The sequence below is a fragment of the Pseudomonas sp. PS01298 genome, assembly GCF_029959745.1.
In the GTDB taxonomy this organism is placed as follows: Bacteria; Pseudomonadota; Gammaproteobacteria; order Pseudomonadales; family Pseudomonadaceae; genus Aquipseudomonas; species Aquipseudomonas aylmerensis.
Genome location: NZ_JASCPP010000016.1, coordinates 1 through 83,740 on the forward strand (window position 1 = coordinate 1; position 83,740 = coordinate 83,740).

The window sequence follows — 83,740 nt, forward strand, 5'->3', positions numbered from 1 at the left end:
CTCCCACATTTTGAATGCATTCCAAGTGTGGGAGCGGGCTTGCTCGCGAAAGCGGCGAAGCGGTCTCGGCACTAAACCGGATCACCTCCCACAACGGATCACCCCAATCCCCCCAACAACCCGGCTCCCACATTCGGAATGCAGTCCAAATGTGGGAGCGGGCTTGCTCGCGAAAGCGGCGAAGCGGTCTCGGCACTAAACCCGGCTCACCTCCCACAACGGATCACCCCAATCCCCCCAACAACCCGGCTCCCACATTTGGAATGCAATCCAGTGTGGGAGCGGGCTTGCTCGCGAAAGCGGCGATGCGGTCTCGGCACTAAACCCAGATCGCATCCCACAGCGGATAGTCGCCGATTCGTTCTACCAAGTTGGCCCGCAATGGATTAGCCACCACATACCGGGCCATTTTCACCAGGTCGTCTTCCTTTCGTAGCGCACGATCATGAAAGCTGGTTTGCCAAAGCCTGCCTTTGCGACCGCTGGCGCCGTTAACGGTGCGGGTGCTTTTGGATTTCACCTGGCACATCAGGTCTCCCAAGGAGCCTTTTTGCAGTTCGATCAGCCAGTGGAAATGGTCTGGCATCACCACCCAGGCCAGGGAGTTGGCCAGCCCTTGGTACTGGGCGAGCCGGAATTGCCCGACCACCAGGCGGCCGAGGTGGAAGTCGCGAAATATCGGCAGGCGTTCGTGGGTGTTGGTGGTGATCAGGTAGACACGGTTCGATTCGCTGAACCGCCCGATACGCAGGCGGTGTGAAGTGGCTAAATCAGGCATTCCATGGCCTCTCTTCAAGTGGTGTCCTGAGAGGCTAGATCTCGCCGATCAATGCTGGGCGCCAGGCTTTTGGCAGGATGTGTCTGGAAAGCCGCTTTCGCGAGCAAGCCCGCTCCCACTGGGGGTGGAGGGATTCGAACATTTTGTGTTCAGCACCGCATAAGTGCAGGCGCTGGCTTGCCTGCGATGCAAACACCATCCTCCATCAGTCCGGCTCACACCCCTTGAGCACCAACCGGATGATCGTCTGCGCCGCCGCTTCATAGTCCGCCTCGTCCAATTTGGCCTTTCCGGTCACCGCCGAGATCTGCCAATCGAAATCCGCATAGGTCTGCGTCGCGGCCCAGATGCTGAACATCAGGTGGTTGGGGTCAATGGCGGCGATCAGGCCGCGATCTACCCAGTTCTGGATGCAGTCGATGTTGTGCTTGGCCTGGGCGTTGAGCTGTTCAACCTGGTCGGCACTGAGGTGTGGCGCGCCGTGCATGATTTCGCTGGCGAACACCTTGGAGGCGAAGGGCAGGTCGCGGGAGATGCGGATTTTCGAGCGGATGTAGTTGCTCAGCACCACCGACGGCTCACCCTCGGGGTTGAACGGCGTGGACGCTGCCAGGATCGGCTCGATAATGCTTTCGAGCACCTCGCGATAGAGGTTGTCCTTGGACCTGAAGTAGTAATAGACATTGGGCTTGGGCAGCCCGGCCTTGGCGGCGATGTCGCTGGTTTTGGTCGCGGCGAAGCCCTTGTCGGCAAACTCCTCGCTGGCCGCCCGCAGGATCTTTTCTTTGTTGCGCTCGCGAATGGTGCTCATAAACCAGGGTTTTCCTTGCCAGGACAGGCGGTTGCGCATGGTAGCACCGGCCTTGCGCAGCGCTCAAGAATCCTACTCCAGGCCTTGCAGGCCGGGGGCTTGCGCCAGATTGTCTGTCTTGATGCTGAACGCATTCAAGGTTGTACAGGCATAGGCCGGACGCGCTGCTAGAGTTCAGGTCAGCCACCGACTCATTGCAGCGGTCGGTCTATCCTGATTTCGGCGTTCGAGAGAGAAACCGTGGAGAAAAGCAAACGACGCACGTTCGCCTGGCTGGCGGGCGTCGTCCTGGTGGTACTGGCGATTGTCCTGGGTCTCCATTTCTTCACCGCGCAGCACAAGGGCAAGCCTGCACCCACAGGTGAACCGGTAGCCGTGGTGCCCGTCGCCTTGCAGGATGTGCCGGTGTACATCGACGCCCTCGGCACCGTGACCCCGACACGCAGCGTCACGGTGGTCAGCCAGGTCGACGGCATCCTCAGCAGCGTCGAATTCAAGGAAGGCCAGCACGTCAGCAAAGGCCAGGTCATTGCCCGCATCGACGACCGTGCGCTCAAGGCGCAATTGGCGGTGGCCAAGGGCACGCTGGCGCATGACCAGGCCGTGTTGAGCAATGCCCAGCGCGACCTGGCCCGCTATCGCGACCTGGTCAAGGCCGGCTCCACCAGCCAGCAAACCCTCGATACCCAGGCCGCCCTGGTGCAGGAGCAGCAGGGCACCGTCGCCGCCGACCAGGGCAATGTGCAAAACCTCGAGGTGCAACTGAGCTACTGCACCATCACCTCGCCGGTCGATGGCGTGGTTGGCTTGCGGCTGGTCGACCCCGGCAACTACGTGACCACCACCAGCACCACCGGCATTGTGGTCATTACCCAGATGAACCCGGCCACGGTGGTGTTTGCCGTGCCCGAAGATGACCTGGGCAGCATCGACCAGGCCATGGCCCGTGGCAGCGTGACCGTGCTGGCCTACGACCGCAATAAAAAGACCCTGCTGGCCACCGGAAGCCTGCTGGCCCTGGATAACCAGGTCGACACCAGCACCGGCACGATCAAGGTCAAGGCGCAGTTCGACGACGCAGGTGATGCGCTGTTCCCCAACCAATTCGTCAACGCGCGTCTCAAGGCCGACACCTTGAGCCAGGTCGCCGTGGTGCCGACCCGGGCGATCCAGCACGGCAGCAAGGGGGATTTCGTGTTTGTGGTCAACGGCGACAAGGCCGCGCTGCGCAACGTCAAGACCGGGCCGTCGATGGGCGATGTCTCGGCGATCCTCGACAACGGCGTCAAGCCTGGCGAGCAGGTGGTCACCGAAGGTGCCGATAAACTTGACGACGGTTCGCCGGTAAAAGTCGTCGCCCAGTAAGGAGCTGCCGGTCATGAATGTCTCGCAGCCCTTTATCGAACGCCCGGTGGCAACCACGCTGATGATGGTGGCCGTGCTCTTGCTCGGGTTGCTCGGGTACCACTTGCTGTCGGTGTCGGCGTTGCCCGAGGTCGATTACCCGACCATCCAGGTCTTCACCCAATACCCCGGCGCCAGCCCGGATGTGGTCAGCTCCTCGATCACCGCGCCGCTGGAGCGCCAGCTCGGCGAGATGCCGGGTCTCAAGTCGATGAATTCCACCAGCTCCGACGGCGCCTCGGTGGTGACCCTGCAATTCGACTTGTCGTTGTCCCTGGATGTCGCTGAACAAGAAGTGCAGGCGGCGATCAACGCGGCCGGTACCTTCCTGCCGGCGAACCTGCCGTACCCGCCGGTGTACAGCAAGGTCAACCCGGCGGACGCGCCGGTGCTGACGCTGTCGCTGACCTCCGATGTGCTGCCGCTGACCAAGATCGAAGACCTGGCCGACACGCGCCTGGCGCAGAAAATTTCGCAGATCACCGGCGTCGGCCTGGTCACCATCAGCGGCGGCCAGCGCCCGGCGGTGCGGGTCGAGGCCAATACCTCGGCGCTGAACAGTCTCGGCCTGTCCCTGGATGACCTGCGCACCTCGCTGGGCACCGCCAACGTCAACCAGGCCAAGGGCAATATCGACGGCAAGTTCCAGGCGTATTCCATCGGCGCCAACGACCAACTGCAATCGGCCGAGGAGTACCGCGACCTGGTGATCGCCTACAAGAACGGCGCGCCGATTCGCCTGTCGCAGATCGCCAGTTCGACCCAGGGCGCCGAAAACCCGCGCCAGGCCGCCTGGACCAACAGCACGCCGTCGATTGTGTTGAATATCCAGCGCCAGCCTGGCGCCAATGTGATCCAGGTGGTCGACCGCGTGCAGCAATTGCTGCCCAAGCTGCGCGCCAGTTTGCCTGCCACATTGAAGGTCGACGTGCTCACCGACCGCACCCAGACCATCCGCGCGTCGGTCACCGATGTGCAGTACGAATTAGCCATGGCCATCGCGCTGGTGGTGATCGTGATTTTCATCTTCCTGCGCAACGTCGCGGCGACGATCATTCCGGCGGTGACCATCCCGTTGACGCTGGTGGGTACGCTGGCGGTGGCCTATGCCATGGGCTTTTCCCTCAACAACCTGACGCTGATGGCGCTGACCATCGCCATCGGTTTTGTGGTGGATGACGCGATCGTGATGATCGAAAACATCACGCGCTACCTGGAGGCCGGTGACTCGCCGCTGGAGGCGGCCCTCAAGGGCTCGGCGCAGATCGGCTTCACGATCATCTCGCTGTCGATTGCGCTGATCGCGGTGATGATCCCGTTGCTGTTCATGGGCGATGTGGTCGGGCGGCTGTTCCGCGAATTCGCCATGACCGTGGCGGTGACTATCGTGATCTCCGCGCTGATTTCCCTGACGCTCACGCCGATGATGTGCGCGCGGATGCTCAAGCACCGGCAGCAGGAACACCGGGTGGATTTCTTCGACCGCATCAACACGCACTATGTGCGGGGCCTCGATTGGGTGCTGGCGCACCGCACGCTTACGTTGATCTCGGTGGTGCTCACCGCAGCCCTGACCCTGGTGACACTGGTGCTGATGCCCAAGGGCTTTTTCCCTGATCAGGACACCGGCCTGATCCAGGGGATTTCCCAGGCGGCGCCGACCATTTCGTTCCAGCAGATGCAGGTGGAGCAGCAGCGCCTGGCCGCGCGGATTCTCAAGGATCCGGCGGTGCAGAGCCTGTCGTCCTTCGTCGGCATCGACCAGACCAACCCGACCATCAACCAGGGCAACCTGCTGATCAACCTCAAGCCCCGAGGCGAGCGCGACAGCAGCACCGAAGTGATCCGCCGCCTCGCCGATGCCAATGCCGACGATGCCGGCATTCGCCTGTACCTGCACTCGGTGCAGGACCTGACGCTGGACGCCACGGTGTCCACCACCAGCTATCGCCTGGGCCTGCAAGCCACCGACCCGGATGAGCTGGAGCAGTGGACCAACAAGCTGCTCGCGGCGATCAAGCAGGACCCGATGTTCACCGACGTGCAAAGCCAGGCGATGCAGTTTGGCAACCAGATCCAGCTGACCTTCGACCGCGCCACCGCCTCGCGCCTGGGCATCACCCCGCAAGCCATCGACGATGTGCTGTATGACGCGTTTGGCCAGCGCCAGGTGTCGACGATCTACACCCAGCTCAACCAGTATCACGTGGTGATCGCCACCGATCATCCGCCGCGCAACCTGCCGGATCTGCTCACCGGCTTGTACGTGGACATTCCCGCCGGCGGCGTGGCGCCGCTGTCGAGCATGGCCACGATGCAGGTGGTGCGCACCCCGGTGACCATCAATCGCCTGGGGCAATTTCCCTATGCGGATGTGTCGTTCAACCTCGCGCCGGGGCAAACCCTTGGCGCAGCGGTGACCCGCCTCAAGGACATCGAGGCCAAGGTCGGCCTGCCGCTGTCGGTGCAGGCCAACCTTGAGGGAGCGGCGGCGACGTTCGAGGCGTCGCTGTCCAACCAGGTGTTCCTGGTGGTGGCGGCGATTGTGGTGGTGTACCTGATGCTGGGGATTCTCTACGAGAGCTTCGTGCACCCGGTGACGATCCTCTCGACGTTGCTTTCGGCCGCCCTCGGCGCGTTGCTTGCGCTGCTGGTCACTGGCACGCAGTTCGACATCATCGGTTTGATCGGCATCGTGCTGTTGATCGGCATCGTCATGAAGAACGGCATCATGATGGTCGACTTCGCCCTGGCACTGCTGCGCGAGGGCGGGCTGACCCCGGTGGCGGCGATCCGGCAGGCGGCGGAGTTGCGGTTTCGGCCGATCCTGATGACCAGCATGGCCTCGCTGTTCGGCGCGGTGCCGCTGGCGCTGGGCACTGGTATCGGCTCGGAGCTGCGCCATCCACTGGGCATCGCGATCATTGGCGGGCTGATGCTCAGCCAGTTGCTGACGCTGTTTTCCACCCCGGTGATCTTCCTCGCCATGCACGGGCTGGAACAGCGCTTCAGCCGGCGCCCGGTTGAAGCGGACCCGGCGCAATGAACCTCAGCGCGCCGTTTGTCCATCGCCCCATCGCCACCACCCTGATGGCGGCGGGGCTGGCGCTGTTCGGCGCGCTGGCCTTTATGCTGTTGCCGGTGGCGCCGTTGCCGGAGGTGGATTTCCCCACCATCAGCGTCAGTGCCTCGTTGCCTGGCGCCGACCCCAATACCGTCGCCAGTTCGGTGGCCACGCCGCTGGAGCGCGAGTTCGGGCAGATCGCCGGGGTCACGCAAATGACCTCCGCCAGCAGCCTCGGCTCCACCCGCATCACCCTGCAGTTTGACCTCAACCGCGATATCGACGGCGCCGCGCGCGACGTGCAGGCAGCGATCAACGCGGCGCGCACCAACCTGCCGAGCGACCTGTCCGGCAACCCGACCTATCGCAAGGTCAACCCGGCCGACTCGCCGATCATGATCATCAGCCTGACCTCCGACAGCGCCACGCCGGGGCAGATGTACGACGTGGCCTCGACCCTGCTGGAGCAGAAACTGTTGCAGACCACCGGCGTCGGCGACGTGACGGTCGGCGGCGGTGCGCTGCCGGCGGTGCGCGTGGAGCTCAACCCGGATCGCCTCAACCAGTACGGCGTCAGCCTGGAGCAGGTGCGCCAGGTCATCAGTGCCTCGAATGCCAACCTGCCCAAGGGCAACGTGGCAATCGGTGACCGCTCCTACGGGATTGGCGCCAATGACATGCTGCTCAACACCGACGACTACGGCCCGTTGGTGGTCAAGGAACACAACGGCGACCTGATCCGCATCGCGGACCTCGGCTACGTGCGCGAAGACGTGCAGGACCTGCGCAACTTCGGCCTGTCCAACGGCAAGCCGGCGGTGTTGCTGGTGGTGTTCAAGCAACCCGGCGCGAATGTGATCGACACGGTGGACGCGGTAAAAGCCTCGCTACCGTTTCTGCAAAGCTCGATCCCGGCGTCGATCAAGCTCAACCTGTTGATGGACCGCACCACCACCATCCGCGCCTCGCTGCATGATGTGGAAGTGACCCTGCTGGCGTCGATCCTGCTGGTGACGCTGGTGACGTTCGGGTTTTTCCGCGACTGGCGCAGCACGCTGGTGCCGGCGATCGTGGTGCCGCTGTCGTTGCTCGGCACCTTCGGCGCGATGTACTTCCTCGGCTACAGCCTGAATAACCTGTCGTTGATGGCGCTGACCATTTCCACCGGGTTTGTGGTGGACGATGCCATCGTGGTGGTGGAAAACATCATGCGCCACCTGGAGAAAGGCGAGAGCCGGGTCCAGGCCGCGCTGAATGGCGCCAAGGAGGTCGGCTTCACTGTGCTGACCATCAGCGTGTCGCTGGTCGCGGTGTTCATTCCGCTGCTGTTGATGGGCGGGATTGTCGGGCGGCTGTTCCGTGAGTTTTCGGTATCGCTGTCGGTGGCGATCGTCATCTCGATGCTGATCTCGCTGACGGTCACGCCGATGCTCGCCAGCGTGTTGCTGCGCGCGCCCAAGGAGGTGCACGAAGGCGATGAACACCCGGATTCGCGTTTTCACCGTTTCTACGACCGGACCCTGGGGTGGGTCATCGAGCATTCGATCCTGATGGGCCTGGTCACGGTGCTGGTGATTGTGCTGGCCGGGGTGCTGTATGTGCTGGTGCCCAAGGGCTTTTTTCCCCAGGAAGACACCGGCCGCCTGCAGGGCAGCATCCTGGCCAACCAGAGCATTTCCTACGGGGCAATGCAGAAGGACTTCACCGAGATCAACCGCAAGGTCATGACCAACCCCAATGTGGAAACCGCCGCCGGGTTTGTCGGTGGCGGCGGCGGTGGCGGTGGGGCGGTCAACAGTGCGCAGATGTTCGTGCTGCTCAAGCCACTGGGCGAGCGCAAGGACGACGCCACCCAGGTGATCGGGCAAATCCGCCACGCCCTCGGTGACTTGCCCGGCACCAAGCTGTTTCTGCAGTCGGCGCAGGACATCACCGTAGGCGGCCGGCAAAGCGGCGCGCAATATCAGTACACGCTCACCGCCGATGACCAGTCATCCCTGGACGAGTGGGTGCCGAAGGTGGTGGCTGTGTTGCGCAAGCTGCCGCAGTTGACCGACCTGAACACCGACCAGCAGGACAACAGCCTGCTGGCCAATGTCGGCATCAACCGCGACACGGCGGCGCGGCTCGGGGTGAGCATGTCGGCCGTCGACCAGACGCTGTACGACGCCTTTGGCCAGCGCCAGGTCTCGACCCTCTACCGCGCCGCCAACCAGTACCACGTGGTGATGGAAATCGCCCCCGAATACTGGACCGACCCGTCGGCGCTCAAGGGCATTTATGTGCCGGTGGGCAGCGCGGCGCTGGCCAGCAAAGGCAGCGTCGTCGCGCCCAACCTGGCGGCGCAGTCGACCTTGGTGCCACTGTCGGCGATTGCCGATGATTCGGTGGCGCGCACGGCGATTTCCATCAGTCATCAGGGCAGTTTTCCGGCGGTAACGGTCTCGTTCAACCTGGCGCCCGGCACGTCCATCGGCCAGGCCACCGCCTTGGTCGACGACGCGGTGAAGCAACTGCGCATGCCCGCCAGTGTGGTCGGGCAGTTCGCCGGCACTGCCCAGGTGTTCCAGTCGTCGGTGGCCAGCGAGCCGTTGCTGATCGTCGCGGCATTGCTCTCGGTGTACATCGTGCTGGGCATTCTGTATGAAAACCTGATGCACCCGCTGACGATTCTTTCCACCTTGCCTTCGGCGGGTGTCGGTGCCTTGATCGCGTTGCTGCTGACCGGCACCGAACTGTCGATCATCGCGCTGGTGGGCGTGATTTTGTTGATCGGCATCGTCAAGAAGAACGCGATCATGATGATCGACTTCGCGATCACTGAACGGCGCGAATTCGGGCTCACGGCCAAGGCGGCCATTCGCCGTGCGTGCCTGATCCGCTTCCGGCCGATCATGATGACCACCCTGGCGGCGATCCTCGGCGCGCTGCCGCTGGTGCTGGGCACCGGCTATGGCTCGGAACTGCGCCGGCCGCTGGGGATTTCGATTATTGGCGGGTTGCTGCTCAGCCAGGTGCTGACGCTGTACACCACCCCGGTGATTTACCTGTGGCTCGACCGGGCGTCCCAGCGCCTGGGACGGCATAAGGAAGCAAGCGCATGAAACTCACAGACAGCGTGCTGTTGTTAAGCCTGGTACTCGGTGGTTGCATGGTCGGGCCCGACTATCAAAAGCCTGCGATGCCGCTGCCGCAGACCTTCAAGGAGGGCGCGCAATGGCAACGCGCGGCGTCCAATCCCCAGGGCGCGTTGGACAGCCAATGGTGGCTGGCGTACCAGGACCCGGTGTTGAATGACCTGGTGGCGCGCTCGGCCCAGGCCAACCAGTCGATCATTGCCGCTGAAGCCGCGTATCGGCTGGCCCAGGCGCAAGTGGCGTCGAGCCGCGCCGGGCTCTGGCCGACGGTGGGCGTGGGCTTGTCCGGCTCGCGCGGCGAGGGCGGTGACGGCACCACGTCCAGCAGCACCACGTCGACGGGCGTGAAAAACAGCGTCAGCGCGACGTTGACCGCCAGCTGGGAGCCGGACCTGTGGGGCGAGGTGCGTCGCGGCATCGAGTCAAGCCAGGCCGCCGCGCAGCAATCCGATGCGTTGCTGGCCGGGGTGCGCTTGTCGATCAGCTCCAGCGTGGCCAGTAACTACCTGGCGCTGCGCCAGATGGATATCGACGTGCGCCTGCTCCAGCAGCAACAGGCGATCAACCAGCAGTTGCTGGCCATGATCCAGGCCCAGTTCACCCAAGGCGTGGCGACTAACGATCAGCTGCTGGTGGCTCAGGACCAACTGACCACCTCGATTGCCGACCTGCAGACTTCCCAGCGCGACCGCGAGCAATATGAACACGCATTGGCGGTGCTGGTGGGCATGGCGCCGAGTGAATTCAGCGTGGCGCCACGCAATGACTTCAGCTTTGTCGTGCCGCGCCCACCGCTGACCCTGCCGTCGACCTTGCTGCAACGGCGCCCGGATGTGGTGGCGGCCGAGCGCTCGGCGGCAGCGGCCAATGCGAAAATCGGTGTGGCTGAGGCAGCGTTCTTTCCGACACTGGATTTGACCGCCCAGCTGGGTTATCGCGGCAGTGCCTTGGGCGGGTTGTTCTCCTTGCCCAACCGCATCTGGACCCTGGGGCCGGCGCTGGCAGAGACGATCTTCGACGGCGGCGCCCGTGAGGCCGCGGTCAAACAGGCCGAGGCCAGCTACGACCAGATCGCCGCAAACTACCGTGGCACGGTGCTCAGCGCCTTGCAGAACGTCGAGGACAACCTGTCGGCGATCAATCACCTGCAAACCCAGGCCGATGCCTTCCAGCAGGTCTACCAGCGCAACCAGCAACTGTTCGGCAGCCAAGAGGCGCAATTGCGTGCGGGTACGGTCAGTCGCGAGACGGTATTGACCCAGCAACTGGTGTTGCTGCAAGCCGAACAGAACCTGCGTGACACCCAAGGGCAGCTCAGCCAGGGCAGTGTGGCGTTGATCCAGAGCCTGGGCGGTGGTTGGCAGCCCTGATGCCCCGTTCATCACGCAGGCGGGGAGACCGCCATCGCCGGCAAGCCAGCTCCCACCCGGTGAGCAAGATCAACAGCAGATCGGCAGTGATCCGCGTTATATTCGCGGCATTCTCACGGCAGGAAGTCCCCCAATGGCAGGAAGCAGTTTGCTGGTACTGATCGACGACATCGCTGCGGTGCTCGACGATGTGGCGTTGATGACCAAGATGGCCGCCAAGAAAACCGCCGGGGTCCTCGGCGATGACCTGGCACTCAACGCCCAGCAGGTCTCTGGAGTACGCGCCGAACGGGAGATCCCGGTGGTATGGGCGGTGGCCAAGGGCTCGTTTCTCAACAAGCTGATTTTGGTGCCGGCGGCGCTGTTGATCAGTGCGTTTGCGCCTTGGGCGGTCACGCCGCTGTTGATGCTGGGCGGGGCTTACTTGTGTTTCGAGGGGTTTGAAAAGCTCGCACACACCTTCCTGCACAAACGCACCGAAGAGCAGGCGCATCTGGTCGAGGCCGTGGCCGACCCGGCAACCGACCTGGTGGCGTTCGAAAAGGACAAGATCAAAGGCGCGATCCGCACCGACTTCATCCTCTCGGCGGAAATCATCGCCATCACCCTCGGCACCGTGGCCGCTGCACCGTTGATGCAGCAGGTGGTCGTGCTGTCGGGCATTGCCATCGTCATGACCATTGGCGTGTATGGCCTGGTGGCCGGCATCGTCAAGCTCGATGACCTGGGCCTGTGGCTCACCCAGAAGCCCGGCCAGATGGCGCGCAGCATCGGCGGCGCAATCTTGCACGCGGCGCCGTACATGATGAAAAGCCTGTCGGTGATTGGTACGGCGGCGATGTTCATGGTCGGCGGTGGCATCCTGACCCATGGCGTGCCGGTGGTGCATCACTGGATCGAGACGGTCAGCCAGAGCACCGCAGGCTTGGCGTGGTTGATGCCGACCTTGCTGAATGCGGTGGCGGGGATCATTGCGGGGGCGGTGGTGTTGGCCGTGGTGTCGGTGGTTGGCAAGGTATGGCGAGCGACGAAAAGCTGATTCACGGCTGTTCAAGCTTAATCCTACTGTTCCAGGCGGCAGGTGTGCCTCCTGGTCACAGTGTCAGCTGAGTCAGCAAAATCAGCGCAATAAAAAAGGCCATTCAATCGAATGGCCTTTTTTGTCGGCGGTTACTCCGCAATCTGCAACTTGCGCGACTCGGTATAGATATACCGCACCTTTTCATACTCGAACGGTGAGTTCATCTGCCCATAGCGGAAGCTGGTCTGGTAGCGCTTGTCGACCGCGCGCAGGGCCCAGATTTCCGGGTGGTTTTCGCTGACTTTGGACACGTTGAGGAAGTTGATCTCGGTCTCCGCGCCGTAATCGACCAGCAAGCCCGTGGTGTCACGCAGGTTCGACGGGCCGAAGATCGGCAGGACCAGGTACGCGCCGCCTGGCACGCCATAGAAGCCCAGGGTCTGGCCGAAGTCTTCGCTCTGGCGCGGCAGGCCCATGGCGGTGGCCGGGTCCCACAGGCCGGCGATGCCGATGGTGGTGTTGAGCAGCAGGCGCCCGGTGGTTTCCAGGGAGCGGTGGCCCTTGAGCTGCAGCAGGCTGTTCAACAGGTTGGGCACGTCGCCCAGGTTGTTGAAGAAATTGCTCACGCCGGTGCGCAGGAAGCTCGGGGTGACGTAGCGGTAACCGTCTACCACCGGCAGGAACACCCATTGGTCGAAGCGGTAGTTGAAGTGGTACACGCGGCGGTTCCACGACTCCAGCGGGTCGTAGACGTTGAGCGCGGTCAGCGACGAACGCTCGAACTCACGTTGGTCCAGGCCCGGGTTGAACTTGAGCTTGGTCAGCGGTTCCTTGAAGCCATCGGAGCCCACCACGGTAGGCGCATGGGCCTTGCTGTTGTCGGCGTTGGCCACGCCTGCGCACATCAAGGCGGCAAGCAGCAGAAGATATTTAGCCACGGAAGAACTCCAGCATGGCGTCGGCGTTGACGCGGTAATTGAGGTTGCCGCAGTGGCCGCCCAGCGGGTAGACGGTCAAGCGATCGCCGAAGGTTGTACGCAGGAAACCGAGGTCGCCAGGGCCCAGGATCACATCGTCGGCGTTGTGCATGACGGCGATTTTCGGGCTGTTGTGCAGGTAATCCTTGAGTGCATACAGGCTGACCTGGTCAACCAGTTGCAGCAGGCTGCCGCCATCGGAACGGGCGCGCCACATCGGGATGACCTGCTCGGTCAGGTAGCAGTCGAAATCGCATTGCAGCGCACGCTTGAGGAACGGCGTGAGGCTGGTGCCTTCGGTGATCGGGTATTTCGGCGGGATGATCAGGCCACGGCGGTTGATCAGGTCCGAAGTGAAGGCAATGTCGGCGGCCGAGAAGCGGAAGGAGGTGCCGATCAGCATGGCCATCTGTTCGTTGGTCAGGTGCTGCTTGGAGTTCTGGAAGTCGTAGAGCAGGGCGTCATTGAGGTCGATGTAGCCCTTTTGCTGGAAGTAGCGGGTGAGCTTGTTCAACACCAGCTCATAGAACGTGGTGGTGTTGTTGATGCCCTTGACCTCGGTCTGGACCAGTTTGTCGAGGTTGGTGATCGAGGTGTAGAGGTTGACCGGCGGGTTGAGCAGCAGCACTTTCTTGAAGTTGAAGCTGCGGCGGGTCTCGTCGAGCTTGCTGACAAAGGCCGCATCCAGGGCGCCGAGGCTGTAGCCGGTGAGGTAGAAGTCGGTCACCGGCAGCGAGGCATTCTGTGCGCGCACGGCCTGCATCACGCGGTACATGTCTTCGGCGTCTTCCTGGCTGATCCCAGGGGTGGCGAAGCGCGAAGCCGAGGCGATGAAGTCGAAGCTGGTCGGCGACGACAGTTGCACCACGTGGTAACCGGCCTGGTAATAGAGTTTCTTCAGGTATTCGTTGATGCTGCTGTCAAACCGCGCACCGGTACCGGCGATCAGGAAGATCAGCGGGGCGGCACGGTCCTGCTTGGCGATGCGGTAAGTCAGCTTCTTCACCGCCCAGAAGTTGTCCGGCAGGCTGAATTCGCGCTCGGGGCGCATGTTCAGGGTGTAGTCGGACTGGTTGATCTCGTCGTCGCTCGGCAATTTGGGCCGCAGGTCAGGCGGTGTGGTCGCGATGGTCGCTTCGAACGGGTTGGTCAAAGGGTAGCCATAGCTGGCTTGGTCGATATCGACGGCCAGTGCTGACGCACTCAAAAAAAGGCTGCCCAGCAAGGCAGCACAGCGCAAGGAACGGAGCATGACTTTATCCCTAAGAGGAAACGTGCTGAATGAAGTTCGCAGGCTATGACCACCGCGTTGCCACCGAAGTGCCAGCCCTCGGCACGAAAAGTCGGAAAAAAACGTCGGAATCGGGGTAATAGTAGCCAGACGATACACTTTGGCACGCTTTGTTGAACAGTTATCTGCGTACACACCTTGCTAACGGCCGCCGGCGCATTAAGCTGAGCGCCGTTTTTGCCTATCGGAGTGCTCCATGTCTCGCCGCTTGCCGTTGATTTTGCTGCTTATCGCCTTGCCGTTGTGGCTGGCTGCCAGCTATGCCGCGCGTTATGGCTTCATGGAGGATGGCCAGTGGGTCGGCATCTGCGCGGATGAGGCCAGCCGCTGGGAATGCCAGGTACGTTCGAACCTGGGCTTGATGATTCACTTCAAGGTGTTGGGCTGGGCAGCACTGGTGACGTCGGTGCTCGCGTTTTTCGTGCCGGGCCGTGCGGGGTGGGGTTTGGCGGTGTTGGGGCTGGTGTTCGGGCTGCCGGCGCTGGCGTTGTACAACACCACCTTTGCGGTGTTTGCGGTGGTGATCGCGGGGTTGCGGTTGGTGCGCAAGAACAGGGCCGTCTGAATAGGCGCTATCGCCGGCAAGCCAGCGCCTACGATCAAGTGTAGGCACTGGCTGGCCGACGAAAGTGGTGTTACGCCTTACGCACTCGCAGACAGCGCCACAACGCTACAACCATGAGCAGGCTAACCACCGCCCAACCCCACGCCTGCTGGTTCAACAACCCTTCACGGTACAACTGCGGCGCAATGCCGGCGCCGATGATAAAGGTCAGCAGGGCAATCTCCCGGCGTGGCCCGGTCACCGGGCGTACCAGGTACACCAAGGCCGGCAATACCAGCGCTGCACTCGGGAAGCTGCGATAACGCGGGTCGAACACCAGCGCCAGCATCATCACGGCGCCAGCAAAGCCGGCGATTGCCACCAGCCAGCCCGCGCGCTGCTCCAGCCAGTTGAACGCCCGCTCGCGCCAACCTTCGCGTGCGCTCAAGGCCAGCGCAGCGTGGGCCAGCACCAGCAGGTTCAGCGCGACCAGTAACCCGGCCCATACCCACTCATCATTGAAACGCGCGGTCACGCGAGTCAGTTCAGCCCAGGTGCCGATGGAGCAGGCCGCCACTGCGCCCAGCAGCGGCAGGGCAAACGCGGCCCGGGTGCTGCGCACGCGACCGCCGAGCGCCAGCGTGCCCAGCAGGATAATCCCGCCCACCCCCAGCCACAGCGGCCAATACGGCACGTTGGTCACCGGGCCGGCAAGGATGCCCTTGTCCTGGCGATCGGCATCGAACAGGCCCCAGTAACCGCCGACGGCGCCTTCACTCGCGCGCTTCCACGGCTGGTCAAAGGCTTCGATCAGGTTGTAATGCCAGCCATTGGCTTCAGCCATGGCGACGAAACCCCGCATGAACTTGGCCTCATTGACCCGGCTCGGCACCGCCGTTTCGCGCTGGCGGCCTTCGCTCGGCCAGCCGGTCTCGCCGATCAACACGTCCTTGGGGGCAAACTTGTTGCCGAACGTCTGGCGTACATCGCCCACGTGCTTGAGCGCCTGGTCGATGCCAGACGGATCATCTTCCCAGTAGGGCAGCAAGTGAATGGTCAGGAAATCCACCGCCGGGGCGATTTCCGGGTGTTGCAGCCAGAACTCCCAGACATCGGCGTAGGTGACCGGCTGCTTGATCTGGCTTTTGACGGTATGGATCAGCGTCACCAGCTGTTTGGCGGTGACCTCCTTGCGCAGCAGGGCTTCATTGCCGACGATCACCGACGTCACCACATCGGGGTTGGCGTTGGCGGCAGCGATCAACGCGTGGATTTCTTTTTCGGTGGCAACCGGGTCACTGCTGACCCAGGCGCCGGCCATCAGCTTCAATCCATGCTTGCGCGCCATTTCCGGCAAGGCTTCCAGGCCGGTCATGGAGTAGGTGCGGATGCATTCGAAGCGGGTGGCCAGCAGGGCGAGGTCGGCATCCATGCGCTCGGGACGCAGCTTGAACGGCTGGTCGAAGGGCGATTGGTCTTTGTCGAACGGCGTGTAGGATGCACATTGCAGCTTGTGGCTGGCGCTGGCGACATCCGGCAGCACGACCGGGCGGCCGAGGCCGTACCAATAGCCAGCGAGGGCCAGCAGGCCGAGGATCAAGGCGAAGCAATAGGGCAGGGCAGGGAAGCGGGCGGTCGCGGGCATGGTCGGCTTATCTGGAGGAGCAAAGGCGCGCATCTTACCCGGATTTGCCCCGTCCCAGTGGGGCTGCATAATTTTGACATGCAAAGTTCGGGCGGGATTCCGGGTTCGAGTCCTACAAAACTTCCTACTGGCGATGTGATGTCGTTTCTTGCTTGCATGAGGTCGCTGACAGAGCAGGTCCGAGGTCCCGGCAGGTTGATGATCGAAGTGTCAGTTCTCCGCTGGCGGCGCACTACCGTGATTGATGCGCGTGAAGGGGGCGCGGTGCACCACATAACAACAGGTTGACGTCGCTCGGCATCCGCCGGGCGCAGCACTTTCGGGGAAGTACTATGAAGATGCGACGACTCTTGGGCGCGGCTGCCACGCTGGTAGTTGCGATGAGCTCCACACTGGCCAGTGCCGACAGCAAAACCCTGAGCATCGGCTACGTGGACGGTTGGTCGGACAGCGTTGCCACCACCCATGTGGCGGCAGAGGTGATCAAGGAAAAGCTCGGTTATGACGTGAAACTGCAGGCCGTCGCCACCGGGATCATGTGGCAGGGCGTGGCCACCGGCAAGCTCGACGCCATGCTTTCCGCGTGGTTGCCCGTGACCCACGGCGAGTACTGGGCCAAGAACAAGGACAAGGTGGTCGACTACGGCCCCAACTTCAAGGATGCGAAGATCGGCCTGATCGTACCGGAGTACGTCAAGGCCAAGTCCATCGAAGACCTCAAGACTGACACCACCTTCAAGAACAAGATCGTCGGCATCGACGCCGGCTCAGGCGTGATGCTCAAGACCGACGAAGCGATCAAGGCCTACGGCCTGGACTACAAGCTGCAAGCCAGTTCGGGCGCCGCGATGATCGCCGAGCTGACCCGTGCCGAAGACAAACAGGAATCCATTGCGGTCACCGGTTGGGTGCCACACTGGATGTTCGCCAAGTGGAAACTGCGTTTCCTGGACGATCCAAAAGGGATTTATGGTGCTGCTGAAACCGTCAACAGCATCGGCAGCAAGGGCCTGGAGAAGAAAGCGCCGGAAGTCGCAGCCTTCCTGAAGAAATTCCAGTGGGCCTCCAAGGACGAAATCGGCGAAGTCATGCTGGCGATTCAAGAGGGCGCCAAGCCTGACGCAGCGGCCAAGGATTGGGTCGCCAAGCACCCTGAGCGGGTGGCCGAGTGGGTCGGTAAATAAGGGTTAACCCTGTAGAAGTGACGCAGCAGGCCTAACGTGGGAGCGGGCTTGCTCGCGAATGCGGTGTGTCAGTCAGCACATTTATTGACTGATGTACCGCCTTCGCGAGCAAGCCCGCTCCCACATTTTTTTGCCCGCATTCAGGCGGTTGTTTATTTGTTGACTGAAAAACTTGCGAAGTTGCTATCTCGCTCTACTACTAAGGTCGTCTGGAACCTGTCCCGCAGCCGCATACAGTGGATACGTTCCAATAATAAAAAAGCTGTGCTGCGAGGATAAAAACAATGAACGACAGCATTTACCTCTCGATTCAAAACAGCCCGCGTTTCAAGGAGCTGGTCAGAAAAAGGGAAAGGTTCGCCTGGATTCTCTCGGCGATCATGCTAGGGCTTTACTCCGCTTTCATCCTGTTGATCGCCTACGGGCCACAAGTGCTGGGGGCCAAGCTCAGCCCCGGTTCGTCGATTACCTGGGGCATTCCCCTGGGCGTCGGGCTGATTGTGTCTGCCTTTATCCTGACCGGCATCTACGTGCGCCGGGCCAATGGCGAGTTTGACGACCTGAACAATGCGATTCTCAAGGAGGCTGCGCAATGATCCGGCGTCTACTGGCAATATTCGGCGCGTCGCTGTTTGCGCCTGCTCTTTGGGCGGCGGACGCATTGACCGGTGAAGTGCACAAGCAACCGTTGAACGTCTCGGCCATCGTGATGTTTGTCGCGTTTGTCGGTGCCACCCTGTGCATCACCTACTGGGCTTCCAAGCGCAACAAGTCGGCGGCCGACTACTATGCGGCCGGCGGCAAGATCACCGGCTTCCAGAATGGCCTGGCGATTGCCGGCGACTATATGTCGGCGGCGTCTTTCCTGGGTATTTCCGCCCTGGTGTTCACCTCCGGCTACGACGGCCTGATCTACTCGATCGGCTTCCTGGTGGGCTGGCCGATCATTCTGTTCCTGATCGCCGAGCGCCTGCGTAACCTGGGCAAGTACACCTTTGCCGACGTGGCGTCCTACCGCCTGGGCCAGACCCAGATCCGCAGCCTGTCGGCATGTGGCTCGCTGGTGGTGGTGGCGTTCTACCTGATCGCGCAGATGGTCGGTGCCGGCAAGCTGATCCAGCTGCTGTTCGGCCTGGACTACCATGTCGCCGTGATCCTGGTAGGTATCCTGATGTGCCTGTATGTGCTGTTCGGCGGCATGCTGGCGACCACCTGGGTGCAGATCATCAAGGCCGTACTGTTGCTGTCCGGTGCCTCGTTCATGGCGCTGATGGTGATGAAGCACGTCAACTTCGACTTCAACACGCTGTTCGCCGAAGCGATCAAGGTTCACCCTAAAGGTGAGGCGATCATGAGCCCTGGCGGCTTGGTCAAAGACCCGATCTCGGCATTCTCGCTGGGGCTTGCGCTGATGTTCGGTACCGCTGGCCTGCCGCACATCCTGATGCGCTTCTTCACTGTAAGCGACGCCAAGGAAGCGCGTAAGAGCGTGCTGTATGCCACAGGCTTCATCGGTTACTTCTATATCCTGACCTTTATCATCGGCTTCGGCGCGATCCTGCTGGTCAGCACCAACCCGGCGTTCAAGGATGCTGCAGGCGCTTTGCTCGGCGGTAACAATATGGCGGCAGTGCACCTGGCCAACGCGGTGGGTGGCAGTATCTTCCTGGGCTTCATCTCGGCCGTGGCGTTTGCCACCATCCTGGCAGTGGTTGCCGGTTTGACCCTGGCGGGTGCCTCGGCGGTGTCCCATGACCTGTATGCCAGCGTGATCAAGAAAGGCAAGGCCAACGAGAAGGATGAGATTCGCGTGTCGAAGATCACCACCATCGCCCTGGCTGTATTGGCGATCGGCTTGGGTATCCTGTTCGAAAGCCAGAACATCGCGTTCATGGTCGGCCTGGCGTTCTCGATTGCCGCCAGCTGTAACTTCCCGGTACTGCTGCTTTCCATGTACTGGAAAAACCTCACCACCCGTGGCGCCATGATTGGCGGCTGGCTGGGCCTGGTCAGTGCGGTTGGCCTGATGATCCTTGGCCCGACCATCTGGGTCTCGATCCTGCACCACGAAAAAGCCATCTTCCCGTACGAGTACCCGGCGCTGTTCTCGATGATCATCGCGTTCGTGGGCATCTGGTTCTTCTCCATCACCGACAAGTCGGCGGCGGCAGAGAAAGAGCGTGCGCTGTACTTCCCGCAGTTTGTGCGTTCGCAGACTGGCCTGGGAGCGAGTGGGGCGGTTAACCACTAATCGCTGTAGCTGTTACAAAAAAATGCCCCGGTCGCGAGATCGGGGCTTTTTTTTGCTTTTATTGGTAACGGATACGACAAAACTGTTTCTCAAATCCTGCAGCAATAAAACGGTCTGGCGAGGCCGTTTTCACCCCTGTGCACGGTAACGCTGACTGTCACGTGAGGCATTCCCCCGCAGAGCGTAGGAACGGTCAGCCACGACCCATTGCAGGGGTCGGCTTGCCGGCGATGGCAGCCTGGCGCTGTCCTTGCGGGCATCATCGCCGGCAAACCGGCTCCTGCAGTGGGGGAGGGGTTGTAGGGGGCTGCAGAAACAAATAAGGCCTCCAGAGGAGGCCTTATTCAGTGCAAGGAGGCAGTCAGCTGCTTACTTGCGATCTTCCAGCTTGGTGATGTCACGCGACTCGTAGCCGGTGTACAGCTGGCGCGGGCGGCCAATCTTGTACGGGCTGGAGAGCATTTCTTTCCAGTGGGAGATCCAGCCCACGGTCCGCGCCAGGGCGAAGATCACGGTGAACATGCTGGTTGGAATGCCGATCGCCTTGAGGATGATCCCCGAGTAGAAGTCGACGTTCGGGTACAGCGAGCGTTCGATGAAGTACGGGTCGGTCAGGGCGATCTCTTCCAGGCGCATGGCCAGTTCGAGTTGCGGATCGTTCTTGATCCCCAGTTCCTTCAGGACTTCGTCGCAGGTCTGCTTCATCACGGTGGCGCGCGGGTCACGGTTCTTGTAGACGCGGTGACCGAAGCCCATCAGCTTGAACGGATCGTTCTTGTCCTTGGCCTTGGCGATGAAAGTGTCGATGTTCGAGACATCGCCGATTTCATCGAGCATGGTCAGTACGGCTTCGTTCGCACCGCCGTGGGCAGGGCCCCACAATGCGGCGATACCGGCGGCGATACAGGCGAACGGGTTGGCACCCGAAGAACCGGCCAGGCGTACGGTAGAGGTGGAGGCGTTCTGCTCGTGGTCGGCGTGGAGGATGAAGATCCGGTCCATTGCCTTGGCCAGCACCGGGCTGATCGGTTTGATCTCGCACGGAGTGTTGAACATCATGTGCAGGAAGTTTTCCGCGTACGTCAGGTCGTTGCGCGGGTACATCATGGGTTGGCCCATGGAGTACTTGTAGACCATCGCGGCCAGGGTCGGCATCTTGGCAACCAGGCGGATCGCGGAGATTTCGCGATGCTGCGGGTTATTGATGTCCAGGGAGTCGTGATAGAAGGCCGACAGGGCGCCGACCACACCGCACATGACGGCCATCGGGTGGGCGTCGCGACGGAAGCCGTTGAAGAAGGTCTTCAACTGCTCGTGAACCATGGTGTGGTTCTTCACGGTGCTGACGAACTGCGCTTTCTGCTCGGCTGTTGGCAATTCGCCATTTAGCAGCAGGTAGCAGGTTTCCAGGTAGTCCGATTTCTCAGCCAGCTGCTCGATCGGGTAGCCCCGGTGCAGCAGAATGCCATTATCGCCATCGATATAGGTGATCTTCGACTCGCAAGAGGCGGTCGACATGAAGCCTGGGTCGAATGTGAAACGGCCCGTGGCCGTCAGGCCCCGTACGTCGATAACATCGGGACCAACGGTGCCGGTTAAAATGGGCAGCTCGACGGGGGCTGCGCCCTCGATGATCAACTGCGCTTTTTTGTCAGCCATGTGGCCTCCTATTTATGCTTCAAATCATCAGACAGACCCCCCACGCAGGGCCCGCACCACTATAGTGAGATAAATTCAGATGTCAATTTGCCTAAAGTCTTGCTCCAGAAGGCTTTAACCGTACTTTTTCCTCGAAATTGACTGCCATTTACGCCTTTTATCCCGCCAGCGCAATCAGCTATTAGGGTGAGGAGCGCGCGTTGTCATTAGTAACCTAACTGTCTATACTCGGCCACCGACCGCCAAGGGCTTTTGGGCTTGCTTTCATTGGGGGTCGCACTCCCTGGGTGGTGCTTACCTGACCAGTGCACTCCCCAACAACTTTGCCCTGATTGTTAGGGGCTCTTCAGTGTGAAAAAAAGCCGTGAATAGCCAACGACCTGTAAACCTAGACCTAAGGACCATCAAACTCCCCATCACCGGCGTTACGTCGTTCCTGCACCGTGTTTCCGGCATCATCCTGTTCCTGGGCTTGGGCATCATGCTTTATGCATTGAGCAAATCCCTGGGTTCCGAGGAAGGATACGCCGAGGTGAAGGCATGCTTGACCAGCCCGCTGGCCAAGTTCGTAGCATGGGGCCTCCTGTCCGCTCTGCTGTATCACCTGGTAGCCGGTGTGCGCCACTTGATCATGGATATGGGCATCGGTGAGACGCTGGAAGGCGGCCGCCTGGGCTCGAAAATCATCATCGCCATTTCCGTGGTGCTGATCGTTCTGGCAGGAGTTTGGATATGGTAACCAGCGTTACGAATCTGTCGCGTTCGGGCCTCTATGACTGGATGGCACAGCGTGTGTCTGCGGTCGTTCTCGCGGCTTATTTCATTTTCCTGATCGGATACCTCGTCGCAAACCCGGGCATTGGCTATGAGCAATGGCACGGCCTGTTTTCCCACAATGCGATGCGAATCTTCAGTCTGCTGGCACTTGTAGCCCTGGGCGCACACGCCTGGGTCGGCATGTGGACCATCGCGACCGACTACCTGACGCCGATGGCGCTGGGCAAGTCCGCGACTGCAGTACGTTTCCTCTTCCAGGCAGTATGCGGCGTCGCGATGTTCGCTTACTTCGTCTGGGGTGTGCAGATTCTTTGGGGTATCTGATTCATGGCTAACATTCCAACTATTTCATTCGACGCCATCATTATTGGTGGCGGCGGTGCTGGCATGCGCGCAGCGCTGCAGCTGGCCCAGGGCGGTCACAAGACTGCCGTGATCACCAAGGTGTTCCCGACGCGTTCCCACACCGTCTCGGCCCAGGGTGGCATCACCTGCGCCATCGCCTCCGCCGACCCGAACGATGACTGGCGCTGGCACATGTACGATACCGTCAAGGGTTCCGACTACATCGGTGACCAGGACGCTATCGAATACATGTGTCAGGAAGGCCCGGCTGCCGTATTCGAGCTGGACCACATGGGTCTGCCGTTCTCGCGTACCGAGCAAGGTCGTATCTACCAGCGTCCATTCGGCGGCCAGTCGAAGGATTACGGTAAAGGCGGCCAGGCTGCCCGTACCTGCGCTGCGTCCGACCGTACCGGTCACGCGCTGCTGCACACCCTTTATCAGGGCAACCTGAAGGCCGGCACCACGTTCCTGAACGAGTACTACGCGGTTGACCTGGTCAAGAACGCGCAAGGCGAGTTCGTCGGTGTGATCGCCATCTGCATCGAAACCGGTGAAACCACCTACATCCGCGCCAAGGCAACTGTTCTGGCGACCGGCGGTGCAGGTCGTATCTACGCGTCGACCACCAATGCCCTGATCAACACCGGTGACGGCGTTGGCATGGCCCTGCGTGCTGGCGTGCCGGTGCAAGACATCGAGATGTGGCAGTTCCACCCGACCGGTATCGCCGGCGCGGGCGTACTGGTTACCGAAGGTTGCCGTGGTGAAGGTGGTTACCTGATCAACAAGCACGGCGAGCGTTTCATGGAGCGTTATGCTCCGAACGCGAAAGACCTGGCGGGTCGTGACGTTGTTGCCCGTTCGATGGTCAAGGAAATCATCGCCGGCAACGGCTGTGGCCCGAACGGCGACCACGTACTGCTCAAGCTCGATCACCTCGGCGAAGAAGTGCTGCACAGCCGCCTGCCAGGTATCTGCGAGCTGTCCAAGACCTTTGCTCACGTTGACCCGGTGGTTGCTCCGGTGCCGGTTGTTCCGACTTGCCACTATATGATGGGCGGCGTGCCGACCAACATTCATGGCCAGGCGATCACCCAGAACGCCGAAGGCCAGGATGAAATCATCCACGGTCTGTTCGCCGTAGGCGAAGTGGCTTGCGTATCGGTTCACGGTGCCAACCGCCTGGGCGGCAACTCGCTGCTCGACCTGGTGGTATTCGGCCGTGCTGCTGGCCTGCACCTGGAAAAAGCGCTGACCGACGGCATCGAATACGATGACGCGACCGACGCCAACATCGAGGCCGCCCTGGCGCGTCTGAACGCTCTGAACGAGCGTACCGATGGCGAAGACGTGGCGACCCTGCGTCGCGAGCTGCAAAGCTGCATGCAGAACTACTTCGGTGTATTCCGTACCGGCGAATACATGCAGAAGGGTATTGCCCAGCTGGCTGACCTGCGCAAGCGCATCGCCAACGTCAAGATCAACGATAAGAGCCAGGCCTTCAACACCGCTCGTATCGAAGCTCTTGAGCTGCAAAACCTGCTCGAAGTGGCTGAAGCGACTGCGATCGCCGCCGAGGTTCGTAAGGAATCCCGTGGTGCTCACGCTCGTGAAGACTTTGAAGATCGCGACGACGAAAACTGGCTGTGCCACACCCTGTACTTCCCGGGTGACAAGCGCGTTGCCAAGCGTGCCGTGAACTTCTCGCCGAAGACGGTTCCGACGTTTGAACCGAAGATTCGGACTTACTAAGGGTGGCTGCCATGTTGAAAGTCAGTGTTTACCGCTACAACCCTGATCAGGACGCTGCGCCGTTCATGCAGGAATTCCAGGTCGATACCGGTGGTAAAGACCTGATGGTGCTGGATGTATTGGCACTGATCAAAGAGCAGGACGAAGGTTTCTCCTATCGTCGCTCTTGCCGTGAAGGTGTGTGCGGTTCCGACGGCATGAACATCAACGGCAAAAACGGCCTGGCGTGCATCACGCCACTGTCCGCTGTCGTCAAGGGCAACAAGCTGATCGTTCGTCCTCTGCCAGGTTTGCCGGTTATCCGTGACCTGGTCGTCGATATGAGCATCTTCTACAAGCAATACGAGAAAGTTAAGCCGTTCCTGCAGAACGATACTCCGGCTCCGGCCATCGAGCGTCTGCAGTCCCCGGAAGAGCGTGAAAAGCTCGACGGTCTGTACGAGTGCATCCTGTGCGCTTGCTGCTCGACGTCGTGCCCATCCTTCTGGTGGAACCCGGACAAGTTCCTGGGTCCAGCTGCCCTGCTGCAAGCGTACCGCTTCCTGGCAGATAGCCGTGACACCAAGACGTCCGAGCGTCTGGCTTCGCTGGATGACCCGTTCAGCGTATTCCGCTGCCGCGGGATCATGAACTGCGTCAACGTATGTCCCAAAGGCCTGAACCCGACTAAGGCCATTGGTCACATCCGTAACATGCTGCTGCAAAGCGGCGTGTAACGACGTTGTAGTAAAAGCAGGACCGTTGTGCCCGTAAATGCTACGGCGCAGGCTTCAACCGGCGCCGTAGTTTTAACTTGAGCAGCGACTTACAAAGCCGCGGCTCTTATTTTGAAGAAATGAGACAAGCAGGGGCATTCGGGTTGGTACCCGAACTATCAGCGTGATCCTAAGTGGCTTGTTTTGGTCGCTGCACTTGGCCTTTTGCAAGCAAACTCGGTGTTTTCGCCGGTGGTGTCCCCAAATCGAGGGTGACCAAGCATGCAAGAAAGCGTGATGCAGCGCATGTGGAACAGCGGCTATCTTTCAGGTGGTAACGCTGCCTATGTGGAAGAGCTTTATGAGCTCTACCTGCACGACCCTAACGCTGTGCCAGAAGAATGGCGCACCAAATTTCAGACGTTGTCTTCAGACGGCAACGCTGCCACCGATGTATCGCACGCAACAATTCGCGATCAGTTTGTGCTGCTGGCAAAGAACCAGCGCCGCGCCCAACCGGTTTCTGCCGGCAGCGTGAGCAGTGAGCACGAGAAGAAGCAAGTTGAAGTATTGCGACTGATCCAGGCCTACCGGATGCGTGGCCACCAGGCGGCCCAGCTTGACCCGCTGGGGCTCTGGCAGCGTCCTGCACCTGCTGACCTGTCGATCAATCATTACGGCTTGACCAATGCCGATCTTGATACGACCTTCCGTGCCGGCGACCTGTTCATCGGCAAAGAGGAAGCGAGCCTACGCGAAATTCACGAAGCGTTGCAGCAGACATATTGCCGCACCATTGGCGCTGAGTTCACGCACATTACCGATTCCGAGCAACGCCACTGGTTCCAGCATCGCCTGGAAGGCGTGCGTGGCCGTCCGGTGCTGTCTGCCGACGTGCGCAGCCACCTGCTGGAGCGCGTGACCGCAGCTGAAGGTCTCGAGAAATACCTGGGTACCAAATACCCGGGCACCAAGCGTTTCGGCCTGGAAGGCGGCGAAAGCCTGATTCCGATGCTCGACGAGTTGATCCAGCGTTCCGGTTCCTACGGCACCAAGGAAATCGTGATCGGCATGGCTCACCGTGGTCGCCTGAACGTGTTGGTCAACACGTTCGGCAAGAACCCGCGCGAGCTGTTCGACGAGTTCGAAGGCAAGAAGAAGGTCGAGCTGGGCTCCGGTGACGTCAAGTACCACCAGGGTTTCTCGTCCAACGTGATGACCACCGGCGGTGAAGTTCACCTGGCCATGGCGTTCAACCCATCCCACCTGGAAATCGTTTCTCCAGTGGTCGAGGGTTCGGTACGTGCTCGCCAGGATCGTCGTAACGACACCACCGGCGAGAAGGTCCTGCCGATTTCCATCCACGGTGACGCGGCATTCGCCGGTCAGGGCGTGGTCCTGGAAACCTTCCAGATGTCGCAGACTCGCGGCTTCAAGACGGGTGGTACCGTTCACATCGTCATCAACAACCAGGTGGGCTTCACCATCAGCAACCCGTTGGACGCGCGTTCCACCGAGTACGCCACCGACGTTGCCAAGATGATCCAGGCGCCGATCCTCCATGTGAATGGTGATGATCCGGAAGCCGTGCTGTTCGTGACCCAGTTGGCCATCGACTACCGCATGCAGTTCAAGCGTGACGTGGTGATCGACCTGGTTTGCTACCGCCGTCGCGGTCACAACGAAGCCGATGAACCAAGCGGCACCCAGCCGTTGATGTACCAGCAGATCACCAAGCAGCGCACCACCCGTGAGCTGTACGCCGAAAGCCTGACCAAGGCCGGCGTGGTTGACGATGCGCGTGTTCAGGCGAAAGTCGACGAATACCGCAACGCGCTGGACAACGGTCTGCACGTAGTGAAAAGCCTGGTCAAGGAGCCGAACAAAGAGTTGTTCGTGGACTGGCGTCCTTACCTGGGCCACGCCTGGACTGCACGTCACGATACCTCGTTCGACTTGAAGACCCTGCAGGAACTGTCTGCCAAGCTGCTGGAAATTCCAGAAGGCTTCGTCGTACAGCGCCAGGTCTCGAAGATCTACGAAGACCGTCAGAAGATGCAAGCCGGCGGCCTGCCGATCAACTGGGGTTACGCCGAAACCATGGCGTACGCGACCCTGGCGTTCGAAGGTCACCCGATCCGCATGACCGGCCAGGACATCGGCCGTGGTACGTTCTCGCACCGTCACGCGGTATTGCACAACCAGAAAGACGCCAGCACCTACGTACCGCTGCAACATCTGTACGAAGGCCAGCCGCGTTTCGACCTGTACGATTCGTTCCTGTCCGAGGAAGCCGTACTGGCGTTCGAATATGGCTACTCGACCACCACGCCGAACGCGCTGGTGATCTGGGAAGCCCAGTTCGGCGACTTCGCCAACGGTGCCCAGGTGGTTATCGACCAGTTCATCACCAGCGGCGAGCACAAGTGGGGCCGTCTGTGCGGTCTGACCATGCTGCTGCCACACGGTTATGAAGGTCAGGGTCCGGAGCACTCCTCGGCCCGTCTGGAGCGTTACCTGCAGCTGTGCGCCGAGCACAACATCCAGGTGTGCGTGCCGACTACCCCGGCCCAGATCTACCACTTGCTGCGTCGCCAGGTGATCCGCCCGCTGCGCAAGCCGTTGGTAGTGCTGACGCCGAAGTCGCTGCTGCGTCATAAATTGGCCATCTCGACCCTGGAAGATCTGGCTGACGGCTCGTTCCAGACCGTGATTCCAGAAATCGACACGCTGGACGCCGCCAAGGTCACTCGCCTGATCCTGTGCAGCGGCAAGGTCTACTACGACTTGCTGGAAAAACGCCGTGCAGAAGGCCGCGAAGACATCGCCATCGTGCGTATCGAGCAGCTTTACCCGTTCCCGGAAGACGACCTGATGGAGGCCATCGCGCCTTACACCAACCTCACCAACGTGGTGTGGTGTCAGGAAGAACCGATGAACCAGGGCGCGTGGTACAGCAGCCAGCATCACCTGCGTCGCAGCATCGGTAACCACAACAAGGCCCTGGGCCTGGAGTACGCCGGTCGTGATGCTTCTGCTGCACCTGCGTGTGGTTATGCGTCGATGCACGCCGAGCAGCAGGAAAAACTGCTGCAAGATGCTTTCACTGTTTAACGCCTTCGCGCTGACTGAAACCGAATTTTAAGGACCCACAGATAATGGCTATCGAAATCAAAGCCCCGTCATTCCCGGAATCGGTTGCCGATGGCACCGTTGCCACCTGGCACAAGAAACCAGGTGAGGCCGTCAAGCGTGACGACCTGATCGTCGACATCGAGACCGACAAAGTCGTGCTGGAAGTGTTGGCCGAAGCTGACGGCGTACTGGGCGCAATCGTTGCCGAAGAAGGCGCTACCGTGCTGTCGAACCAGGTTCTGGGCTCGATCGAAGAGGGCAGTGCTGCCGCCGCCGCTCCAGCCGCTGCTGCACCGGCTGCTGCTCCAGCCGCCGCCGCTGCTCCGGCTGCGGGTGGCGAAGATCCAATCGCTGCACCGGCTGCGCGTCAGTTGGCTGAAGAAAACGGCATCAACCTGGCTTCCATCAAAGGCACCGGCAAAGACGGCCGTGTGACCAAGGAAGACGTGGTTGCCGCTGTTGAAGCCAAGAAAAACGCACCGGCTGCAGCACCTGCCAAGGCTGCTGCCCCGGCTGCTGCTGCGCCTGTGTTCGCTGCTGGCGACCGCACCGAGAAGCGTGTGCCGATGACCCGCGTACGTGCCACCGTGGCCAAGCGCCTGGTTGAAGCACAGTCGAACATGGCGATGCTGACCACCTTCAACGAAGTCGACATGACTGAAGTCATGGCCCTGCGTTCGAAGTACAAGGACCTGTTCGAGAAGTCCCACAACGGCGTGCGCCTGGGCTTCATGTCGTTCTTCGTGAAAGCGGCCACCGAAGCGCTGAAACGCTTCCCGGCTGTCAACGCCTCCATCGACGGCAACGACATCGTTTACCATGGCTACGCAGACGTCGGCGTTGCCGTGTCCAGCGACCGTGGCCTGGTGGTTCCAGTACTGCGTAACGCCGAGCTGATGAGCCTGGCTGAAATCGAAGGCGGCATCGCGACCTTCGGCAAGAAAGCCCGTGACGGCAAGCTGACCATCGACGAGATGACCGGCGGTACCTTCACCATCACCAACGGTGGTACCTTCGGTTCGATGATGTCGACCCCGATCGTCAACCCGCCACAAGCCGCGATCCTGGGCATGCACAACATCATCCAGCGTCCGATGGCCATCAACGGCCAAGTCGTGATCCGCCCAATGATGTACCTGGCACTGTCTTACGATCACCGCCTGATCGATGGTAAAGAAGCCGTGACTTTCCTGGTGACCATCAAGAACCTGCTGGAAGACCCGGCTCGTCTGCTGCTGGACATCTAAAGACGCAGCTGCAAGTTGCGAGCTACAAGCTGTAGGAAAAAGCAGCTTGGCTTGCAGCTTGTCGCTTGAAGCTTGTCGCTGAATAGAGGATCTATTTTCATGACACAGAAATTTGACGTTGTAGTGATTGGTGCAGGTCCTGGCGGCTACGTTGCCGCCATCAAGGCCGCACAACTTGGCCTCTCGACTGCTTGCATCGAAAAATACACCGACAAGGAAGGCAAACTGGCACTGGGCGGTACCTGCCTGAACGTTGGTTGCATTCCTTCCAAGGCGCTGCTGGACAGTTCCTGGAAATTCCACGAAGCCCAAGACGGCTTCGCGATCCACGGCATCAACCATGCTGGCGTGACCATGGACGTGCCAGCAATGGTCGGCCGTAAAGCCAACATCGTCAAAGGCCTGACTTCCGGCGTTGCGACCCTGTTCAAGGCCAACGGCGTTACTTCCCTGCAAGGCCACGGCAAACTGCTGGCCGGCAAGAAAGTTGAAATCACCAAGCCAGACGGTTCGGTTGAAGTCATCGAAGCCGAGAACGTGATCCTGGCACCAGGTTCGCGTCCAATCGACATTCCACCGGCTCCAGTCGACCAGAACGTGATCGTTGATTCGACCGGCGCCCTGGAATTCCAATCGGTTCCAAAGCGCCTGGGCGTGATCGGCGCCGGCGTGATCGGCCTGGAACTGGGTTCGGTCTGGTCCCGCCTGGGTTCTGAAGTGACCGTGCTGGAAGCCCTGGACACGTTCCTGCTGGCTGCCGACACTGCGGTGTCCAAAGAAGCACTGAAAACCCTGACCAAGCAAGGTCTGGACATCAAGCTGGGCGCACGCGTGACCGGCTCCAAGGTCAACGGCGAAGAAGTTGTCGTGACCTACACCGACAAGGATGGCGAACAGACCATCACTTTCGACAAGCTGATCGTAGCCGTGGGTCGTCGTCCGGTGACCACCGACCTGCTGGCTTCCGACAGCGGCGTGAACATCGACGAGCGTGGTTTCATCCACGTTGACGATCACTGCGCAACCACCGTTCCTGGCGTGTACGCCATTGGTGACGTGGTGCGTGGCATGATGCTGGCGCACAAGGCTTCCGAAGAAGGCATCATGGTTGTCGAGCGCATCAAGGGCCACAAAACCCAGATGAACTACGACCTGATCCCGTCGGTTATCTACACCCACCCGGAAATTGCATGGGTCGGCAAGAACGAACAGCAGTTGAAAGCTGAAGGCGTTGAAGTTAACGTCGGCACCTTCCCGTTTGCCGCTTCTGGCCGTGCCATGGCAGCCAACGACACCGGTGGTTTTGTCAAAGTCATCGCTGATGCCAAGACTGACCGCGTATTGGGCGTCCACGTGATCGGCCCAAGCGCTGCAGAACTGGTTCAGCAAGGCGCAATCGGTATGGAATTCGGCACCAGTGCCGAGGACCTGGGCATGATGGTCTTCTCCCATCCGACCCTGTCCGAAGCGTTGCACGAAGCAGCGTTGGCAGTGAATGGCGGCGCCATCCACATCGCCAACCGCAAGAAGCGCTAAGCGAGATAATAAGAAACCACGGCGGAGTTGCCCGTCGTGAGCCTTGCGCGCAAGACTCACCGCGGAATATCCGCTGGACGCAGCCTTGCGCAGCTTTACGGGCCTTGAGCCCTGCAAGTTGCGCAAGCAGCAGTCACAGGTGGCGCGGCACTCATAATGAGCGCAGCGCCGAATGCGCAGTACCTAACGAAGACGGTAAAAAGCATGAATCTTCACGAGTATCAGGGTAAGCAGCTGTTCGCTGAATACGGCCTGCCAGTTTCCAAGGGCTACGCAGTAGACACCCCGGAAGCAGCAGCAGAAGCTTGCGACAAAATCGGCGGCAGCGAGTGGGTTGTCAAAGCCCAGGTCCACGCCGGTGGTCGCGGTAAAGCGGGCGGCGTTAAGCTGGTTCGCAGCAAAGAAGACGCCAAGGCCTTCGCACAGCAGTGGCTGGGCAAGCGTCTGGTGACTTACCAGACTGATGCCAATGGCCAGCCAGTCACCAAGATCCTGGTTGAATCGTGCACTGATATCGCTAAAGAGCTGTACCTGGGCGCTGTCGTTGACCGTTCGAGCCGTCGCATCGTGTTCATGGCTTCCACCGAAGGTGGCGTGGACATCGAGAAGATCGCTCACGAAACCCCAGAAAAAATTCTGAAGGCCACTATCGATCCACTGGTTGGCGCTCAGCCATTCCAGGGTCGCGAGCTGGCTTTCCAGTTGGGTCTGGAAGGCAAGCAAGTTGCCCAGTTCGCCAAGATCTTCGTTGGTCTGGCCAAACTGTTCCAGGATCACGATCTGGCCCTGCTGGAAGTGAACCCGCTGGTGATCAAGGCTGACGGCGATCTGCACTGCCTCGACGCCAAGATCAACATCGACGCCAACGCCATGTACCGTCAGCCTAAGCTGAAGACTTTCCACGATCCGTCGCAAGACGATCCGCGCGAAGCGCACGCTGCCAAGTTCGAACTGAACTACGTAGCCCTGGAAGGTAACATCGGTTGCATGGTCAACGGTGCTGGCCTGGCCATGGGTACCATGGACATCGTCAACCTGCATGGCGGCAAACCAGCCAACTTCCTCGACGTGGGCGGTGGTGCTACCAAAGAACGCGTTACCGAAGCCTTCAAGATCATCCTGTCCGACTCCAACGTCGCTGCAGTACTGGTCAACATCTTCGGCGGCATCGTTCGTTGCGACATGATTGCCGAAGGCATCATCGGTGCAGTGAAAGAAGTTGGCGTTAAAATCCCGGTTGTTGTTCGCCTTGAAGGTAACAACGCTGAACTGGGCGCTAAAGTACTGGCAGAAAGCGGTTTGAACATCATCGCGGCTACCAGCCTGACCGACGCTGCTCAACAAGTTGTCAAAGCTGCGGAGGGCAAATAATGAGCGTCCTGATCAATAAAGACACCAAAGTTATCTGCCAGGGTATTACCGGTTCGCAAGGTAGTTTCCACACCCAGCAAGCCATCGAATACGGCACCAAGATGGTTGGCGGCGTAACTCCGGGCAAAGGCGGCACCGAGCACCTGGGCCTGCCAGTGTTCAACACCGTGAAAGACGCTGTAGCAGCCACTGGCGCCACCGCCAGCGTGATCTACGTTCCAGCTCCTTTCTGCAAGGACTCGATCCTGGAAGCAGCATTCGGCGGCATCAAGCTGATCGTGTGCATCACCGAAGGCATTCCTACCCTGGACATGCTGGACGCTAAAGTTAAGTGCGACGAGCTGGGCGTAGTCCTGATCGGCCCTAACTGCCCAGGCGTGATCACCCCAGGCGAATGCAAGATCGGCATCATGCCAGGTCACATTCACTTGCCAGGTAAAGTCGGTATCGTTTCGCGTTCCGGCACCCTGACCTACGAAGCTGTGAAGCAGACCACTGACGCCGGTTTCGGTCAGTCGACTTGCGTCGGCATCGGCGGTGACCCGATCCCAGGCTCGAACTTCATCGACATCCTGAAGCTGTTCCAGGAAGACCCGAAGACCGAAGCGATCGTCATGATCGGTGAGATCGGCGGTTCGGCTGAAGAAGAAGCGGCTGCCTACATCAAGGCACACGTGACCAAGCCAGTTGTTTCCTACATCGCTGGTGTGACTGCCCCTGCGGGCAAGCGCATGGGCCATGCTGGCGCAATCATCTCTGGCGGCAAAGGCACTGCAGACGAGAAATTCGCTGCACTGCAAGACGCAGGCGTTAAAACCGTGCGTTCGTTGGCAGACATCGGCAAGGCCCTGGCCGAGCTGACCGGTTGGGCTGTCAAGTAAGCCTCGCGCTTAGCTGACGCTTCACCACACAAAGGCCACCTTCGGGTGGCCTTTGTGCTTTCTGCAGGTTGCTGAAAATTCCAGCATTTAGATATACAGATGCGACATCAAAGTGTCGCTTATCGGACAGTCCGCCCCGCAACAGTGCGTTTGTCAGGCTAATTCTGTAATCTAGCCGCCTCTTTATGCGTCCGCATCCCAAAAGGAAGCTGCGCGCTAGACCGGTCGGTCCCCATCAGGGCCGGCAGTATTTCCCTCATCCATAGGGAATCCCTCTCTAAATTCCGATTCAGTAGTGTGGTATTTCCTCAAATGAAAGTGTTGAAAAGCCAGGATGTCCTGGCGCTGGGCTTCATGACATTTGCCCTGTTCGTGGGCGCTGGCAACATCATCTTCCCGCCAATCGTTGGTTTGCAGTCCGGGCCTCACGTCTGGATGGCAGCGCTGGGTTTCCTGATCACTGCGGTGGGCCTGCCGGTGGTCACCGTGATCGCCCTGGCCAAGGTCGGCGGCGGCATGGACGCGTTGAGCAGCCCGATCGGCAAGATCGCCGGTGGCCTGCTCGCGGCGGCGGCGTATCTGGCGGTAGGGCCGCTGTTCGCCACCCCGCGTACCGCAACCGTGTCGTTTGAAGTCGGCCTGGCGCCGTTGACCGGTGAAAGTCCGCTGGCACTGTTTCTCTACAGCTCGGTGTACTTCCTGGTGGTGTTCTTCGTCTCCCTCTATCCGGGCCGACTGCTGGACACCGTGGGGCGTTTTCTCGCGCCGCTGAAAATCATCGCGCTGGCCATCCTTGGCATCGCCGCGTTTGCCCTGCCGGCCGGCGAAGTGGGCGTGGCTACCCCTGAGTACGTGGCTGCGCCGTTCTCCCAGGGCTTTATCAATGGTTACCTGACCATGGACACCCTGGGCGCGTTGGTGTTTGGCATCGTGATCGTCAACGCGATCCGTTCCCGTGGTGTCGAGTCGCCCAAGCTGATCACCCGCTACGCGATCATTGCCGGCCTAATTGCCGGCGTCGGCCTGGCACTGGTCTACATCAGTCTGTTCCGCCTCGGTTCGGGCAGCCATGCAGTGGCTGCCGGTGCCAGTAACGGCGCTGCGGTATTGCACGCCTACGTGCAGCACACGTTCGGTTCGCTGGGCAGCGGCTTCCTCGCGGTGCTGATCTCCCTCGCGTGCCTGGTCACTGCGGTGGGCCTCACCTGCGCCTGCGCCGAGTATTTCAGCCGCGTCCTGCCGCTGTCCTACAAGGCCCTGGTGGTGATCCTCGCGCTGTTCTCGCTGTTCGTGTCGAACCTGGGCCTGACCAAGCTGATTGCGTTCTCGATCCCGGTGCTCACCGCGATCTACCCGCCGTGCATCGTGCTGGTGGCCTTGAGCTTCTGCAAAGATTTCTGGCAGGAACAGGGTCGTATCGTCGGTCCGGTGATGCTGGTGTCGTTCATCTTCGGTTGCATCGACGCACTCAAGGGCGCTGGCCTGGCCGATTGGATGCCGTCGCAACTGGCGCACCTGCCATTGAGCGAGCAGGGCCTGGCATGGTTGGTGCCTTCGGTGATGACCTTGGGCGTGGCGTTCGTGATTGATCGCATGCTGGGCAAGCGCAGCGAAGCGCTCGCCTAAATAGCCGGCTTCACGCTACATGGAAATGCCCCGTATCAATCGATACGGGGCATTTTTTATGTGTTTGCAACACGATCCCGTAGGAGCCGGCTTGTATTCACCCAACCATCGCTTAATAGGACCCCCATGTCGTTCGTCGAAACCAATCAGATCCACCTGCTTGCCGCCCTCTGGTTTGTCCTGTGCTGGGGCGGCTACACCCGCTATGCCACCTGGAAGGCCCGGGACACTGCGTGCCTGGCCAGTGTGCTGCATCTGTATCGCGAAGACTGGATGCGCCGCATGCTGCTGCGCGACAACCGCATTGCCGACGCCAGTGTGATCGGCAACCTGGAACGCAACGCGTCGTTCTTTGCCTCCAGCACCTTGATCATCCTGGCCGGCATTCTCACCGTGCTCGGTGCCTCAGAGCGCGCGGTGTCGCTGCTGGCTGACATTCCCATGGTGCAGCAGGCGTCCCAGGGCATGTCGGAGATCAAGCTGCTGTGCCTGGCCCTGGTGTTCGTCTATGCATTCTTCACGTTCAGTTGGTGCATGCGCCAGTACAACTTTGCGGCAGTGCTGGTCGGCTCGGCGCCGATGGTGGGGGAGCGGCATGTGTCGGAGCAGGAGCGCAAGGCGTTTGCGCTACGTGCGGCGCGGGTGATCTCCATGGCCGCCAACCAGTTCAACTTCGGCCTGCGCGCTTATTACTTCGGCATGACCATGCTGGCGTGGTTTGTCAGCCCCTGGTTGTTCATGTTGATGAGTGCCGGGGTGGTGGTCGTGCTGTACCGCCGCGAGTTTCATTCCGACGTACTGCAAGTGATGGTGTATACCCAGACGGACACACCGCCGCCGGAGGCGGTTAAAGAGTCGTCTTAAGTAACCTTGAAATAAAAACACCAGGCAAAGTAAAGCCCGCTATCTAAGCGGGCTTTCTTTTTGCAGCCAAGCTATTTCAAGCCGCGGTATCAAGAACCGCTGGCAGGGGTAGCAGGTGCTGCTTCTTTTGCGGCGGCTTCGTTCGATTCAGCCTGAGCTTTGGCAGCATCGGCGTTTTCTTTCGCAGCGTCGTTCACTTTATCCTGAGCCTTCGCCATATCTTTTTGAGCTTGCTCGGAATGTGCGGCGGCGTCTTGGGCTTTGTCTTCGGATTTCTTATCGCAGGCAGCGAGACCGAGGGCAGCGGCCAACATCATGGAAATAGCTAAAGTCTTGCGCATGGGGTGTTTCTCCTTATTGAAGATATCTACTGGCCTTTCGAGCATGGGCGTTCTGCATTAGTTCCTTTAATTCCACAGATATATAAACCACCGGTGCAAAGGAACTTTCCTGCCCGCCGGCTATTGCACCGATCATCACTAATAAGAGTCTTCCACGAATGACCGAAAATCCCTTGTTAGAGCGTGCGTCGCGCTTTGTATCGGCCTTGCGCCATTGTCAGGTGCTGGGCATCACCGCTCATCAGGCCAGCGAGGAGGGCATCACGCTGCTCATGCCTTATGCGCCGCAACTGGTCGGCGACCCGCGGACCGGCGTCATTCACGGTGGCGCATTGACCTCCCTGATGGACACCGCCTGCGGCATGGCCACCCTGTGCGTGTTGCCGGAGTTCGAGGTGTGCCCGACTCTCGACCTGCGTATCGACTACATGCATCCCGCCGCACCGCACCAGCCTGTCTATGGATTTGCCCAATGCTACCGGGTGACCACCGACGTGATCTTCACGCGCGGCTTTGCCTACCAGGATGACCCACAACAGCCCATCGCCCATGTCGTCGGCACGTTCATGCGCATGGGCAAGCGTCTCAAAGGGGCGCAAGGGTTGAGCAACACGATCAAGGGAGAGCAGGCATGACCCATCGATTCAAGACGCGCCTGGAGCAGGCCCATGAACGCGGCGATTATGCAGCGCTGCTCGAACTGATCCCCTACGCCAAGCTGATCGGTATCGAATGCACCCGGCTTGGGGATGAACTGCTGTTCCGCCTGCCGGCCAACAAGGACAATATTGGTAACCCGATATTGCCGGCGCTGCATGGCGGGGTCATCGCAGGCTTCATGGAGTTGTCTGCCGCGCTGCATCTGCTGGTGTTCACCGGCGCGCCGGGCTTCCCGAAAATCATCGATTTCTCCCTCGATTACCTGCGTGCCGGGCAGTTTCGCGACACCTACGCCAAATGCCAGGTGTGGCGCCAGGGCCGAAGGGTGGCGAATGTGGCGATCACCGCCTGGCAAAGCACGCAGGCTGAGCCCATCGCCACCGCCCGCGCGCATTTCAAGATTGAGGAAGTCGGCCGCCCTTGAAATCCTGCTCTTAGCCCCCAACTTTGATGACAACCCGCCGCCAACCCTCAAGGGCGCGGCCACTGCCATCCAATTGGAGTTTGATGACCATGAGTGTGGAAACTCAAAAGGAAACCCTGGGCTTCCAGACCGAGGTGAAGCAACTGCTGCACCTCATGATCCATTCGCTGTATTCCAACAAGGAAATCTTCCTTCGCGAATTGATCTCGAACGCCTCTGACGCTGTCGACAAATTACGTTTCGAAGCCCTGTCCAAGCCTGAATTGCTGGAAGGCGGCGCCGAACTGAAAATCCGCGTGAGCTTCGACAAGGACGCCAAGACCGTCACCCTCGAAGACAACGGCATCGGCATGAGCCGCGAAGACGCGATCACCCACCTTGGGACCATCGCCAAATCCGGCACTGCCGACTTCATGAAAAACCTCTCGGGCGACCAGAAGAAAGATTCGCACCTGATCGGCCAGTTCGGCGTGGGCTTCTACTCGGCCTTCATCGTCGCCGACAAGGTGGAAGTGTTCAGCCGCCGCGCCGGCCTCGACGCCAGCGAAGGCGTGCATTGGTCTTCGAAAGGCGAGGGCGAATTCGAAATCGCCACGATCGACAAGGCTGATCGCGGCACGCGCATCGTCCTGCACCTCAAGTCCGGTGAAGATGAATTCGCCGATGGCTGGCGCCTGCGCAACATCGTCAAGAAGTACTCCGACCACATCGCCCTGCCGATCGAGCTGCCGAAAGAACAAGCGGCCGCCGAAGGCGAAGAAGCGCCTGCCCAGGAATGGGAAGTGGTCAACCGCGCCAGCGCGCTGTGGACCCGTCCGCGTACCGAGATCAAGGACGAGGAATACCAGGAGTTCTACAAGCACATCGGTCACGACTACGAAAACCCGCTGAGCTGGAGCCACAACAAGGTCGAAGGCAAGCTGGAATACAGTTCGCTGCTCTATGTGCCGGCCCGCGCGCCGTTCGACCTGTACCAGCGTGAAGCGCCAAAAGGCCTGAAACTCTACGTACAGCGCGTGTTCGTGATGGACCAGGCGGAATCCTTCCTGCCGCTGTACCTGCGCTTCATCAAGGGCGTGGTCGACTCCAACGACCTGTCGCTGAACGTGTCGCGGGAAATCCTGCAAAAAGACCCGATCATCGACTCGATGAAGTCGGCGCTGACCAAGCGCGTGCTCGACATGCTGGAAAAACTGGCGAAGAACGAGCCTGAGCAATACAAGGGCTTCTGGAAAAACTTCGGCCAGGTCATGAAAGAAGGCCCGGCGGAAGATTTTGCCAACAAGGAAAAAATCGCCGGCCTGCTGCGTTTTGCCTCCACCCAAGGCGACGACGGCGAGCAGAACGTTGCCCTGGCCGAATACCTGGCACGCGCCAAGGAAGGCCAGGACAAGATCTACTACCTCACCGGCGAAACCTACGCGCAGGTCAAGAACAGCCCGCACCTGGAAGTCTTCCGCAAGAAAGGCATCGAAGTGCTGCTGCTGACCGACCGTATCGATGAGTGGCTGATGAGCTACCTCAACGAGTTCGACGGCAAATCCTTCATCGACGTGGCTCGTGGTGACCTGGACCTGGGTAACCTCGACTCCGAAGAAGAGAAGAAAGAAGCCGAAGAAGTCGCCAAGTCCAAAGAAGGCCTGGTTGAGCGGATCAAGGCGTCCCTGGGCGACGCGGTCAGCGAGGTGCGGGTTTCCCACCGCCTGACCGATTCCCCGGCGATCCTGGCTATCGGCGAGCAGGACCTGGGCATGCAGATGCGTCAGATCCTGGAAGCCAGCGGCCAGAAGGTACCGGACTCCAAGCCGATCTTCGAATTCAACCCGGCTCACCCGCTGATCGAGAAACTCGACGGCGAGCAGAGCGAAGAGCGTTTTGGCGACCTGTCGCACATCCTCTTCGACCAGGCGGCCCTGGCCGCTGGCGACAGCCTGAAAGACCCGGCCGCCTATGTGCGCCGACTGAACAAGCTGTTGGTGGAACTGTCGGTTTAACACCGTTGTAGAAAAACCCGCTTCGGCGGGTTTTTTCATTTGTAGCGCTTCATTGCAGGTGCACGTCTGTCGATGAAAAACTCGATGGCACTGCGTTCATTCAGGATGCTCGCGCTATTGTTGACGTTCTTCCCGAGCAAGCGTGCGCCTACACACCTCAACTGGAGTAAATGATGAGCCAAGTCACTGTGCGTTCCGTGGTCTATCAGATTGATGGCCAGTCTTATGAAAGCCGCCTGGCATTCGATGCCAGCCACAAGGGCCCGTTGCCAGGTCTGCTGATGGCGCCGAACTGGATGGGTGTGAGTGCGGGGGCCGAAGAAATCGCCAAGACCGTCGCCAGCAAAGGCTATGTGGTGCTGATCGCCGACCTGTACGGGCAAACGGTGCGCCCATCCAACGGCGATGAAGCCGGTGCAGCGATGATGCCGCTGAAAAATGACCGCCCGTTGTTGAACAAGCGCATGCAAGCAGCGTTTGAGCAACTGCAAGGCCAGACCGAAGCCGCAGTGGACACCTCGAAACTGGCCACCTTTGGCTTCTGTTTCGGCGGCTGCTGCTCTCTGGAGCTGGCGCGTACCGGTGCGCCGCTCAAGGCTGCCGTGTCGTTCCACGGCACCCTCGACACGCCGAACCCGGCGGACGCGAAGAACATCAAGGGTTCCGTGCTGGTGCTGCACGGTGCTTCCGACCCGTTGGTGCCGAAAGAGCAACTGCCGGCCTTTGAAGATGAAATGAACGCGGCCGGTGTGGATTGGCAACTGCTGAGCTACGGCGGCGCGGTGCATTCCTTTACCGACCCGCATGCCAATGTGCCGGGCAAGATGATGTACGACGCAAAGACCGCTGCGCGGGCTTTCCAGTCGATGCATAACCTGCTGGATGAAGTGTTCAAGGGCTGAAGCTTGAGCGCCTGTCAGGGCGTCTTAGCGGCCAAGCCCACTCCCAGTTGAATGTGGGAGCGGGCTTGCCTGCGAAGGCTATCTGACAGGCAACTCGATCCTGTCGGTTTCTCCCGGCACCGTTGGCCAATCCCCAGCCGCCCAGCGCTGCCTGGCCTGCTCGATCAGCGCCGGATCGCTCGCGACAAAATTCCAATTGATCCGCCGTGGTCCATCCAGTGGCGCGCCGCCAAACACCACCAGGTGGCAATCACTGTCGGCAAACAACGTCATTGCCTGCCCGGGCTCCAGCACCACCAGGCTGTTGACCTCCAGCCCCTCGCCGTCCAACTGCGCTTCACCGTCCAGCACATACACGGCGCGTTCCTCATGCTCATCCGGGATCAGCAGGGTGGTGGCCGTCTGCATCTGCACCTCGGCATACAGCGTGGGTGACAGCACCGGCACCGGCGATTTCAGGCAGAAGCCGCTGCCCGCGATCATGCGGATCGTCACACCCAGATTGTTACTCACCGGCAGGCTCGCGGCTGGGTGATGGCTGTAGTGCCCTGGTCCGTTTTCGTGGTCCTTGGGCGAAGCCAGCCACACTTGCAGCCCGTGCAGGCTGAAGCCACTGGCCTTGAGCGCCTCGGGCGTGCGCTCGACGTGGGCAATTGCGCTGCCGGCAGTCATCCAGCTGACATCGCCGGCCTGTACCACCTGGTTCGAACCCAGGCTGTCCTTGTGCTGCAGTGCGCCTTCGAACAGGTAGGTGAGGGTCGACAGGCCGATATGCGGGTGCTGGCGGATATTCATGCCGCTGCCTGGTGCGTAGCGGGTGGGCAGCATATGGTCGAAAAACACAAAAGGCCCGACGCTGCGGCATTCCCGCGAAGGCAGCGGGCGCAGGATAGGCTGGCCTTCGACATCTTCGGGGCGCGGGCGGATCACGGTGAGGGCGGTCATGGTGCATCCCAGTCTGAGCGGGTTAGGTGGCTTTGAGCATAACCCGCCCGACGGGAGGTTGCCGCTATTGGCTGAAGGCGCCTTCCGACAATGTTGTCTCGATGGTGACTTCGGCCGTGGTCATCAGCTTGTGCACCGGGCAGCGATCTGCCACGCGATGCAGTTCGTCGCGCTGCTCGTCTGTCAGCACGCCCTTGAGGGTCAGCTTGACGGCGAGCTTGTATTTACCCTTTTGCTCTTCACTGGCGTCGTGGCTGACTTCCACGGTCACGCCGGTCAGCGGGATGTCTTTTTTCTGGGCGTAGAGCTTGACGGTCAAGGCCTTGCACGAGGCCAGCGCGGCATCGAAGTAGTCGTGGGGGGAGGGCGCCGAATCGTCACCGCCCAGGCTTTTGGGCAGGTCGGTAAACAGCTCGTGGTTGTTGATGTTGACGCTGTGACGGAAGTTGTCGGCGTTCAACGTATTGACGGTAACAGGCATGGCAAACCTCACAGGGTGGCAGGATGAAGGTCATGCAGTTATAGAGCATGCTGGCACTTCGGTGTTCCGCGATTTTTGCCGGCTGAACCCCGGCAAGGCGCGCAAGGTCTACCAGAGTCAGCCCCTATCGAGGTTTTATCGTGCCCTGGACCCGCCTGAGTCTTGCCCTGTTACTCGCTGCCACCAGCCTGGCCGCCCACGCGCGTGACTATGCCTACAGCGACGCGCACCTGCATTACGTGGATTTTTTCCAGGAAACGGCAGGCATGGACAAGCTGCTCAAGGCCATGGCCGATAACCGTATCGAGCACGTGATGATTTCCGGTATCCCGGTAGCGAAGAAGTGGCACGAAGACGAACCCAAGCGCCCGCGCTACTACGCCGGTGATGACGCCGACGCCTATTGGTACAGTGCCACCGATGTGATCGTTGCGGCGGCGGTGACTAAACTGACGCCTGAACAGCGCCAGCACTTTCATCCCTTCCTCAGTGGCTTCAACCCCAACGACAAGAACTCGGCCGCGCACATCCAGCGCATGCTCGACCTCAATCCCGGGCTGTGGCAGGGCATCGGCGAGGTGTTCACCCGCCACGACGACCTGACCGCCCTGACATCCGGCGATACCCCGCGCGCGAATAACGAAGCCATGACCCGCATCTATCACCTGGCGGCCGAGAACGACCTGCCGGTGATGCTGCACTCCAATATCACCTCCAAGCGCGAACGGAATCCGCTGTACCTGGCCGAAGTGGAGGAATCACTGCGCAACCACCCGCACACGCGCTTTATCTGGGCGCATGCCGGCACCAGCAAGGAAATCCATCGCCACCAGGTGCAGATGGATTTTTTACTGCCCACCTTGAGTCGGCTGCTCGAGGCCTATCCCAACCTGTACATCGACCTGTCCTGGAGCATGCTCACGCCTTACTTGCTGGATGACGCGGGCAAGCCTCGGCCAGAATGGACAGCGTTGGTGGAGCGCTTCCCGGAGCGCTTTATGCTGGGGTCGGATGTGGTAGGGCGTTTCAACAAGCTGGGTAAGGAGATGCACCGCTTCGAGCCCTTCCTCGACGCGCTCCCTGAGGACATTGCCCACAAGGTGGCGCGGGATAACTTCCTGGCCATCCTGCCTAAAGCGCCTCGCGATTTGCCTCCTCGTTGATATCGCGTTTTGGTCTTACGCAATCGGGCGAGGACGCCGATAACGTTCAGGAGACCGGCTGCAGGTGGATGCAGCGCTTCTGGAAGGAACCTACGCAATGAATGTTCGCAGTTTGAATATCGCCCCGCGCGCCGGCTTGGGCTTTGGCGTATTGGCATTGATGGTGTTTGCCCTGGGCGGCTTTGCCCTTTTGCAGATGGCCAATATGCGCCAGCAATCGGATCAGGTGGAGAACAACTGGCTGCCCAGCGTGATGGCGGTGGGGGAGATGAGCCAGGACCTGCTGCGGGTGCGCGCGCTGACCTTGCGCTTGCTGCTTAACCGCGAGCCCGAGGCGCTGGCGCAGAACGAGCGCAAGCTCAATGACCTCAAGAGCGGCTTGCATCACGCGCAGACCCTGTACGAAGCGCTGATCGTGCTGCCCGAGGAGCGCACGCTGTTTGACCGCTTCAAGGTCCAGGAACAGCAATACCTGCAACGCCAGGAACAGGTGATGGGGTTTTCCAGGGCCAATCAGCTGGAGGACGCGGTCAAGGTGGTCAACGGCGAGATGAATCAACTCGCTGATGAAATGGCTGCGACCCTGCGCGACCTGGTCAACCTGAATAAGACCAACGCCAACCTGGCGGCAAGCCTGGCGCAGAGTGTGTTCAGCCAGTCGCGCAGTTGGGTGATCGGCATGATCGTGCTCACGGCGTTGATTACCATCGGGCTGGCGGTGTGGCTGACGCGCAGCATTGTGTTGCCACTGGCGCAGTCGTTGAAGGTCGCCCAGGGCGTCGCCAGTGGCGATCTGACCGGCGACATAAGCGTTACCGGCAACGACGAGCCGGCGCGCCTGCAGCAGGCGCTCAAGGGCATGCAGGAGAACCTGCGCGACACCATCCGGCGTATTTCCGAGTCGTCGAACCAGTTGGCGTCGGCTTCCGAGGAACTCAGTTGTGTCACCGAGGACGCCACGCGCGGCCTGCATCAGCAAAATCAGGAAATCGAACAGGCGGCCACGGCGGTCAACCAGATGACGGCAGCGGTGGAGGAAGTGGCGAGTAACGCCGTGGCCACCTCCCAGGCCTCGCGCGAGTCCGACCGCATTGCCCAGCAAGGGCGTGAGCAAGTGCACCAGACGGTGGTGTCCATCGAGGCGCTGGCCACTGACGTGACCGACAACGTGACGCAGGTCGAGGACCTGGCGCAAAAGGTCTATGGCATCAGCAAGGTGCTGGACGTGATCCGCTCGATTGCCGAACAGACCAACCTGCTCGCACTGAATGCGGCCATCGAGGCGGCGCGGGCCGGGGATGCCGGGCGCGGCTTTGCGGTGGTGGCCGATGAAGTGCGCGCGCTGGCCCACCGTACCCAGCAATCGACCCAGGAAATCGAGCAGATGATCAGCGGCATTCAGCAGGGCACCGATCAGGCGGTCAGTTCGATGCAACAGAGCAACAGTCGCGCGCGTTCCACCCTGGATATCGCCAAGTCGGCGGGGATGGCACTGGAGGAAATTGCCTCGGCGTTTACCTTGATCAACGAGCGCAACCTGGTGATCGCCAGTGCTTCCGAGCAACAGGCGGCGGTGGCGCGGGAGGTGGATCGCAATTTGATGAACATTCGCGACCTGGCGCACCAGACGTCGACCGGGGCGAACCAGACCAGTGCGGCGAGCCAGGAGTTGTCGCGGCTGGCGGTGGACCTGAATTCGATGGTGGCGCGGTTTTCGGTGTAGGGCAGCAGGTCGAGCTGGCGTCATCGCAGGCAAGCCAGCTCCCACATTTGGCTGTATTCACACTTCAAAATGCCGGAGCTGGCTTGCCTGCGATAGAGGCGCCGCGGTCTCGCCTGTAATCACCCACAAAAAAGCCCCGAACCAGTCGGGGCTTTTTATTGGGTCGAGCTACAGGTCTTACTTACCCTGCCAGCGTTTCAGTACCAGGGTGGCGTTGGTGCCACCGAAGCCGAAGCTGTTGCTCATCACGGTGTCGATCTTGGCGTTTTCGACGGTCTTGGTCAGGATCGGCATATCGGCGACGACCGGGTCGATCTCGTCGATGTTGGCCGAACCGGCCATGAAGTTGCCTTCCATCATCAGCAGGCAGTAGATCGCTTCGTGAACGCCGGCGGCGCCCAGGGAGTGACCGGACAGGCTCTTGGTGGAGCTGATGGCTGGCGCCTTGTCGCCGAATACCGCACGCACGCCTTCCATTTCCTTGGCGTCACCGACCGGAGTCGACGTGCCGTGGGTGTTCAGGTAGTCGATTGGGGTATCTACGGTGGACATGGCCATCTGCATGCAACGGATGGCGCCTTCACCGCTTGGCGCAACCATGTCGTAGCCGTCGGAGGTTGCGCCGTAGCCGACGATTTCCGCGTAGATCTTGGCGCCACGGGCGAGGGCGTGTTCCAGCTCCTCGACCACCACCATGCCGCCACCGCCGGCGATGACGAAACCGTCACGCTTGGCGTCGTAGGCGCGGGAGGCCTTCTCCGGGGTTTCGTTGTACTGGGTGGACAGTGCGCCCATGGCGTCGAACAGGAACGACTGGCTCCAATGTTCTTCTTCACCGCCGCCGGCGAACACGATGTCCTGCTTGCCCAGCTGGATCTGCTCAACGGCAGTCCCGATGCAGTGGGCGCTGGTCGCGCAGGCGGAGGAGATCGAGTAGTTCACGCCCTTGATCTGGAATGGCGTGGCCAGGCAGGCGGAAACGGTGCTGCCCATGGTCCGCGTGACGCGGTAAGGGCCTACACGCTTGACGCCTTTTTCGCGCAGGATGTCCAGCGCTTCCATCTGGTTCAGGGTGGATGCGCCGCCCGAACCGGCGATCAGGCCGGTGCGTACGTTCGAAACCTGGTCTTCGCTCAGGCCGGAGTCGGCAATCGCGTCTTTCATGGCCAGGTAGGCATAGGCGGCAGCGTGGCCGACGAAGCGGTAGATCTTGCGATCGATCAGTTCTTCGAGGGGCAGGTCGATGGAGCCGGAAACCTGGCTACGCAGACCCATTTCGGCATATTCCGGGTTGAAGCGGATGCCAGGGCGACTTGCACGCAGGTTAGCGGTGACGGTCTCTTTGTCATTGCCCAGGCAAGAAACGATGCCCAGACCAGTGATAACGACGCGGCGCATGCGGATAACCCTTAAAAGTTGTCAGTGGAAGTGAATACGCCGACCCGAAGGCCTTCGGCAGTATAGATCTCGCGACCGTCGACGCTCACCGAACCATCGGCGATGGCGAGGTTCAGCTTGCCCTTGAGGACGCGCTTGATCTGAATGTTATAGGTGACTTTCTTGGCGGTCGGCAGGACCTGGCCAAAGAACTTCACTTCGCCCGAACCCAGGGCACGGCCGCGGCCCGGCAGGCCTTGCCAGCCGAGGAAGAAACCGACCAGCTGCCACATGGCGTCGAGGCCCAGGCAGCCCGGCATCACAGGGTCGCCTTCGAAATGGCAGGCGAAGAACCACAGGTCCGGGGTGATATCCAGCTCGGCGACCAATTCACCTTTGCCGTACTTGCCACCCTCTTCGCTGATATGGGTGATGCGATCCACCATCAGCATGTTCGGGGCGGGCAGTTGCGCGTTACCTGGGCCGAACAGCTCACCGCGACTGCAGCGCAGCAGGTCTTCCCGAGTAAAGGCGTTTTGTTTGGTCATGCGAGCTCCTCAATAATCCCATGCGGCAGGGTAGGGCAAATCTTCCCGAACCGAATGAAGCGTTCATGCCTCATGTCGGCAGCCTACACATAGACTATTGCGTTGTAGTGAAAGTCACAGCGGCAAGGTACTGAATGTACACTTGTTCACTGAAATTTTAAACCGGGCCTGTTTATCGGCCCGTTTGGGTGCCTAAGACTGCCGCACTTTCGTCTTTCACGCCAGTCGGAAGTGGCTGATGGCGCGGCGCTATTGCACCCAACGCTGCAGTATTTGCTGCAAATCCGTGCGTTTGAACGGCTTGGCCAGGTAATCGTTCATTCCCGCTGCGAGACACGCCTCACGGTCGCCCTGCAGGGCGTTCGCGGTGAGGGCGATAATCGGCAGGTCGGCGCAGCCCGGCAACTGGCGAATCTGGCGGGTCGCTTCATAGCCGTCGATCAGCGGCAGCCGGCAATCCATCAGGATCGCAGTGAAAATCAGGCTCTCGGCGCTGCGGATCGCCTCGGCGCCGTCGGTGGCCAGGCTGACCTGGAAGCCCAGGCTGCGCAGCATGGCTTCGACCACCGTGCGGTTCACCGGATTGTCCTCCACCAGCAGCACATGGCGACCCTCTCCGGCGCTGGTCTTGCCTTCGGCGTTGGCGGCAATCGCCGGCACGCTGTGCTGGTCGATGGCCAGCGGGATTTCCAGGGTAAACACCGAGCCACGGCCTTCTTCGCTCTGGGCGCGCAAGGTGCCACCCATGCGTTCGGCCAGGGTACGGGCGATGGGCAGGCCGAGGCCGGTGCCGCCGTAACGTCTTGAAATGGAACTGTCAGCCTGCTGGAACGCATCGAACATCAATTCCAGGCGTTCGGCGGAAATCCCGATGCCACTGTCGCGCACGGTGCAGGTGAACCACACCAGCTCATGGTCCAGGGTCTGCCAATGGGGCTCGACGCTGACGGTGCCGTGCTCAGTGAACTTCAGCGCATTGCCGATCAGGTTCACCAGGATCTGGCGGATACGCGTCGGATCGCCCTGCACCCGCAGGGTGTCCATGCCGGGCGGGATCGGCAGTTGCAACGCCAACCCGCGCTGCTGGGCGCTGTGCTGGAAGGCCTGGGCGCAGCTGTTGATCAGGTCCGCCAGGTTGAACGGAATGTGCTCCAACTCAAGCGCGGCACGCTCGATGCGCGAGAAGTCGAGGATGTCGTTGATGACCTTGAGCAGGTGCTCGGTGGACTCGGAGGCCAGCGCCGCGTATTCGGTCTGCTCCTCGGTCATCTCGGTGGTTTCCAGCAACTGCAGCATGCCCAGCACGCCGTTCATCGGCGTGCGCAGCTCATGGCTCATCATCGCCAGGAAGTCCGACTTGGCGTTGTTGGCGCGCTCGGCCTCCTCGCGGGTCTGGATCAACTGCGCCATGGCCTGCTGCTGTTCGCGACTGGCCTGGTTGAGGCCTTCGGCGAGGTTGTTGATATGCCGCGACAGGTCGCCCAGTTCCGAGTCATCGACAATCGGCAGCGGCGTCTTGTAGTCGCCTTGCTGGATGGCTTTCACGGCGTGGCCCATGGCGCTGATCGGCTGCGACAGGCTGGCGGCCAGGCGCCGTGCGAGCAGGAAGGTAAACAGCAGGGCGAACAGCGCGAGGATCCCGGCCTTGAACAGGATTTCCTGCTGGCGCTGGCTGAACGCGTCGTTGGACATGCCGACAATCACCCGGCCCAGGTAGTCCGCGCGGGGTGCCTTGGGTTCGTTGAGATTGTCCTGGAAAAAGTCGTTGCCCAGCTGGATATGCTGCAGGCGGATCGGCGCCTGGAAGACTTTCACCGACAGCGAGCGGTCATGTTTTTCCGAGGGCTGCTCGACGTAGACGAGGATGTTCTCGCTGCTGTCCTGGATCTCCAGGAAGCGCACGTGGGGCGTGGCCAGCGTGGCGCGCAGCAGGCTGTCGAGCACGTCGTTGTTGCCGGAAATCACCCCGTATTCAGTGGCCGGCGCCAGTTGGTTGGCGATCAGTTGGCCGGTGTGGTCGAGTTCCTGGCGCAGGTCCTGGATACGCACGAAGGTGAAGAAGCTGATCAACAGCAACGTCAGCAACAGCGCCGGGCCCAGGGTGATGAGCTGGGTGCGGGTGTTGATGTCCCAACGACGACGCAAGGTCATGGGTGTTTTTCTCCTTCGGCCAATCGGGCGGCGACGCTGGCGTCGTCCACCTGTTCGATGCCCAGTGAGCGCGCAACTTGCGGGTTGCCGACGACTTTGAAGTGTCTCGGGTAAAGTGCGCGCGGCCAGGTGGCGGGCGGTTGCTCAAGCAAATGGTCGAGTACGCTCAGCCAGTCGGCCTGGTCGCTGTAAGTGCTGGCCAGGCTGCCGGCCCGCACGAACCCGGCGTTCGGCCCCACCAACGGCAATTGTTGGGCGTAGCTGCTGAGCAACAGGTTCTTCGCGGTTTTCGGGTTGTAGAGTTGTGGATCGTCGAGGCCGAGCAGCACGTCGCTGTTTCTGAACAGCGATTGCAGCGGGCGGCTGTCGTTAATGTTGTCCCAGCGCTGTGGCACGATTTCCAGGCCCAGCAGCGTGGCCTGCTGGCGCAACTCGGGCAGCAGGAATTCGCTGTCGGCGCTGTAGAGCACGCCAATGCGCTGCGCTTGCGGCAGGATATTGTTGATCAGGCGCAGTTGGCGCTCCAGCGGCGGGTCGCTCCACAGCAGGGTAATGCGTGGATGCTGGGTGCTGCCCGGCCGTTCATGGGCTTGCAGGCGGCTGATGCGCAGCACCAGGGTCGGCGGGCCCTGCGCGTCCTGCAGGCGCCAGTCGAGGCCGGGCAGGTCGAGCAGGATCAGGCGGGTCGTGGCCGGCAGGTGGCTGGGGGCCGGCAGGTCCTTGAGGGGCGTGAAGGTGACGTGGTCCTGCGGTCGTTGCTCGGCTAGGGCCTTGGTAAAGGCCTGCACGCCGGCACCGTCCTCGGCGGCGGTCAACAGGATCTCGGCACTCCAGGCCGGTGTGGCCAGCAACAGACAGGCCAGCAGCACGCTGCGCCGGCAGAGTGTGTAGAGGTCAATAAAGAAGAAGGTCATCCGTGACGAGTCGCCCATATCAGAACTCTAACTCCGCGCTGAAGTAGAGTACGTGACGGTGGTCGTAATTGTTATCGGCCCATGTCGTGGGCTGGTTATCGAGGCGTTGTTGCAGCATGCCGGCCAGCTCCACGTTGGCTTTGCCCAGGGCAATACGCTTGGCCACGCGCAGGTCGACCCGTTCGAAGCGATATTGGTTGAGTGCGTCGTCGCCATAGTAGAACAGCGCGCTGGACCAGCCGTGGCCCCATTCGCGCAACCAGCCGGCCGAGCCACTGTTACGCGCGGTCTGCGCTTTGTCCAGCGGATTGCTGGAGCTGGCATCCACATAAGCATAGGTGAGCCGCAGGCGGTCGGCGTTGCTCATGCGCCAGTCGAATTGCGATTCGGCACCGCTGAACCGTGCGCTGTTGGCGTTGCTGGCAATGTACTGGTTGTTGCGCAGCGGCGAGCTGATCATGTCGGTGATTTCGTCGTAGAACAGCTTGACGTCCATGTTCAGCCCGATATCGGCAAAGAAACCGTTGTAGCCCAGTTCCCGCGAGCGCATCAGTTCTTTGTCGAGGTTGCCCGGGCCGCGCGTCTTCACGAAGTACTGGCCGCTGGTCTGGCCATAGGCCGGGGAGCTGAGGTTGGTGACGCGATAGCTCCAGTTGACATTGTTTTCGAACATGTCCGGCGAGCGGATTGCCTCGGAGTACACCGCGCGCAGGCCGTGGCGCGGGTTGATCAGGTAGTTGACCGCCACCCGCGGCGTCAGCGAGTTGCCGCTCAGGTGCGTGTCTTCATACATCGCGCCGCCCTGCAGCAGCCAATGTTCGCTGGCGCGCCATTCCAGTTGGCCGAACAGGCGCCAGGTAGTGTCGTCCAGGGTGCCGTTGAAGTAGGTGTCGGAGTCGGCCCGGTCGTAGCGATAATTCATACCGCTGACCAGGCGCAGGCTGTCGGACAGGCTGAGGGTGTCCTGGACCTCGATGTCGTAGCGGCTTTCGCGGGTGCTCTGGTCGATATCGCCGCACACGCTCTGGTTGTTGCCGTCGCGCCACTGGTCCAGCACCCGGTTGGCCAGCGCTTGCTCGGCGGCGCTGCCGGGTGGCGCGCTGCCCTGGCTGTAGGTGTCCATGTGGCGGGCGAGCAGCTCGGCGTAGTTGGGGTTCATCTGCCACAACTGGGTCAGTTCCGGACTGAACGAGACCTTGGCGTCGCAGGCCTTCCAGACTTGCTGGCGGTCCCACTGCTGCGCGGAGCCCTGGATGTACAGGCTGTGGTCGGGGTTGAAGTCGAAATTCCAGCGCAGGGAGCCGGCGTAGTCCTTGGACTTGACGTCGGAATTGTTACCGCCTTCGGTAATTCCGGCGAAGACCGGGGTGTAGGTATAAGGCCGTTGATTGGTGCCTTCCTTGGCATCCAGTTGCCAGTCGATACTCTGCTGCGCATTCAACGTCTGGCTCACCGCCAGGCTGAAGCGGTTGAGGCGGCGGCTGTCACGGCGATCGGCGCCGCTGGCGTCAGTGTCGAAACCGTCGTCCTGCTGGCCGGACAGCGACAAGCGCAGATCGCCGGTTTCCCAGCCCACGCCCTGGCTGGCATAGAAGTCATTGATGCCCCGTTCGCCGCGCACCACCTTGACCCTTGAGCCATGGCTGTTGGCCGGCGAGCGCGTGAGGATATTGACCACCGCCATCAATGCATTGGCGCCGTAACTGACGGTGTTGGGCCCGCGAAAAACCTCGATGCGCTCGATGTCTTCCATGGCCACCGGAATATCGCTCCAGTCCACCGTGGCCAAGCCGGCGCGGTACACCGAGCGGCCGTCGATCAGCACCTGCATGCGCCGCGCATCGCTGGCGCTGGTGCCGTGGTAGTTCACTGCCGCCTGGTTGCCGGTGGTGTAGCCGACCATCATCCCCGGTACCAGGCGCAGCAGTTCGCTGATGTCGCGTGCGCCGCTGGCCTTGATCAGTTCGCTGTCGATTACGGTCATGCTGCCGGGCACCGCGGCGGCCGATTGCTTCAGGCGCGTGGCGGTCAACACTTGCGGCAGCGGCTGGCTGTCGAGGAACAGGTCGTCGGCCAATACCGGTGCACTGCACAACAGCATCAGCCACAGAGATGAACGGGGAGGAGGGCCCAAATACACGGCACGGCCTTGATAATTACGGATAGCCGCCCATGTTAACTGAGGTAGGGTCTTTTGCCAGTCGTCGGACTTGCAATTACTTCACCCGCGCGCGGCATTTTCCGACAAGCGTACGAATTGATACGGGGGCTGGCCGCAAGCGGGTCGCTCCGTATAATGCCGCCATCGCCACTGGTATGGATTAACGGATTGCATATGACTGAACAGCGCCCTATTGCGGTCCTGGGAGGCGGAAGTTTTGGTACCGCCGTGGCTAACCTGCTGGCCGAGAACGGCCATCCGGTACGGCAGTGGATGCGTGATCCCGAGCAGGCCGAGGCCATTCGGGTGCACCGCGAAAATCCGCGTTACCTCAAGGGCATCAAGATTCTTCCCGGGGTCGAGCCGGTTACAGACCTGCTGGCCACCCTGACCGAGTGCGACTTGTGCTTCGTCGCCCTGCCTTCCAGCGCCTTGCGCTCGGTGCTGGCGCCGCACGCCGACCGGTTGGCGGGCAAGCTGCTGGTCAGCCTGACCAAGGGCATCGAGGCGCAGACCTTCAAGCTGATGAGCGAGATCCTCGAAGAGATCGCCCCGCAGGCGCGCATCGGCGTGCTCTCCGGGCCGAACCTGGCGCGGGAAGTGGCCGAGCACGCGCTGACCGCCACCGTGATCGCCAGCGAAGATGAAGCGTTGTGCGAGCGCGTGCAGGCGGTGCTGCATGGCCGCACTTTCCGCGTCTACGCCAGCAGTGACCGCTTTGGCGTCGAGCTGGGCGGCGCGTTGAAGAACGTCTACGCGATCATCGCCGGCATGGCCGTGGCGCTGGGCATGGGCGAAAACACCAAGAGCATGCTGATCACCCGCGCCCTGGCAGAAATGACCCGCTTTGCGGTGAACCAGGGCGCCAACCCGATGACCTTCCTCGGGCTGGCGGGCGTGGGCGACTTGATCGTCACCTGCTCGTCGCCGAAAAGCCGCAACTACCAGGTAGGGTTCGCCCTCGGCCAGGGCCTGAGCCTGGACGACGCGGTGACGCGGCTCGGCGAAGTGGCCGAAGGGGTCAACACCCTCAAGGTGCTCAAGGCCAAGGCCCAGGAAGTCGGCGTGTACATGCCGCTGGTCGCCGGGCTGCACGCGATCCTGTTCGAAGGGCGCACCTTGAACCAGGTCATCGAGCTGTTGATGCGGGCCGAGCCTAAAACCGATGTCGATTTTATTTCCACCAGTGGTTTCAACTGAGGAGCGCGTCATGAACGATCCCAAAGCAGCCCCCAAGTACGAGTCGATTGCCCTGCGCATCCTGTGGATGCTGGTGTTTGCCCTGGTGTGGCAAGTCGCGCAGTTCCTGCTCGGCGCGTTGGTGGTGGTGCAACTGATCTACCGCCTGGTCTACGGCGCCCCGAACCTGGGCCTGATGAACTTCGGCGACAGCCTCAGCCAGTTCCTCGCGCAGATCGGCCGTTTCGGCAGCTTCCATACCGAGCAGAAGCCCTGGCCTTTCGCCGATTGGCCAACCCCACGTGCACCAGAGGGCGAGGCCGCCCACAGCGTGCCGCCGGCACCGCACCCGGTACGCGATGAAGAGCCGAAACTGTGAAGCTCTGGGTCTTGCGCCACGGCGAGGCCGAAGGGCATGCACGGTCGGACGCCGAGCGTAACCTCACCGAGCATGGCCGCGCCGAAGTGTTGCGCAGTGCTGAGCACCTGATCGGCCAGCCGCTCAGCGCCATCCTCGCCAGCCCCTATGTGCGGGCGCAACAGACCGCGCACCTGGTGCGCGAGGCCTTGGGCTTCCAGCCGGAGATTCGCACGGTGCCGTGGCTGACCCCCGACGGCAACCCGCAGCAGGTGCTGGAAAAACTCGACACCGATGACAACGTGCTGCTGGTCAGCCATCAGCCGCTGGTCGGCAGCCTGATCAGCTTTCTGCAGCATGGCCATCTGCGCCAGCCGCAGGCGATGTACACCGCCAGCCTGGCGGAACTGGAAGGCGACTTCCCGCTGGCGGGGCTGATGAGCCTGGTCAGCGTGAACAATCCGTAGGCGTTATCGCGGCTTTGTGTGTGCTATATAGTCAACCGAGCAAGTGCTTGGTTGGCTATCGTCGGACCACAAAGGAGCGCGTCCCATGCCCGTCGCTTTTCGTTTGCCGTTGCAGGTCTTCTTCGAACGTGAAGCGCGTCATCCGCGCAAGACTATGCTGGTGCAGCCCGTTGGCGGGGGAGTCGTACACTCCCTCACCTGGGGCGAAGTCGGCCACCAGGCCCGTTGCGCCGCGCACTGGCTGCGCGCGCGCGAGCTGCCCGCCGGTTCGCACATTGCCCTGATCTCGAAAAACTGTGCCCACTGGATCATCGCCGACCTGGCTATCTGGATGGCCGGGCATGTCTCGGTGCCGCTGTACCCCAACCTGACTGCCGACTCCGTCGCCCATGTGCTGACCCATTCCGAGGCGGCCCTGGTGTTTATCGGCAAACTCGACGACTGGCCCGCCATGGCCCCCGGGGTCCCCGCAGGCGTGCCGACAGTCAGCCTGCCGCTATGCCCGGCGGGTGCATTCGACTTCAGCTGGGACGACCTGCAAGCCTGCCCGCCGATCGTGGATGAGCCGCTGCCCGCCGCGTCGGAACTGGCCACCATCATCTACACCTCTGGAACCACCGGCCTGCCCAAAGGCGTGATGCACAGCTTTGGCGCCCTGGGTTTTGCGGCCACGCGCGGCACCGCGTTGTTCGGTTTGGGCGAGGACGACCGCCTGCTGTCCTACCTGCCGCTGTGCCACGTGGCCGAGCGGATGTTTGTGGAAATGGCGGCGATCTACACCGGGCAAACCGTGTTTTTCGCCGAAAGCCTCGACACCTTCCTGGCTGACCTGCGCAGGGCCAGGCCGACCGCGCTGTTCGGGGTGCCGCGGATCTGGACCAAATTCCAGCTGGGCGTCTACGCCAAGATCCCGCAAAAACGCCTCGACACCTTGCTGCGCCTGCCGTTTATCGGCAAGCGCGTGGGCCACAAGGTGCTGGCAGGCTTGGGCCTGGATGCATTGCGCATTGCGCTGTCCGGCGCAGCGCCGGTGCCCGAGGCGTTGCTGCGCTGGTATCAGCGCCTGGGCCTGGATGTGCTTGAGGTGTATGGCATGACCGAAAGCTGTGGCTACTCCCATGTCTGCCGCCCCGGCCAGCAGACCCTCGGCTGGATCGGCCTGCCGTGCCCGGAGGTCGAGGTGCGTATCGACCCAACCGGCGAAGTGCAGGTGCGCAGCGGTGCGACCATGCTCGGCTATTTCAAGGACCCGGATAAGACCGCCGAAACCGTCACTGCCGACGGTTTCCTGCGCACCGGTGACAAGGGCGAGCAGGACGCCGACGGCCGCCTGCGCCTGACCGGGCGACTCAAGGAAATCTTCAAGACCAGCAAAGGCAAGTACGTGGCCCCGGCGCCGATTGAAAACCGCTTGGCCGAGCACGCGCGCATCGAGCAGGTGTGCGTGGTCGGCGATGGCCTGACGGCGCCGATGGGCTTGTGCGTGCTGTCGGCCCCGGGCCAGGACCGGCAAGCGTTGCAGGCCAGCCTGGAGCGCTGGCTGGAACAGGTCAACGCGGTGCTGGACAAGCATGAGCGCTTGCGCCAACTGGTGGTGGTCAAGGACAACTGGGCAGTGGAGAACGGCTTCCTGACCCCGACCTTGAAGATCAAGCGCAACGTGATCGAGTCGACTTACGGCGCACAGTTCCCCGACTGGAGCGCGCGCACCGAGGCGATTGTGTGGCAGGATTAGGGGCGTAATAAAACCAATAAGGACACTGTGTATGAGCTTGTGGCGCACCCAACCGAATATCGAGCAACTCAACGCGATTCAGAAAAACACCATCGGTGAACTGCTGGATATCCGCTTTGAAAGTTTTGACGATGAGTCCCTGACCGCCAGCATGGTGGTCGATCACCGCACCCATCAGCCCTATGGCCTGCTGCATGGCGGTGCGTCGGTGGTGCTGGCCGAGAGCGTCGGCTCCATGGCGGCCTACCTGTGTATCGACCCGAGCAAGTTCTATTGCGTCGGCCTTGAGGTCAACGCCAACCACCTGCGCGGTGTGCGCAGCGGTCGCGTGACGGCGGTGGCCAGGGCCATCCATATCGGGCGCACCACCCAGGTGTGGGACATTCGTTTGACCAGCGACGACGGCAAGGCCAGTTGCGTATCGCGCCTGACCATGGCCGTGGTGCCGCTGGGCGAGAACCCGCCGGCGCGATAGGCGTGGCGTGAGTGTCACCATTCCTGGCGGTTACAGTCATTGCTGTGGGGCGCCGGCGTGGTGACAATCAATCTCTGTATTTGTCGATGGGTCCGCTATGTCGCAGCACGTGTTTTTCGCCCATGCCAATGGGTTTCCTTCGGCCACCTACGGCAAGTTGTTCGCCGCCCTGGCCCCGGAATACGCGGTGGCTCACCTGCCGCAGCACGGTCACGACCCCCGGTTTCCGGTGGACGATAACTGGCAGAACCTGGTGGACGAGTTGATCCACCATCTTGAGCAGCAAGCGGAACCGGTGTGGGGCGTGGGCCATTCCCTCGGTGGCGTGCTGCATTTGCACGCGGCCATGCGCTGCCCGCAGCTGTACCGCGGGGTGGTGATGCTGGATTCGCCGGTGCTGACCCGTGCCGACCGCTGGGTGATTCGCGCCGCCAAGCGCTTTGGCTTTATCGACCGCCTGACCCCGGCCGGGCGCACCTTGGGTCGGCGTGAAGAGTTTTCCGACCTGGACGCCGCGCGCAGCTACTTTGCCGGCAAGACGCTGTTTCGCGGCTTCGACCCCGAATGCTTTGACGCTTACCTGCAACATGGCCTGCAGCAGGTCGGCGATCGCCTGCGCCTGCGCTTCGACCCGGCCACCGAAATCAGCATCTACCGAGGCGTGCCCCACACCAGCCCGGGCCAGGTGCGTCAATTGAAAGTGCCGTTGGCGGTGGTGCGCGGCCGGCAGAGCAGGGTGGTGATGCGTCACCATGCCAGCGGCGTCGGGCGCCTGCCCATGGGCGAAATGCTCACCATGCCCGGCGGCCACATGTTCCCCCTCGAGCGCCCACAGGACACCGCGACCCTGATCAAGAACCTGTTTGCCCGCTGGCAAGCCCGCGAGCGCAGTTGCGCATGAGTACGCCCGTCGAAGAAGTGCGCCTGAGCCTGCCGCATATCGAGTTGGCCGCCCATCTGTTCGGCCCCGAGGACGGCGTGCCGGTGATCGCCCTGCATGGCTGGCTGGATAACGCCAACAGCTTCGCGCGCCTGGCGCCGAAGCTTGCCGGCTTGCGCATTGTCGCCCTCGACATGGCCGGGCATGGACACTCCGCGCATCGTCCTGCAGGCGCCGGGTATGCCTTGTGGGATTACGTGTTTGACGTGCTGCAAGTGGCCGAACAGTTGGGCTGGAAACGTTTTGCATTACTTGGCCACTCCCTTGGCGCCATCGTCTCGCTGGTGCTGGCCGGAGCCTTGCCCGAGCGCATTACGCATCTGGGATTGATCGACGGCGTGGTCCCGCCCACCGCCAGCGGCGAGAGTGCCGCCGAGCGGCTGGGCATGGCCTTGCAGGCGCAATTGAACCTGCAGGACAAGCGCAAGCCGGTCTACGGCACGCTGGATCGGGCGGTTGAAGCGCGCATGAAAGGCGTGGTGGCCGTCAGCCGGGAAGCTGCAGAACTGCTGGCCCAGCGCGGTTTGATGCCGGTGCCAGGGGGTTATACCTGGCGCACGGACAGCCGCCTGACGCTGGCATCGCCGATGCGTCTGACGGATGAGCAGGCGATGGCTTTCGTGCGGCGTGTGGCGTGCCCGACACAGTTGGTGGTCGCCGCCGACGGCATGCTGGCGAAACATTCCGAATTGCTTTCTCAGCTGCCTTTCTCGGTCACCACGCTGCCGGGCGGCCATCATTTACACTTGAATGATGAGCCCGGCGCAGCTCTTGTTGCAGACTGTTTCAATCGGTTCTTCTCCACGCCTTGACTTGGCGCGGTCAACTGCCGAGGCTGGGCGGATTGAAAGGGAGTCAACCATGTACGATCTCAACACCGCTGCGACCTCCAATGGCCAGGGCTCACCGATCCGATGAGCCTGGGTAAAGGATGTATCCGCTTCCTCGGGCTGTGTGCTTTCAGCCCTCTGGTATTCGCCGCCGACGTACCGGGCAGTCAGGACCTGCCCAGCGTAGCTCGCCAGGTCGACGCACAAATCGTGGATTACCGCCCCGCTGAAGAAAAGGAACGCATCTACCCCATGGGCGCGATCCGCAAGATCAGCGGCCAGTTGCGTTACGAGGGCCAGGCCACCGCCCGTGGGCAAGCCACGGCGATCACCTATGAACTGCCCGCCGAGCACACCTCCAGCGCCGCGTTCACCGCGACGCGCGAAGCGTTGCAGGCCAAGGGGGCGCAACTGTTGTTCTGGTGCCAGGCCCGCGATTGCGGCGAGAGCAGCCTGTGGGCCAACGAAGTGTTCGGCAATGCCAAGCTGATGGGCGCCGATGGCCAGCAGGAATACCTGCTCTTGCGTCTCGCAGCCCCGCAGGATAATTCGCTGGTGGCGCTGTACGGCATCACCCGCGGCAATCGCCGCGCCTATCTGCATGTGGAACAACTGGACGCCAACGCGCCACTGGGCGACCTGCTGCCCACCTCGGCGACCCTGTTGCGCGAGTTGAAAAGCACTGGCGAGCTGGATTTCCCCACGTTGGGTGGCGAGCCTGACGACACCTGGCTGACCCTGATCTCCCGCGGCTTGAACCTGGACGCCACGTTGCGCGTCAGCCTGACCGGCGCCAGTGCCGAAGCCTGGCGCCAGGCCCTGGTCGACAAAGGTGTGCGCGCCGCGCGCATGGAAACCGGCACCGCTGAAGCCAAAGGCCTGCACCTGCATCTGATACGCTGACCGTTACAAGGCGGACGGACCCGTGCCGTTCGCCTAAGCTCTCTTCCTACAGCCTTTTTCTAGAGATACCCCATGCTCAATAACGATCGCCTGCTGGTGCAAATCCTGCTGCTGGTGCTGTTCGGTGCCAGCTTCTGGGTAATGGCGCCGTTCTGGTCGGCGCTGTTCTGGGGCGCGGTGCTGGCGTTTGCCAGTTGGCCGGTGATGCGCTTGCTCACACGCGCGCTGGGCGGCCGTGAATCCCTGGCGGCCGGGATCCTGACCCTGGTCTGGATGCTGCTGGTGGCGGTACCGCTGGTGTGGCTGGGCTTCAACCTGGCCGATCATGTGCGTGATGCGGTGGCGTTGATCAAGGATATTCAGGTCGACGGCTTGCCCGAAGCCCCCGCGTGGCTGGGCTCGATCCCGGTGGTTGGCGAGCGGCTGGTGGCGATGTGGGACAGCATCGACCAGCAGGGCGCGGCGCTGATGGTCAGCATCAAGCCGTACCTGGGGCAGGTCGGTAACTGGTTGCTGGCGCGCAGTGCGCAGATCGGCGGCGGCATCCTCGAACTGACCCTGAGCCTGGTGTTCGTGTTCTTCTTCTACCGTGACGGGCCGCGCCTGGCCGTATTCGTACACCGTCTGCTGGAGCGGTTGATCGGCGAGCGTGCCGGTTACTACATCGAACTGGTGGCCGGCACGGTACAACGGGTGGTCAACGGAGTGATCGGTACGGCGGCTGCCCAGGCCTTGCTGGCGCTGATCGGCTTCCTGATCGCCGGTGTCCCGGGCGCGCTGGTGCTGGGCATCGTCACCTTCCTGCTCAGCCTGATCCCGATGGGCCCGCCGCTGGTGTGGATCCCGGCCACGGCCTGGCTGGCGTGGAAGGGCGACTACACCTACGCGGTGTTCCTGGGGGTGTGGGGCACGTTCATCATCAGCGGCGTGGACAACGTGCTCAAGCCTTACCTGATCAGCCGTGGCGGCAACCTGCCGCTGGTGATCGTGCTGCTCGGGGTGTTTGGCGGGTTGATTGCCTTTGGCTTTATCGGCCTGTTCATCGGCCCGACCTTGCTGGCGGTAGCGTACAGCCTGCTGATGGATTGGAGTGCAACCCAGGCGCAAGGGCGGCGCGAAGACACCCGTTCATAACCCGCAGGAGCCGGCAAGCCGGCGCCTGCGTTCAGGCGCGGGGCAGCCACATCACGGCGGTCAAGCCGCCGCCCGGGGTCTCTTCCAGGGTCAGGCTGCCGCCCAGGCGCTCGGCGGCTTCCTTGGAAATCGTCATGCCCAGGCCGACGCCGCCGGAATTGCGATTGCGTGAACCTTCCAGCCGATAGAACGGTTCGAACACGGCCTCACGCTTGTCGGCGGCAATGCCCGGACCATGGTCGATCACGCGGATGACCAGCGCATCGCGGCTGTCCGACAACTCGACGCGCGCCGTGCCGGCATAGCGCAGGGCATTGTCGATCAGGTTGTTGAGGCACGAACGCAAGGCCATCGGTTGCACCTGCAAGGGCGCGCAGGTGCCGGCAAATTGCACATCGGAGCCCTGATCCTGGGCGTTCTCGCTCAACGACTCCACCAGCGCCTGCACATCCAGCCAATGCCGGGTTTCGCTGGTGCGTTGTTCGTGCAGGTAGCTCAGCGTTGCGTCGAGCATGCCGATCATGTCATTCAGGTCCTGGCGCATCTGCCCTTGCAGCTTGACGTCGTCGATCTGCTCCAGGCGCAGCTTGAGCCGCGACAGCGGGGTGCGCAGGTCGTGGGAAACGGCACCGAGCATGCGTGCGCGTTGGCTGACCTGCTCGCGGATGCGTCGCTGCATCAGGTTGAAAGTCGATGCTGCCTGCTTGGCCTCTCGCGGGCCCAGTTCGTCGAGGGGCGGGCTGTCGAGGTCCAGGCTCAGGCGTTCGGCGGCTTCACTCAGGCGCTGGATCGGCCGGCTCAGCAACTTGGCGCCATACCAGGCGGCGATGATCAGCGAGATGAACTGGAACGTCAGTGGCACTGCCGGGCCGTTGAACCAGGAGCGCTTATGCTTGGGCAACAGCTTCATCGTGCCGTCCGGCTGCTCGACGAAAGTGCCCTGCGGCGGTGGCGGCGGTGGACCGTAATGGTGAAACCAGAAGAACCCCAGCAGGTGGGCCAGCACAATTGCCACCAGCAACACGCCGAACAGCCGCCCGAACAGCGTGTTGAAGGGGGCCCGCATCAGCCGATATCCCGGGCGTCGAACAGGTAGCCTTCGCCACGCACGGTCTTGATCAGTTGTGGGGCCTTCGGGTCATCCCCGAGTTTTTGCCGCAGGCGCGACACCAGCAGATCGATGCTGCGATCAAAGGCTTCGATCGAACGGCCACGGGCGGCATCCAGCAATTGCTCACGGCTCAATACCCGACGCGGGCGCTCGATAAACACCCACAGCAGGCGGAATTCGGCATTGGACAGCGGCACGACCAGGCCATCGTCAGCCACCAGTTGACGCAACACACTGTTGAGCCGCCAGTTATCGAAGCGAATATTCGCGCGCTGCTCGGTGCGGTCATCCCGCACTCGGCGCAGGATGGTCTGGATGCGCGCCACCAACTCGCGCGGCTCGAACGGCTTGGACATATAGTCGTCGGCCCCCAGTTCCAGGCCGATAATGCGGTCGGTGGGCTCGCAGCGGGCGGTGAGCATCAGGATCGGGATGTCCGATTCGCCGCGCAACCAGCGGCACAGCGACAGCCCATCCTCGCCCGGCAGCATCAGGTCGAGCACCACCACATCAAAGGTTTCGGCTTGCATGGCCTGGCGCATCGCTGCACCGTCGGTGACGCCGGTCGCGAGAATATTGAAGCGCGCGAGGTAGTCGATCAGCAGTTCGCGGATCGGCACATCGTCGTCAACGATCAGCGCGCGGGTGTTCCAGCGCTTGTCATCGGCGATCGCCGCGCCTTTTTGCTCGTCATTTACAGGGACGGAAGGGGTATGCATAGTGCGATCATCTGCCTGGTTGTTGCGGTCAGCATAGGCGCCCAGCCCCATGGCTGGAAGTGCTGGTCGGTGGGTCGTGCGGGCGAGGCTAGCCCTGGGGCGTGTTGGGCGCATGTCGTGAATGTATCAATTTTGAAATAATTCCCGGAAATGCCCGACTGACGGCGGTTGGTCAGTATTTACCGATCATCGGATCCCGCAACGGCGCCGCTTGCGCTACAATCCGCGCCGATTTCGACTTGCCTGAGAGCCCATTCCAATGTCCGCCTGCCAGACTCCTATCATCGTCGCCCTGGATTACCCCACTCGTGACGCCGCACTGAAGCTGGCTGACCAGTTGGACCCCACGCTTTGCCGGGTCAAGGTCGGCAAGGAACTGTTCACCAGTTGCGCCGCGGAAATCGTCGGCACCCTGCGTGACAAAGGCTTCGAGGTGTTCCTCGACCTGAAATTCCACGACATCCCCAACACCACCGCCATGGCGGTCAAGGCCGCCGCCGAGATGGGCGTGTGGATGGTCAATGTGCACTGCTCCGGCGGCCTGCGCATGATGAGTGCCTGCCGGGAAGTGCTGGAGCAGCGCAGCGGCCCGAAGCCCTTGCTGATCGGCGTGACCGTGCTTACCAGCATGGAGCGCGAAGACCTGGCCGGCATCGGCCTGGATATCGAGCCTCAGGAGCAGGTCCTGCGCCTGGCCGCCCTGGCGCAGAAAGCCGGCCTCGATGGCCTGGTGTGCTCGGCACTGGAAGCCCAGGCCCTGAAAGCTGCGCATCCGTCGCTGCAACTGGTGACCCCAGGCATTCGCCCGGCCGGCAGCGCCCAAGATGACCAGCGCCGCATCCTCACGCCACGCCAGGCACTGGATGCAGGTTCCGACTATCTGGTGATCGGTCGTCCGATCAGCCAGGCGGCTGACCCGGCCAAGGCGCTGGCGGCGGTGGTTGCCGAGATCATGTAAGCGCTGACCGCAGCGCCTCGGTGTCGCTCAAACACCGAGGCGCCTGCGTCACGGGCAAGCCCGGCTCCCATATAACAGTGGCGACCGGACTGCCTGTGGTATGTCAGCTGACCTTGAGCACCAACTTCCCAAAGTTCTCGCCGTTGAACAGCTTCATCAACGTTTCCGGGAACGTCTCCAGCCCTTCCACGATATCTTCCTTGCTCTTGAGCTTGCCCTGCGCCATCCAGCCGCCCATTTCCTGGCCGGCAGCGGCGAAGTTGGCGGCGTGGTCCATCACCACGAAACCTTCCATGCGCGCGCGATTGACCAGCAGTGACAGATAGTTGGCCGGACCCTTCACGGCTTCCTTGTTGTTGTATTGGCTGATGGCACCGCAGATCACCACGCGAGCCTTCAGTGCCAGGCGGCTGAGCACGGCGTCGAGAATGTCACCGCCGACGTTATCGAAATACACATCGACCCCTTTGGGGCACTCGCGCTTGAGGGCAGCAGGCACGTCTTCGCTTTTGTAGTCGATGGCGGCGTCGAAGCCCAGTTCATCGACGAGGAACTTGCACTTGTCGGCGCCGCCGGCAATGCCGACCACGCGGCAGCCTTTGATCTTGGCGATCTGCCCGGCAATGCTGCCCACCGCGCCGGCGGCGCCGGAGATCACCACGGTCTCACCGGCCTTGGGCGCCCCGGTGTCGAGCAGGGCGAAGTAGGCGGTCATGCCCGTCATGCCCAAGGCCGACAGGTAGCGCGGCAGCGGGGCAAGCGTCGGGTCGACCTTATAGAACCCGCGCGGCTCGCCGAGGAAGTAATCCTGCACCCCCAGTGCGCCATTCACGTAATCGCCTATGGCAAATTTCGGGTTGTTGGAGGCAATCACCTTGCCCACGCCCAGCGCGCGCATGACTTCACCAATGCCCACCGGCGGAATATAGGACTTGCCTTCATTCATCCAGCCACGCATGGCCGGGTCGAGGGACAGGTATTCATTGCGTACCAGCACTTGCCCGTCCTGGGGCGTGCCAACCGGCACTTCCTGGTAGGTGAAGGTATCCCGGGTGGCTGCGCCGACCGGGCGCTTGGCGAGCAGGAATTGACGGTTGGTCTGGGCGGTCATGGCAGCGACTCTTCTGGAAATGAACCTCAAGTGATAGACCTTGAAGGCGCGCGGGGCAAGGTTGACCGAGGGCGCGAATGCCCGCCGATAGGCCTTGCTGATAGTCATGCAGTGGGCCTTATCACTGCGATTCATGCAGCCCCAACCGGCCTTCTGATAGTGCTGACGCGCCCAGCGCGGCGTTGGCTAGACTCGACCCACGGCTATTTTTCCCACAGGACATCCCCCATGAGCATGACGTTTTCCGGCCAGGTCGCCCTGGTCACTGGCGCCGCCGCCGGTATTGGCCGCGCCACCGCACTGGCCTTCGCTGGCGAAGGCTTGAAAGTGGTGGTCGCCGACCTGGATGTGGCCGGCGGTGAAGGCACCGTCGCATTGATCCAGCAGGCCGGAGGTGAGGCGCTGTTCGTGCGTTGCAATGTCACCCTTGAGGCGGACGTGCAACAACTGATGGCGCAGACCGTTGCTGCTTATGGCCGCCTGGATTACGCCTTCAATAATGCCGGGATCGAGATCGAGAAGGGCAAGTTGGCAGACGGCAGCCTGGATGAGTTCGACGCCATCATGGGTGTCAACGTCAAGGGGGTGTGGCTGTGCATGAAACACCAGCTACCGCTGCTGCTGGCCCAGGGCGGCGGTGCGATCGTCAACACGGCGTCTGTGGCGGGGTTGGGGGCCGCGCCGAAAATGAGCATTTACGCCGCCTCCAAGCATGCCGTGATCGGCCTGACCAAATCGGCGGCCATCGAGTACGCGAAGAAGAAAATCCGCGTCAATGCCGTCTGCCCGGCGGTGATCGACACCGATATGTTCCGGCGAGCCTATGAAGCCGACCCGCGCAAAGCCGAATTTGCCGCGGCCATGCACCCGGTCGGGCGCATCGGCAAGGTCGAGGAAATTGCCAGTGCGGTGCTCTACCTCTGTAGCGATGGCGCTGCATTCACCACTGGCCAGGCACTGGCCGTGGACGGTGGCGCAACCGCAATCTAGGACCTCGCGCGGCGCCCCAATCGAAAAGGGATTGGGGGGCTGTGGGGTATTTCCAGAGCTGGCAAAGTGCCGCGCCCGAATGTGTATCACCAGGTAAATAACCTAATAAAATCAATAATTTAATAAATCTTAGCAGCCGGTCATGACGGCCTTCTGTGCTTAACTCTTTGGGGTTGAATAACAGACAGTTGAAGTGAGTGGCTCATGGATTTAGGGATCGATCGACAAGCCCTTGTACCGGTGGTGCAGCAAATCGTCAGCGCCGTGGCGGAGTGGATTCGCAGGGACGGGGTAAGCCCCGGCACGCGCCTGCCGTCCGTGCGGCAGTTGGCCCTCGATAACCTGCTCAGCCAGTCCAGCGTGATCGAGGCATTCGAACGGATGGTCGCCCAGGGCGTGTTGGCTGCCAGGCCGGGCTCAGGCTTTGTGGTGGCCCCGCCGACCGCGCTGACCGAGGGGCACTGGTATGAAGGCGCGGAACGGGAGTGGGGCGCCTTTGCCGATAATCCGCTGGGAGAGCTGAAGCTCGGCTGTGGCTGGTTGCCGGATGCCTGGCGCGAAAGCGATGACATCAGTTACGCGATTCGCGAAGTCACCCGTACCGACACGGGCGGCCTGTTCAACTACAGCACGCCCCTGGGCCTGGCAACGCTGCGCGAGCAACTGCTCAAGCGCCTGTCCCGCATGCATATTGTCACCAGTCTCGACCGTATCCTTACCACTGGCGGCGCCAGCCACGCCCAGGACCTGCTTATTCGCACGTTGCTCAGGCCCGGTGACAGTGTGGTGGTTGAAACCCCTGGTTACGGCAACCTGTATCGGCAACTGGCGTTTCACGGTGTGCGGTTGCTGGAAGTGCCGCGTACCCGCGCAGGCCCGGACATCCCGGCGCTGGAAGCCCTGTTGCAGCGCCATCGGCCCAGGTGCCTGTTCATCCACAGCCTGTACCACAACCCCACCGGCACCAGCCTGAACCGCGAAGTGGCCGAGCGTCTGCTGGAGTTGGCGGGCAGCAAAGACTTCCTGATCATCGAAGAAGATGTCTACGGCGACTTGCAGCACGCCAGTTGCACGCGACTTTCGGCGCTGCCCCATGATGATCGGGTGATCTATGTGGCGAGTTTTTCCAAGTGCTTGAGCAGTGCCTTGAGAGTCGGCTACCTCAGTGCCAGTACGACGCTCATCGAGCAACTGGCCAGCCTCAAGACCCTGACCGGTTTCGGCACCTCGCGATTTGCCGAGGCGGTGGTGGCCACGCTGCTGGCCAATGGCACGTACCGCAAATGGGTGCAGCGCTTGCGCAAGCGGTTGAGTATTGAGATGGCCGCGACCCTGCAAGTCCTGGAGGATGAGGAGTGGGAGGTGTTCGCGGTGCCGGCCGGCGGCATGTTCGTGTGGGCGCGGCCAGGCGGCGATCGTTCGCGGTTGCAGGCCTGCGCGCGGCGGCTCGGGGTGTTGCTGGCGCCTGGCGCGTTGTTCAATCCGGGTGGTGAACCCAGTGATTGGCTGCGCATCAACGTGGCCTACGCGGCTGACCAGCGTGCCCAGGCGTTTTTCCGGGCCTTGGGGCCTGCCAGATCGACCTCGACCATTCTGAAAACGACGAGCAAGTAGCTTTTTGCCATTATTCAGGCGCCAACGTCTTGTGCTCAGTGCCTTGGGGTTGCCAATCTCGCTTCTGGTCAACCGGGCTTGATGGCATCTGCCATTGCGAGAGGATGCAAGTGCAATGATTTCGGGCGTGCAACGACGTTTCGCCAACCTCGGTATGGCGAAAAAGCTGGGCTTGGGGTTCACCTTGGTACTGCTGCTGACGGCCGTGGTCGCGGCCATTGGCGTGTGGTCCCTGCAGACCGTTGGGCAACGCTTCGAAGGCCTCACGGCGATGTCATCGCTCAACAGCGGGTTGCTCAAGGTGCGCCTGATCGAACAGGACTACGCGCTGCACGCCGACCCCAAGGCGGTCGATGCCCTGCACGCCAGTGTCGACGCCTTGGCCGCCCAGGCGGCGAGCCTCAAGGCGCAGTCCGCCGCGAATGGGCCGGTGATGGGCGATGTTGAACAGGCCCTGGCCGCCTACCGCAAGGCCTTCGATGAATTCGTCGAACTGACCCAGACCAAGGACCTGGCGCTGGAAATGGCCAGTTGGTCGGTGTCCAGCGTGGCCAATAACCTCGACGTGTTGCAGGCCGGGCTGGCGGACGACGGCGCGTATGGCTTGAAGGAAAGCCAGGGCAAGGAGGGCGCCGAATTCATTGAGCAGGCCGGGCAGGTCAGCCAGGTCTCGCGCCTGATGCTGCAGGCGATGAACGAAGCCCATGTGCGCCTGGACCAGAGCCGCAAGGTGGATGCGGACGACGCCGAACAAGGCAAGATCGAGCAGGCCGACCAGGCCCTGGCCCAGGTCGAACAACTGAAAACCTCGGTCAAGGACCCCGGTTATCAAACGGTGCTCAACGAGGTCTCCGGGCACATTGCCGCGTTCAGCGAGAAACTCGCTGAATACACCGGCCTGTTGGCTCAGGAAAAAGGCGTCTACAAGCAGCTGCGCGATCGCGCCGAGCAAGTGGTCAGCCGCGTCAACCAGGCGTATGACGCCGAAGACCAGTCGATGCAGGCGCAGCTGAAGAAAAGCGCGCTGCTGATCATTGGCTCGTCGGCCCTGGCCCTGCTGGTGGGCTTGATTGCGGCCTGGGTGATTACCCGCCTGATCGTTGCGCCGCTGCGCAGTGTGATTGCCGTGGCCCAGCAGATTGCCGCCGGCGATCTGAGCGGGCGCATGGAGGTCACTCGCCGTGATGAAATCGGCCAGCTGATGCAGGCGATGCAGCAGATGGGCAATGGCCTGAGCCAGATGGTCAGCGGCCTGCAGGCGGGTATCGAGCAACTCGCCAGCTCGGCGCATTCGCTCTCCAGCGTCACCGAGCAGACCAATGTCGAGGTCAGCAGCCAGAAGGAAGAAACCGAGCAGGTGGCCACGGCCATGAACCAGATGACCGCCACCGTGCATGACGTGGCGCGCAATGCCGAAGAGGCCGCGCAAGCCGCGAAGACCGCGGACGACAAGGTCGACTGTGGCCAGCAGGTGGTGCGCCAGAGTCTGCAGCGCATCGAGCTGCTCGCCACCTCCAGTACCCACGCCAGTGCCAGCATCGAGAGCCTGAGTGCCGAGATCCAGAACATCGGCACGGTGTTGGGTGTGATCAAGAGCGTCGCCGAGCAGACCAACTTACTGGCCCTCAACGCGGCTATCGAAGCCGCCCGTGCGGGTGAGCAGGGGCGTGGGTTCGCCGTGGTGGCCGATGAGGTGCGGGCGTTGGCCAAGCGCACCCAGCAATCCACCGAAGAAATCGAACGGCTGGTCAGCACCTTGCGCAACGCGGCGCAGTCATCGGTGCAGCAGATCCAGCAAAGTGGCGAGCTGGTGAAACTGGCCGTCAGCGACGCGCTGGAAACCGAAAGTGCGCTGGGCAGCATCGCGGTGGCGGTGTCACTGATCCAGCAGATGAACCAGCAGATTGCTGCCGCCGCCGAGGAGCAAAGCTCGGTGGCCGAAGAGATCAACCGCAGTGTCACCAGCATTCGTGCCAGTGCCGATCAATCGGCATTGAGCATGCAGGGCAACGCTGCGTCGAGTATCCAACTGGCGCAGCTGGGTGCGGAGCTCAAGGGGATGGTCGGGCATTTCCGGCTTTGATCGCCGTCTGGTTACCGCGATCAAAACGCCGGAGTCAGGTGTGGCTGGCCAGGAAAGTCAGCAACGCGCCATTCACGAACTCCGGATTTTCGCGGCTGGAAATATGCCCGGCACCTGGAATCAGCACCAGTGGGCAGCCAATCGACTCGGCCATCTCCCGAGCCTCGGCCGGAGGTCGCGGCTGGTCTTCTTCCCCACACATCACCAGCGTTGTAGCGGGGCTGAGCTTGTGCAACTGATCGAGGATATCGCTGCGACCAAAGGTGACGCGGCCCAGTGGCACGATGCTGTCACGCAGCTGCTCTGCGGAGAAGCCTGTCAGAGTGTGGCGGAAACCCTTGTACAAGGTCGATTCACGATCGATTCCCGGCCGAAAGAAAATCGGCGCGACGATATCCAGCAAATGCTCCGGGAAGTGGCCTGCGTCTTCGATCATCTTCAATAGCGAGAAGTAGTAGTCGCGGGTTGCCTGAGGTTCTGCGCCCAGATACGTGTCCATCAGCACCAGGCTATTGATCCGGCCGGGCTCCTTCAACGCCAGGCGTGCCCCCCACATGCCGCCGACCGAAAGGCCGACCAGATTGACCTTGTCGATCTGCAGGTGATCCAGCAGACGCAGTGCCTGGTCGGCCAGGTCGTCCAGGGACTCAGTGGTCTCGGGCATTTGGCCTGATTGGCCATGGCCCCATAGATCAGGGGCGATCACTCGATAATATTTCGCCAGGGCGTTGATCTGCGGCGCCCACATGTCGCTGTTCCACAGGTAACTGGAACCCAGCAGTACGACCGGGCCGGTGCCTTGGTCGACGTAGTGCAGCGGTTGTCCATCGATAACGGCGACAGGCATAGCGGGCCTCTGACTTTACGGAGTTAGGGGCACGTTTTTACCCTAGTCGGGGGCGGGGGGATAGATGCACATTGATGGCATTTTGTGGCAAGCCGCGTGTTGTGGGGGAGGGTTTGATGGGGTGGGTGTGTAGGAGGGTTTGTTGGGGGAGTGGGGTTGTTGTGGATGAGGGTTGTTGAGGTGAATGGAGATGTTGTGGATGAGGGGTGTTGAGGTGAATGGAGATGTTGTGGATGAGGGGCTGTTGTGGCGAGCGGGCCCGCAGGACGGCCACTCAGTCGTAGATGACTTTCTTTTTCCACTCGGCGTCGGCGTCGACCACTTTGAGGCCTTCGGTCAGCTCGTTGACTTCATCTTCGGCCGGCTTGCTGTTGGTCAGCACTGTCGAGTTGGCCTTGGCCAGTTGCGCTTCCAGCTGTTGCAGCTGCGCGCTGTAGATCACCGGTTCCGGCTGTTTGCGCAAGTACTGCACGCCACGCTCGAACGCCAGGCGGGCCTGGCCCGGTTGGCCTTGTTGCAGGGCATGCTGGCCAAGGTTGTTGAAAAATTCGATGTGCAGCAGCACCAGGATATGGCGAATTTCCTTGATCCAGTGCTTGGCTTCGTTGGTCGGCAGGAAGCCGTCCTGGGCGGCGCGGGTGACTTGGCCGTGCAGGGCTTCGAGCAGGAAACGCACGTCCTTGGCCTTGGCTTCGGTCTGGATCGGGGCGGGCGGGTTGGCCACCGGGATCGACTCGCCCTGGGCCACCAATGCATTCAACTCGGTGATCCGGGCCTTGATGGGTGCACTGGTCTTGTTGAGATTCAACAGGCGCTGGTTGACGTTGAGTTCCAGGCGGGTCAGCAATAATTTGAGCGCCGGCGTCATCAACTGGCCGGGGAAGGTCTCGGTGATTTCACCGCAACGGCGCAGGCGATCATTGAGCTCGATCTCGGTGCGCTTCTTTTCCAGCTTGTTGTTTTCCACCACGTGGTTCATGTAGCCAATGGCGATCAGTATTACGATCCCGGCTATTACCAGCAGGGTGATCATGAGTGGTGTCACCGGTGTGACCTCTTTATAGGGTTTGCTGTGGAGTGTAGAGACTGAGGCATCCGCCGGATAGGACTGAGCGACCAGTTGCCCGGGTAGTTTCTTCTATATAGGTAAGGCGTTCCCTGCATGGATGCACATTGCCATCATTTGCTGGAGCGAACTATAGCGCCTTGTGGTGCGCCAGAATATAGGCGTCAAAGCCCTAACGGGCAGAATGCCCGCCGGGGCCCGCAAAGCAGGGCGAAGTCATTGATTTAAATAAATTTATCCTTGGGGGTTGACGACCTTTCAATCCATCCATAGAATGCGCGCCACTTACAGCGTAAAGCACACAGCGAAACGCGGTAGGGAGTGAATGTTGTACGTGTGTCCCCTTCGTCTAGTGGCCTAGGACACCGCCCTTTCACGGCGGTAACAGGGGTTCGAGTCCCCTAGGGGACGCCAATATGCGGGAATAGCTCAGTTGGTAGAGCACGACCTTGCCAAGGTCGGGGTCGCGAGTTCGAGTCTCGTTTCCCGCTCCAAATTTAAGCAGTGTTGCTCTCGGGCGGCACTGAGTGAAACCAGGGCATAATCTTCGGATTTAATCTCTGGACACTGAAATACACACCATGTGTTTCAGTTGTGTGTCCCCTTCGTCTAGTGGCCTAGGACACCGCCCTTTCACGGCGGTAACAGGGGTTCGAGTCCCCTAGGGGACGCCATTTGCGGGAATAGCTCAGTTGGTAGAGCACGACCTTGCCAAGGTCGGGGTCGCGAGTTCGAGTCTCGTTTCCCGCTCCATATTCAATGAAAACGCCGATCAGCAATGATCGGCGTTTTTGTTTGTGCGCGTTTTATCGCAAGTTCGCCGCGTGGGCCAAACGCACTGTAGCCTCGCGGATTTCTGCCTGATTGAGTGCTGCAAAGCCCAGGCGCAGTGCATTTTCCGGCTGGTCCAGCGGCGAAAACTGTCGGCCACTGCGTACGACCAGCCCGTGGTCCAGCGCCGCGCCGACCATCTGCTCGACGTTGATTTCATCGTCGAAGCGTACCCACAGCGCCAGGCCACCTTCCGGCTCCCGTACCTTGATTCGATCACCGAACGCCTCATGCAGGCAGCTCTGCAAGGTTTCGCGGCGGACGCGGTATTCCTTCGACACCCGGCGCAAATGCTTCTTCAGCTCCCCATCATTGATCAGGTCGGCGAGCATTTTCTGCGCGACCGCATCGGCATCCCCCATCATCAGCGCGGCATTGCTGTGCAGGGCTTGGATCACATCCGTGGGCGCCACCACATAACTGCAGCGAAACGTCGACCCAAGGGCTTTGGATAACGAGCCGACATAGATCACATGGCGCTGCGAGCGGTCACTGGCGAGGGGCAGGTAGGGCCGCCCGTTGAAGTGGTATTCGTGGTCGTAGTCTTCTTCGATGATGCAGAAATCATGCAGTGCCGCCAACGCCAACAGCTGCTGGCGTCGCGCCGCGTGCAGGCTCACGGTGGTGGGGAACTGGTGGTGTGGGGTGAGATAGATCATCCGCACCTTGTGTTCGCGGCAGAGGCGGTCGATCTGGTCCGTGCGACAGCCTTCTTCGTCCATCTCCACGGTGACCAGTTGCGCGCCGAGTTTGCGGAAAATCTCCCACGCGGGTGGGTAACTCAGGCGTTCCACCAGCACCACGTCTCCGGGTTTGAGCAGCAGGCTCGCGGTCAGGTACAGCGACACCTGGGTGCCTTGGGTGAGGCAGATATTCTCGGCGCTGACCGTCAATCCGCGGTTGTTGCGCAGCATCTCGGCCAGGGCGCAGCGCAAATGGTAGCCCGTGCCCTCGCTGCCGTAGCGCACGGTGTTGGAGCTGAAGCTGTTGCGCAATGCATTGCGGTAGTAGCGATGCAGGACGGCCTGGGGCAGCAAGCGGTGATCGCTGGTGCCGTTATCGAAAAACAGCGCGCCATGCCGATGCTGCAGTGCCGTCACTTGGGCGTTCTGGGCGAAATACGGGGCGACCGCCTGCGCGAGGATGGGCGGAGCGAATGAATGTCGCGCGCGACTCGGCAACTGCTTGGGCGTCAGCTGCGCGTTGACGAAGGTCCCACGGCGTGGCTCGCTGACGAGCCAGCCTTTGGTCAACGCTTCTTCGTAGGCGAGGATCACGGTCTTGCGGTTGACGTCGAGCAACTGCGCCATTTCCCGCGTGCCCGGCAGCAATGTGCCGGGCGGCAATCGCCCTTCAACGATCGCGGTCACCAGGCCTTCGGCAATTTTGCGGTAGGACGCCTGGCCGTCACCCTCGTCCAGCTTGAGTAGCGGACGCCATTTACGCATCTGGACCATCTGAAGTATCCAAAACTGGAGGTTTTAATGGGCCTAGTCTAGCGCAACAATCAAGCCTCACTTACCCCGAGGTTGTTATGAATACACGTCATGTCATCGAACTGTCCCCCTCGGGGAAAACCTTTGAGGCCGGTGATGAGCTGTTGCTGGATGCGATGCTCGCCCACGGCCTGTCCGTGCCATTTTCCTGCCGCCGCGGTGCTTGTGGGTCGTGCAAGGTGGTGGTCGCAGAAGGTCAGTACCGGGCCAAACAGCTCGCGCCGGATGCGCCGGCGCCGTGCTATCCGCTGGCAGCCAATGAGATGTTGTTGTGCCAGAGCCACGCCTGCGGCGACATGCGCCTGGAAATTCCCGGCTGGTCGCTGGACTCGCCCGCGTTGGTCGTCGAGGCAACCGTGGTGAGCAAACGCGCACTCAGCCCCGACATCATCGAGTTGGTGGTGATGCCGGATACGCCCCTGGCGGTGCGGGCGGGCCAGTACCTCAAGATCCAACTGGTCGACGGCGACTCGCGTTGTTTCTCGATCGCCAACCTGCCGGCCGAAGACGAGGGGCGGCTGGTCTTCCAGATTCGGCAGGTCAGCGGCGGGCTGTTTTCCGAAACCCTGCTGGGCTGCCTGGAAACCGGCGATCTGTTGCAACTGGAAGGGCCGTTTGGTGCCTGTACCTGGCAGGACCATGACGATGCGCCCGTAGTCTTGTTCGCCACGGGCACCGGCTACGCTGGCATCAAGCCGATCCTGCTGAGCGCCTTGAAACGCGATGTCGAGGTGACGTTGTACTGGGGCGGTGCGCAGCCGGCCGATTTTTATGACCACGTGTTCCTGGACGCGGCGGTGATCGAGCACCCGCGTTTTCACTGGCATCCGGTGCTGGCCTCGCAGGGCCGGGTGCAGGAAGTGGCGCTGAGCCATGGGCATCACTGGGAAGTGGCCCACGTGTACGCGTGCGGTAGCGGCGCAATGATCAGCCAGGTGCGTACCGAGTGCCTGGAAGCGGGCCTGCCTGGCCATCGGTTTGTCGCGGAAGCTTTTGTGCCCAGCGGCCGGTCGAGTGCGGGCACGGCATCGAAGCCGCTGCATCCTGTGTGGGAAAAAGTTGGTCCGCGCTACTCCCTGGACGGCATGCTGGCGGCGCGCGACCAGTCCATACGCGCCCTGGCGGCAATTGCCAGCCGCCTGCAGGTGGGCATGACCACCGGCGAAGCCCTTGATATGGCCGCCGAACAACTGCAGGCCATGGGCGCGTCTCACACTTGGCATCCGACATATATTCGTTTCGGCGACGATACCGTTCGCCCACCCCGCGAAGGTATTGATCGTCAACGCAGGCTACGCGCCACCGATATTGTCGTGGTCGACCTCGGCCCGGTGTGGGACGGCTACGAGGGCGACTATGGCGATACCTTTGTGTTCGGTGACTCGCCGTTGCACCTGGCATGCAGGACGGCCCTGCACGAAGTGTTCGATGCGACCCGCGACGCCTGGCTACGGGGCCTCACCGGTCGCGAACTGTATGACTTTGCCGAGCAGAGTGCGGTGTCAAAAGGCTGGAGGTTGGCGCGCAATCTCGCGGGGCATCGCCTCGCGGATTTCCCCCACGCGTTGTTCGAGTGCAAGGACCTGGCGGACCTGGAAATCCCGCCGAGTGAAATGGCCTGGGTGCTGGAGATCCAGCTGTGCCATCCCACGGAGCCGGTCGGTGGTTTTTTCGAGGATATGTTGATGCTGCAAGCCTGAAGAGCCCGCCATTGCGGCGGGCTCCTTTGGATCAGAGCTTCGGCAGCTGGCCGATACGGCTCATCATTTCGGTGACGATCTGCAGGTCCAGCAGGAACTGGTCGACGGTCTTGAACTCGTTGTCGGTGTGCCCGGTGTACTTCACTTCCGGGCGCGCCAGGCCGAATTGCACGCCATTGGGCAGTTCGTGTACCGATGTCGCGCCGGCCGAGGTGCCGAACTTGTGCTCCATGCCCAGGTTTTCGCTGGCGACGGCCAACAAAGCCTTGACCCATTCACCTTCCGGGTTGCGGTACATCGGTTCGGCCACCGAGTAGGTGAAGTCCACCTTGACCTTGGATTGCTTGTCCCAGGCATTCAGCTTGTCGGCAATCTCGGCCTTGAGTTTCTCCGGCGACTTGCCCTTCGGCACGCGCAGGTTCACCGCCAGCTTGAAGGCTTTGTCATCCAGGCCGACAAAGGTCAGCGAGGTGGTCAACGGGCCCATGAAATCATCGGAGAAGCCCACGCCCAATTTGCCGCCGAGGTAATCCAGGCCCCAGTTGTCGGACGCATAACGCGCCGCGTCGGTGATGTGGTTGTGCTTGAGGGCAATCTTGCCGTCGACGCTGTGGATCAGCTCCAGCATGCGCGCGACCGGGTTGACCCCGGACTCGGGTTCGGAGGAGTGAGCGGACACGCCGGTGACGGTCAGCTTGACGTTTTTGCCGTCGACCTTGGCGGCCACTGCAAAATCACCGCCGTTGCGCTTGGCGTATTCGGTCCCGGCTTTTTGCAGGCTGGCGGCCAGCTCGGCCGGTTTGTCGCTGACGAAGGTCGCGACCGAGGCCGAAGGGATCTGGTTGGTCGCCATGCCGCCGGTCATAGAGATGATTTCCGCGCCTTTGCCTTCACCCTTGCGACGCGGGAAGGTGGCCATGACCGTGCCGTAGCCTTTCTCGGCAATCACCACCGGGTAGCCGCCGTCCAGCGCCAGGTTGTACTGCGGCGTCGGGTTGTGCTCGAAGTAATAGGGGATCGCGTCGCCGGAGGTTTCTTCGGTGGTGTCCACCAGCAGCTTGAAATTGCGCGCCAGCGGCAGCTTTTCTTCCTTGATGACCTTCATGGCGTACAGGGCCACCACGATGCCGTTCTTGTCATCCTCGGTGCCACGGCCGTACATGCGATCGCCGATCAGCGTGACCTTGAACGGATCTAGCTTGGTGCCATCCTTGAGCACCCAGTTCTCTGGCGTCACCGGCACCACATCGGCGTGGGCGTGGATACCGACCACTTCATCACCGCTGCCTTCGAGGGAAATCTCGTAGACGCGATTGTCGATGTTGCGGAAGTTCAGGTTGAAGTCTTTCGCCAGGGCCTGGATCTTGCCGGCGATCTTGATGAATTCCGGGTTCTTGTACTGCGGCACACCGTCGACGTTGAAGGTCGGGATTTCCACCAGCTCACGCAGGGTTTCGGTGGCGGCCTTGCCGTACTTCACGCGAGTGTAGATACCGAGCAGGCGATTGATTTCGTTCTGCTGGTCGGCGCTCAGGGTTTTGTTATCCAGGAAGGTACTGATTGCCGGGCCGACGTCGCTGGTTTTACCCAGCTCGCCCTTGGCCAGTGCGCCGAGGAAACCACGGAAATCGGTGACGGACGTTTCGTTGAAACTCTTGAGAATCGCCGTGCTTTGGTCGGGTGTGATGTTGGCGAAGGCAGGTGTGGCGATGGCCGAAAGGCTTGCCGCGAACACGGTGGCAGCCGCTAGTTGCTTGAGTGGAAAGTGCATTGAGAGACGCATTCCTTTGCAGGTAGTGAGTAGGAAGTTTCTGATCGATATGTCAGAAACATTTCCACACACTACCACCTCTTTTTTCCACGGGCGAGGTTCTACGCAAAGGGTCCCGCAGGAGCCGGCTTGCCGACGATGCTCGCCGACGATGACGCGCATTGCCAGGCGGATCACAGTGCCGGGACTATTTTCGTCGGCAAGCCAGCGCCTGCAGGTGGCCCGAGTCACGGCTGGCCAGGGTGGGGCTCGGGGTACGCCTCGGTTACGTTCAACGCCTTGGCGTAGGGCCCATCCCACAATTGCTCATGGAGTTGCCCGACACGCTTGGCCATCGCTTCGCTGCGCATCACTACTTCCAGGTTGCGCGAATTATCCAGATACCCACCCAGCCAGTTGCTGGTGCCGATCCAGGCGACCTCGCCGTCGATCTCCATGGTCTTGCTGTGGATCACCCGCGCATAAGGGATAAACCCTTGCCTGGCTTGCGGCAGGGTGACGATCTTGACCTGGACGTTGGGCAGGACCGCCAGGCTTTTCAGGTAGGGCAGTTCCAGTTTGTCGGTGTTCCAGTTGGACACCATCAGCTTGACTGACACCCCACGCGCCGCCGCTGCGCGCACGGCATTGTCGATCACCGCGTAGTAAGGGCGGGTTTTATCCGGCCCGTAGGACAGCGGCGCATAGTCGAGCAGTTGCACGCGCACCTCTTTTTTGGCTTCACCGAGCAGGCGCGGCAACTCCAGTTGTGAATCGCCGACACCCGGCGGGTTGTAGCGCTGCGGGCTGGCGACCAGATAGTTGCCAGTGCGCGCAGGGGGTTCGCTGGCTGCGGGCAGGGGCACCGGGGTGTGCTCGGTCAGCGCTGCCTGGGCGCGCCAATCCTGTTCGAAGATCGCCTGGACCTGGCTCACCACGGTGGCGTCGCTGATGCGCAGGCCGGTTTCGTGGATATGTTCCAGGGAGCGCCAGTCGAAGTTCTGGCTGCCGACAAATGCCTGCTTGCCATCCACCACCATGTATTTGGCGTGGATGATCCCGCCGCTCAGTTGCCCATAGGGCAGCACACGGAAGGTCAGGTTGGGGATCGCACGCAAACGTTCCAGCGTGGAAGCTTCTGACAACTTGATGCCTTTTTCTTCCAGCAAGAAGCGAATCTTCACACCGCGTTTGCCGGCGGCCTCAAGGTGTTCGATCACCGTGTCCATCACCGAGCCAGGATGGTCGGCGGCATAGAACTGGCCGATATCGATGCGGCTTTTGGCACCATCGAACAACGCGATCCACACCGGCCCCGGCTGGCGCAAATCGTCGGTGCCCAGCGTGGTATCCACCGGCACGGTGTGCACCAGTTCAAACCCCGGAATCGAAAAGTCCGCCTGAACCAGCGGACTCATGAGCAAGCCGGCCAGGCCTGCGATACGCAATTTCAAGGAGGCAGACATAGGGACCTCTATCAACGAAGAAAGCGGGCGCATTGCGCGCCCGCTGTAACCATCACGCCGTGCGGCTGTGCAACGGTGTCGGCACCAGGTGCGGCACTTCACTCTGTACCCGGGCGCCGGTGGCAGCGCGGATCAGCAGGATTTTCAGCTGGTCGTTGATGCGCTCCAGGCTGTCCTGGAAGAAGTTGTGGAACACCACGCAGAACAGCGCGATGGCGATCCCCAGGCCAGTGGCGAACAGCGCCGTGCCGATGCCACCGGAAATCTGCCCTGGGTCGGACACCCCGGCACTCGCCAGCGCCTTGAAGGTGTCGATGATGCCGAGGATGGTACCCAGCAAGCCCAACAGCGGCGCGGCCGTGGTGATGGTCTCGATGATCCACAGGCTGCGGGCCAGTGGCGCGCGAGTGGTCAGGTACTGGGTTTCGATCACGTCATCGAGGTCCTTGCGTGAACCGTGCGAGGCTTTCTGTGCCAGCACCGGCAACACCATGCTCAAGGGCAGGCTGTCACGTTGGGTCAAGCCCTGCGGCAAGTCGCGTTCGCTGTGTACGTTGGCGTCCAGCACCGCCGTGAGCGCGCGAGCCTGGCGACGCACGTAGGCGAAGTAGATACCGCGCTCGATGGTGATGAAGATGGCGATGGCCATCGCGGCATACATCACATAGAAGGTGATGTCGTGGAGCAGGTTCATGTCCATGTTCGCTTACCTCGCAATTAGAAATTGGCTTCCAGGGAAACCGTCACAGTGCGTTCCAGGCCGACGATGTACGCCGGGTCGCCGTCGCGGAAACCGCCGTAGGTCGCGGCGTTGGTCTTGGTGGTGTACACGCCGTCCAGGTATTTCTTGTCGAACAGGTTGTCGACGTTCAGGCGCAGGGTGGCGTCCTTGACCACTTTCTTGTCCACCGGCAGGTAGATACCCGCGCCGGCGTTGAACACGGTGCGCCCGGAAATGGCTTCATCGTTGGTCAGGTCGCCGTAGAGCTTGCTCGTGTACTTGCCGCCGAAGGTGCCGTAGAAGCGACCGTCGTCATAACCGATGTTGGCCGCCAGCATGTTCTTCGGCACGTTGGCAAATTGCTTGCCGCTGGTGGGCAGCACGATGGCTTTGCCGGCGTTGTACACGGTCAGGTCGTCTTGCTGCTCGGCCTTGGTGTAGGTGTAGGAGGTGTAGTAGTTGAAGTGGTTGGGCAGCAGGCCGCTCCACTCCAGCTCCAGGCCGCTGTTGTTGACCGCGCCCGCGTTGATGTCGGCGAAGTCGCCGTTGATGTCTTTGGACGAGACCTGGCGATCCTTGAACTGCATGTAGAACAAGGTCGCCGCCACGGTCATGTCGTCACCGGTGAAGCGCCAGCCCAACTCGTGGTTCCAGCTGGTTTCCGGCTTGGAGTTAATCGAGTCCAGGCCCTTGTCGTACAGCACATAGTTCTGCGGGATCCGCATGTTGCGCGACAGGCTGTAGAACAACTGGTCGCGCTCATCCAGCTGGTACTTGAGGCCGACGTTGGGCAGCAGTTTGTTGTAGGTCTGGTTACGTTTTTCCGCCTGTTCGGTGAGGCTGCCGTGGTTGGTGCCGTCACGCTTGACGTTCATGTAGGCGAGGCCTGCCACCAGAGTCCAGTCCGGGTCGATGTACCAGGTGTCCTGGGCCCAGACCTTCTGGGCGGGGGTGATGGTGAAGCGGTCGCGACCCTGGATGGTGTTGCCATTGGCATCGACCACGGCGTCGTTGGAGTCGGGCCAGGTGTCGACCGGTTTGCCGCTGGACTTGAGCGGAATGAACGGTTGGGTCTGGCTCTGGCGCGCGCGTTCGTACCAGTAGCCAAATTGCACGCTGTGATCACCCAGGTCCCAGTTCAGTTTGGTGGTGATCCCCGGACGCCAGGTTTGCGTGCGTGAAGGACGGTAGTACACGCCGCTGTTCGGCGTGCCATCGGCGTTGTACTGCGCGCCGGTAGGCAAGTTGCCCAGGTCGAACACGCCGCCCTGGTTCGAGCCGCTGTTCAGCGCATAGCTGGACGAGCCGACGCCACTGCCGTTGCCCCAGTAGTAATACGGAATCACTGACAGCGCGAGGTTGTCAGCCAGTTTGAGCTGGGTGTTGAGCACGGCGGTGAAGGTCTGGAACGGGTTCTGCGCCAGCGCGTAATAGCTGTTGTACTTGCCATTGGCACCCACGGTCGGCGTTGCCGGGTAGGGGTCGTACTTGCGGCCGTTCTGTTGGAACTGCGCCTTGGTCAGCTGGCTGTAACTGTTGTTGTCCTGTTCGTGGTACTTGAGGATCAGGTTGGCGGTGTTGCCGTCGCCCGCATCGAAGAAGCTGTTCCACTCGACCTTGTCCGCCCGCACTGCACCCGAGCCGCGCCACATCTGGCCTTCGGTGTGGGACGCCGACAGCCAGTTGCTGAGGCCGTTGACTTCACCGGTGTTCAGCCGCGCGAAGGTCTTGCGGGTGGCGTTGCTGCCCATCACCTGTTTGACGAACGCGCCGGTTTCCTTGGTCGGGCGAATCGTCACGATGCCGATGTTGCCGCCGCTGGAGCCGATGTGCGGGCCGTCGGCTTCCGAGGAGCCCTGGGTGACGAAGATCTGGTCGATGTTTTCCGGGTCGCCCAGCAGGTTGGAGTACAGCGCGTAGTTGCCCGAGTCGTTGATCGGCATGCCGTCCACCGACATCCCCACCTGGTCGGAGTTGAGCCCGCGCATGGTGAAGCGAAAGCCCGACAGGCCGGTGTTGTCTTCGCTGGAAATGTTCAGGCCCGGGGTGTACTTGAGCTTGTCGATGGCGTTGCCGGTGGCGGTCTGTTTATCCAGCGCCTCCTTGGTCACCGTGGAGCGGCCCTTGATGCTTTCTTCCTGCACCATGTAGCCGCCACCCGCAGTGGCCTTGCCCTGGACGCCGATGGTGCCGACGTCGCTGTTGCCGGTGTCGGCCATGGCCATGCCCTGGCCCATGCTTGCGGCAACAAGTGCCAGATGAATACGTGTGAACCTCATCACTGTCGTCCTGGTGTCGGGTGCTTATTGCACGCTGTAGTTGAAGGTGGCGGTGAAGCGCTGCTCATTGCGCCCCCCGAAGGCTTGCTCGGGGAACGGCTTGACTTGCTTGATGCGACGCAAGCTGTTGGTGGCGGCCCGGTTGAGCAACATGCTCGAGGCCTGGGTTTGCAGGCCGGAGTCCAGAACGCGACCCTGGCGGTCTACCAGCAGCCAGACCACGACTTCGCCGGTCGGGCGTTCGAGGGAAGCCTGGCGTCCGGTGGGGTACTGTTTGTAGGTGTCCAACTCGTTGCGCAAACCCTTGAGATAGCCGCCTTCGAGTGCCTGGCCGTCGACTTTCGGCGGGGCCGGTGGTGCCGGCGTTGGCGCGGCCTGGGCCGCCACGGCGGGGGCCGGTTTGGCGGCCACCGGCGGCGGTGTCGGCACGGGCGATGGCTTGGCCACCACGGGCTTGGGCTGAGGTTTCGGCTTGGGCTTGGGCTCAGGTTTTGGCAACGGCTTGGGCGGCGGTGGCGGCGGGGCCGGCTCGGCCTCTTCATCCTCGATCACCGGCGGCGGTGGCTCTTGTTCCACCACCGGCTCCGGGGTCACTGGCGGCTCGGGCTCGACCAACGCCAGCTCGACCGCCGACTCGTCGTACACCGGTTCGACCTTCAACGTCTGGGACTGGATTCCCAGTGCAATCAGCACCAGGGCGATCAGGGCCGGGACACTGCCCAGCAGCTGTCGCGCACGAAACAGGACGTACATGATCAAGACTTGCGCGTGGCGATGGACACGGAGGTAAAGCCACCCAGACGCAGGGTGTCCATCACCTCCACCAGGCGCGAAACTTCCACGCCCTTGTCGCTGTTGACGATGATCGTCGACTTGGTGTCAGGCTTTTCGGCCGCCTTCAAGGCCGGCACCAGCGCATCGACGGTGAGGTCCTTGCCATCCAGTTGCAGCTGGCCTTCCAGGCCCAGGGTCAGGATGAATTTGTTCTGCGGCTTGAGCTGCTGCGAACTGCTGGCGCTGGGCAGTTGGGTCTTCATGCCGAGGGCCGGAATCACGTTCAGGCTCACGAGTACGAAAAACACCAACAGGAACATCATCACGTCGATCATCGGGATCAGCTCGATGTGCGCCTTGCGTTTTTTCGGTTCGTCCCAGGTTCTCATTCCGCTACCCCGTCATTGAATTAGGGGCGACACGCTAACAACCAAAAATGACCGAATGGTTAACTTTAATTGACGTTTTGAGGGCTCTAGGACGCGTCTTACAGGGTATTCACAAGTCATTTTTGTGACGTAACAGAATTGAAACGAAGCGCGGCCATTCTCAAAAACTTTACATCGAGGCCCCTCGGAAATGAGCAGCGACTTGCCCCATCTGTCCACCCCGCGACTGTTATTGCGCGCCCTGGAAAAAACCCAGGCCGAGACGTTGTGCGCCCTCGCCAACGGTCCGAAGATCGCCGATAACACCGCCAGCATTCCATCGCCCTACACCCTGGAAATCGCGCTGGATTTCATTGACGGCATGCAGGCGAAATATCGCTCGACGGGGTTGCTGAGCCTGGGGATGCACCGGCGTGACAATGGCGAGCTGATCGGTATCGTCAGCCTGCGCATCAATGCTGCTCATTGCTACGGGCATCTGGGCGGTTGGGTCGCGGCGGATGCGCGTAACCAGGGGTACGCGGCCGAGGCGGCGACAGCATTGATGGACTACGGCTTTGTCGAACTTGGCCTGCATCGCGTGGGCAGCCAGTGCTTCAGTCGCAACAAGGAATCGGCGCGGGTCATGGAGAAAATCGGCCTGCAATATGAAGGCTGCATGCGCGGCGCGTTCCTCAAGAACGGCGTGCATGAAGACCTGCTGGTGTTCGCCACGGTGCGTGAGGTGTGGGAGTACCGGGTGTGAGCGGCGGCGTCGACCACGGCCGGCGCCGGGTACTCGCCGGGCTGGCGGTGGCCACCACGTTTTCGATCCTCAGTCCGTTCGCGCGCAGTGCCGGGGTCGACTATCCGTTTACCCTGGGCGTGGCGTCGGGCGACCCGTTGCCGGATGGCTTTGTGATCTGGACGCGCCTGGCGCCGCTGTTCAATGCAGTGGATGGCCGGGGTGGGTTGAACCGTGCGGTGGCGGTGCGTTGGCGGGTCGCCAGCGATGCGGCGATGACCCGCATCGTGCAACAGGGCGAGGTCATGGCCAGCGAGCGGTTGGCCCATTCGGTGCACGTGGAAGTCGCCGGGCTGGAAGCGGGCCGGCCGTATTGGTATCAGTTCGAAGGCCTCGGCGCGCAGAGCCCAGTGGGGCAGTCACGTACGGCGCCCGCCGTGCAGGCGATGGCGTCGGCGCGGCTGGGATTTGTCTCGTGCTCGCATTGGGAGCGCGGCTATTTCAGTGCCTACCGTCACCTCGCGGCAGAGCAGCCCGACCTGGTGTTTTTCCTCGGTGACTATATCTACGACAGCTCCTACGCGGCGGACTCGGGCAAAATCATTCGCGCCCACGGCAGCGGCAATGCGGTGAGCCTGGGCGATTACCGCAACCGTTATGCCTTGTACAAGACCGATCCGGACCTGCAGGCCTTGCATGCCGCCGCACCCAGCGTGGCGACCTGGGACGACCACGAAGTGCAGAACGACTATGCCAATCGCTGGTCCCAGGATCCCAAGATCCCGGTGGCGCAATTTCTCCAGCAGCGCGCGGCGGCTTACCAGGCGTTCTATGAACATATGCCGTTGCGTGTGAGCAGCGTGCCCAAAGGCCCGGATATGCGCATCTATCGGCGCCTAGACTACGGCCGACTGGCGCGTTTCCACGTGCTCGACGGCCGTCAGTATCGCTCCGAACAACCGTGCATTCCGGCCAACGGCAGCCACCAGGGGCATATCGCCGCCAACACCTGCGCCGACCTGCGCAACCCCGCGCGGACTATGCTCGGCTGGCAGCAGGAGGCCTGGCTGGACCAGGGTTTTGCGCAGTCGCAGGCGCAGTGGAATGTGATCGCCCAGGACTTGCTGGTGGCGCCACTGACCCAGCGCGACCCGACCAGCCAGGCACTTGGGCGCTGGACCGATGGCTGGGATGGCTACATGGCCAACCGTTCGCGGATGCTCGCATCGATCCAGCGCCACCGCGTCAACAACCCGGTGTTCTGGGGCGGTGATATCCATTCGTTCTGGGCCACGGACTTGCACGTCGATGGCAATGATCTGGACTCACCGATCGTGGCCACCGAATTCGTCGGCTCATCGGTGACGTCCGATGGCCCGCCCTATAATGCGTTTTCCCAACTGTTGCCACTCAACCCGCACGTGAAGTTTTTCGACAGTCGCCAGCGCGGGTACGTGTCGGTGCAGTTGGAGGCGCGGCAGATGCTGACGAAGTTTCGCGCGATCAGTGACCCGCGCGATCCACAGGCTGGCGTGTCGACTCTCAAGTCGTTTGTGACGGAGCCGGGCAGGGCGGGGGTGATGACAGCTTGAGGCATCGCCTGGAGACGGACGATAGGGTTTGATGTGGCAAGCACGATGCTGTGGCAATCAGGTTTGTCATGTTGAGCAGGCTGTTGTGGTGATCAGGCTTGTGTGGTTGAGCAGGCTTATTGTGGTGAGCAGGCTTGTCCTGCGTTGGGCTGCGCAGCAGCCCCCAAACCTGACTGGAGTTTTTCCAGACAAACCGCGGCGGCCTTATTGGGGCTGCTGTGAACTGGTCAAGTAATCTTGGACACCGATTAAGGTTTCACGCCACCAGCTTCTCCCTGGCGACTGGTGACCGATAGTCGTTGTAGCTATGCGGCCTGGTGATGTTGTAGCGCGATACATAGCGCTG

The 83,740-nt window shown here is 61.5% G+C and carries 68 protein-coding genes and 4 tRNA genes; 46 read left to right on the top strand and 26 right to left on the bottom strand.

The window, feature by feature from the left end:
- Positions 1-319 precede the first annotated feature (319 nt).
- The gene (locus QMX97_RS08820; RefSeq protein WP_201143830.1) at positions 320-778 is read right to left on the bottom strand and encodes a transposase; all 459 of its coding nucleotides are present in this window, start codon (positions 776-778) and stop codon (positions 320-322) included.
- A 205-nt stretch (positions 779-983) separates the two neighbouring features.
- Positions 984-1,589, bottom strand: coding sequence for a TetR/AcrR family transcriptional regulator (locus QMX97_RS08825; protein WP_282396743.1), 606 nt, complete (start codon positions 1,587-1,589; stop codon positions 984-986).
- A gap of 240 nt (positions 1,590-1,829) precedes the next feature.
- Between QMX97_RS08825 and QMX97_RS08830 the strand changes: the two genes are divergently transcribed.
- The 5 genes from QMX97_RS08830 (at position 1,830) to QMX97_RS08850 (ending at position 11,603) form a co-directional block, all read left to right on the top strand.
- Positions 1,830-2,954, top strand: a complete 1,125-nt coding sequence (locus QMX97_RS08830) for an efflux RND transporter periplasmic adaptor subunit (protein ID WP_282396744.1) — start codon at positions 1,830-1,832, stop codon at positions 2,952-2,954.
- A 13-nt stretch (positions 2,955-2,967) separates the two neighbouring features.
- Positions 2,968-6,039 carry an efflux RND transporter permease subunit gene (locus QMX97_RS08835; protein WP_282396745.1) on the top strand — a complete coding sequence of 1,024 codons (3,072 nt, stop codon included), beginning with the start codon at positions 2,968-2,970 and terminating at the stop codon, positions 6,037-6,039.
- Positions 6,036-9,161 (top strand): efflux RND transporter permease subunit, encoded by a 3,126-nt coding sequence (locus QMX97_RS08840; RefSeq protein ID WP_282396746.1) that lies wholly within the window; start codon positions 6,036-6,038, stop codon positions 9,159-9,161. The genes QMX97_RS08835 and QMX97_RS08840 overlap by 4 nt, the downstream gene beginning before the upstream one ends.
- Complete coding sequence (locus tag QMX97_RS08845; RefSeq protein WP_065901575.1) at positions 9,158-10,564, top strand: efflux transporter outer membrane subunit; 1,407 nt, start codon at positions 9,158-9,160, stop codon at positions 10,562-10,564. Before QMX97_RS08840 ends, QMX97_RS08845 begins: the two co-directional genes overlap by 4 nt.
- A 133-nt stretch (positions 10,565-10,697) precedes the next feature.
- A complete protein-coding gene (locus QMX97_RS08850; protein WP_282396747.1) occupies positions 10,698-11,603 on the top strand; it encodes a DUF808 domain-containing protein in 906 nt (301 codons plus the stop codon).
- A gap of 131 nt (positions 11,604-11,734) precedes the next feature.
- On the opposite strand, the gene QMX97_RS08855 is transcribed toward QMX97_RS08850, so the two are convergent.
- Positions 11,735-12,523, bottom strand: a complete 789-nt coding sequence (locus QMX97_RS08855) for a VacJ family lipoprotein (RefSeq protein ID WP_065901571.1) — start codon at positions 12,521-12,523, stop codon at positions 11,735-11,737.
- A complete protein-coding gene (locus QMX97_RS08860) occupies positions 12,516-13,814 on the bottom strand; it encodes a serine/threonine protein kinase (RefSeq protein WP_065901569.1) in 1,299 nt (432 codons plus the stop codon). The genes QMX97_RS08855 and QMX97_RS08860 overlap by 8 nt, the downstream gene beginning before the upstream one ends.
- A 235-nt stretch (positions 13,815-14,049) precedes the next feature.
- Here QMX97_RS08860 and QMX97_RS08865 point away from each other — a divergent pair, with 235 nt between their 5' ends.
- A complete protein-coding gene (locus QMX97_RS08865) occupies positions 14,050-14,418 on the top strand; it encodes a hypothetical protein (RefSeq protein WP_065901568.1) in 369 nt (122 codons plus the stop codon).
- A 70-nt stretch (positions 14,419-14,488) separates the two neighbouring features.
- Here the strand turns inward: QMX97_RS08865 and QMX97_RS08870 are convergent, their stop codons facing one another.
- Entirely contained in the window at positions 14,489-16,042 is a 1,554-nt protein-coding gene (locus QMX97_RS08870) for a glycosyl hydrolase family 17 protein (protein WP_065901567.1), read from the bottom strand.
- 332 nt (positions 16,043-16,374) lie between these two features.
- Here QMX97_RS08870 and QMX97_RS08875 point away from each other — a divergent pair, with 332 nt between their 5' ends.
- The 3 genes from QMX97_RS08875 (at position 16,375) to QMX97_RS08885 (ending at position 19,477) form a co-directional block, all read left to right on the top strand.
- Entirely contained in the window at positions 16,375-17,226 is an 852-nt protein-coding gene (locus QMX97_RS08875) for a glycine betaine ABC transporter substrate-binding protein (RefSeq protein ID WP_065901566.1), read from the top strand.
- A gap of 284 nt (positions 17,227-17,510) precedes the next feature.
- The gene (locus QMX97_RS08880) at positions 17,511-17,822 is read left to right on the top strand and encodes a DUF485 domain-containing protein (RefSeq protein WP_016972153.1); all 312 of its coding nucleotides are present in this window, start codon (positions 17,511-17,513) and stop codon (positions 17,820-17,822) included.
- Positions 17,819-19,477 carry a cation acetate symporter gene (locus QMX97_RS08885; protein WP_065901564.1) on the top strand — a complete coding sequence of 553 codons (1,659 nt, stop codon included), beginning with the start codon at positions 17,819-17,821 and terminating at the stop codon, positions 19,475-19,477. Before QMX97_RS08880 ends, QMX97_RS08885 begins: the two co-directional genes overlap by 4 nt.
- Positions 19,478-19,846: 369 nt before the next feature.
- On the opposite strand, the gene gltA is transcribed toward QMX97_RS08885, so the two are convergent.
- Complete coding sequence (gene gltA / locus QMX97_RS08890; protein ID WP_014717728.1) at positions 19,847-21,136, bottom strand: citrate synthase; 1,290 nt, start codon at positions 21,134-21,136, stop codon at positions 19,847-19,849.
- Between the two features lie 364 nt (positions 21,137-21,500).
- Between gltA and sdhC the strand changes: the two genes are divergently transcribed.
- From sdhC to QMX97_RS08945, 11 genes are all read left to right on the top strand, one after another.
- Positions 21,501-21,875: a succinate dehydrogenase, cytochrome b556 subunit gene (gene sdhC, locus QMX97_RS08895; protein ID WP_003172804.1), complete on the top strand. Its 375-nt coding sequence runs from the start codon at positions 21,501-21,503 to the stop codon at positions 21,873-21,875.
- A complete protein-coding gene (gene sdhD / locus QMX97_RS08900) occupies positions 21,869-22,237 on the top strand; it encodes a succinate dehydrogenase, hydrophobic membrane anchor protein (protein WP_003172805.1) in 369 nt (122 codons plus the stop codon). The genes sdhC and sdhD overlap by 7 nt, the downstream gene beginning before the upstream one ends.
- 3 nt (positions 22,238-22,240) lie before the next feature.
- Positions 22,241-24,013: a succinate dehydrogenase flavoprotein subunit gene (gene sdhA / locus QMX97_RS08905; RefSeq protein WP_065901559.1), complete on the top strand. Its 1,773-nt coding sequence runs from the start codon at positions 22,241-22,243 to the stop codon at positions 24,011-24,013.
- An 11-nt stretch (positions 24,014-24,024) separates the two neighbouring features.
- A complete protein-coding gene (locus QMX97_RS08910; protein ID WP_003172807.1) occupies positions 24,025-24,729 on the top strand; it encodes a succinate dehydrogenase iron-sulfur subunit in 705 nt (234 codons plus the stop codon).
- 261 nt (positions 24,730-24,990) lie between these two features.
- Entirely contained in the window at positions 24,991-27,822 is a 2,832-nt protein-coding gene (locus QMX97_RS08915) for a 2-oxoglutarate dehydrogenase E1 component (protein WP_065901555.1), read from the top strand.
- A gap of 44 nt (positions 27,823-27,866) precedes the next feature.
- On the top strand, positions 27,867-29,090 hold the full coding sequence (gene odhB / locus QMX97_RS08920) for a 2-oxoglutarate dehydrogenase complex dihydrolipoyllysine-residue succinyltransferase (RefSeq protein ID WP_065901552.1): 1,224 nt from the start codon (positions 27,867-27,869) through the stop codon (positions 29,088-29,090).
- Positions 29,091-29,189: 99 nt separating this feature from the next.
- On the top strand, positions 29,190-30,626 hold the full coding sequence (lpdA, locus tag QMX97_RS08925) for a dihydrolipoyl dehydrogenase (protein WP_065901549.1): 1,437 nt from the start codon (positions 29,190-29,192) through the stop codon (positions 30,624-30,626).
- Positions 30,627-30,830: 204 nt separating this feature from the next.
- Positions 30,831-31,997: an ADP-forming succinate--CoA ligase subunit beta gene (sucC, locus tag QMX97_RS08930; RefSeq protein WP_003190011.1), complete on the top strand. Its 1,167-nt coding sequence runs from the start codon at positions 30,831-30,833 to the stop codon at positions 31,995-31,997.
- Positions 31,997-32,878, top strand: a complete 882-nt coding sequence (gene sucD / locus QMX97_RS08935) for a succinate--CoA ligase subunit alpha (RefSeq protein ID WP_003172813.1) — start codon at positions 31,997-31,999, stop codon at positions 32,876-32,878. Before sucC ends, sucD begins: the two co-directional genes overlap by 1 nt.
- A 312-nt stretch (positions 32,879-33,190) precedes the next feature.
- Positions 33,191-34,504, top strand: a complete 1,314-nt coding sequence (gene brnQ, locus QMX97_RS08940; RefSeq protein ID WP_106804692.1) for a branched-chain amino acid transport system II carrier protein — start codon at positions 33,191-33,193, stop codon at positions 34,502-34,504.
- Between the two features lie 126 nt (positions 34,505-34,630).
- Entirely contained in the window at positions 34,631-35,368 is a 738-nt protein-coding gene (locus tag QMX97_RS08945) for a DUF599 family protein (protein WP_282396748.1), read from the top strand.
- Positions 35,369-35,457: 89 nt separating this feature from the next.
- On the opposite strand, the gene QMX97_RS08950 is transcribed toward QMX97_RS08945, so the two are convergent.
- A complete protein-coding gene (locus QMX97_RS08950) occupies positions 35,458-35,709 on the bottom strand; it encodes a hypothetical protein (protein ID WP_065901929.1) in 252 nt (83 codons plus the stop codon).
- Between the two features lie 158 nt (positions 35,710-35,867).
- Here QMX97_RS08950 and QMX97_RS08955 point away from each other — a divergent pair, with 158 nt between their 5' ends.
- From QMX97_RS08955 to QMX97_RS08970, 4 genes are all read left to right on the top strand, one after another.
- Entirely contained in the window at positions 35,868-36,344 is a 477-nt protein-coding gene (locus QMX97_RS08955) for a PaaI family thioesterase (protein WP_065901542.1), read from the top strand.
- Positions 36,341-36,793, top strand: coding sequence for a PaaI family thioesterase (locus QMX97_RS08960; RefSeq protein WP_106804690.1), 453 nt, complete (start codon positions 36,341-36,343; stop codon positions 36,791-36,793). The genes QMX97_RS08955 and QMX97_RS08960 overlap by 4 nt, the downstream gene beginning before the upstream one ends.
- An 89-nt stretch (positions 36,794-36,882) precedes the next feature.
- Positions 36,883-38,787 (top strand): molecular chaperone HtpG, encoded by a 1,905-nt coding sequence (gene htpG, locus QMX97_RS08965; RefSeq protein WP_282396749.1) that lies wholly within the window; start codon positions 36,883-36,885, stop codon positions 38,785-38,787.
- A 173-nt stretch (positions 38,788-38,960) separates the two neighbouring features.
- Positions 38,961-39,689: a dienelactone hydrolase family protein gene (locus tag QMX97_RS08970; protein WP_065901536.1), complete on the top strand. Its 729-nt coding sequence runs from the start codon at positions 38,961-38,963 to the stop codon at positions 39,687-39,689.
- 78 nt (positions 39,690-39,767) lie between these two features.
- On the opposite strand, the gene QMX97_RS08975 is transcribed toward QMX97_RS08970, so the two are convergent.
- Positions 39,768-40,634: a pirin family protein gene (locus tag QMX97_RS08975; RefSeq protein WP_282396750.1), complete on the bottom strand. Its 867-nt coding sequence runs from the start codon at positions 40,632-40,634 to the stop codon at positions 39,768-39,770.
- A 64-nt stretch (positions 40,635-40,698) separates the two neighbouring features.
- Positions 40,699-41,115: an OsmC family protein gene (locus QMX97_RS08980; protein WP_065901531.1), complete on the bottom strand. Its 417-nt coding sequence runs from the start codon at positions 41,113-41,115 to the stop codon at positions 40,699-40,701.
- A 140-nt stretch (positions 41,116-41,255) separates the two neighbouring features.
- Here QMX97_RS08980 and QMX97_RS08985 point away from each other — a divergent pair, with 140 nt between their 5' ends.
- Both QMX97_RS08985 and QMX97_RS08990 read left to right on the top strand, forming a co-directional pair.
- On the top strand, positions 41,256-42,278 hold the full coding sequence (locus QMX97_RS08985; RefSeq protein ID WP_201143839.1) for an amidohydrolase family protein: 1,023 nt from the start codon (positions 41,256-41,258) through the stop codon (positions 42,276-42,278).
- Between the two features lie 97 nt (positions 42,279-42,375).
- The gene (locus QMX97_RS08990; RefSeq protein WP_065901525.1) at positions 42,376-44,001 is read left to right on the top strand and encodes a methyl-accepting chemotaxis protein; all 1,626 of its coding nucleotides are present in this window, start codon (positions 42,376-42,378) and stop codon (positions 43,999-44,001) included.
- Between the two features lie 177 nt (positions 44,002-44,178).
- Here QMX97_RS08990 and fabB read toward each other — a convergent pair whose 3' ends face one another.
- The 5 genes from fabB to QMX97_RS09015 all read right to left on the bottom strand — a co-directional run bounded on the left by fabB (position 44,179) and on the right by QMX97_RS09015 (position 51,131).
- On the bottom strand, positions 44,179-45,399 hold the full coding sequence (gene fabB / locus QMX97_RS08995; RefSeq protein WP_017134470.1) for a beta-ketoacyl-ACP synthase I: 1,221 nt from the start codon (positions 45,397-45,399) through the stop codon (positions 44,179-44,181).
- A gap of 11 nt (positions 45,400-45,410) precedes the next feature.
- A complete protein-coding gene (fabA, locus tag QMX97_RS09000) occupies positions 45,411-45,926 on the bottom strand; it encodes a 3-hydroxyacyl-[acyl-carrier-protein] dehydratase FabA (protein ID WP_010211704.1) in 516 nt (171 codons plus the stop codon).
- A 249-nt stretch (positions 45,927-46,175) separates the two neighbouring features.
- The gene (locus QMX97_RS09005) at positions 46,176-48,077 is read right to left on the bottom strand and encodes an ATP-binding protein (RefSeq protein ID WP_120448002.1); all 1,902 of its coding nucleotides are present in this window, start codon (positions 48,075-48,077) and stop codon (positions 46,176-46,178) included.
- Entirely contained in the window at positions 48,074-49,009 is a 936-nt protein-coding gene (locus tag QMX97_RS09010) for an ABC transporter substrate-binding protein (protein WP_106804685.1), read from the bottom strand. The genes QMX97_RS09005 and QMX97_RS09010 overlap by 4 nt, the downstream gene beginning before the upstream one ends.
- A 1-nt stretch (position 49,010) precedes the next feature.
- Positions 49,011-51,131 (bottom strand): TonB-dependent receptor, encoded by a 2,121-nt coding sequence (locus QMX97_RS09015; RefSeq protein ID WP_315974939.1) that lies wholly within the window; start codon positions 51,129-51,131, stop codon positions 49,011-49,013.
- A 195-nt stretch (positions 51,132-51,326) separates the two neighbouring features.
- Between QMX97_RS09015 and QMX97_RS09020 the strand changes: the two genes are divergently transcribed.
- The 9 genes from QMX97_RS09020 to QMX97_RS09060 all read left to right on the top strand — a co-directional run bounded on the left by QMX97_RS09020 (position 51,327) and on the right by QMX97_RS09060 (position 59,173).
- Positions 51,327-52,352 carry an NAD(P)H-dependent glycerol-3-phosphate dehydrogenase gene (locus QMX97_RS09020; RefSeq protein WP_106804683.1) on the top strand — a complete coding sequence of 342 codons (1,026 nt, stop codon included), beginning with the start codon at positions 51,327-51,329 and terminating at the stop codon, positions 52,350-52,352.
- Positions 52,353-52,362: 10 nt separating this feature from the next.
- Positions 52,363-52,710, top strand: a complete 348-nt coding sequence (locus QMX97_RS09025) for a DUF4389 domain-containing protein (RefSeq protein WP_017846785.1) — start codon at positions 52,363-52,365, stop codon at positions 52,708-52,710.
- The gene (gene sixA / locus QMX97_RS09030) at positions 52,707-53,156 is read left to right on the top strand and encodes a phosphohistidine phosphatase SixA (RefSeq protein WP_282396751.1); all 450 of its coding nucleotides are present in this window, start codon (positions 52,707-52,709) and stop codon (positions 53,154-53,156) included. The genes QMX97_RS09025 and sixA overlap by 4 nt, the downstream gene beginning before the upstream one ends.
- Positions 53,157-53,241: 85 nt before the next feature.
- Positions 53,242-54,891: an AMP-binding protein gene (locus QMX97_RS09035; protein ID WP_282396752.1), complete on the top strand. Its 1,650-nt coding sequence runs from the start codon at positions 53,242-53,244 to the stop codon at positions 54,889-54,891.
- 31 nt (positions 54,892-54,922) lie between these two features.
- Entirely contained in the window at positions 54,923-55,366 is a 444-nt protein-coding gene (locus QMX97_RS09040; RefSeq protein ID WP_120448004.1) for a hotdog fold thioesterase, read from the top strand.
- A 97-nt stretch (positions 55,367-55,463) separates the two neighbouring features.
- On the top strand, positions 55,464-56,267 hold the full coding sequence (locus QMX97_RS09045; RefSeq protein ID WP_201143844.1) for an alpha/beta hydrolase: 804 nt from the start codon (positions 55,464-55,466) through the stop codon (positions 56,265-56,267).
- A complete protein-coding gene (locus QMX97_RS09050) occupies positions 56,264-57,118 on the top strand; it encodes an alpha/beta fold hydrolase (protein WP_120448006.1) in 855 nt (284 codons plus the stop codon). Before QMX97_RS09045 ends, QMX97_RS09050 begins: the two co-directional genes overlap by 4 nt.
- Positions 57,119-57,220: 102 nt before the next feature.
- Positions 57,221-58,039 (top strand): DUF4892 domain-containing protein, encoded by an 819-nt coding sequence (locus QMX97_RS09055; protein WP_065901489.1) that lies wholly within the window; start codon positions 57,221-57,223, stop codon positions 58,037-58,039.
- A 72-nt stretch (positions 58,040-58,111) separates the two neighbouring features.
- Positions 58,112-59,173: an AI-2E family transporter gene (locus QMX97_RS09060; RefSeq protein WP_065901486.1), complete on the top strand. Its 1,062-nt coding sequence runs from the start codon at positions 58,112-58,114 to the stop codon at positions 59,171-59,173.
- A gap of 31 nt (positions 59,174-59,204) precedes the next feature.
- Here the strand turns inward: QMX97_RS09060 and QMX97_RS09065 are convergent, their stop codons facing one another.
- A complete protein-coding gene (locus QMX97_RS09065) occupies positions 59,205-60,239 on the bottom strand; it encodes a HAMP domain-containing sensor histidine kinase (protein WP_065901483.1) in 1,035 nt (344 codons plus the stop codon).
- Entirely contained in the window at positions 60,239-61,003 is a 765-nt protein-coding gene (locus tag QMX97_RS09070; RefSeq protein ID WP_120450674.1) for a response regulator, read from the bottom strand. The genes QMX97_RS09065 and QMX97_RS09070 overlap by 1 nt, the downstream gene beginning before the upstream one ends.
- 259 nt (positions 61,004-61,262) lie before the next feature.
- Between QMX97_RS09070 and pyrF the strand changes: the two genes are divergently transcribed.
- A complete protein-coding gene (gene pyrF, locus QMX97_RS09075) occupies positions 61,263-61,961 on the top strand; it encodes an orotidine-5'-phosphate decarboxylase (RefSeq protein WP_065901481.1) in 699 nt (232 codons plus the stop codon).
- Positions 61,962-62,064: 103 nt separating this feature from the next.
- On the opposite strand, the gene QMX97_RS09080 is transcribed toward pyrF, so the two are convergent.
- On the bottom strand, positions 62,065-63,072 hold the full coding sequence (locus QMX97_RS09080) for an NADP-dependent oxidoreductase (protein ID WP_282396761.1): 1,008 nt from the start codon (positions 63,070-63,072) through the stop codon (positions 62,065-62,067).
- Positions 63,073-63,300: 228 nt separating this feature from the next.
- Here QMX97_RS09080 and QMX97_RS09085 point away from each other — a divergent pair, with 228 nt between their 5' ends.
- The 3 genes from QMX97_RS09085 to QMX97_RS09095 all read left to right on the top strand — a co-directional run bounded on the left by QMX97_RS09085 (position 63,301) and on the right by QMX97_RS09095 (position 67,759).
- Positions 63,301-64,062 (top strand): SDR family oxidoreductase, encoded by a 762-nt coding sequence (locus QMX97_RS09085; protein ID WP_065901475.1) that lies wholly within the window; start codon positions 63,301-63,303, stop codon positions 64,060-64,062.
- A gap of 204 nt (positions 64,063-64,266) precedes the next feature.
- The gene (locus QMX97_RS09090; protein WP_282396753.1) at positions 64,267-65,676 is read left to right on the top strand and encodes a PLP-dependent aminotransferase family protein; all 1,410 of its coding nucleotides are present in this window, start codon (positions 64,267-64,269) and stop codon (positions 65,674-65,676) included.
- 115 nt (positions 65,677-65,791) lie between these two features.
- Positions 65,792-67,759: a methyl-accepting chemotaxis protein gene (locus tag QMX97_RS09095; protein ID WP_282396754.1), complete on the top strand. Its 1,968-nt coding sequence runs from the start codon at positions 65,792-65,794 to the stop codon at positions 67,757-67,759.
- Between the two features lie 34 nt (positions 67,760-67,793).
- Here the strand turns inward: QMX97_RS09095 and QMX97_RS09100 are convergent, their stop codons facing one another.
- On the bottom strand, positions 67,794-68,606 hold the full coding sequence (locus QMX97_RS09100; protein WP_282396755.1) for an alpha/beta fold hydrolase: 813 nt from the start codon (positions 68,604-68,606) through the stop codon (positions 67,794-67,796).
- A gap of 274 nt (positions 68,607-68,880) precedes the next feature.
- Entirely contained in the window at positions 68,881-69,651 is a 771-nt protein-coding gene (locus QMX97_RS09105; protein WP_065901461.1) for a hypothetical protein, read from the bottom strand.
- A gap of 359 nt (positions 69,652-70,010) precedes the next feature.
- Between QMX97_RS09105 and QMX97_RS09110 the strand changes: the two genes are divergently transcribed.
- The 4 genes from QMX97_RS09110 to QMX97_RS09125 all read left to right on the top strand — a co-directional run bounded on the left by QMX97_RS09110 (position 70,011) and on the right by QMX97_RS09125 (position 70,425).
- Positions 70,011-70,086, top strand: a tRNA-Glu gene (locus QMX97_RS09110).
- Positions 70,087-70,090: 4 nt separating this feature from the next.
- Positions 70,091-70,166, top strand: a tRNA-Gly gene (locus tag QMX97_RS09115).
- Positions 70,167-70,270: 104 nt separating this feature from the next.
- A tRNA-Glu gene (locus QMX97_RS09120) sits at positions 70,271-70,346 on the top strand.
- A 3-nt stretch (positions 70,347-70,349) separates the two neighbouring features.
- Positions 70,350-70,425 (top strand) — tRNA-Gly (locus tag QMX97_RS09125).
- Between the two features lie 53 nt (positions 70,426-70,478).
- Here the strand turns inward: QMX97_RS09125 and QMX97_RS09130 are convergent.
- Positions 70,479-71,960: a PLP-dependent aminotransferase family protein gene (locus tag QMX97_RS09130; RefSeq protein ID WP_282396756.1), complete on the bottom strand. Its 1,482-nt coding sequence runs from the start codon at positions 71,958-71,960 to the stop codon at positions 70,479-70,481.
- Positions 71,961-72,037: 77 nt separating this feature from the next.
- On the opposite strand from QMX97_RS09130, the gene QMX97_RS09135 reads away from it, so the two are divergent.
- Positions 72,038-73,699: a M24 family metallopeptidase gene (locus QMX97_RS09135; protein WP_282396757.1), complete on the top strand. Its 1,662-nt coding sequence runs from the start codon at positions 72,038-72,040 to the stop codon at positions 73,697-73,699.
- 31 nt (positions 73,700-73,730) lie between these two features.
- Here the strand turns inward: QMX97_RS09135 and QMX97_RS09140 are convergent, their stop codons facing one another.
- From QMX97_RS09140 to QMX97_RS09165, 6 genes are all read right to left on the bottom strand, one after another.
- A complete protein-coding gene (locus QMX97_RS09140; RefSeq protein ID WP_282396758.1) occupies positions 73,731-75,470 on the bottom strand; it encodes a dipeptidase in 1,740 nt (579 codons plus the stop codon).
- A gap of 227 nt (positions 75,471-75,697) precedes the next feature.
- Complete coding sequence (locus QMX97_RS09145) at positions 75,698-76,915, bottom strand: phospholipase D-like domain-containing protein (RefSeq protein WP_282396759.1); 1,218 nt, start codon at positions 76,913-76,915, stop codon at positions 75,698-75,700.
- Positions 76,916-76,967: 52 nt separating this feature from the next.
- Entirely contained in the window at positions 76,968-77,615 is a 648-nt protein-coding gene (locus tag QMX97_RS09150; protein WP_065901446.1) for a MotA/TolQ/ExbB proton channel family protein, read from the bottom strand.
- A gap of 17 nt (positions 77,616-77,632) precedes the next feature.
- Entirely contained in the window at positions 77,633-79,915 is a 2,283-nt protein-coding gene (locus tag QMX97_RS09155) for a TonB-dependent receptor (RefSeq protein WP_065901443.1), read from the bottom strand.
- A gap of 24 nt (positions 79,916-79,939) precedes the next feature.
- Positions 79,940-80,668, bottom strand: a complete 729-nt coding sequence (locus QMX97_RS09160) for an energy transducer TonB (protein ID WP_065901440.1) — start codon at positions 80,666-80,668, stop codon at positions 79,940-79,942.
- Positions 80,669-80,670: 2 nt separating this feature from the next.
- Positions 80,671-81,078, bottom strand: coding sequence for a biopolymer transporter ExbD (locus tag QMX97_RS09165; protein WP_005786670.1), 408 nt, complete (start codon positions 81,076-81,078; stop codon positions 80,671-80,673).
- Positions 81,079-81,268: 190 nt separating this feature from the next.
- Between QMX97_RS09165 and QMX97_RS09170 the strand changes: the two genes are divergently transcribed.
- Together QMX97_RS09170 and QMX97_RS09175 are read left to right on the top strand one after the other, a co-directional pair.
- Positions 81,269-81,823, top strand: a complete 555-nt coding sequence (locus QMX97_RS09170; protein ID WP_282396760.1) for a GNAT family protein — start codon at positions 81,269-81,271, stop codon at positions 81,821-81,823.
- Entirely contained in the window at positions 81,820-83,394 is a 1,575-nt protein-coding gene (locus tag QMX97_RS09175) for an alkaline phosphatase D family protein (RefSeq protein WP_282396762.1), read from the top strand. The genes QMX97_RS09170 and QMX97_RS09175 overlap by 4 nt, the downstream gene beginning before the upstream one ends.
- Positions 83,395-83,740: the final 346 nt, after the last annotated feature.

Excerpts from the sequence above, each read along its gene's own strand:
- QMX97_RS08820 (WP_201143830.1), bottom strand. The coding sequence starts at position 778 with ATGCCTGATTTAGCCACTTCACACCGCCTGCGTATCGGGCGGTTCAGC.
- QMX97_RS08825 (WP_282396743.1), bottom strand. The coding sequence starts at position 1,589 with ATGAGCACCATTCGCGAGCGCAACAAAGAAAAGATCCTGCGGGCGGCC.
- QMX97_RS08835 (WP_282396745.1), top strand. The coding sequence starts at position 2,968 with ATGAATGTCTCGCAGCCCTTTATCGAACGCCCGGTGGCAACCACGCTG.
- QMX97_RS08840 (WP_282396746.1), top strand. The coding sequence starts at position 6,036 with ATGAACCTCAGCGCGCCGTTTGTCCATCGCCCCATCGCCACCACCCTG.
- QMX97_RS08845 (WP_065901575.1), top strand. The coding sequence starts at position 9,158 with ATGAAACTCACAGACAGCGTGCTGTTGTTAAGCCTGGTACTCGGTGGT.
- QMX97_RS08850 (WP_282396747.1), top strand. The coding sequence starts at position 10,698 with ATGGCAGGAAGCAGTTTGCTGGTACTGATCGACGACATCGCTGCGGTG.
- QMX97_RS08860 (WP_065901569.1), bottom strand. The coding sequence starts at position 13,814 with ATGCTCCGTTCCTTGCGCTGTGCTGCCTTGCTGGGCAGCCTTTTTTTG.
- QMX97_RS08865 (WP_065901568.1), top strand. The coding sequence starts at position 14,050 with ATGTCTCGCCGCTTGCCGTTGATTTTGCTGCTTATCGCCTTGCCGTTG.
- QMX97_RS08870 (WP_065901567.1), bottom strand. The coding sequence starts at position 16,042 with ATGCCCGCGACCGCCCGCTTCCCTGCCCTGCCCTATTGCTTCGCCTTG.
- QMX97_RS08875 (WP_065901566.1), top strand. The coding sequence starts at position 16,375 with ATGAAGATGCGACGACTCTTGGGCGCGGCTGCCACGCTGGTAGTTGCG.
- QMX97_RS08880 (WP_016972153.1), top strand. The coding sequence starts at position 17,511 with ATGAACGACAGCATTTACCTCTCGATTCAAAACAGCCCGCGTTTCAAG.
- QMX97_RS08885 (WP_065901564.1), top strand. The coding sequence starts at position 17,819 with ATGATCCGGCGTCTACTGGCAATATTCGGCGCGTCGCTGTTTGCGCCT.
- gltA (WP_014717728.1), bottom strand. The coding sequence starts at position 21,136 with ATGGCTGACAAAAAAGCGCAGTTGATCATCGAGGGCGCAGCCCCCGTC.
- sdhD (WP_003172805.1), top strand. The coding sequence starts at position 21,869 with ATGGTAACCAGCGTTACGAATCTGTCGCGTTCGGGCCTCTATGACTGG.
- sdhA (WP_065901559.1), top strand. The coding sequence starts at position 22,241 with ATGGCTAACATTCCAACTATTTCATTCGACGCCATCATTATTGGTGGC.
- QMX97_RS08910 (WP_003172807.1), top strand. The coding sequence starts at position 24,025 with ATGTTGAAAGTCAGTGTTTACCGCTACAACCCTGATCAGGACGCTGCG.
- QMX97_RS08915 (WP_065901555.1), top strand. The coding sequence starts at position 24,991 with ATGCAAGAAAGCGTGATGCAGCGCATGTGGAACAGCGGCTATCTTTCA.
- odhB (WP_065901552.1), top strand. The coding sequence starts at position 27,867 with ATGGCTATCGAAATCAAAGCCCCGTCATTCCCGGAATCGGTTGCCGAT.
- lpdA (WP_065901549.1), top strand. The coding sequence starts at position 29,190 with ATGACACAGAAATTTGACGTTGTAGTGATTGGTGCAGGTCCTGGCGGC.
- sucC (WP_003190011.1), top strand. The coding sequence starts at position 30,831 with ATGAATCTTCACGAGTATCAGGGTAAGCAGCTGTTCGCTGAATACGGC.
- sucD (WP_003172813.1), top strand. The coding sequence starts at position 31,997 with ATGAGCGTCCTGATCAATAAAGACACCAAAGTTATCTGCCAGGGTATT.
- brnQ (WP_106804692.1), top strand. The coding sequence starts at position 33,191 with ATGAAAGTGTTGAAAAGCCAGGATGTCCTGGCGCTGGGCTTCATGACA.
- QMX97_RS08945 (WP_282396748.1), top strand. The coding sequence starts at position 34,631 with ATGTCGTTCGTCGAAACCAATCAGATCCACCTGCTTGCCGCCCTCTGG.
- QMX97_RS08950 (WP_065901929.1), bottom strand. The coding sequence starts at position 35,709 with ATGCGCAAGACTTTAGCTATTTCCATGATGTTGGCCGCTGCCCTCGGT.
- QMX97_RS08955 (WP_065901542.1), top strand. The coding sequence starts at position 35,868 with ATGACCGAAAATCCCTTGTTAGAGCGTGCGTCGCGCTTTGTATCGGCC.
- QMX97_RS08960 (WP_106804690.1), top strand. The coding sequence starts at position 36,341 with ATGACCCATCGATTCAAGACGCGCCTGGAGCAGGCCCATGAACGCGGC.
- htpG (WP_282396749.1), top strand. The coding sequence starts at position 36,883 with ATGAGTGTGGAAACTCAAAAGGAAACCCTGGGCTTCCAGACCGAGGTG.
- QMX97_RS08970 (WP_065901536.1), top strand. The coding sequence starts at position 38,961 with ATGAGCCAAGTCACTGTGCGTTCCGTGGTCTATCAGATTGATGGCCAG.
- QMX97_RS08975 (WP_282396750.1), bottom strand. The coding sequence starts at position 40,634 with ATGACCGCCCTCACCGTGATCCGCCCGCGCCCCGAAGATGTCGAAGGC.
- QMX97_RS08980 (WP_065901531.1), bottom strand. The coding sequence starts at position 41,115 with ATGCCTGTTACCGTCAATACGTTGAACGCCGACAACTTCCGTCACAGC.
- QMX97_RS08990 (WP_065901525.1), top strand. The coding sequence starts at position 42,376 with ATGAATGTTCGCAGTTTGAATATCGCCCCGCGCGCCGGCTTGGGCTTT.
- fabB (WP_017134470.1), bottom strand. The coding sequence starts at position 45,399 with ATGCGCCGCGTCGTTATCACTGGTCTGGGCATCGTTTCTTGCCTGGGC.
- fabA (WP_010211704.1), bottom strand. The coding sequence starts at position 45,926 with ATGACCAAACAAAACGCCTTTACTCGGGAAGACCTGCTGCGCTGCAGT.
- QMX97_RS09005 (WP_120448002.1), bottom strand. The coding sequence starts at position 48,077 with ATGACCTTGCGTCGTCGTTGGGACATCAACACCCGCACCCAGCTCATC.
- QMX97_RS09010 (WP_106804685.1), bottom strand. The coding sequence starts at position 49,009 with ATGGGCGACTCGTCACGGATGACCTTCTTCTTTATTGACCTCTACACA.
- QMX97_RS09020 (WP_106804683.1), top strand. The coding sequence starts at position 51,327 with ATGACTGAACAGCGCCCTATTGCGGTCCTGGGAGGCGGAAGTTTTGGT.
- QMX97_RS09025 (WP_017846785.1), top strand. The coding sequence starts at position 52,363 with ATGAACGATCCCAAAGCAGCCCCCAAGTACGAGTCGATTGCCCTGCGC.
- QMX97_RS09035 (WP_282396752.1), top strand. The coding sequence starts at position 53,242 with ATGCCCGTCGCTTTTCGTTTGCCGTTGCAGGTCTTCTTCGAACGTGAA.
- QMX97_RS09040 (WP_120448004.1), top strand. The coding sequence starts at position 54,923 with ATGAGCTTGTGGCGCACCCAACCGAATATCGAGCAACTCAACGCGATT.
- QMX97_RS09045 (WP_201143844.1), top strand. The coding sequence starts at position 55,464 with ATGTCGCAGCACGTGTTTTTCGCCCATGCCAATGGGTTTCCTTCGGCC.
- QMX97_RS09050 (WP_120448006.1), top strand. The coding sequence starts at position 56,264 with ATGAGTACGCCCGTCGAAGAAGTGCGCCTGAGCCTGCCGCATATCGAG.
- QMX97_RS09055 (WP_065901489.1), top strand. The coding sequence starts at position 57,221 with ATGAGCCTGGGTAAAGGATGTATCCGCTTCCTCGGGCTGTGTGCTTTC.
- QMX97_RS09060 (WP_065901486.1), top strand. The coding sequence starts at position 58,112 with ATGCTCAATAACGATCGCCTGCTGGTGCAAATCCTGCTGCTGGTGCTG.
- QMX97_RS09065 (WP_065901483.1), bottom strand. The coding sequence starts at position 60,239 with ATGCGGGCCCCCTTCAACACGCTGTTCGGGCGGCTGTTCGGCGTGTTG.
- QMX97_RS09070 (WP_120450674.1), bottom strand. The coding sequence starts at position 61,003 with ATGCATACCCCTTCCGTCCCTGTAAATGACGAGCAAAAAGGCGCGGCG.
- pyrF (WP_065901481.1), top strand. The coding sequence starts at position 61,263 with ATGTCCGCCTGCCAGACTCCTATCATCGTCGCCCTGGATTACCCCACT.
- QMX97_RS09080 (WP_282396761.1), bottom strand. The coding sequence starts at position 63,072 with ATGACCGCCCAGACCAACCGTCAATTCCTGCTCGCCAAGCGCCCGGTC.
- QMX97_RS09085 (WP_065901475.1), top strand. The coding sequence starts at position 63,301 with ATGAGCATGACGTTTTCCGGCCAGGTCGCCCTGGTCACTGGCGCCGCC.
- QMX97_RS09090 (WP_282396753.1), top strand. The coding sequence starts at position 64,267 with ATGGATTTAGGGATCGATCGACAAGCCCTTGTACCGGTGGTGCAGCAA.
- QMX97_RS09095 (WP_282396754.1), top strand. The coding sequence starts at position 65,792 with ATGATTTCGGGCGTGCAACGACGTTTCGCCAACCTCGGTATGGCGAAA.
- QMX97_RS09100 (WP_282396755.1), bottom strand. The coding sequence starts at position 68,606 with ATGCCTGTCGCCGTTATCGATGGACAACCGCTGCACTACGTCGACCAA.
- QMX97_RS09130 (WP_282396756.1), bottom strand. The coding sequence starts at position 71,960 with ATGGTCCAGATGCGTAAATGGCGTCCGCTACTCAAGCTGGACGAGGGT.
- QMX97_RS09135 (WP_282396757.1), top strand. The coding sequence starts at position 72,038 with ATGAATACACGTCATGTCATCGAACTGTCCCCCTCGGGGAAAACCTTT.
- QMX97_RS09140 (WP_282396758.1), bottom strand. The coding sequence starts at position 75,470 with ATGCACTTTCCACTCAAGCAACTAGCGGCTGCCACCGTGTTCGCGGCA.
- QMX97_RS09145 (WP_282396759.1), bottom strand. The coding sequence starts at position 76,915 with ATGTCTGCCTCCTTGAAATTGCGTATCGCAGGCCTGGCCGGCTTGCTC.
- QMX97_RS09150 (WP_065901446.1), bottom strand. The coding sequence starts at position 77,615 with ATGGACATGAACCTGCTCCACGACATCACCTTCTATGTGATGTATGCC.
- QMX97_RS09155 (WP_065901443.1), bottom strand. The coding sequence starts at position 79,915 with ATGAGGTTCACACGTATTCATCTGGCACTTGTTGCCGCAAGCATGGGC.
- QMX97_RS09160 (WP_065901440.1), bottom strand. The coding sequence starts at position 80,668 with ATGTACGTCCTGTTTCGTGCGCGACAGCTGCTGGGCAGTGTCCCGGCC.
- QMX97_RS09165 (WP_005786670.1), bottom strand. The coding sequence starts at position 81,078 with ATGAGAACCTGGGACGAACCGAAAAAACGCAAGGCGCACATCGAGCTG.
- QMX97_RS09170 (WP_282396760.1), top strand. The coding sequence starts at position 81,269 with ATGAGCAGCGACTTGCCCCATCTGTCCACCCCGCGACTGTTATTGCGC.